A 94,389-nucleotide genomic window follows, 5' to 3' on the forward strand; every position below is an offset into this window, starting at 1 on the left:
GCATGGATGCGGCGGCCAAGCCTCCAGGGACGGATTCACGGCGTCCCCCGCGAACCCAACCCGCCCGACCCAGCGCGGCTGTTGCTTCATGCAGTTCGCGACCAAGCCCCCCGCCACGAGGGGCTCAGCCGTTGGCCGGAACCCTTACAGCGCCTCGCGAATCCGCTGACGCAGCGCTTCCAGATCCTTGGCAAACGCATCGATACCCGTCGCCAGCTTCTCGGTCGCCATCGGATCGGCCGCCAGGTCTGCAGCAAACGTCGCCGCGTCGATCGGCGTCACCTGCACCGCTTCAGCGGCACCGGCCACCAGCTTGCGCGGCAGCGCGCCGTGGTCGGCGTCCAGCTTCTCCAGCAGGTCCGGCGAAATGGTCAGGCGGTCGCAGCCGGCCAGCGCTTCGATCTGCGCGGTCGAACGGAACGAGGCGCCCATCACCACGGTCGGCGAACCGCGGCGCTTGAATTCGGCATACACACCACGCACGAACACCACGCCCGGGTCCTCGTCGATGTTCGCCGGGGTCTGGCCGTTGGCCACGTACCAGTCGAGAATGCGGCCGACGAACGGCGAGATCAGGAACGCGCCCGCTTCGCTGCAGGCCAGCGCCTGGGTCGGGTTGAAGATCAGGGTCAGGTTGCAGTCGATGCCTTCGGCCTGCAGCACGCGCGCGGCTTCCACGCCTTCCCAGGTCGCAGCGATCTTGATCAGGATCTTCTCGCGCGGCACGCCTGCATCGGCGTACATCTGGATGAACTGGCGGGCCTTGGCCACGGTCGCGGCGGTGTCGTGGGCCTGGTCGGCGTCCACTTCGGTGGATACGCGGCCCGGTACCAGCGTGCTCAGCAGCGCGCCGACGCCGATGGTCAGGCGGTCGGCCACGGCGTGCACCACGGTCTCGCGGTCACCGCTCTGCTGGCGGCCCCAGGCCAGTTCGCGTTCGATCAGTTCCGCATAGACCGGCAGGTCCAGTGCCTTCTTCACCAGGGTCGGATTGGTGGTGCAGTCCACCGGCTGCAGGCGCTTGATCGCCTCGTAGTCACCGGTATCGGCAACGACCACGGACAGTTCGCGCAGCTGGGACAGTTTGGACGGGGTACTCATTACGGCTCCTGGTGCGGGGATTGCAGGGAAACTGATCGCGCGCGGTACGCAGCGCAGGTCAGGGACGGTCGTTGTGGACGGCGCTCACGCGCAGCCGCAGCTTGCGGCCGCCCGGGGCGGTCCAGTCGATGCTCTGGCCCACGGCCAGGCCAAGCAGGGCGCTGCCCACGGGCGCCAGCACGGACACCTTGCCTTCATCGACATTGGCTTCGCGGGGGAAGACCAGGGTCAGGACATGCTTCTCGCCCGACACTTCATCTTCGCACTCCACGCGCGAATGCATCATGACGATGCCTTCGGGAATCTGGTCTGGCGGCAACACGGTCGCCCGGTTGAGTTCGTCGGCAAGCGCACGCGCGGCCGGCGTCTGGCTGTTTGCCGGAGATTCGAGCATGGCGTCCAGGCGGTCCATGTCGAGGGTGGAAACGGTGATCGACGGCGGCAGGCCGCTGGCGGTGTTCATGGTGACGCTCCTTGGTTGAAAGCCATGCAAAAGGCGGCACCTGCTGGCGCCGCCTGACTGTATTGTGGGGACAAATGCGGCCGGAATCGACTCCCGGCGGTTTCAAGGCCCGGCTGCGGTGTCTCAGCCGTTCAGCACCGGCGTGGGCGGGGTGGCGGCATCGCCGTTTGCCGGGGCCAACGCCTCCAGCGTAAACAGCGCATCGGGCAGGCGCTTGAACTGTTCGGCCAGCTCCATCAGGAACTCGTTCATTGCCGAGCTGCGGCGCCAGATCATGGCGATGCGACGGCTGGGACGGCCCTCGCCGACGAAGTCGATCAGGCGGATGTTGTTCGAGCGCGGCACCGGCGGCTGTACCGACAGGCTGGGCAGCAGGGTGATGCCCACGTCGGCGGCGACCATCTGTCGCAGTGTTTCCAGGCTGGTGGCGCGGAATTCGGACTTTTCATTGGCGCCGAACAGGCGACAGACTTCCAGCGCCTGGTCACGTAGGCAGTGGCCGTCTTCCAGCAGCAGCAGCTTCTGCGTGGCCAGTTCCTGCACGTCCAGATGCTCGCGCGTGGCCAGCGGATGGCGGCCGGACACGGCCAGCAGGAACGGCTCCTCAAACAGGAATTCGGCATGCAGCTGGTCGTCGATCACCGGCAGCGCCAACAGCGCGGCGTCGAGTTTGCCTTCGCGCAGGCGCTCCAGCAGCACGTCGCTCTTTTCTTCCACCAGCAGCAGTTCCAGCTCGGGGAAGCGCGCGCGGATGCGCGGAATCACGTGCGGCAACAGATACGGGCCCAGGGTGGGGAAGATCCCCAGGCGCACCGTACCCGCTTCCGGATCGCGGCTGCGTCGCGCCGCTTCCTTCAACTGCTCCACTTCGGCCACGATCACGCGTGCCCGTGCGGCCGCTTCGTGACCGGCAGGGGTCAGCATCACCTTGCGCGGCGCGCGTTCCACCAGCGGCAGGCCCAGTTCCTCTTCCAGCTTGCGGATCTGCGTCGACAGCGTCGGCTGGCTGACGAAGCAGGAAGCGGCGGCCCGGCCGAAGTGCTTGTGATCGGCCAGGGCCACCAGGTATTTCAGGTCACGCAGGTTCATCCTCAGACCTCTCGGGGTACTGCACCGGCAGGGCGTTGCCCCGCCGGTTGATGGTGCTCCCGATGGCCTGGGAACGTTGGATCAGGCCGCTTCGGCCACCGCACCGCTGCTCTTGGGAACCGAGGAGCGGATCAGGTGATCGAAAGCGCTCAGTGCGGCGGTCGAACCGGCGCCCATCGCGATGATGATCTGCTTGTAGGGTACCGTCGTGCAATCACCCGCGGCGAACACGCCCGGCAGATTGGTCTGCCCGCGGTCATCGATGACGATCTCGCCACGCGGCGAAAGGGCCACGGTGTCCTTCAGCCATTCGGTGTTCGGCAGCAGGCCGATCTGCACGAAGATGCCTTCCAGTTCAACGCGATGGGAGTCGCCACCGACACGGTCCTTGTAGACCAGGCCGGTGACGCGGCTGCCGTCGCCCAGCACTTCGGTGGTCTGCGCGCTGGTCAGCACGGTGACGTTGGCCAGGCTGCGCAGCTTCTTCTGCAGCACTTCGTCGGCACGCAGGCTGGAATCGAATTCCAGCAGGGTCACATGCGACACGATGCCGGCCAGATCGATGGCCGCTTCCACCCCGGAATTGCCACCGCCGATCACCGCCACGCGCTTGCCCTTGAACAGCGGGCCATCGCAATGCGGGCAATAAGCCACGCCCTTGTTGCGGTACTGGTCTTCGCCGGGCACGTTCATTTGCCGCCAGCGGGCGCCGGTGGACAGGATCACCGAGCGCGACTTCAGCACCGCGCCGTTTTCCAGCTGCACCTGCACCAGGCCGTCTTCACCGGCCGGCACCAGCGCACTGGCGCGCTGCAGGTCCATGATGTCGACCTCGTATTCGCGCACGTGCTGCTCCAGCGCCGCGGCCAGCTTCGGGCCTTCGGTCTCCTTCACCGAAATGAAGTTCTCGATCGCCATGGTGTCCAGCACCTGGCCACCGAAACGCTCGGCGGCGATGCCGGTACGGATACCCTTGCGCGCAGCGTAGATCGCCGCAGCGGCACCGGCTGGGCCACCACCGACCACCAGCACGTCGAAGGCCTCCTTGGCGCCGATCTTTTCGGCATCGCGCTTGCTGGCGTTGGTGTCCAGCTTGGCCACGATCTGCTCCAGCGTCATGCGCCCCTGGTCGAACACGGCACCATTGAGGTAGACGGTGGGCACCGACATGATCTCGCGCTGCTCGACCTCTTCCTGGAACAGCGCACCGTCGATGGCCACGTGCTGGATGCGCGGGTTGAGCACGGCAGCCAGGTTCAGCGCCTGCACCACGTCCGGGCAGTTCTGGCAGGACAGCGAGAAGTAGGTTTCAAACCTGTAGTCGCCCTCCAGGTTCTGCACCTGCTCGATCAGCTCGGCGGTGGCCTTGGACGGATGCCCGCCGACCTGCAGCAGTGCCAGCACCAGCGAGGTGAACTCGTGGCCCATCGGCAGGCCGGCGAAGGTCAGGTGGATGTCCTGGCCTGGCGTGCCCAGGTCGAAGGACGGCACGCGGCCTTGGCCATCGCGCAGCACCTGCAGCGAGATCTTGTCCGACAGGCTTTCCAGGGTCTGCAGCAGGTCCAGCATCTCCTGCGACTTGGCACCGTCGTCGGCATGCGCGGTGATCTGGATCGGGCGGGTCACGCGCTCCAGATAGGTCTTCAGCTGCGACTGCAGGTTGGCGTCCAACATGGTCTTCTCCTGGCTTCAGGCAAAACGGGGGCGTGGCACCGCTGTAGAAGGTAGCGGACCAGCGAGGGGTAGGGGTGAACCCAAGACAGCGACACCGTGGAAGGGGCTGGCTGGCCAAGGCTGGCGCGCGTTGGCTGTCTTGGGTTCACCCCCACGCCGGCGGGGGGACCGGCACGGGGATGAAGGCCGCGCCGCAGCGTGGGGCTGCGGCAGGCCGGTACTGCGGGTACTGCTTTAGATCTTGCCGACCAGGTCCAGGGACGGGGTCAGGGTCTTTTCGCCTTCCTTCCACTTCGCCGGGCACACCTGGTTCGGGTTGGCGGCGGTGAACTGGGCAGCCTTCAGCTTGCGCAGGGTCTCGGAGACGTCGCGGGCGATCTCGTTGGAGTGGATCTCCAGGGTCTTGATCACGCCTTCCGGGTTGATGATGAAGGTGCCGCGCAGGGCCAGGCCTTCTTCTTCGATGTGCACGCCGAAGGCACGGGTCAGCTGGTGGGTCGGGTCGCCGACCAGCGGGAACTGGGCCTTGCCGACGGCCGGCGAGGTTTCGTGCCAGACCTTGTGCGAGAAGTGGGTGTCGGTGGTGACGATGTAGACCTCGGCGCCGGCCTTCTTGAACTCGGCGTAATGGTCAGCGGCGTCTTCGATCTCGGTCGGGCAGTTGAAGGTGAAGGCTGCCGGCATGAAGATCAGGACCGACCACTGGCCCTTCAGGGTGCTGTCGGAGACCTTGATGAACTCGCCATTCAGGTAAGCGTTGGCTTCGAACGGCTGGATCTGGGTGTTGATCAGGGACATCGTTTTTCCTCTGGGTGAAGGGGAGTGGGTGAATCGACAGGACCTAGGTTACTGGTTCTGTTTCGATAAGGACAATGCATTGATTACATCTATTTGATAGAGGCAGGCTATCAAAATCCAATGGGCAGGCACTGAACCCGGCCACGTCCATCCTGCAACTGCCTGTGTGACAAGGAAAATCTTTCTGGACGTGTGAAGAGGGCTGATAGCCCCTCCTTATCCCCTCTGGCGGAACCTGAACGGATTCCAGCATCCTCTAGCGTCGAGCCATGCTCGGCTGGGGCTACCGCGAACAGCAGCCGAGCATGGGCTCGGCTCTACAATTGCCGGATGTCTCTGCAACCCGAACCCACCCTGCGCCAAGTCGTGACCGACGCGAGTACCCGGCTGGGCGGCGTCGACGCCCGCCATGAGGCCGAACTGCTGCTGCTGCATGTGCTGGAGCGGCCGCGCAGCTGGTTGTTCGCGCATGCCACCGATCCGTTGCCGGCCGCCGAACAGGCCGCCTTCGAGGCCCTGCTGGGCCGTCGCCTTGCGGGTGAACCGGTGGCTTACCTGACCGGCCGCCGTGGCTTCTGGACGCTGGACCTGGAGGTCGACCCGGCCACCCTGATTCCGCGGCCGGAGACCGAACTGCTGGTGGAACTGGCATTGGACCGCCTGCCAACGGACCGCGCGCTGCAGCTGGCCGACCTCGGCACCGGCAGCGGCGCCATCGCCCTGGCCCTGGCCAGCGAACGGCCGCAGGCGCAGGTGCTGGCCACCGACGCCAGTGCCGCGGCCTTGGCGGTGGCGGCCCGCAACGCCGCGCGCCACGAGCTGGGCAACGTGCGTTTTGCCGAAGGTGGTCACGACTGGTATGCGCCGCTGCGCGGCGAACGCTTCGATCTGATCGCCAGCAATCCGCCCTACATCGCCAGCGCTGATCCGCACCTGCAACAGGGCGACCTGCGCTTCGAACCGGCCACGGCGCTGGCCTCGGGCGTTGATGGGCTGGACGACATCCGCCGCATCGTCGCCGGCGGCGGCGACCACCTGCAGCCCGGCGGCTGGCTGCTGATCGAGCACGGCTGGGACCAGGGCGATGCCATCCGCGCGCTGTTTGAGCAGGCCGGCTACAGCGACGTGCAGACCGTGCAGGACCTGGAGCAGCGCGACCGGGTCACTCTGGGCCGGCGACCGGCCTAGAATGGGGGTTCTCCTGCCAAGGGCAGGGCACCACCACGGAGCTGCAAGCATGCGTACGCTGTACCCCGCCATCACCCCCTACGACGTCGGCACCCTGAAGGTCGACGACCGCCACACGCTGTACTTCGAACAGTGCGGCAATCCGGACGGCAAGCCGGTGGTGATGCTGCATGGTGGGCCGGGCGGCGGCTGCAGCGACAAGATGCGCCAGTTCCACGACCCGGCCAAGTACCGCATCATCCTGTTCGACCAGCGCGGTGCCGGCCGTTCCACGCCGCATGCCGACCTGGTGGACAACACCACCTGGGACCTCGTCGCCGATATCGAGAAGCTGCGCGAGCACCTCAAGGTCGATCGCTGGCAGGTGTTCGGCGGCAGCTGGGGCTCGACCCTGGCGCTGGCCTATGCACAGAGCCATCCGCAGCGCGTGACCGAACTGGTGCTGCGCGGCATCTTCATGCTGCGCCGCTGGGAGCTGGAATGGTTCTACCAGGAAGGTGCCAACCGCTTGTTCCCGGATGCGTGGGAGCACTACCTGAAGCCGATTCCGGCGGTGGAGCGCCACGATCTGATCTCCGCCTTCCATCGCCGCCTGACCAGCGAAGACGAAGCAACGCGCCTGGATGCGGCCAAGGCCTGGGCGGTGTGGGAAGGCGCGACCAGCTTCCTGCATGTGGACGATGACTTCATCAACAGCCATGAAGACCCGCACTTCGCGCTGGCGTTTGCCCGCATCGAAAACCACTACTTCGTCAACGGCGGTTTCTTCGAAGTGGAAGACCAGCTGCTGCGCGACGCGCACCGCATCGCCGACATCCCGGGCGTGATCGTGCACGGGCGTTACGACGTGGTCTGCCCGCTGGCCAACGCCTGGGACCTGACCAAGGTGTGGCCGAAGGCCAAGCTGGAGATCACCCCGGCCTCCGGGCACTCGGCGTTCGAAGCCGAGAACGTCGACGCGCTGGTGCGCGCCACCGATAGCTTCGCCTGATCGTTGGCAATGCCGGCCGCTGGCCGGCAACGCCTTGCCGGTAGCGCCGGGCCATGCCCGGCGGCATTCCGTTCCGCCGCCACGAAGATGGGATGGGTGCACCCGCCTTCTCCATTGTTCAAGGCTGACGCTATTAACCTTGAACCGCGAGGAGGGTGGCTGGCACCGTGGATGCCCGTGCATCCCTCGGCCACACCACCATGTACACCCGCCTGCTGTTGACCACGGAAAAGCCATCTCCCACAGATGCGTATGTTGGCGGTGGTGCTCTTCTTCCAGAGCACATTCCTTGGCCAACCTGTGCTGAAGGTCGTGCGCTCTTTCACTTGATGGCAATTCCGGCCCATTGGTTCTATTCACAGGAGATCGCCGAAGACTTCTGGTTCTCCATCTTCATTCCGGTCGATGTCCAGCGTCACACGCACCTCCGCCAGCTACGCGCTGGGGAGGGAACCAGTGAGGCTGTTGTACTCGCATACCGCCGTGGCGCTGCACCGAGAAGCCGATGCATGAGCGACTCCCTTGAGCGCGGTCGGATGGAGCGTGTCGAGTGTCTGGAGCCTGACGACGACGAGAACCTGGATTCCAAGCTGGATGGAATTGACGCATGGCTGCAGTCGCCCTTGACTTGGAAAGGGGGGCGTCGTCGCCTGATGCTCTATGGGGCGGACATCGATGACATTCTGCATTCGCACAAAGGCGTCCTGTCCGATGGCATGGCGTATCTCTTCATTCAGGATCAGCCTGATTTTGCTCTCGGAGGACGCCTCGGGGCGTTCTTCCTCCAATTGGGCTGAATCAGATTTCGCTACGTCGCGCGCCAGCTCTGCACCAAAGTCCTCATCCACGCATGGCGTGGATCTACCAATCCCCAGCGAGCAACGCCTCGGCCAGCACCTGCAGCTTCGGCGAATGCTGCCGCGAAGGCGGGTAGATCAACGACAACGCGCGGCTGCGGCCTTCGAACGGCTGCAGCACGCGCTGCAGGCGACCATCGGCCAGCGCGTCGGCCACGGCGAAATCCATTACCTGCACGATGCCGATGCCCGCGATCGCTGCTTCGACCAACGGATCGCCGCAGTCGAACACCATCCGCGTCGGCGGCGTGACCTCGCGCAGCTGCCCGTCCTGCAGAAACTGCCAGTCCACCAACCGGCCACTGCGCAGGTTGCGCACCGCCAGGCAGGCATGGTCCTGCAATGCCGCCACATCGGCCGGCTCGCCCTGCGCGGCCAGGTAGGCCGGGCTGGCCACGGTCACCCAGCGCAGTGGCTTCAATGGACGCGCGACCATCCGCTGGTCAGCGATGGTGCCAGTGCGCAACGCTGCATCGAAGCCTTCCTCCACCAGATCCACCAGGCGGTCGCTGAGCACCGCTTCCACCTGCAGCTGCGGATGCCGTTCCAGCAACGGCCCCAGCAATGGCACCAACACTTTGCGCCCGAACATCGAAGGCGCGCTGATCTTCAGCACCCCCGAGGGCGTGCAGGGGCGGTCGGCCAGCAGCCGCTCGGCGTCTTCCATACCGCACAGCAACGGTCCCACCTGCTCGACGAACTGCTGGCCATCCGGGGTCAGCGCGACATTGCGCGTATTCCGCTGCAGCAGCTTCACCCCCAGCGAGGCTTCCAGCCGGCCGATCGCGCGTGACAGCCCGGACTGGCTCAGGCCGAGTTGGCCGGCGGCCACGGTGAAGCTGCGCGCTTCGGCCACCTGCACCAGCATGCGCACCGCGTTGAGGTCCATCGAAAGTCCTTTCATGCCCAAAATCATGACAGATATAGCCGCCAGGGGGTTTATTGATGCGTCCGCATCAATGAGACTGCCGTCCCCCCTCCGCACCGGGCGCCGCATGCCTCCCCTGAAATACCCGCGCTGGGCGTTGACCCTGCTGGCCACCGCGCAGCTGATCATCGCCCTGGACGCCACCATCATCTTCGTTGCCCTGCACGACATGGGCCGCGCGCTGCAGATCAATGCGCAGCAGCTGCAGTGGGTGGTCAGTGCCTACACCGTGGCCTTCGGCGGCAGCCTGCTGCTGGGCGGGCGTGCGGCCGATCTGCTGGGCCGCCGCCGCTTCTATCGGCTGGGCATGCTGCTGTTCGCGCTGGCCTCGCTGCTCGGCGCGCTGGCGCCCAACGCCACGCTGCTGATCGTGGCGCGCGCGGTGCAGGGCATCGGTGCGGCGCTGCTGTTTCCGGCCACCCTGGCGTTGATAAACACGCTCTATGCGGAAGGTCCGGTGCGCAACCGTGCGCTGGCGATCTGGAGCATGGCCAGTGCGGCGGGCCTCGCGCTGGGTACGCTGCTGGGCGGTGTGCTGACCCAGGCTTTCGGCTGGCCGGCAGTGCTGGCGGTGATCGTGCCGCTGGCCACGGCGTGTGCGGTTGCCGCGGGCGCGTGGCTGCCGGCCGATGGCCCGCGCGTGCGCGGCCGTTCCTTCGACCTGGCCGGTTGCCTCACCGTCACCGCCGGCGGCAGCCTGCTGGTCACAACCCTGGTGCAGGGGCCGGAGTGGGGCTGGACCGCGCCGGCCACGCTGATCTGCCTGCTGCTTTCCGCTGTACTGCTGACAGTGTTCGTGCAGATCGAAAAGCGCAGCCGTGACCCGCTGATGCAGTTCGCGCTGCTGCGCCTGCACGGCCTGCGTGCCGCACTCGGCCTGACCTTCGCGTTCATGAGCAGCTATGGCGTGCAGTACTACTTCCTGGCGCTGTACTTCCAGGATGGTTACGGCTGGAGCCCGCTGCAGGCTGGCATGGCCTTCCTGCTGCCGACACTGGTCTGCACCTTCGGCATCCGCATTGCCGAACGCATGCTGCAGCGCCGTTCGCCACGGCAGGTGCTGGCCTGGGGCTTCGCTGCCGGCGCCGTCGGCATCGCCGCGGTGGCGCTGGCGATGCCGCAGGGCGCCAGCTACTGGCCGCTGCTGCCGGGGATCGTGGTGCTCAGCGTGGGCCAGGGCATGAGCTGGACGGCGATGTGGATCGTGGCCGGGCAAGGCGTGCCGGGGCCGCAGCAGGGTGTCGCCTCCGGCATGGCCGCTACCGCGCAGCAGATCGGCGGCGCGTTGGGATTGGCAGTACTGGTGATGGTGGCCAACGCCGCGCGCGGCACGCAGGCGGCAACCAGTGCTGATGCCCTGCAGGGCATGGTCAATGCACAGTACGGCGCTGCGCTGTTCGCTGCACTCGGCGTGGTCATCGCGCTGGGCCTGCGTCCGGCACGGGTAGACTCGGCGACGACCGCTTGCCTGAGCAACGAAGCATGATCGAGCTGCTGGACCTGCAACAGACCCTGCACGCCTTCGCAGCCTGCAACGATGACGATGAGGTTCATGCCTCCTTCGGTTGGGTGCACGCCACCGATGACGACCTGCTGCAGGCGCGCTTCTGGTTGCCGGCCGATGAAGACGCTGCGTTCGATGATGACGGTGAGGTGCCCGAGGCCGCGCAGGCGCTGGGTCTGTCGACCTGCCTGGAACCGGCCACGTTCGCTGACGTCCTGGATGTGCAGAAGCGCCAGCGTCCGCTTTCTTCCCTGCACGATTACGCCGAAGCGTTGGCGTACTACGCCGAGTACGACGCCTTCCTGCAGGTGGACGGTGTCGATGAAGCATTGGGTGAGGCGGGTGCTGCCGAACAGGCCGCTGCGCGAGCAGCCGGTGTCGGGTCGGGCATCTTCGCCGCGTTCGGGTTGACGCTGGAGGGATGTGCGGACGAGCAGATCAAGGTTGCGGCACAGCGCGTGGCGCACCTGCTCGACATTCCGGTGGGTGAAGCGCTGGCACGGTGCCGCACGCTGCCGCTGGTGCTGGGGGAGGCACTGGATCGGCGTCGAGCACAGGCGATCAAGGATGATTTTGATGCGATCGGCGCACGCGTGCAGGTGCGCGGATTCAAGCCGTTCCCGTGGATGGATGCGCCCGTGCTGCGTTGACGAAAATCATCCACGCATGGCGTGGATCTACCGGGATCCTGCCTCGTTCGTTTTTCGTCGAATGTGGATGTCCGTCAGCGCTGCAGTAGATCCACGCCATGCGTGGATGCGGTCATCCGAACGCCAACAACTGCGGCTGCAACGCGGTGAAAATCCGCGCCAACCGCTCCGCCCATGCCTGCTGCCCGGCTTCATCGGCGATCAGGTCCTGGCGGATCTCCAGTTCCACATGCACCAGGCCGCGGCCTTCGCCATGCACCGGCACCGCGTAGTCGCTGCTGCTGTTGACCGAATACGGTTCGTTGTCGCCCACCACCAGGTCGCCTTCATCGCGCAGCGCCTGCAGCAAGGCGTGGGCAAAACGTGTGTCCTGGTGGTACAGCACGCCGGCATGCCAGGGACGCTGCACGCCATTCATGGTCGGCGTGAAACTGTGCATCATCACCAGCAGCGTCGGCCGTTCCGCATCGCGGCGCGTATCCAGTTCGGCATCGATGCGTGCATGGTAGGGCGCGTGGATCGCATCGATGCGCTGCTGCCGCTGCGCGGGCGACAGCCCGGCATTGCCCGGCACCACGGTGTGGTCGCTGACCTCGGGGATCAGCGTGGGCGAAAGCAGCGGGCGGTTGCAGTCGATCAGCAGCCGCGAATAGGTCTGCTCGATTGCCCACGCATCCAGCCGCTCGGCCAGTGCACGGGTGGTGCCGCCGATGCCGATGTCCCAGCCGATATGCCGGTCCAGTTCGGCCTGCGGCAATCCAAGATCGACCAGCGCACTCGGTACCCGCTGGCCTGCATGATCGGCCAGCAGCAGGAACGGTGAGGCGCCCTGCGCACGGTGCACGCTGAAGATCGCCGGATCGTCGGCACCCAGCAGCGCCGGCAGCGCGTGCAGGCCGGCATCAGCCACGGGGGCGGCCGTCCAGGTGGTGCTCGATCATCCACAGGCCGGCCCACAGCTTGGCGTCGGCTTCATAGCCTTCGGCCATTTTCTGCACCAGCCAGGCGGCCGCCTGCGTGCGTGGGATCTCATGCACGGTGATGTCCTCGCTCTCGTCGCCGCCGCCTTCGCCGATGCGACGCAGGCCGGTGGCACGGACGAAGGCGATCTTCTCGCTGCTGGCACCGGAGGAGGTAGGACCGATCATCAGCACTTCGGCGTGCTCGGCGGTCCAGCCGGTTTCCTCTTCCAGTTCGCGTACCGCGGAAACTTCGATGGACTCGCCCGCATCGATGTCGCCGACCAGCCCGGCCGGCATCTCGATGGTCGGTGCCTGCAGCGGTACGCGGAACTGTTCGACGAACAGCACCTTGTCCTCGGGGGTCACGGCGATGATGATCGCGGCCAGGCCGCCGGCGTGGGTGCGTTCACTGTACTCCCAGCTGCCGCGCACGACCATGCGCTGGTACTTGCCTTCGTAGACGACACGCGGTGCTTCGGTATTGCGCTGGCTCATGCGGGCTCGCTGGAAGTGGGAGAAGTGGGAACGGGGTCGGAAATGCCGGCGGCATTGAACAGCCGGCGACGGGTCATGGGGCCGAAGCGCAGGGTCTGGCACAAGCCGCCGAGCAGCTCCGGATCGGCCGCCTGGCGGGGCATGCCGGGCTGGCAGCCTTCCAGTGGGGCGTCCAGTGCGATGGTGGTCAGCTGGCGCCAGAGCTGGGCGTGCTCGCGCTGCTCACGCAGGCGCACCGCCATCTGGGCCGCGCCGCGCAGGCGCAGGAACGGCACTTCGTCGAGGCGTTCGTAAAGGACGTCCATGCTGCCGAAATGGGCCAGCAGCACGGCTGCCGATTTGGCGCCGACACCGCTGATCCCCGGAATGTTGTCGACCGCATCGCCGCACAGCGCCAGATAGTCGGCGATCTGGTGCGCGTGCACGCCATGCCTGGCCTTTACCCCGGCCACGTCCCAGCGCTGGTTGCGTGCGTAATCCCATTGCTCGTCATGGTCGAGCAGCAACTGTGACAGGTCCTTGTCGGCGGAAATGATCACGCCGCGATGGCTGTTACGGTGGCCATGCAGGGCGCTGCCGATCAGGTCGTCGGCTTCGTAATCATGATGCGCCAGTACCACCAGGCCGAGCGCTGCGCACAATGCCTTGCAGTGCACGAACTGACGCTTGAGCGCTTCCGGCGCCGGGTCCCGGTTGGCCTTGTAGGCCGGGTACAGGCGGTGGCGGAAGCCGCTGTCCAGCGCTTCATCGAAGGCGATGGCGATGTGCCGCGGGCGTTCGCGTTCCAGCAGGTCGAGCAGGAAACGGGCGAAACCATGCACGGCGTTGGTCGGCCAGCCCTGGCTGTCCTGGAACTCGTCCGGCAGCGAATGCCAGGCGCGGAACACATAGATGCTGGCGTCGACCAGGTACAGCGGCGGCGGTGCCGGCAGGGTCATGCCGGCGGGGCCCAGTCACGCAGCAGGGCTGACGGGTCCGGGCGCTCGCGCTCGGGCACCTCGGCCTTGGGCGTGCCGATGTGGATGAAGCCGGCGATGCTCTCGCCCTCGGCCAGCCCCAGATGGGCATGCACGGCGGGATCGAAGGCCATCCACGCGGTCAGCCACTGCGCACCGAAGCCCAGCGCCTGGGCCGCCTGCAACAGGGCAAAGCACACGCAGCCGGCGGTCATCAGCTGTTCCTGGGCGGGCACCTTCGGGTCCGGGCGCGGGCTGGCCACCACCACGATCACCAGCGGTGCGTGGCTGAAGCGTTGGCGGTCCTTCTCGAACACGGCGTCGCCGGCATGCGGGTCGCGCTCACGGCTGCGCGCGGCCAGGAAGTCGCCCAGAGTGTGACGCGCATCGCCGGCGATCCTCAGGAAGCGGAACGGTACGCGCTTGCCGTGGTCGGGCACGCGGACCGCCGAGGTCAGCATCCGCTGCAGGGTGGCCGGGTCCGGTCCGGGCTCGCCCAGTTGCCGCGAGGGCACCGAGCGGCGGGCATCCAAGGCAAGCAGGGCAGCTGGGTCGGGCATGGAGTCTGAACCGGTCATCACGGGTCGCTGATTATAGTCGGGGAGGTAGATGACGCCGTTTGTGTCGCGTCAGGCCCCTGAATAGCAAACTGTGATGAACATCATGCCACTGGCGGATCACGGAGCCCCGCGTCCCCTCGCCTCGCAGGCCCTGCACGGCTTACGATACGCAATACTGCCGGGCCGCCGTTCATGAGGTTTGAAGTGAGGACTGTTTCACTGTCCGTGATGGGCTGGCCGGCCTACCATCGAGGGACCGGTGCATGGGGTGTACCGGCCGTCGCGATGTCCATGATGTCTGTCGCACCAGAGAAGGTGGGGAGCCTTCCCGAATGATGAGCGCGCCCACTCCGATGGGATCGCCGGGCCGTGACCCGGCCCAGCTCCAGCTTGCCCGGGACATCGTCCTGCCGGCGTTGTGCCAGGCCTTTGGCGCGGCACTGGCCCGCTTCGATGATGCCCTGTTCGACCGTGCCGGCAATGCCGGCTCGTCGCAGTTGCTGTTCCTGGACGCGATGCGCGAGCTGCGCCGCCGCCGTGAGGACATTGCCGGCGCGTTTGCCGGCCATCTCGGCCATGCCTGGGCCGGCCTGGCTGCGGGCGAACCCGTCTCTGCCGAGCTGACCCTGTCCGGGCAGGCCCAGGACGGCCTGAGCCTGGTGCCGGAACATGTGCTGGAATCGCGGTTGGCGGTGCGCAACTTCGCCACCGTGCTGCTGCGCGACTTCAAGCCGGTGCTGGCGCGGCTCGACCGCCGCCTGGGCTGGCTGGGCGGCGGTATCGACCTTGATGCCGACCGCAACCCGATCAGCCCCGAGCATCTGGGCGTGGCCATCCACGAAGCCTTCGCCGGCTGTGAGCTGGCCCCGGAAGTGCACCTGGTGCTGATCAAGCTGTGCGAGCGCGACCTGCGCGCGCCGGTGGGCCGCATCTACGAGAAGCTGGACGAGCACCTGGCCGCGGCCGGGGTGATGTCGCAGATGGGTGCCCCGCGCCGACCGCTGGCGGCGGCCCCGGCGCAGCACGTTCCGCATGGCCTGGATGATCTGGTCGAGCAGCGCACGGCACCGGGCTTCGACAACGAATTCAATGACGACGAACAGGCCGCACCGGCCTGGGCGCAGCGATTTGCCGCGCGCTGGTCGGAGCGTCGTGGCCACATGCAGCAGCATGCGGGTGGCGAAGAGAGCCCGTCCGGTGAAGCCTATTCCGGCCAGCAGGGCATGTTGCTGGAAGCCCTGCACGAACTGCTGCAGCAGACCCGCCACGTGCGCGAGGACGCAACCTCTGCGGCGCAGGTCGCGGTCGGCCAGCATCGCCCGTTGAGCCAGCGCGAAATGATGTCCGTACTGTCGCTGCTGCAGGCCACGCCCAGTGCGACCCTGCGTGCGGCGATCGGCGAGGACGGCGAATCCCTGGCGCAGCGCTTGAAGAGCGAAGTGCTGTCCAGCGCCACCCGGCTGGGTGTCGACCCGGGCCAGACCCGGCTGGATGCGCAGGATGAGGATGCGATCGACCTGGTCGGCATGCTGTTCGACGTGATGCTCGATGAGCGTGAACTGGAAGGCCGCTCGCGTGAGCTGATCGGCCGCCTGGTGGTTCCGTTCGTGAAGGTGGCGATGCTGGACCGCCGCATGTTCGTGCAGAAGACCCACCCGGCGCGCAAGCTGCTCAACTCGCTGGCCGAGGCCTGCGAGGGCAACACCGGCGAAAGCCAGGCCGAGCGCATGCTGATGGCCAAGGTCGAAGAGATCATCGAGCGGCTGGTCGCCGAGTTCAACGAGAACCTGGCGATCTTCCTGACCCTGGAAGAAGAATTCCGCGATTTCCTGGTACAGCACCGTCGTCGCGTGGAAATCGCCGAGCGCCGGGCCGCCGAGACCCAGCGCGGCCAGGAAAAGCTGGAAATGGCCCGTACCCGTGCCGGTGCCGAACTGGATCGCCGCATCGGCGATGCCACCCTGCCGCCGGCGATCGCCGAATTCCTGCGCCAGCCCTGGCAGCACCATCTGACCCTGGCGCTGCTGCGCGAGGGCGAGGAGGGGGCTTCGGTGGCCGAGGCGCTGACGTTGGCCGATGGCTTGCTGGAGGAGGTGGCCGAGGCCCGCCGGCAGATCGTTGGCAAGCCGTGGCTGCAGGCCTGGCAGCCGCTGCTGGCCAAGGTGTTTGCCAGCGTCGGCGTGCATGGCGACGCCGCCACCGCCGCCGTCGATGCACTGCACGACACATTGCAGGGCATCGCCGAATCGCGACCGGAGCTGCAGCGTGCGTTGCCCGAGCTGCCGCAGGTGGTGCTGCCCGCACCGCCGGCACCGGAAACGCCGGCCGTGGAGCTGGGCAGTAGCTTCAATACCGACGATTTCGACAACGCCGATGCCGATCGCTTCCGCCGGATGGAAATCGGCAACTGGCTGGACTTCGTCGACAAGGATGGCAAGGTGCAGGCGGGCAAGCTGTCCTGGATCAGCCCGATTTCTTCGCGTCTGCTGTTCGTCAATCGTCGTGGCGTGCGCTTCTGCGTGGCCTCGCCCGAGGAGCTGGCGGTGATGGTGCGGTTGGGTCGCCTGCGTCCCCACGTCGACGATGGCGCCTTCGACAGCGCCATGCAGGGCGTGCTCGATCGTCTCGACCCGGGTGGCGCGACGCTGCACTGAGCCGCATACGCCTGCTAGGATCGGACCCACTCACCGATCAGCGGGAATCTGCATGGCCGTGGCGTTGCTGGGGATCAAGGAGACCGCGCCGGGCGAACGACGCGTTGCGCTTACGCCGGAGACGGCGCGCAAGCTCGGTGCGCTGGGCATCACCGTGTGGTATCAGCCCGGTGCGGGCCAGGCCGCCGGTTTCACCGATGCCGCCTACGACGACGCAGGTGCCCGCGCCTTCGACGCCGCCCGTTGGGCTGAGATCGACATCCTGCTGTGCGTGCAGGCGCCAGCGGCCGAGGTGCTGGCCCAGCTCAAGCCGGGCGCCAGCGTGGTCGGCCTGCTGACCCCGGCGGCCGACCCGGCGCTGGCGGCGTTGGCCGCCGATGACCGCCTGCACCTGTTCCCGTTGCAGCAGTTGCCGCGCACCACGCGCGCGCAGGCGATGGACGTGCTCAGCTCGCAGGCGGGCATGGCCGGCTACAAGGCGGCATTGATCGCTGCCGAACGGGCGCCGCGTTTCTTCCCGATGCTGACCACTGCGGCCGGAACCGTGCGTCCGGCCAAGGTGCTGGTGATCGGCGCCGGTGTCGCCGGCCTGCAGGCCATTGCCACCTCGCGCCGCCTTGGGGCGCAGGTGGAGGGCTTCGACGTGCGCCCGGAAACCCGCGAGCAGATCCAGTCGCTCGGTGCGCGCTTCCTCGATCTCGGCGTAAGTGCGGTGGGCGAGGGCGGTTATGCGCGGGCGCTGACCGACGAAGAGCGTGCCGAACAGCAGCGTCGTCTCGGCGACCATCTGCGCAGCGTGGACGTGGTGGTCTGCACTGCCGCCGTGCCGGGACGCCGGGCACCGACGATCGTCACCGCCGCGATGGTCGAAGGCATGGCAGCGGGCAGCGTGATCGTCGATCTGGCCGCCGAGAGTGGTGGCAACTGCGAACTGACCCAGCCCGGTGAATGCATCGAGCACCAGGGCGTGACCATCGACGGCCCGCTGGGCCTGGCCAGCCTGGGTGCGACCCAGGCCAGCGAGATGTATGCGCGCAACCTGATGAACTTCGTCGCCCTGTTCGTGCGCGAAGGCCAGCTTGGCTTCGACTGGGAAGACGAACTGCTGGCGAAGACGCGCTGGCAGGCCTGACCCGGCAACGCCGGTTGCCTCTCCGGTAGATCCACGCCATGCGTGGATGAGGGGCCCAGCGTGCGGATGGCAGGTTACCGCGGTTTCGCCGGCGGCGGGTTGTCGCGCACCCAGTCCTTGCGCTGTTCCGGCGTCATCTGCGACCAGCGCTCGCGCATGGCATCGCGCTGTGCCGGGCTGAGGTCACGCATCTGGCCGAACAGCGCCCGGGCCTGCTCACGCTGCTCCGGGCTCATGTGTTCGAAGCGGCGCAGGCCGCGGCGGGCCTTGTCGCGTTCTTCCGGGCTCATCGACTGCCAGCGCTGGCCGTGCGAGAGCATGCGCTGGCGCTGCGCGGGATCGGCGCCGTTCCAGCGGTCACGCAGCGGCGCCAGCAGCGCGTCGCGCTGGGCCGGGCTCAACTGTTCCCAGTTCGGCAGCGGCACGGTTGCAGGGGCCGGCCGCGCGGCAGGCGCCGGTGCGGTGGCCTGCGCCAGTGCCGATGCAGCCGGCAGCAGGGTCAGGGCGATCAGCAGGGGCAGGGAGGGGTATCGCAACATGGTTCACTCCATCGCCAGGTCGTTGTCGCCCAGCCACAGGTACAGATCGGGATTCTCGTCGTACAGCACGCCATTGTCTTCTTCTGCGGCCACGATCGGCGCGGCGGCACCGCCTTGATGCTCGCCCGGACCGACGAACTGGACGCCGATGCCCAGCGCGATCACCAGCGAACAGGCGCTGGCCAGCCACCAGCGCCAGCGACCGGCGTGCGCCCTGGCAGCGCTGTGACGGGCACTACGCAGGCGTGCCAGCGTGGCCGGCGACAGCGCCTGCAACGACTGCGCGTGCAGGCTGCGCAGGGCGTCATCGGATGGCAGGGGGCGGTTCACAGGTGGATCTCCAGTTGATTCTGCAGCGCCTGTCGGGCGCGCGCCAGATGGGTCTTTACCGCGCCCTCGCTGCAGCCCATGGCGCGGGCGGTGGTGGCGCCGTCCAGGTCCTGCAGCACGCGCAGGGTGAAGGCTTCGCGCTGGCGGGCGGGCAGCTCGCGCAGCGCCTGCACCAGCTGCTGGTACTGCTGGCGCTGCTCGTGTGCCTGAGAAGGGTCCGGGCCGGGGTCGGCCCAGTCGACCTCGCCACCGTCGGCACCCTGGTTGTCGCGCCAGAACGGCAGGCGGAAGCGGCGACGGCGCTGCACGTCGATCACCCGTCGGCGCAGGATGCTCCAGAACAACGGCGCCCACTCGGCTGCCGGCTTGTCGGCGTAGTCCAGCATGCGCAGCAGCGCGTCCTGCACCGCATCCAGTGCGTCATCACGCTGGCGCAGGCCGGCCTCGGCAAAGCGGAAGGCGCGCGGCCCGACGCTGGCCAGGAACGCTTCCAGCGAGGCCGGAACGGCGTCGGCATCGGTGGTTGAGGGGACAGGGCTGCTCACCAGCACAGGGTACGGTTCCTCGGCAGGGGTCACCATCGACAACGCGTGAGCGCGGCCGTGGTTGACCGGAACGCGCGCGGGGTTCAGCCCGTGGTTATGATGGGGCGACGAAGACAGAGCAGGAGCGTTGCCGGTGAGTGACGGGTTCGTGGCGCTGTACATCTTCATGTTGGCCGCCATTGCCGGCCACGTGATCATTTCCCGGGTCCCGGTGATCCTGCATACCCCGTTGATGTCGGGCTCCAACTTCATCCACGGCATCGTGCTGATCGGCGCGATGGTGGTGCTGGGGCACGCGCAGACACCGCTGGAGAAAGTCCTCGGGTTCCTTGCCGTGGTGCTCGGCGCCGGCAACGCAGCCGGTGGCTATGTGGTCACCGCGCGCATGCTGGAGATGTTCAAGCCGAGCGTGCGCAAGACCGGCAACGATGAACCGAAGGAGCCACAGGCTTGAACATCAGCACCGTCGAACTGCTCGATTGGCTGGTCAAGGCCAGCTACCTGGTCGCCGCCACCCTGTTCCTGCTCGGCCTGCAGCGCATGGCCTCGCCGATGACCGCAAGCAGCGGTATCCGCTGGGCGGGGCTGGGCATGCTGCTGGCCACGGTGGCGACTTTCTTCCTGCCCGAACTGCACAACGTGCCGCTGATCCTGGTGGCACTGCTGCTGGGTGCCGGCCTGGCCTGGTGGTCGGCGGGCAAGGTCGCGGTTACCGACATGCCGCAGATGGTCGCGCTGTACAACGGCATGGGCGGTGGCTCGGCGGCGGCCATCGGCGCGGTGGAACTGCTGCGCTATGCCTTCCTGGCCAATCGCGATACCACCCACTGGAGTGCGCAGGCGCTGGCCGACCTGGCCGCGCGCCAGCCGTCCGGCACGGTCCTGCTGCTGGCCGTGGTCGGCGCGGCGATCGGTGCGGTGTCGCTGTCCGGCTCGGTGATCGCCTGGGCCAAACTCGATGGCCGCCTCGACAAGCGCGTGACCTGGCCCGGCCAGCAGGTGATGAACCTGCTGGTGGCGCTGGCCGTGGTGGTGCTGGGCATCATCGCCGCGAGCACGCTCAGCACCTGGGCCATCGTCGCCTTCTTCGTGCTGGCGCTCGCGCTGGGCGTGTTGATGACGCTGCCGATCGGTGGCGCCGACATGCCGGTGGTGATTTCGCTGTACAACGCGTTCACCGGCCTGGCGGTGTCGTTCGAAGGCTATGTGCTGGGCAACGAAGCGTTGATCATCGCCGGCATGATGGTCGGCGCAGCGGGCATCCTGCTGACCCGGTTGATGGCCAGGGCGATGAACCGGCCGATCCGCAACGTGCTGTTTTCCAATTTCGGCGGTGGCGCCGGGGGGGAAGCGCAGGCGATTTCCGGTTCGCAGAAGCCCATTGAAGCTGCCGACGTGGCCGCGATGATGGGCTTTGCCGAACGTGTGGTGATCGTGCCCGGTTATGGCATGGCCGTGGCCCAGGCCCAGCACAAGATCTGGGAACTGGCACAGCGCTTGATCACGCGCGGGGTGAAGGTCAAATTCGCCATCCACCCGGTCGCCGGGCGCATGCCCGGGCACATGAACGTGCTGCTGGCCGAAGCGGGTGTGCCCTACGACCTGATCGCGGACATGGACGACATCAATCCCGAATTCGCCACCACCGACGTGGTACTGGTGATCGGCGCCAACGACGTGGTCAATCCGGTGGCACGCACCGATCCGGCCAGCCCGATCTACGGCATGCCGGTGCTGGACGTGGTCAACGCACGCAACGTGGTGGTGATCAAGCGTGGCAAGGGCACCGGCTTTGCCGGTATCGAGAATGCGCTGTTCTACGCTGACAACACGCGCATGCTGTACGGCGATGGTGCCGAGGCGGCGGCGTCGCTGGTCAGCGAGCTGAAGGCGCTCGACGGCGGGCATTGAGGCCGTACCGGTAGCGCCGGGCCATGCCCGGCGGCCTTTGGGGCAGACCGCTGCGCTCGCCGGGCATGGCCCGGCGCTACAACCCCATCCACGCATGGCGTGGATCTAGCAGGGCATCGCCGGCGCGATCAACGCGCCAGCCAGGCGCCTACGGTGATGCCCACCGCCAGCCACAGCCATTCGACCACGCCATTGGCCAGGGTGATCAGCGTCCAGGCCAGGTGCGGGCCCATCCGCAGCGAGGCGTCCCACGGGTTCAGGCCCATCGAGCCGCCCATCCAGGCACTGGCGATGGCCCAGTTCGCGATGGCGGCCACCAGCAGCGTGCCCAGCACGACCAGGGCGATACGCAGCTTGCCGGGGCCAAGCGTGCCCAGACGCAGCATGAACACCACTTCCAGGGCGGTCAGCACCGCCATCCAGCCGACCGGACGGCCGGTGAACAGGGCGATCAGCAACCAGGCGAGGGGGGCGGTGGCCAGCGCCAGCAACAACATGAAGGGCCAGAGCCAGGTAACGGTCCTGGCACGTGCGGCATTGGAGGACATCGAAGCTCCTGAAGGTCGTCCACAGGATACTGTGGTTTGCCGCAGTGCACCGGCGAGGGCGGGGCGCCTACGTTAGAATGCCGTCTTGCGTGGCTTCGGCCGCAGCCCCATATCGGTCCCCATGTATTCCCGTAGCAGCGAACCTGTCCACTTCGAACGCGATTGCGAGGCCGTGATGGTCCCGCAGGGCGACACCGTGACCCTGCCCGCCGGCAGCTATGGGTACATCACCCAGGCGCTGGGCGGCAGTTATTCGGTGTTCGTCGAGGGCAATCTTTTCCGTATCGCCGGCAAGGATGGCGATGCCATCGGCAAGGAGGCGCCGGCGCCGCTGGAGCTGCCCGACGATGCCAGCGACGAGCAGGTTGAACAACTGGTGTGGCAGCAGCTGCGCACCTGTTTCGACCCGGAAATTCCGGTGAACATCGTCGAACTGGGCCTGGTCTACGAGGTCGAGATCAAGCACCTGGACGAAGGGCAGCGCGAGATCGACGTGAAGATGACCCTGACCGCACCTGCGTGCGGCATGGGCGACATCCTGGTCGACGACGTGCGCAGCAAGCTTGAAATGATCCCGACGGTGGCCGAGGCCGACGTCGAGCTGGTCTTCGATCCGCCGTGGAACCAGCACATGATGTCCGAGGCCGCCCGGCTCGAAACCGGCATGCTTTGACCCACGGCCCGCAGTGACGCGGGCCCGGCATTACCCGCAACCAGAACAGGAAATCTCCGGTGTCCCAGTCCATTCCCAGCTTCGCCGTCACCCGTTCGGACCACCCGCGCAGCGCTGAAGTGCGCGCCCAGATCCTGGAGAAGCCGGGCTTCGGCCTGCACTTCACCGACCACATGGTGGAAGTGCGCTGGGACAAGGACACCGGCTGGCACAACGCCAACGTGCGTGCCTATGGTCCGCTGCAGCTGGACCCGGCCGCGGCCGTGCTGCATTACGGCCAGGAGATCTTCGAGGGCATCAAGGCCTACCGCCATGCCGACGGTTCGATCTGGACCTTCCGCCCGGATGCCAACGGCCGTCGCCTGCAGCGTTCGGCGCAGCGCCTGGCGCTGCCGGAACTGCCGGTGGAGATCTTCGTCGAATCGCTGAAGCAGATGATCGCCGTCGACAGCGCCTGGGTGCCGTCGGCCGATGAGTCGAGCCTGTACTTCCGTCCGTTCATGATCGGCGACGAAGCCTTCCTCGGCGTGCGCGGCGCGCACAAGGCCGGTTACTACGTGATCGCCAGCCCGGCCGGCCCGTACTTCGCCAAGGGCGTCGCCCCGGTGTCGATCTGGCTGTCCACCGAATACGCGCGTGCGGCCAAGGGCGGCACCGGTGCGGCCAAGTGTGGTGGCAACTATGCCGCGTCGCTGCTGCCGCAGCAGAAGGCGCAGGCACAGGGCTGCTCGCAGGTGCTGTTCCTCGACCCGGTCGAAGGCAAGTACCTGGAAGAACTGGGCGGCATGAACGTGTTCCTGGTCTACAAGGACGGCACGCTGGTCACGCCGGAACTGTCCGGCAGCATCCTCGAGGGCATCACCCGCGAGAGCATCCTGCAGCTGGCCCGCGACCGTGGCATGAAGGTCGAAGAGCGCAAGGTCACCATCGACGAGTGGAAGCAGGGCGTGACCTCCGGCGAGATCGCCGAAGTGTTCGCCTGCGGTACCGCTGCGGTGGTCACCCCGATCGGCCAGCTGAAGGGCGAAGGCTTCTCGGTGGGCGACATCGATGCGCCGGCCGGGGAAGTGACCATGTCGCTGCGCAAGGAACTGACCGACATCCAGTACGGCCGCCTGCCGGACCGTCATGGCTGGCTGGTCAAGCTGGGCTGATCGCCTGCATTGAACTGTAGAGCCGAGCCCACGCTCGGCTGCTCCTCCGGAAAGCCCGTCCTCGTGACGGGCTTTCTGCGTTTTGGGGGATGTGCGCCATGCCTGGCGAATCACGACCGCCGATGTCGGCAAAGACATGATGAGACAGGACATTCCGCAGTCAGGTCTGTGCAGGTGACGCGAAAGTTCCTTCACCTTCACAAACCCTCGACCCGGAAAGTCTCAGATCCAACATTTCATCTTGCTGAAAAGACGCTGAAAATCTTGTGGTGTCCGGTTTGAGCCACTAGCGTCATCAACACAGCGGATGGTCAGGGGACTCCGCTGGCTCGCCGGACCCGAACCTCGCCATTGCAAGCCAGCCCACGGTTCAGGCCGGTGCTTCTGCCGATTCCGGCATTCCTACCATTAGAAAGGAAATCCGATGTCCCAGGTAACGCAACCGCGTGTGCGTCGTGTGTGGGTGGTCCTTGGTGCGTCCGTCCTGTCATCGCTGCTGCTGGCCACGCCTGCGCTGGCCGGTGATGTCCAGCTCAGCGGCCTGCAGTCCGCGCCGACCCATCAGCGGTTCATCGTGAAGTACCGCGACGGCAGTGCGCCGGTGGCCAACACCACCGCGCTCGCCTCTTCGCTGAAGACCGCCGCTGCCGGCATCGCCAGCAGCCAGGGCCGCGCGCTGGGCCTGCAGCAGGTCCGCAAGCTGGCTGTCGGCTCCACCGTGGTCAGGACCGACCGTGCGCTGGACCAGGCCGACGCCGAACTGCTGATGCGCAAGCTCGCCGCCGACCCGAACGTGGAATACGTCGAAGTCGACCAGATCATGCGCGCGACGCTGACCCCGAACGACACCCGCTTCAGCGAGCAGTGGGGCTTCGGCACGTCCAACGCGTCGATCAACGTGCGCCCGGCCTGGGACAAGGCCACCGGCACTGGCGTAGTCGTGGCCGTGATCGATACCGGCATCACCAACCATGCCGACCTCAACGCCAACATCCTGCCTGGCTATGACTTCATCAGCGACGCGGCGATGGCGCGTGATGGTGGTGGCCGGGACAGCAATCCCAACGACGAGGGTGACTGGTACGGCGACAACGAGTGCCAGGCCGGTTACCCGGGCTCGAACTCCAGCTGGCATGGCACCCACGTGGCCGGCACGGTCGCCGCGGTGACCAACAACAGCAACGGCGTGGCCGGTACCGCATTCAATGCCAAGGTCGTGCCGGTGCGCGTGCTCGGCAAGTGCGGCGGCTATACCTCCGACATCGCCGACGCCATCGTCTGGGCCTCCGGCGGCACCGTCAGCGGTGTGCCGGCCAATGCCAATCCGGCCGAGGTCATCAACCTCTCGCTGGGCGGCGGCGGCAGCTGCTCGACCACCTACCAGAACGCCATCAACGGCGCGGTCGGCCGTGGCACCACCGTGGTGGTCGCTGCCGGCAACAGCAACACCAACGTGTCCTCGTCGGTACCGGCGAACTGCCCGAACGTGATCGCAGTGGCCGCGACCACCTCGGCAGGTGCACGTGCCAGCTTCTCCAACTACGGCACCGGCATCGACATCTCCGCACCGGGCCAGGGCATCCTGTCCACGCTAAACAGCGGCACCACCACCCCGGGCAGCGCCAGCTATGCGTCCTACAACGGCACCTCGATGGCGGCGCCGCACGTGGCCGGCGTGGTCGCGCTGATGCAGTCGGTGGCCCCGAGCCCGCTCAGCCCGGCGCAGGTGGAAAGCATCATCAAGAGCACCGCGCGTCCGCTGCCGGGTGCGTGCTCGGGTGGTTGCGGCGCCGGCATCATCGACGCCGATGCCGCAGTGACAGCTGCGATCAACGGCACCACGCCCAACCCGGGTGGCACCGTGCTGCAGAACAACGTGCCGGTTACCGGCCTCGGCGCGGCCAGCGGCGCATCGCTCAGCTACACCGTCAACGTCCCGGCTGGCAGCGCGCAGCTGCGCGTGGCGATCAGTGGCGGCAGCGGTGACGCCGACCTGTACCTGCGCCAGGGTAGTGCCCCGACCGACACCGTCTACACCTGCCGCCCATACCTGAGCGGCAACAACGAGACCTGCACCGTCAACAGCCCCGCTGCCGGCGTCTGGCACGTGCGGGTGAAGGCGTACAGCACCTTCTCGGGCGTGACCCTCAACGCCCAGTACTGAGCCCAAGCCCCTCTCCATGGGCACGCCCCGGCCTCGGCCGGGGTGTTTTTTTGTAGAGCCGAGCCCACGCTCGGCTATCAGAGGGCAGCCGAGCATGGGCTCGGCACTACAAGTCCCTCAAACCGACTCGAACCGGTTCGCCGCCACGTTCTTGCGCACATGCTGCGGATCGAAGATCCGGCCGTTCATTGCGATGAACACCCCCGCCGGCAGCGACTGCACCGCACCGATCGCACAACCGATGTTGAACTCCGCATCCGAACCACGGAACCGCGCCGGGCTCAGCGCACCGGTCATCACGATGGTCTTGTCGGGGATCGTCGCCAGCACCTTGCCGGTCTGCACCATCGAATCGGTGCCGTGGGTCACCAGCACGTGGCGGGTGGGCTGCGCAGCGATCGTCGCGCGGATCAGCTCACGATCGTCGTCGTTGATGTGCAGCGAATCCTTGCGCAGGATCGGAATCACGTTGAAACGGAACGTGACCCCCAGTTCGCGCAGGATCATGCCGATCTGCGGGTCGCCGATCTGGTAGTCCGACTTGTCGTCGAAATAGATCTTGTCGATCGTGCCACCGGTGGTGACGACCAGGAGCTCTTCCATCATGTGCATGCGCGAAACCAAGGCAGGTACAGCGGCGCGGGGCCGGGAATGCAGATGATACGGCCCGCCGGGCGCAGCGTCAGCGCCGCGGCCCGAAACGGGCGCGCAGGCCGGGCAGGCTGGCCGAGAAGATCACCAGCAGCGCCAGCGCGATCTCGATCAGCGCCAGCCAGCGCGTTTCCGGGTGGCTCCAGGCGCTCATCACGCCGTGGCTGAACCAGCCCAGGGCCAGCACCGCCGACCAGAACCCGGCCTTGCGCCAGCCCAAACGCAGGGCGATGGCCAGCGCCAGCGGTGGTGCCGTGAACACCAGCTGGGTGGCCAGCCAGTGCCTGTCGTTGATGAACCAGCCGGCAAACAGCGCCGCCAGCCCCATCAACGCCAGCAGCAGCACGGTGCGCGGCGCGGCGCTCATCGTGCCAGCCGCTGCGCGATGTCGGCCACGCGCCGGCCCAGCGCCCGTGCCAGCACCGCCTCATCGTCGGTTGGTTGCGGGTCGTCGGCGGCACCGGCCACGTGGCTGGCGCCATACGGCGTGCCGCCACTGGTGGTGTGGCTCAGCGCCGGCTCGGTGAACGGAATGCCGACGATCAGGCAGCCGTGGTGCAGCAGTGGTACCTGCATCGACAGCAGGGTCGACTCCTGGCCGCCATGCATCGACGCGGTGGACGTGAACACTCCGGCCGGCTTGCCCGCCAGCGTGCCGTTCACCCATTCGGCGCCGAGCCCATCGAGGAAATGCTTGACCGGCGCGGCCATGTTGCCGAAACGGGTGGGGCTGCCCAGCAGCAGTCCCTGGCACTCCACCAGGTCCTGCACGCTCACATACGGCGCGCCATCGTCCGGCACCGGGGGCTGCGCGGTCTGGGTGACGGCAGCCACCGGCGGCACCGTGCGCAGCCGCGCCGTCATGCCCGGCACCTCGCCGATGCCCCGCGCGATCTGGCGCGCCAGCCGTGCCACCGAACCGCCGCGGCTGTAGTACAGCACCAGGATTTCGCCCATCGCGCCCAGCTCTCCTCATCGTGTGGACACCAGTATGGCTATCCTGCACCGATTCCGCATCGGGTACCCTTGCGCCGATGGAACCTTTGGATACGCTCAATTTGTGGATGGAGCGCGCGCGGGATCGCGCACGTGCCGCCAGCTTCGGCCGCTTCCTGTGGCGCCGCTTCCTCGACGACCGCCTGTTCCAGGCTGCCGCCGCGCTGGCCTACACCACGGTGTTCGCGCTGGTGCCATTGGCGATCGTGGTATTCGGCGTGCTCTCGGCCTTCCCGGTGTTCGATCGCTGGAGCGACCAGCTCAGCGACTACGTCTTCTCCAACTTCGTGCCCAACGCCGCGCGCGCCGCCGAAGGCTACCTGCGGCAGTTCTCGGCCAGCGCGGGCCAGCTCACAGCCGCCGGCTTCATTGCCCTGGTCATCTCGCTGCTGATCACCCTCAACAGTGTTGAAGAGACCTTCAACCAGATCTGGCGCGTCGGCAGCAGTCGGCCGCGGCTGACCCGCTTCCTGGTCTACTGGACGGTGCTGACCCTCGGCGCGATGCTCGCCGCCGCTTCACTGGCCGTGTCGGCGCGGGTGTTCGCGATGCCACTGTTCGGCACGCAGGAGGGGCGCTGGCTGGCCGATCTCGCGTTGCGGCTGGCGCCGATCCTGATCGAATTCGTCTGCATCACCCTGATGTTCCGGGTGGTGCCACACCACACCGTGAAGTGGCGCCACGCGGTTCCGGGCGCGATTCTTGCCGCGGTGATCCTGGAGCTGGTGAAGTGGGGCATCGGCGCCTACCTGGGCAGCTTCCAGTCCTACCAGAAGCTGTATGGCACGGTGGCCTTCGTGCCGATCCTGCTGCTGTGGATCTACCTGTGCTGGGTGGCCGTGCTGCTGGGCGCGTCGCTGGCATCGTCGATGGCGGCCTTCCGCTACCAGCCGGTGGAGCTGCGCCTGCCGCAGGGCTACGAGTTCTATGGCCTGCTGCGCCTGCTCGGGCGCTTCCAGCATGCTCGCGCCAAGGGCAGGGGTCTGGCCGACGACGAGATCCTGCGGCTGGAACCGATGCTGACCGACTCGCTGCTGCAGGACCTCGCCTGCAACCTGGAAGGCATCGGCCTGCTGCGCCGTGATGAGCGCGGCGAATGGCTGCTCGCACGCGACCTGGATCAGGTCAGCCTGGGCGATCTGTACGAATGCACGCAGCTGCGCATTCCGGTAGCCGAACAACACCTGCCTTACCGCGATGACAGCCTCGGCCGGGCCGCACTGGCTGCGCTGGACGAGTTGCGCCTGCCATTGCGTGAACGCCTCAAGCGTCGCGTCAGCGACATCTACCCTGATTCTGGAGACGCCCCATGACCTGCAAGACCCCGTTGCTGCTGGCTGCGCTGCTAACCCTGGCCGCCTGCAAACCCGCGCAGGAGCCGACCCCGGCCAGCAGCCAGCCGCCCACGCAGGCACCGACCCCGGCCGCCCCGGCGCCGGTTGAGGACACCCCCGCCGAGCGTGTCACCGCCGAATTCCCGACGCTGAAGATGAAGGCGGTCGATGGCAGCGATTACGACCTGGCCGCGCATCGTGGCAAGTGGGTGGTGGTGAACTTCTGGGCAACCTGGTGCGCACCCTGCCGCAAGGAAATGCCCGAGCTGTCGGCGTTGCATGCCATGCGCAGCAACATCGAAGTGGTTGGCCTGGCCTACGAGGACATCGAGGTGCCGGAAATGCAGTCGTTCCTGACCAAGCATCCGGTGACCTACCCGATCGTGATCGTCGATCCGTTCGATCCGCCGGCCGACTTCGCCACCCCGCGCGGCCTGCCGTTGACGCATCTGATCGATCCGCAGGGCAAGCTGGCGCACAGCTTCCTGGGCCCGGTCACCGCAGCCGACATCGAACAGCAGATTGCTGCTGCCAAGTAAGGGGTTGGTCGGCAGGGCTGCGCCCTGCACCTGCAGAGGCCAGAGCAACAGCCGAAGCAACAGCAACAGCCGAAGCAGAAGCGGGTTTCCTGAGGGTAGGCGGGGTGGGTCCGGTTGCGGGGGACGCTGCAAGTACGTCCATGTAAGCTCGGTCGCGCCATCCATGGCGCTCACGCCCCCGCAACCGGACCCACCCCGCCTTCGACAGATTCTCGCGAACTGTCGGAATGGCATGGTCTGCTCTTGGTGGGTGTCGACCTTGGTCGACACGTAGATCCACGCCATGCGTGAATGCTCTACGTTCAATTGTCGAAATATTCGATTTCGATGGACATACATCCACGCATGGCGTGGATCTGCCAGATCGCGGAGATCTGTCAGAGGTGGGGCGGTGTCGGATTGCGGGGTGTCAGCCGCATGGATGCGGCTGCCAAGCCTACAGGGACGTACTTGCGGCGTCCCCGCAATCCGACACCGCCCCGCCATCCCCCGGAATACCCGCTTTTGCTGTTGCTTCGGCAGTTGCCGTTGCCTGTAGCAGGTGCAGGGCACAGCCCTGCCGAACCTACCTCAGTCCTTGACCGGGAAACTCTCGATCGGCTTCAGTACATCGTAGTGCTCGTGATGCAGCTTGCCCTTCAGCTTCGGCAGCTCCGGCAGCGGCGCATCCACCCGCGTGTCCGGCAACCGGTCCAGCAGGTTGCGGGCCAGGGTCAGGCGACCCAGCCGCTGGTCGTTGAAATCCACCAGCGTCCACGGCGCACCGTCGCGATGGGTGGCGCGCAGCATCGCCTCGCGCGCTTCGGTATACGCGCTGTACTTGCTGCGTGACTTCAGATCCACCGGCGACAGCTTCCAGCCTTTCAGTGGATCGACATGGCGTTCGGCAAAGCGCTTTTCCTGCTGCTCCTGGTCCACGCACAGCCAGTACTTGAACAGCAGGATGCCGTCATCCACCAGCAATTGTTCGAACACCGGTGCCTGGCGCAGGAACTGCTGGTATTCGGTCTCGCTGCAGTAGCCCATCACCCGTTCAACGCCGGCGCGGTTGTACCAGCTGCGGTCCATCAGCACGATCTCGCCGGCGGCCGGAAGATGCGAGGCGTAGCGCTGGAAGTACCACTGCGTGGCTTCGCGGTCGGTGGGTTTGGGCAGCGCCACTACCCTGCATTGGCGTGGGTTGAGGTGCTCGCTGATGGTCTGGATCGCGCCCCCCTTGCCGGCGGTATCGCGTCCTTCAAACAGCACCAGCAGGCGTTGTCCGCTGTGCTGCACCCAGCGCGCCATCGCAGCCAGTTCCAGCTGCAGCGGCTGCAGCAGTTCGTCGTATTCCTTGCGCTTGAGCTTGGCCATCGTCATACCACGCGGGAAGGAGGCCCGAGCGTAGCGCAGGGCGATGTCAGGGCGTGTCGAGGCCCTGCCAGCCCTGTTCGCGGGCCAGCTGCTGCAGCAGTGCGGACAGATCGCGCGCGAAAGCCGCCATGTCGAACAGGCCGCTGCGTTCGCGTGCCTGCGCCAGTTCGGCGCGCACTGCGGCCAAGGCGGCCGGATTGTTGCCGAGTGCGCTGGCGGTGGCGACGAACGACGCGTCGTCGGCGACATTCATGTGCTCCAGCCCCAGCTGGTGGTTGAGGCTGCCGGCCACGCGCGCGGCGAAGGTAGCGCCGGGGCAGGTCAGTACCGGACAGCCGGCCCACAGTGCATCCGATGCGGTGGTATGCGCGTTGTACGGGTTCGTATCCAGGAACAGGTCGGCCAGCTGATAGCGGGCCAGATACTGCGGATGTGGCAGCTTGGCCATGAACACCAGGCGCGACGGATCCAGTCCTGCTGCCCGCGCGGCGGCACGCAGCCGCGCATCGGCCTGGCCGGGGCCGGACAGCAGCCACAGTACGCTGCCGGGTACTGCCTGCAGCACCGCGAACGCGCGGCCCATGCTGCGCGGGTTGAGCTTGTAACTGTTGTTGAAGCAGCAGAACACCGTGCCCTGCGCGGGCAGCCCGCAGGCCACGCGGTCCGGTGCCGGCTCCAGCGTGCGGGTGTTGTCCGAGGGCTGGAACGCGCGCGGCAGCCGCAGCACACGTTCGCTGTAGTGTGTTTCCATCGAGGGCGGCAGCGTGAAGCGGTCAGCGATCACGGCATCCAGCCACGGTGCACCGGAGGTGCCGGGGTAGGCCAGCCAGTTGAGCTGCAGCGGGGCAGGGCGCATCGCCAGTACTTCCGGTGTGCCGCCGCCGCCCCAGCCGCGCAGGTCGAACAGCAGGTCGATGCCTTGTGCACGGATGCGCGCGGCCGTATCGGCATGGCGCAACCCCGCCACGTCATGCAGCTGGGTAGCGGTCTGCAGGCGTTGGCGGATGCGGCTGCCATCGTCGGCGTTGAGCGCGAACAGATGCAGGTGCAGGGCCGGGTCCTGGCTCATGTGCTCCAGCAGCGCCACCGTCAGCAATCCGGTGGGATGAGCGCCGAAACCGTTGGACAGGAAGCCCACGCGAAGTGGACTTCGTTCGCGCAGCTTCACCGGGGGCAGTGGCCGCACCGACGCCGCCACAGCGGCCGCGCGCGCGCGCGCACAGGCCAACTGTTCGGCCGCGCTGGCGTCTTCGCTGAGGAACGCGAAGGGTTCGACCACGCCCTGGCCCGATGCAAGCGCGCCGCGCACCTGGGTTGCCAGCGCATCCACGTCCTGCCAATCGCACAGGCGACGCTGCCAGGCGAGGCGTTGTGCGGCGATATACGGTTCATCGGGCATCAGTGCATGTGCGCGGCGATAGGCCGCCGATGCGCCTTCTGCATCGTTGGCATCTTCCAGCGCGTGCCCCAGCCACAACGCGATGCCCGGGTGCTCCGGTGCCAGCGCCGAGGCCTGGCCCAACAGCTTGGCGGCATCGGCATGCGCTCCTGCCATCCACGCTACCCGGCCCAGCCGGGCAAGTGCTTCAGGATGATTGGGCCGCAGCTGCAGCGCGCGTCGCGCGGCCTGCTCGCCGGCCGCAATGTCGCCGGCCTCCAGTTCCAGGTCGGCCAGCATCACCCAGGCGACGAAGTCGCCGGGCTGGCGTGTGATCGCCTGCTGCAGTTGCTGCCGCTGCTGCCAGGCCGACATGCGGGTCAGCCGGCCGAAAGCTGGGCCAGGGCGTCGACCTGGTGCTCGTGGCTCAATCGCTGCAGCAGCGGGTCCAGGTCGCCGGCCAATACGTTGGGCAGGTCGTACAGGGTCAGCCCTTCCACGCGGTGGTCGGTGATCCGGCCCTGCGGGAAGTTGTAGGTACGGATGCGCTGGCTGCGGTCGCCGCTGCCGACCTGCAGGCGCCGTGATTCAGCCTGCGCTGCGTCGTGGCGCTGGCGCTCGGCATCGAGCAGCTGCGCCTTCAGGCGTTTCATCGCCTTGTCCCGGTTGGCATGCTGGCTGCGCTCGGTCTGGCATTCGACCACCACGCCGCTGGGCACGTGGGTGATGCGGATCGCCGATTCGGTCTTGTTGACGTGCTGGCCGCCGGCGCCGGAAGAACGGTAGGTGTCGACTCTCAGGTCAGCCGGGTTGATGACGATCTCATCGACTTCGTCGGCTTCCGGAATGATCGCCACGGTGGCCGCCGAGGTGTGGATGCGGCCCTGCGATTCGGTGGCCGGCACGCGCTGCACGCGGTGCGTGCCCGATTCGAATTTCAGGCGCGAGAACGCGCCACGGCCGACCACGCGCGCCACCACTTCCTTGTAGCCGCCATGTTCGCCGGGATTGTCCGATTCGATCTCGACCTTCCAGCCCTGTCGCTCGGCGTAGCGGGCGTACATGCGGAACAGGTCGCCAGCGAAGATCGCCGCCTCGTCGCCGCCGGTGCCGGCGCGCACTTCCAGGAACAGGTTGCCTTCATCGCGCGGGTCGCGCGGCACCAGCAGCAGCGCCAGTTCCTGCTCCAGTTCCTGCAGGCGGGCTTGCGCGGCGGCGATTTCCTCGTCGGCCAGCTCGCGCAGGTCCGGATCGGCACGCATGCTTTCGGCCGCAGCCAGGTCGGCCTTGGCGCGTGCTTCATCGGCCAGTGCGGTGGCGATCGGTTCGAGCTGGGAAAACTCGCGCGAGAGATCGCGGAAGCGCGCATTGTTGGCGACCACCTCCGGTTCGGCGAGCAGACGTTCCAGTTCTTCGCGGCGCTCGGCCAGCGCTTCCAACTTACGGCGCAGGGTCGGCGTCATCGGTTCTCACAGGTGGGTGGCGGTAACCCGGCGTCGCCGGGAACAGGCGCTCGGCGGCGCGGGTCAGGTCGGCATCGCCACTGAGCGCGGCCGCGCGCAGGGCGGCGGTCGGCGGGTGCAGCAGGCGGTTGGTCAATCCGTGGGCAAGCAGTTCCAGCACTTCGTCGGCGGGCTTGCCGTTGGCCAGCTGCTGGCGCGCGCGTTCCAGCAGTTCGGCACGGGTGGCCTCGCCGAAGGCGCGCAGCTGTCGCAGTGGCGCCTGGTGGGCGCTGGCCTGCAGGGTTTCGACGAAGCGCGAGACCTGCAGGTCGATGATCGTCTCCGCTTCGGCGGCGGCCTCGCGGCGGCTGCGGCGGTTGTCTTCCACCGCGCGCTCCAGATCGTCCACGGTGTACAGGAACGCATCCTTGAGCGTGGCAACGTCGGCCTCGATGTCGCGCGGCACGGCCAGGTCGAACAGCAGCATTGGTTTGTGCCGGCGCGCACGCAGGGCGTTGGCCACCGCGGCACGGTGGATCACCGGTTCACGGGCGGCGGTGGCCGAGAACACCACATCGGCCTCGGCCAGGTGGCGCTCCAGTTCGGTCAGCGGCAGCGCCACGCCACCATGGCGGCTGGCCAGTTCCTGCGCATGTGCGAGGGTGCGGTTGGCGATCAGCAGACGCCGCACCTTGCCTTCGCTGAGGTGGCGTGCGGCCAGTTCGATGGTCTCGCCAGCGCCGACCAGCAGCACGGTGGAATCATCCAGGCGGGCAAATGCGTTCTGTGCCAGGCGTACCGCTGCCGAGGCCACCGATACCGGGTTGGCGCCGACCTGGGTATCGGTACGCGCGCGCTTGGCCACCGAGAACGTCTGCTGGAACAGCCGGTCCAGGCGCTGGCCGAGCAGGCCATGGTCGCGCGCGGTCGACCAGGCATCCTTCACCTGGCCGAGGATCTGCGGTTCGCCCAGCACCATCGAATCCAGCCCCGTCGCCACCCGGAACAGGTGGCGGACGGCATCGGCATTGGCGTGCTGGTACAGATAGCCCTGCAGGTCGCCGGCCTGGGCGTGCAGCCACTGGTCCAGTGCCTGCGCGGACTCGGCCACGGCGTACAGCTCGGTGCGGTTGCAGGTGGACAGCAGTACCGCCTCGGCGATCTGCGGGGTATCGCGCAGCGAACCGAGCGCGCGCGGCAACGCGTCACCGGCGAAGGCTGCGCGTTCGCGCAGTTCCACCGGTGCGGTCTGGTGATTCAGTCCGAGCACCCACAGGGTCATTGTTCAGTTGCTTGCGATAAGCTGCTGGCCATTGGACGACATTTTAAGGCCCCGATGCCGACGATGCCCGCATTGATTCGCATCCCCAGTGTTCTGCTGCTGTCTCTGGCCTGTGCCCAGGCCCTGGCGGCGGTGCCCGCCAAGGCGCCTGCACGGCCCGCGGTGACTGAGGAACTGGCGCTGGAACCGGTCCTGGCTGGTGAGTTCGCCCTGCAGGCGGGCAAGCTGGCCGAGGCCGCACGCTGGTACCTGCAGGCCGCCCAGCAGACCGACGGCGACGCCGGCCTGGCCGAGCGGGCGACCCGCATCGCCATGCTGGCCAACGAGGATGATGCGGCGGCCAAGGGCCTGGCCCTGTGGCAGCAGCGTGCGCCACGCTCATTGGCGATGCGCAGCGCCGCCGGTGCGCTGGCCATGCGCCAGGGCGATGTGAAGGCTGCACGCAGCGAACTTCAGGCTCTGTTGCAGGACCCGGGGGACGAGGGCTGGAAGTTCGCCCTGGGCGCCCTGATCGGTGGCGGCCGCGATCCGGCCGTGCCGGCCCAGGTGCTGGGCGAACTGGTCGATGCCAACGCCATTCCCCAGAAGATCGAGGCTTGGCAGGAGTTTGGACGCCTGGCGTTGCGCATGGAAAAGCCCGAGCTGGCGCGGCGCATGATCGATGAGGTGGTCAAGCGCTTCCCCGAGGAGCCGCGCGTCGCCCTGCTGCGCGCCAGCCAGCTGCAGCAGGCCGGGCAGACCGACCAGGCACTGTCGCTGCTGCGTGGGGTGGAACCGAAGACCCGTCAGGATCCGGAACTGCGCAATGCGGTGGCCATTGCCTATGACAGCCTCGGCCAGCCGGCAGCGGCCGAGCGCGTGCTGGCGGTCGGTCCGCAGAATGTGCAGACCTGGGGCATGCGCGCTTCGCTGCTGGCCAAGCAGGGCGACAAGGCCGCGCTGTCCAATCTCTACAACGAACTGTCGCGGCAGGCGGCCAAGCCGGACCCGGCGCAGCGCCTGTTGCTGGGCAAGATCGCCGAGTACCTCAAGCGCTACCCGGAGGCGGTCAACTGGTATCACAGCGTGCCCGGCGGCGATGAGCTGAATGAAGCGCGCCTGCGCGCGGCCAATGCGCAGGGGCTGGCAGGCCGGCAGTCGCTGGCGCTGGATGAAGTGCATGCGATCCAGTCCGATGCCGGCGTCGATGACGATGTGCGGCGCGACGCGTATCTGCTGGAAGCCGAGCTGCGCCAGCGCGCCGACGACCTTCCCGGCGAGATCGATGCACTGGCCCGTGGCCTGGCCGCGTATCCCGACGAAAACGGCCTGTTGTATGCCCGTGCGCTGGCCTGGGAGCGCCGCGATGACATCGCCCGCGCCGAGGCCGACCTGCGCAAGATCCTGGTGACCGAGCCGGAGAACGTGCCGGCACTGAACGCACTGGGCTACACCCTGGCCGACCGGACCGGTCGCTACCAGGAAGCGCTCGAACTGATCGACCGCGCGCGCGTGGCCGAACCGGACAACGCGGCCATCGTCGACAGCTATGGCTGGGTGCTGTACCGGCTGGGGCGCAACGCCGACGCGCTGGTGCAGCTGCGGCGCGCCTGGACGCTGGCCAAGGACCCGGAAATCGCCGCCCACGTGGGCGAGGTGCTGTGGGTGCTGGGCAAGCACGATGAAGCCCGTCACTTCTTCGAGGAAGCGGCCCGGCTCGACCCTGAAAACCGCGCGCTGCTGCGCGCCCGCGAGAAATTCAATCCATGAGTGTTTCCACGATCCGGCCATTGCTGCTGGTGGCCGTGACCCTGGCCCTGAGTGCCTGTACCACCGTTGGCCGGCAGAAAACGCCAGCGCCGGCCGTGGTCACCACCGTTTCCGCCGAAGCGGCCGCTACCGAGGTCGCGCGTGTAGAGGCGTTGCGATCGGCATCGGACTGGAATTTCCAGGGCCGGGTGGCGGTCAGCAAGGGCAAGGACGGTGGCAGCGGCCGCATCGACTGGAAGCAGGAAGGCCAGCGCTATGTCGTTGAGCTGAGCGCGCCGGTGACCCGCCAGAGCTGGAAGCTGAGCGGTGATGCCCATCATGAAGCCGGGCGTCTGGAAGGACTGGCCGGTGGTCCGCGCGAGGGTGAAGACGCGCAGGCGCTGCTGCTGGAGGCCACCGGCTGGGATATTCCGGTCAATCAGCTTCCGGACTGGGTACGCGGCCTGGTCGCTGGCGACAGCGCTGGGCCGGAAAAGATCGACCGCGATGCTGATGGCCGTCCGCGGCGCATGCAGCAGATGGGCTGGGTGATCCAGTATCTGGACTGGTACCCGGCCGAAGCCGGGCGTCCGGCCTTGCCGCGCAGGGTCGAAGCGGTCAATGGCGACGCCAAGGTGCGCCTGCTGGTCGACCAGTGGGGCCAGGGCGCGCCATGAACGCGCGCGGGGATGACGCGGGCTGGTCCTGGTGGCCGGCCCCGGCCAAGCTGAACCTGTTCCTGCACATCACCGGCCGCCGTGCCGATGGCTACCACGAGCTGCAGACGGTGTTCCGCCTGCTCGACTGGGGCGACCGGATCGGCCTGCGCCTGCGTGAAGACGGTCAGGTGCGACGGCAGGGCGAGGGTCTGGCCGGCGTCGCCGAGGCGGACGATCTAGCCGTTCGTGCAGCGCGGATGCTCAAAGAAGCCGCGAATGTCGATAAAGGTGTCGACATCATCGTCGAAAAACATGTTCCTGCGGGAGGTGGGTTTGGCGGTGGATCATCCGATGCCGCCACCGTGCTGGTGGCACTGAATCGGCTCTGGGGCGCCGGGCTGGACGAAAATGCGCTGGCCGCGCTGGGGTTGCGCCTTGGCGCTGACGTGCCGGTGTTCGTGCGTGGCCACAACGCCTGGGCCGAAGGGGTAGGCGAGCGGCTGCAGCCGATCACCCTGCCGCAGGCCTGGTATGTGGTGGTCGAACCGGGCGTTCATGTGCCGACGCCCCTCCTGTTCGCTGATCCGGATTTGACGCGCGACAGTCCACAGGCGAAAATAGAGGACTTCGCTTCCGGCACGCTGGTCGGGAACGTGTTCGAACCGGTGCTGCGCCGCCGTGAGCCTGCCGTCGAGGCGGTGCTTGCTGCGTTGAGCGACATCGGCACGGCACGTCTGACCGGTTCGGGAAGTGGTTGTTTCGTCGAGTTCGATTCGCAGGCTGCCGCCGAGCAGGGACGAGCGAAGTTGTCGAAGGAGTTGCGGGTAAGGGTGGCTGCGGGCGTTGCACGTTCGCCACTGCTGGATGCACTCGAGCAACACTGATTCATCAATGCAGGGGCGTCGCCAAGAGGCCCAAGGCACCAGGTTTTGATCCTGGCATTCGGAGGTTCGAATCCTCCCGCCCCTGCCAATGCGGCTGCGTCCGCGCCTTCCAGCGCATCACCTGCGCGGGACGTGGGAACAGCCGCGGTGTTGTCAGCAGCAGGGGCCGCAGTGGTCCTTGCCGCTACCGGATCCCCGCCACTCGTCCCCGCCCGAGACAATCATGATGCAAGAGTCCCCGAACCTGCTGGTCTTTTCCGGCAACGCCAACAAACGTCTGGCGCAGAACATCTGCAAGGAACTGGGAGTGCGCCCGGGCAAGGCGCTGGTCTCGCACTTCTCCGATGGCGAAGTGCAGGTGGAGATCGAAGAGAACGTCCGCAAGCAGGACGTGTTCGTGATCCAGCCGACCTCGGCGCCGAGCGCGGAAAACCTGATGGAACTGCTGGTGCTGATCGACGCGCTCAAGCGCGCATCGGTGGCCAGCGTGACCGCCGTGGTGCCGTACTTCGGCTACTCGCGCCAGGATCGCCGCATGCGTTCCTCGCGCGTGCCGATCACCGCCAAGCTGGCGGCGAAGATGTTCAGCACCGCCGGCGCTGATCGTGTGCTGACCGTCGACCTGCACGCCGACCAGATCCAGGGTTTCTTCGATATTCCGGTCGACAACGTGTATGCCTCTCCGCTGCTGCTGGCCGACATCTGGCGCGCCTACGGCACCGAGAACCTGATCGTCGTGTCGCCGGACGTGGGCGGTGTGGTCCGCGCCCGTGCGGTGGCCAAGCGCCTGGATGACGCTGACCTGGCGATCATCGACAAGCGCCGTCCGCGCGCCAACGTCTCCACCGTGATGAACATCATCGGTGACGTCGAAGGCAAGACCTGCGTGATGGTCGATGACATCGTCGATACCGCCGGCACCCTGTGCGCCGCTGCCGCTGCCCTGAAGGCGCGCGGTGCGCTCAAGGTCGCCGCCTACTGCACCCACGCGGTGCTGTCGGGCCCGGCGGTGGACAACATCACCAATTCCCAGCTCGATGAGCTGGTGGTGACCGACACCATCCCGCTGAAGGACGCCGCGCGGGTGTGCAGCAAGATCCGCCAGCTGAGCGTGGCGGAAATGCTGGCCGAAACGATGCGCCGCATCGCCTTCGGCGAGTCGGTCAGCTCGCTGTACGTCGATTGATTTTTTCGTCCCCGCCGGCAACGGCAGGGACACACTGGGCACTTCTGGTCGCGGAAGTGCCTTCAACCGCCAAGCCGCAAGGCAAGGCAACAACCGAGTAGTCGAAAATGTCGAAGACCCATGAAATCAAGGTCACCAAGCGTGAACTGCAGCGTAAGGGTGCGAGCCGCCGCCTGCGTACCGCTGGTGTGATCCCGGCGATCGTGTACGGCGGCAACGCCGAACCGGTCGCCATCAGCCTGGACCACAACGAAATCTGGCTGGCCCAGCAGAACGAGTGGTTCTATGCCTCGATCCTGGACCTGAACCTGGACGGCCAGGTGCAGAAGGTGCTGCTGCGTGACATGCAGCGCCATCCGTTCAAGCAGCTGATCATGCACCTGGACTTCCTGCGCGTGAACGAGAACGAGAAGCTGACCGCTTCGGTTCCGCTGCACTTCATCAACGAAGACACCTCGCCGGCTGGCAAGGCTGCCGACGTCGTGGTCACCCACGAACTGAAGGAAGTGGCCATCAGCTGCCTGCCGAAGGACCTGCCGGAGTCGATCGAAGTCGACCTGGGCGAGCTGAAGGCTGGCGACGTTGTGTACCTGTCGGACATCAAGCTGCCGAAGGGCGTGGAAATCCCGGCGCTGGCGCTGGGCAAGGACCACGACGACGCCATCGTCACTGCCAAGCACGGCAAGCAGGACGCTGCCGACGCTGAAGAAGCAGCGGCCGAGTAATACCCCGCGGCGCCTGTCCTTCGGGGCAGGCGCCGTATCTGGATGGAACGATGGCAGGATTGCGACTGATCGTCGGTCTGGGCAACCCCGGATCGGAGCACGCCCGGACCCGGCACAATGCCGGGTTTCATTTCGTTGAGGCCCTGGCTGAAAAGGCCGGTGCGCGATGGAACGTGGACAGCAAATTGTTTGGCGAGACCGCCAAGGTCGACATCGCTGGGCAGACGGTGTGGCTGCTCAAGCCCGCCACTTTCATGAACCTCAGCGGCAAGTCGGTCACCGCCGCGCAGCGGTTCTGGAAGATCGAGCCGGAGGAAACCCTGCTGGCCCATGACGAACTGGACCTGGCGCCCGGCGTGGCGCGCTTGAAGTTCGACGGTGGCCACGGTGGACAGAACGGCCTGCGTGACACCATCCGGCTGCTCGGCCACGGCAGGTTCCATCGCCTGCGCGTGGGTATCGGCCATCCCGGCCACAAGGACCGCGTGGTGGGCTGGGTGCTTGGACGCCCCTCCAAGGATGATGAAGTACTGATTTCGCGCGCCATCGACGATGCGATCGACGTGCTGCCGTTGGCAGTGCAGGGCGATTTCAGCGAAGCGATGAAGCGGCTGCACACCCCGAAATAGCGCTTCTGGTAGGTGCCAACCTTGGTTGGCACACAAAGATCGGCAACGCACAATCGGCAACACCGAGATGGATTGGCCAAGCGGCGCGCGCGCTGTTTCACCAATCACTTTCACCCCAGAGAGCTGTCACCCATGGGTATCAAATGCGGCATCGTCGGCCTGCCCAACGTCGGCAAGTCGACCCTGTTCAACGCGCTGACCAAGGCGGGCATCGCCGCGGCGAACTTCCCGTTCTGCACCATCGAACCGAACGTCGGCATCGTGCCGGTGCCGGATCCGCGCCTGAACGAGCTGGCAGCGATCATCAACCCGCAGAAGGTCATCCCGACCGCGGTCGAGTTCGTCGACATCGCCGGCCTGGTGGCCGGTGCCGCCAGCGGCGAAGGCCTGGGCAACAAGTTCCTGGCCCACATCCGCGAAGTGGATGCGATCACCCACGTGGTGCGCTGCTTCGAGAACGCTGACGTCATCCACGTCAACAACAAGGTCGACCCGATCTCGGACATCGACACCATCGATACCGAACTGGCCCTGGCCGACCTGGACAGCGTCGAGAAGGCACTGAACCGCGCCGAGCGTGCGGCCAAGGGTGGCGACAAGGATGCAGCGGCACGCAAGCCGGTGCTGGCCAAGCTGCAGGCCGCGCTGGCCGACGGCAAGGCCGGTCGTTCGGCAGGTCTGGACGAGGAAGAGAAGGCGCTGGTGCGCGATCTGTTCCTGCTGACCCTGAAGCCGGTGATGTACATCGCCAACGTGCTGGAAGACGGTTTCGAGAACAATCCGCACCTGGATGCCGTGCGCGCCCGTGCCGCCGAAGAAGGCGCACAGGTGGTACCGGTGTCGGCAGCGATCGAAGAAGAGCTGTCGCAGCTGGACGACGAAGACCGCGATACCTTCCTGGCCGATCTCGGCCTGACCGAGCCGGGCCTGAACCGCGTGATCAACGCGGCTTACAGCCTGCTTGGCCTGCAGACCTACTTCACCGCTGGCGTGAAGGAAGTCCGCGCGTGGACCGTGCGCAAGGGCGCCACCGCGCCGCAGGCTGCCGCGGTCATCCACACCGACTTCGAGAAGGGCTTCATCCGCGCCGAAACCATCGCGTATGACGACTTCATCAAGTACAAGGGCGAAGCCGGTGCCAAGGAAGCCGGTCGCCTGCGCCTGGAAGGCAAGGAATACCGCGTGCAGGAAGGCGACATCCTGCATTTCCGCTTCAACGTCTGATCTGGCTGTATCGGATCGACCCCGGACGCCCCGCTCAGTGCGGGGCGTTCGCGTTTCCGGTGATGGACAAAAAAACACCACGTTACGAAACACTTGCGGTGTGACGTTCGCAGGCACTTGTCCACAGAAAACTCCCATCGCTCTCCACGCCTGGTGTGGAAAACCGCGCAGCACCCTGTAGAGCCGAGCCCGCGCTCGGCTCGGGTTGGTATCAGCCGAGCGCGGGCTCGGCTCCGCAGGGCTTGCTCGCGTAGTGTGGACAAATTTTCACCGCGCCCTGAAACGTCTGTGCAGCAACACTCACAGCCACTTGTCCACACCTAGTTCCCATCGCTTTCCACGGCGCATGTGGAAAACCCGGATTCTTCCTGGATAAAAAATCGCCACCCTTCGAAACCATTGCAATGCATGGCTCGCGGCCACTTGTCCACACCAAACCCCCACCGCTTTCCACGCGCGGTGTGCATAAACAGCAAGGCCCGCCAATGGCGGGCCCTGTTGTTCCACATCCGGCGATGCCGTGCGCCCTTACAGGGCGCTGCCGCCGAACTTGTGCGTGTACTGCAGGTTGATGGTGCGGCCGACGCTGTCGAACCAGGACACGTCGTAGTACGGGTACGCCGTGTAGGTCCTGTCCTTCGGCGGCATCTTGTTGAACACATTGACCACCGACAGCGACAACCGCGAGTGATCGTCGAAGCGGTACTGCAGCGAAGCGTTGTAGCGGTAGGTCGCCTTGATCCACGGGCTGTCGCCGCTCTCCTCGTCGAACACCTGGTCGTAGCTGTCCGAGGTCGGCAGCTTGCCCAGGCGCGAGCCATACACGGTGGCCGACCAGGCATCCTTCTCCCAGGTCACGCTGACGCTGGTCTTGGTGCGCGGAATATCGAAACCGCTGTTGATCGCGAACTGGTCTTCGGTCACATCACCGGCATAGCGCTGGAAGTCATGCTTCTTCACCCAGGTGTGGGTGCCATTGAAGATGAAATCGCCGATGCCGGTCTGGAGGCGGTAGCGCAGGCCGACGTCGACGCCGGAGGTGGACTCGCGCGCAACGTTGATCGGGTTCACATGTACGCCGTAGAGACGGCCGTCGGCGGTGCGGGTGATGCGGGCCAGAGCGTCCACGCAGGTCGGTGAGCCGATGTCGGCGCTGCCCAGCCGGCAGTTCGCTTCGCTGGCCAGGATCGTACGCACGTCCATGTCCTGCACCTGGTCGCGCATGTCGATGTTGAACCAGTCGGCCGACAGGTCCAGGCCGGCGGCCGGTGACCACACGAAGCCAGCGCTCCAGGAGGTGCTGGTTTCCGGGTCCAGCTCGCGGTTGCCACTGCGGCTGCGGATCACGTTGCGCTCGTAATCGGCGCAATCATCGGCGGCATCGGCGCGGCAGTTGTACAGATCTTCCGCGCTGGTCTCGTCGTTGCCCGGGCCGGCGAAAACATAGTGCAGGTCCGGCGCGCGGAACGCGGTGCCGTACGAGCCGCGCACCAGCAGCGTGTCGATCGGACGCCATTCCAGGCCGCCGCTCCAGGTTGCCTTGCCGATGGTGTGGCCCGAATAGCGGTACTGGTCGTAACGGCCGGCCACGCTCAGGTTGACCGTTTCATGCAGCGGCATGCGCAGCTCGGCGGCGGTCGCCCAGCGGTTGCGCGAGCCCTTGCCGTCCGAATCCTTCCAGCTGTAGTAGTAATAGCCCGTCGCCAGCGGATCGGGATTGAGCGCATAGGCCTGCTGGCCCACTTCCACCGTCGCGGCAAAGCCGGCATCGCCACCGGGCAGGGTGAACAGCGAACCATTGGTCAGGGTCAGCGCCGCCGTCTCGGTGCGCGACTTCGGCGTATAGGTGGTGCGTGCGGCGATCGAATCGTACTCGGCACGGGTCAGCGGCCGGTACAGGCGCGACGGATCGGCGTTGTAGATCGGGAAGCCGTCATCGTCCTCGCCCAGCTGCGGGCCCAGGAACAGGTCGTTGGCCTTGGACGCGATGATCTGCGCCCAGCTGATCCGCGACTGGTACTGCGAATGGCTCAGTGCCGCTTCGTAGTCCCAGCTGCCGGTCAGGTTGCCCTTGAAGCCGGTGGTCACGCTGAAGGTCTTCTGCGTGCTGCGCACCATCGCATTGTCCAGTCCGCCCATTTCCTCGGGCGAGAACTGGCGCTGCCAGAACTCGATCTCGCCGGTCGCTTCATTGTTGAAGTAGCCCGACTCATCGCCGTCGGCGGCCATGCGGCCCCATTTGGTGACATCGCGCATCAGCGACATCGTGTGGTAGCCCAGCTGCACGTCGGCGAACCACTGCTGGCCGTTGTCGAAGTCGTAGCTGAGCGAGGCATAGGCGTTGGCGCCGCGGCGCTTGCTGAGGATCGTGCCGTAGCCGATCGCGCTGTCGCTGCCGCAGTAGTAGCCGTAGCGCGGGCGGAACGCACGGTAGGTGCTGCCCTGGTTCTGCGCGGACAGTGCATCACAGGTCGCTGCGCCCGGATCCAGGTAGTCATCGTTGTAATCGGTGCGCAGATAGGAGCGACGGGCGATGCGCGCGCCTTCGGTCGGGCCGTCCTGGGTCGAGTCCTGGATGTCGCGGTCGTAGGCCCACAGCGGCGTCTGCGACTGCAGTTCGACGCTGTACACCGCGTTGAAGTTGCCGCTGCTGAAGCCGCTGGCCAGGCTCATGTCGAACGATTCACCACCACCCTCGGTGGTGGTGCCCATGCGCATGTCGATGGTGGTGCCATCGGCCTGCTTCTTCAGGATGAAATTGACCACGCCGGCGATCGCATCCGAGCCGTAGATCGCCGACGCGCTGCCGGTCAGCACTTCAATGCGGTCGATCATGCCCAGCGGGATGTTGGACACATCGGTGAAGTTGCTGCGGCCCTTGAACGGCATCGGGAAGTCGGCGATGCGACGGCCGTTGACCAGCACCAGGGTGTGGTTCGGCCCCAGCCCACGCAGGTCGACCTGCTGCGCACCCGGCGAGAAATCGGCACCGCCGGAGGACTGCTGGCTCTGCGTCTCACCGCCGTTCTGGGTCATCGCGCGCAGCACGTCCGGCACGGTGGTGAAGCCGCTGGAGCGGATCTGCTCTGCGTTGATGACAGTGATCGGCGCCGGCCCTTCCACCTGGGCGCGCGGGATGCGTGAGCCGGTCACCTGCACCGCATCCAGCTGTTGTACCGAAGAGGAAACGGGAGTCTGCGCCGCCGCCGAAGCAGCAACGCCCATCAACGCCAGCTGGATCGACCACGCCATCGCCTGTCTACGCATGAGAAATTCTCGGAAGTAATGCCGGCCCGCAGAGGAGGGGCCCTGTCCCCCATTCACATTTCAGGAATGGGCGCGCGCATTTAACGCCTTTTTCATGTCCTTGACTACTGGGGATATGTCTGGCAAAGAGTGAAAACGGTTGCAGGTCGTTTTTGTTCAGGGAGATCAAGATGCGACGCCTTCGCTACGGGCTGCGTGGCCCGCTCATCGCCTTGCTGCTGTCGGCGCTCTGGACTTCGCCGGCGGCGGCACAGGAACTGATGGACCCCGGCTTCGCCTATTACGAAGTGGGTGATCTGGATGCGCCGCGGCCCGGGCCGCGAGCCCCCGCGATGATGCTGATGGGTGGCGGCGAATGGGTGCCTGAAGCCTTCCAGTGGTGGCTGCGCCAGGCCGGCAATGGTCGCGTGCTGATCCTGCGCGCCTCCGGCACCGATGAGCTGCAGGACCGCCTGTACCGTGAGATCGGCGGCACCACCGCCGTGCAGACCCTGGTGTTCGACAACCGCCGCGGCGCCGATGACCCGGCCGTGCTGCGGGTCGTGGCTGCGGCCGATGCGATCTTCATCGCCGGCGGCGATCAGTCCCGCTACATCCGCTTCTGGAAGGGCACCGCGCTCAACCGGGCGCTGAATGCCCACGTGCGCGCCGGCAAGCCGATTGCCGGTACCAGCGCCGGCCTGGCAATCCTTGGTGGCTACGCCTATGGCGCGCTGGATGGCGGCAGCATCGATTCGGCCAGCGCCATGGCCGACCCGATGGGCGAGGCCGTGACCCTGGATCGCGGCTTCCTGCAGCTGCCCTACCTGCAGCGGGTGGTCACCGACACCCACTTCGACAAGCGCGACCGTCTCGGCCGCCTGATCGTGTTCGTGGCCCGCGCCGCGCATGACAGTGGTGACCCGGACATGGTCGGTATCGGCGTCGACGAAGACACGGCCCTGTGCGTGGAGCCTGATGGCCAGGCCCAGGTCTACAGCGCCGACGGCGAAGGCAAGGTCTGGGTGGTCAGCCCCGGACGCGATGCCGACCGGCTGGTGGAAGGTGAACCCCTGCGCTTCCACGCGGTGCCGGTCACCGTGGTTGCCAGCGGCAGTCGCATGCGCTTGGACGACCTGCAGGCCGAGGCGGCCTACGAGGCCTTGGCTGACATCAGCGACGGCGAGATTGAAGTCATCCGCCAATGATCCGGTAGCGCCGGGCCATGCCCGGCGGATGCCGCCGCGCTGTGCCTTCCACCGGGCATGGCCCGGCGCTACCGTGCAATCCAATCCCTTTCCTGCTGGAGATCTGCTTCCATGAAACTGCGCCTGGCGCTGTCCGCGCTGTTGTCCCTGCCACTGCTGGCCCAGGCCGCACCCGCGGCATCACCGCTGCTGGTCATCCACGGCGGTGCCGGCGTGGAGCGCAAGGATCTCTCTGCGGCGGAAGAACAGGCCGCGCGCGCTGCGCTGAAGGCGGCATTGCTGAAGGGCCATGCCGAACTTGCAGCCGGGCGTCCGGCATTGGCGGCGGTCACTGCTGCGATCACCGTGCTCGAGGATGATCCGACCTTCAACGCGGGCAAGGGCGCTGTGTTCACCCACGAGGGCCGCAATGAACTGGACGCGGCGGTCATGGATGGCGCCACCCAGGCAGCCGGCGCAGTGGCCGGCGTGCAGCGCGTGCGCAACCCGATCCTCCTCGCGCAGACGGTGATGCAGAAGTCCAGGCACGTGATGATGGTGGGGCAGGGCGCCGAAGCCTTCGCCACCGAGCAGGGCGTGACTCTGGTCGACCCCGCCTACTTCCGCACCGACAAGCGCTGGCAGCAGCTGCAGCGTGCATTGAAGGAAGAAGCGAGCGGGCAGGCGCATGCCGACCTGGAAACCGCAAAGCACTTCGGCACGGTCGGTGCGGTCGCCCTGGATGCACAGGGGCATCTTGCTGCAGGCACTTCCACCGGCGGCATGACCAACAAGCGCTACGGACGTGTCGGTGATTCCCCGATCATCGGTGCCGGCACCTGGGCCGATGCGCGTTGTGCGGTGTCGGGTACCGGTTGGGGCGAGTACTACATCCGCACCGCGGCAGCCCATGAGATCTGCGCGCGCATGCGCTACCTCGGTCAATCGCCGGAACAGGCGGGCAAGGGCGTGATCAACGATGCGATTCCGCAGATGGGCGGCGACGGCGGGGCAATCGTGCTCTCCGCAGATGGAAAAGCGGCAGCACCGTTCAACACCCAGGGCATGTACCGGGGCTGGATCGGGGCCGATGGCGTTGCCCATGTGGCCATCTTTGCCGACGAGACAATCGCACTGCCCTGAGCAGACCCTTGCGTATCAAGGGGTTTGCGACGCGTGTGAAAAAAAGTGAAAAAAAGCGTTGACAGACCCCCGCTTCATCTCCAGAATTGCGGGCTCACCACCACACACCGCAACGCTTCGGCGGCACGGAGTGGGGTGGTAAAAGGAGGGATACCCAAGCGGCCAACGGGGGCAGACTGTAAATCTGCTGGCTTACGCCTTCGGTGGTTCGAATCCACCTCCCTCCACCAGCTTCACGTTGTGGCACATTCCCGGTGCGGGAGTAGTTCAATGGTAGAACCTCAGCCTTCCAAGCTGATGGTGCGGGTTCGATCCCCGTCTCCCGCTCCATTGAGTGAACTTTGAATATTATCGAGTTCATGCCATAATGCAAAACTCGCTCACATAGCTCAGTCGGTAGAGCACTTCCTTGGTAAGGAAGAGGTCGAAGGTTCGATTCCTTTTGTGAGCACCATCTTCAGCACCACACCAGACGAATTCGAGATAAGCAGCCATGGCCAAGGGTAAGTTCGAGCGCACCAAGCCGCACGTCAACGTCGGCACCATCGGTCACGTCGACCACGGCAAGACCACGCTGACCGCCGCACTGACCAAGATCGGTGCCGAGCGCTTTGGTGGCGAGTTCAAGGATTACTCCGCGATCGACGCCGCGCCGGAAGAAAAGGCACGTGGCATCACGATCTCGACCGCGCACGTCGAATACGAATCCACCGTTCGTCACTACGCCCACGTCGATTGCCCGGGCCATGCTGACTACGTCAAGAACATGATCACCGGTGCTGCGCAGATGGACGGCGCGATCCTGGTGTGCTCGGCCGCTGACGGCCCGATGCCGCAGACCCGCGAGCACATCCTGCTGTCGCGTCAGGTCGGCGTGCCGTACATCGTCGTGTTCCTGAACAAGGCCGACATGGTTGACGATGCCGAGCTGCTGGAACTGGTTGAAATGGAAGTCCGCGAGCTGCTGAGCAAGTACGACTTCCCGGGCGACGACACCCCGATCATCTCGGGTTCGGCCCGCCTGGCGCTGGAAGGCGATCAGAGCGACATCGGCGTGCCGGCCGTCATCAAGCTGGTCGAAGCGCTGGACACCTGGATCCCGACCCCGGAGCGTGACGTCGACAAGGCATTCCTGATGCCGGTCGAAGACGTGTTCTCGATCTCGGGCCGTGGCACCGTGGTCACCGGTCGTATCGAGCGCGGCGTGATCAAGGTCGGCGAAGAAATCGAAATCGTCGGCATCCGTCCGGTGCAGAAGACCACCGTGACCGGCGTGGAAATGTTCCGCAAGCTGCTGGACCAGGGTCAGGCAGGCGACAACGCCGGTCTGCTGCTGCGCGGCACCAAGCGTGACGACGTCGAGCGTGGCCAGGTTCTGGCCAAGCCGGGTTCGATCAAGCCGCACACCAAGTTCGACGCCGAAGTCTACGTTCTGTCGAAGGACGAAGGCGGCCGTCACACCCCGTTCTTCAAGGGCTACCGTCCGCAGTTCTACTTCCGTACCACCGACATCACCGGTGCGGTCGAGCTGCCGGAAGGCGTCGAGATGGTGATGCCGGGCGACAACATCAAGATGGTTGTCACCCTGATCAACCCGGTCGCCATGGATGCCGGTCTGCGCTTCGCAATCCGCGAAGGTGGCCGTACCGTCGGTGCTGGCGTGGTTGCCACCATCCTCGAGTAAGCCTGCATGCCGGCGGTCGCATAGCGCTGCCGGTCTGGCGAGTGGCGGGCCGGGAACCTCGGTCCGCCTTCGCCGTCTAAGGGAAGGCAAGTTTTCTACGTACGCCAGTAGCTCAATTGGCAGAGCAGCGGTCTCCAAAACCGCAGGTTGGGGGTTCGAGTCCCTCCTGGCGTGCCATCTGCCCACCTTACCCAGCGGCCCTGCCGCTAAAGCAGACACAGCCTGATGAATAGCAAGATCGAACATTCCAAGGACACCTCCGCGCAAGGCGGGGATATCGTCAAGTACGTCCTCGCATCGTTGCTGGTGCTGGCAGGTCTGTTCGTCTGGTTCTGGTTCTCCGCCGATTCCGGTCGCGCTGCCCAGCTGGGCTCGTGGACGGGTCAGCTGCGTGCGTTGGCGGTCGTGGTCGGCCTGGTTGGCGGTATCGGCGTGTTCATGCTGACCGGCAAGGGGCGCGACACCCGCGAATTCCTCTCCGAGTCGCGCTTCGAACTGCGTAAAGTGGTTTGGCCGACCCGTCAGGAAGCCATTCGCATGACCTGGGTGGTGATTGTCGTCGTCCTGATTCTCAGCCTGCTGCTGGGTGGGTTCGACTTCTTCATCCAGAAACTGACTCAGTGGTTCCTGAGCCGCTAAGGAGAAATGCATGAAGCGTTGGTACGTCGTTCACGCCTATTCGGGCTTCGAGAAGTCGGTGGCGCAGGCTCTGCGCGATCGCATCGTCCGTGACGGCATGGAAGAGCGCTTCGGCGACGTCCTGGTTCCGACCGAGGAAGTGATCGAAATGCGCGCCGGCCAGAAGCGCCGTTCCGAGCGCAAGTTCTTCCCGGGTTACGTGCTGGTCCAGATCGAGACCCACGAAGAAGCGGGCATTCCGCGCATCGACAACGAAAGCTGGCATCTGGTCAAGGAAACCCCGCGTGTCATGGGCTTCATCGGCGGAACCGCCGATCGTCCGCTGCCGATCGCTGATTCCGAGGCCGAAGCGATCCTGAACCGTGTCCAGGAAGGCGTCGAGAAGCCGCGTCCGAAGGTGCTGTTCGAGCCGGGCCAGATGGTCCGCGTCACCGAGGGTCCGTTCAACGACTTCAACGGTGTCGTCGAAGAAGTCAACTACGAGAAGAGCCGTCTGCGCGTCTCGGTGCTGATCTTCGGTCGCGCTACCCCGGTCGAGCTCGAGTTCGGCCAGGTCGAAAAGGCCGTCTGATCTGTATTCACATGCCGCTTCAGGCATGTGAAGAAAAAACCTGATATGCTACGCGGCTCCCGTTGGGAAGCTGGCGGGACGAGGCCACCGAAAGGTGGCCTTCGGCATGATTTCAAAACGCGATGCCGGGACGCGTGATTCCCGGTCCGATGGGGAGCCTGTTGTCGCAAGGCGCTAGCACCCGGAGAGTACTCACATGGCAAAGAAAGTTGTCGGTTATATCAAGCTGCAGGTGAAGGCCGGTCAGGCCAACCCCTCGCCGCCGGTCGGTCCTGCGCTGGGTCAGCGCGGCCTGAACATCATGGAATTCTGCAAGGCCTTCAATGCCGCCACGCAGAAGCTCGAGCCGGGTCTGCCGGTTCCGGTGATCATCACGGCCTATTCGGACCGTACGTTCACCTTCATCACCAAGAGCACTCCGGCCACCACCCTGCTGAAGAAGGCCGCTGGCATCTCGTCGGGCTCCAAGCGCCCGAACACCGAGAAGGTCGGCAAGGTCACCCGTAAGCAGCTGGAAGAGATCGCCAAGGCGAAGGAACCGGATCTGACTGCCGCCGACCTGGACGCCGCCGTGCGTACCATCGCTGGCTCTGCCCGTTCCATGGGCCTCGTGGTGGAGGGTTAATCAGATGGCACAGAACAAGCGCGAAAAGGCCATCAAGGCCGCCGTTGTCCCGGGTAAGGCGTATGCCTTCGAGGACGCAATCAACATCCTGAAGACCGCCACCAAGGCCAAGTTCGTCGAGTCGATCGACGTTGCTGTGCGCCTGGGCGTCGACGCGAAGAAGTCCGACCAGCAGGTCCGTGGCTCCACCGTGCTGCCGGCTGGTACCGGCAAGTCGGTCCGCGTCGCTGTCTTCGCTCCGGCCGGTGCCAAGGCTGATGAAGCCCTGGCCGCTGGTGCCGAAGCTGTCGGTATGGACGACCTGGCCGAGAAGATGCAGGCCGGCGATCTGAACTACGACGTCGTGATCGCGACCCCGGACGCAATGCGCGTCGTCGGCAAGCTGGGTACCGTGCTGGGCCCGCGTGGCCTGATGCCGAACCCGAAGGTCGGCACCGTCTCCCCGAACCCGGGTGAGGCTGTGAAGAATGCCAAGTCGGGTCAGGTGCGTTACCGCACCGACAAGGCCGGCATCATCCACTGCACCATCGGCAAGGCCGACTTCGCCGAAGACGCGCTGAAGTCGAACCTGACCGCGCTGCTGCTGGACCTGATCAAGGCCAAGCCGGCCACCTCGAAGGGCCTGTACCTGCAGAAGGTGTCGGTCAGCTCGACGATGGGCCCGGGCGTCACCGTCGACCAGTCGTCGCTGAGCCTGAAGTAATCGTTTCAAGCGGTCGCGGGCCCCTCGGGTCCCGCGGCCGTGACATTTGAAGGCATCGCCGGCAACCCATCGCCGGTGGTAGCCGTCAAAGACCGCAGGTGCGGTCGTGGTATGCCGGCGACGGGCACGGAAGCTCGATTTGGCAGGGAGTCGCCGCCGGAGCAGTCACGAACGCTTAATCGATTCCCCGGAATCACCCTGCGTAGATGGTGCCCTTCTGGAGTTTTTCTGGTTCACGCACGTCTGGGGTTACCCAGGTTGGCCCACTCCAGGTCTAGAACGGCCCACCCCCCCGGAACATCATTCCGATGTTCCCGGCGTCCAGGACGGATGCCGCACAGGACCGCACACGGCAGGAGCCGTAAGCGGAGTTCAATCGGAGGAGTGCAATGGCTCTCAATCTGTCCCAGAAGCAAGAAGTAGTCGCGGAGCTGGCAGACATCGCCGCCAAGGCCCACTCCTTGATCGCAGCCGAATACGCTGGCACCACGGTCGCCCAGATGACCGCGATGCGCAAGCAGGCTCGTGAAACCGGCGTTTTCTTGAAAGTTGTCAAGAACACCCTGGCGTCGCGTGCTGTTGAAGGCACCGAGTTCGCAGTCGCACAGGACCAGATGGTTGGTCCGCTGCTGTACGCGTTCTCGCTCGAGGAGCCCGGTGCTGCCGGTCGCCTGATCAAGGATGCCGCCAAGGGCAACGACAAGCTTAAGGCCAAGGTCGTCGCAATCGGTGGTGAAGTGTTCCCGGCAAGCCATGTCGACGTGTTGGCCTCGCTGCCGACCCGCGACCAGGCCCTGGCAATGCTGGCACGCGTCCTGACCGAGCCGGTCACGATGTTCGCCCGCGCCATCAAGGCAATCGGCGACAAGCAGAATGGTGGCGACGTCGCCGCCGACGCTGCTGAACCGGCCGCCGAGACCGCCTGAGTTTCGACTAATCGTGGTTCCTGACGGAACCTCAATCCAGAAAAACATCCAAAGGTAATTATCATGTCCCTTACCAACGAACAGATCGTCGACGCCATCGCCGAGAAGTCCCTGATGGAAGTGATGGAGCTGGTCAAGGCCATCGAAGAGAAGTTCGGCGTCTCCGCCGCTGCTCCGGTCGCCGCTGCTGTGGCTGGCCCGGCTGCCGTCGTTGAAGAGCAGACCGAATTCGTCGTCACCCTGAAGACCGCTGGCGACAAGAAGGTCGAAGTCATCAAGGCCGTCCGCGCCATCACCGGCCTGGGCCTGAAGGAAGCGAAGGACCTGGCCGAGGCCGGCGGCGTCCTGAAGGACAACGCTTCGAAGGACGAAGCCGAGAAGATGAAGAAGGACCTGGAAGCTGCTGGCGCGACTGTCGAAGTCAAGTAAGCACTTCCTTTGCGTCGCCATCGAAATCCGGCGATGCAGCCAAGGCTGGGGGCGTAAGCCCCCGGCCTTTGGTCGTTGTTGTAGGGCCAGTCAATCGTGGCGCGGTTCTACGGAAATACGGTGAAAAAGCCCAACACGGGCTGCGGTCAAACCCTGGCCGGCCAGCGCAACGCGCGGCGGCGGGGGAGTGGATGCAGACGAGTTGGCAGTTGGAAGTAGCGGGAGAAGGCGTGCTGGTGCCGGCAATACCAGCGACTTCCAACTGACAATTTCAAGTTCCCTTCGGGTCGTGGGCGCACGACTCGCACAACAAGGTGGAAGACCTCATGACGTCCTATTCGTTCACCGAAAAAAAGCGTATCCGCAAGGATTTCGGCAAGCAGCGTTCGATTCTCGAAGTGCCGTTCCTGCTCGCCATCCAGGTGGATTCCTACCGTGAATTCCTGCAGGAAAACGTCGATCCGGCCAAGCGCACGGACCACGGCCTGCACGCTGCACTGAAGTCGGTCTTCCCGATCGCCAGCTACAGCGGCAATGCTGCCCTGGAATACGTCGGCTACAAGCTGGGCGATCCGGTCTTCGACGAGCGTGAATGCCGTCAGCGTGGCATGAGCTACGGTGCGCCGCTGCGCGTGACCGTGCGCCTGGTGATCTACGACCGCGAGTCGTCGACCAAGGCCATCAAGTACGTGAAGGAGCAGGAGGTCTACCTCGGCGAAATCCCGCTGATGACCGACAACGGCACCTTCATCGTCAACGGCACCGAGCGCGTCATCGTTTCGCAGCTGCACCGCTCGCCGGGCGTGTTCTTCGACCACGACCGTGGCAAGACCCACAGCTCGGGCAAGCTGCTGTACAGCGCCCGCATCATTCCTTACCGCGGCTCCTGGCTGGACTTCGAGTTCGACCCGAAGGACGCGCTGTTCACCCGTATCGACCGTCGCCGCAAGCTGCCGGTGTCGATCCTGCTGCGTGCGCTTGGCTACAGCAACGAAGAGATGCTGGCCGAGTTCTTCGAGATCAACACCTTCCACATCAACCCGGATGAAGGCGTCCAGCTGGAGCTGGTGCCGGAGCGCCTGCGTGGCGAAACCCTGGGCTTCGACCTCGCCGACGGCGACAAGGTCATCGTGGAAGCCGGCAAGCGCATCACCGCGCGCCACATCAAGCAGCTGGAAGCCTCGGGCATCGCCGCCCTGGCCGTGCCGGACGACTACATCGTCGGCCGCATCCTGTCGCACGATGTGGTCGATGCCTCGACCGGTGAACTGCTGGCCCAGGCCAACGACGAAATCACCGACGAGCAGCTGCAGAACTTCCGCAAGGCCGGCGTCGATGCCGTGGGCACCCTGTGGGTGAACGACCTGGATCGTGGCCCGTACCTGTCCAACACCCTGCGCATCGATCCGACCAAGACCCAGCTGGAAGCCCTGGTCGAGATCTATCGCATGATGCGTCCGGGCGAGCCGCCGACCAAGGATGCCGCGCAGAACCTGTTCCACAACCTGTTCTTCACCTTCGAGCGCTACGACCTGTCCGCCGTCGGCCGCATGAAGTTCAACCGTCGCGTGGGCCGCAAGGAAACCACCGGCGAAGCCGTGCTGTACGACCGCAAGTACTACGGCGAGCGCAACGACGAAGAGTCCAAGCGCCTGGTTGCCGCCCACGGCGACAGCTCGGACATCCTGGACGTGATCAAGGTCCTGACCGAGATCCGCAACGGTCGTGGCGTGGTCGATGACATCGATCACCTGGGCAACCGTCGCGTGCGTTCGGTCGGTGAAATGGCCGAGAACGTGTTCCGCGTGGGCCTGGTCCGCGTCGAGCGCGCGGTCAAGGAACGCCTGTCGATGGCAGAGTCGGAAGGCCTGACCCCGCAGGAGCTGATCAACGCCAAGCCGGTGGCTGCGGCGATCAAGGAATTCTTCGGCTCCTCGCAGCTGTCGCAGTTCATGGATCAGAACAACCCGCTGTCGGAAGTCACGCACAAGCGTCGCGTCTCGGCCCTGGGCCCGGGCGGCCTGACCCGTGAGCGCGCCGGCTTCGAAGTGCGCGACGTGCACCCGACCCATTACGGCCGCGTCTGCACCATCGAAACCCCGGAAGGCCCGAACATCGGCCTGATCAACTCGCTGGCCGTGTACGCCCGCACCAACCAGTACGGTTTCCTCGAGACCCCGTACCGCAAGGTCGTGGACGGCAAGGTGTTCGACGAAGTCGAGTTCCTGTCGGCCATCGAAGAAAACGAGTACGTCATCGCCCAGGCCAACGCCCTGACCGATGCCAACAGCGTGCTGACCGAGCAGTTCGTTCCCTGCCGTTACCAGGGCGAATCGCTGCTGAAGCCGCCGGCGGAAGTCCACTTCATGGACGTCTCGCCGATGCAGACCGTGTCGATCGCGGCCGCGCTGGTTCCGTTCCTGGAGCACGATGACGCCAACCGCGCACTGATGGGCGCCAACATGCAGCGTCAGGCCGTGCCGACCCTGCGTGCGCAGAAGCCGCTGGTCGGTACCGGCATCGAGCGCGCCGTGGCGCGTGACTCGGGTGTGACCGTGAACGCCCGTCGCGGTGGTGAGATCGTGCAGATCGACGCCGCCCGCATCGTGGTCAAGGTCAACGAAGCCGAGATCACCGATGCGTCCGATGCTGGCGTCGACATCTACAACCTGATCAAGTACACCCGCTCCAACCAGAACACCTGCATCAACCAGCGTCCGCTGGTGGAAGTGGGCAACGTGGTGGCGCGTGGCGACGTGCTGGCCGATGGTCCGTCCACCGACATCGGTGAACTGGCCCTGGGCCAGAACATGCTGATCGCCTTCATGCCGTGGAACGGCTACAACTTCGAAGACTCCATCCTGCTCTCCGAGCGCGTGGTGGAAGAGGATCGCTACACCACGATCCACATCGAAGAGCTGACCTGCGTTGCGCGTGACACCAAGCTGGGGCCGGAGGAAATCTCCGCCGACATCCCGAACGTTTCCGAGCAGGCACTGAACCGCCTGGACGAGAGCGGCGTGGTGTACATCGGTGCCGAAGTCCGCGCCGGCGACATCATGGTCGGCAAGGTCACCCCGAAGGGCGAAAGCCAGCTGACCCCGGAAGAGAAGCTGCTGCGCGCGATCTTCGGCGAGAAGGCTTCGGACGTGAAGGACAGCTCGCTGCGCGTGCCGCCGGGCATGGACGGCACCGTCATCGACGTGCAGGTCTTCACCCGCGATGGCATCGAGAAGGACAAGCGCGCCCGTCAGATCGAAGAGTCTGAAATCAAGCGCGTCAAGAAGGACTTCGACGACCAGTTCCGCATCCTGGAAGCGGCCATCTACGCCCGTCTGCGTTCGCAGATCGTGGGCAAGGTGGTCAACGGCGGCGCCGGCCTGAAGAAGGGCGACGTCATCTCCGACGCCTACCTGGATGGCCTGAAGAAGGCTGACTGGTTCGTGCTGCGCATGAAGGACGAGGACGCTGCCGAAGCCATCGAACGCGCACAGAAGCAGATCCAGGCGCACGAGAAGGAATTCGAGCGTCGCTTCGCCGACAAGCGCGGCAAGATCACCGCGGGCGACGATCTGGCTCCGGGCGTGCTGAAGATGGTCAAGGTGTTCCTGGCCGTGAAGCGCCGCATCCAGCCGGGCGACAAGATGGCAGGCCGCCACGGCAACAAGGGTGTGGTGTCCAACGTGGTGCCGGTCGAGGACATGCCGTACATGGCCTCGGGCGAAACCGTGGACATCGTGCTGAACCCGCTGGGCGTGCCGTCGCGTATGAACATCGGGCAGATCCTGGAAGTGCACCTGGGCTGGGCTGCCAAGGGTCTGGGTCGCAAGATCCAGGCGATGCTGGAAGCCCAGGCGGCAGTCGCCGACCTGCGCAAGTTCCTGGACGACATCTACAACCACGATGACACCAACGTGGCCAACCGTGTCGACCTGTCGCAGTTCAGCGACGAGGAACTGCTGCGCCTGGCCCGCAACCTGTTCGACGGCGTGCCGATGGCAACGCCGGTGTTCGACGGTGCCACCGAAGCGGAAATCAAGCGCATGCTGGAACTGGCCGACCTGCCGAGCAGTGGCCAGACCCAGCTGTATGACGGCCGCACCGGTGAAGCCTTCGATCGCCACACCACCGTTGGCTACATGCACTACCTGAAGCTGAACCACCTGGTCGACGACAAGATGCACGCCCGTTCGACCGGTCCGTACTCGCTCGTCACCCAGCAGCCGCTGGGCGGCAAGGCGCAGTTCGGCGGCCAGCGCTTCGGTGAAATGGAAGTCTGGGCGCTGGAAGCCTACGGCGCGGCCTACACCCTGCAGGAAATGCTGACGGTGAAGTCCGATGACGTGCAGGGCCGCAACCAGATGTACAAGAACATCGTCGACGGTGAGCACGAGATGGTCGCGGGCATGCCGGAATCCTTCAACGTGCTTGTGAAGGAAATCCGCTCGCTGGCCATCAACATGGAACTGGAAGACAACTGATCCATGCCGGCGCGGCGGTCCATGCCGCCGCGCCGCTGGCAGTCAACTGAAAGCCCATCGACACAGCATTCCTCCTTCTGGAGAACACCATGAAAGACCTGCTCAACCTCTTCAACCAGCAGCGCCAGACGCTGGACTTCGACGCGATCAAGATCGCGCTGGCTTCGCCGGACCTGATCCGTTCGTGGTCCTTCGGCGAAGTGAAGAAGCCGGAAACCATCAACTACCGTACCTTCAAGCCGGAGCGTGACGGCCTGTTCTGCGCCGCCATCTTCGGACCGGTCAAGGACTACGAGTGCCTGTGCGGCAAGTACAAGCGCATGAAGCACCGCGGCGTGGTCTGCGAGAAGTGCGGCACCGAAGTGACCCTGGCCAAGGTGCGTCGTGAGCGCATGGGCCACATCGACCTGGCCTCGCCGGTCGCGCACATCTGGTTCCTGAAGTCGCTGCCGTCGCGCATCGGCCTGATGCTGGACATGACCCTGCGCGATATCGAGCGCGTGCTGTACTTCGAAGCCTACGTGGTGACCGAGCCGGGCCTGACCGCCCTGGAGCGCCGCCAGCTGCTGACCGAAGAACAGTACCTGCAGGCACGCCAGGAGCACGGTGACGACTTCGACGCCGCCATGGGCGCCGAGGCCGTGTACGAACTGCTGCGCACCATCGACCTGCAGTCGGAAATGACCCGCCTGCGCGAAGAAATCGCCAGCACCGGTTCGGAAACCAAGCTGAAGCGCCTCACCAAGCGCATCAAGCTGATCGAAGCCTTCCTGGAATCGGGCAACCGTCCGGAGTGGATGGTCATGACCGTCCTGCCGGTACTGCCGCCGGACCTGCGTCCGCTGGTTCCGCTGGATGGTGGCCGCTTCGCGACCTCCGATCTGAACGACCTGTACCGCCGCGTCATCAACCGCAACAACCGCCTGCGCCGCCTGCTCGAACTGAGTGCGCCGGACATCATCGTGCGCAATGAAAAGCGCATGCTGCAGGAATCGGTCGATGCGCTGCTGGACAACGGTCGTCGCGGCCGTGCCATCACCGGCACCAACAAGCGCCCGCTGAAGTCGCTGGCCGACATGATCAAGGGCAAGCAGGGTCGCTTCCGTCAGAACCTGCTGGGCAAGCGCGTCGACTACTCGGGCCGTTCGGTCATCGTGGTCGGTCCGTACCTGCGCCTGCACCAGTGCGGCCTGCCGAAGAAGATGGCACTCGAACTGTTCAAGCCGTTCGTGTTCGCCAAGCTGCAGCGTCGTGGCCTGGCCACCACCATCAAGGCCGCCAAGAAGCTGGTCGAGCGCGAAGAAGCCGAAGTCTGGGACATCCTGGAAGAGGTCATCCGCGAACATCCGGTGATGCTGAACCGTGCGCCGACCCTGCACCGTCTGGGCATCCAGGCTTTCGAGCCGGTCCTGATCGAAGGCAAGGCCATCCAGCTGCACCCGCTGGTCTGCACCGCGTTCAACGCCGACTTCGACGGTGACCAGATGGCCGTCCACGTGCCGCTCTCGCTGGAAGCCCAGCTGGAAGCGCGTGCGCTGATGATGTCCACCAACAACATCCTGTCGCCGGCCAACGGCGAGCCGATCATCGTGCCGTCGCAGGACGTCGTGCTGGGTCTGTACTACATGACCCGCTCGCTGGAAAACAAGAAGGGCGAGGGCATGGCCTTCGCCAACATCGCCGAAGTCAAGCGCGCCTACGACAACCGCGTGGTGGAACTGCACGCGCGCGTCAAGGTCCGCATCACCGAGGTGGTGACCGACGAGGAAGGCAACAAGCAGAGCAAGACCTCGATCGTGGATACCACCATCGGTCGCGCCCTGCTGGCTGAAATCCTGCCGGAAGGCCTGCCGTTCGCGCTGGCCAACACCGAGCTGACCAAGAAGAACATCAGCCGCCTGATCAACTCCAGCTACCGCCAGCTGGGTCTGAAGGACACGGTCGTGTTCGCCGACAAGCTGATGTACACCGGCTTCGCCTACGCGACCCGCGCCGGCGTCTCGATCGGCATCGACGACATGCTGATCCCGGACGAGAAGAAGGGCATCCTCACCGAGGCCGAAGCCGAAGTGCTGGAAATCCAGGAGCAGTACCAGTCGGGCCTGGTCACCGCCGGCGAGCGCTACAACAAGGTGGTCGACATCTGGTCGCGCACCAATGAGCGCATCGCCAAGGCGATGATGGACACCATCGGTACCGAGAAGGTCATCAATGCCAAGGGCGAGACCATCGACCAGAAGTCGATGAACTCCCTGTACATCATGGCCGACTCCGGTGCGCGAGGCAGCCAGGCGCAGATCCGTCAGCTGGCCGGCATGCGTGGCCTGATGGCCCGTCCCGATGGCTCGATCATCGAGACGCCCATCAAGGCGAACTTCCGCGAAGGCCTGAACGTGCAGGAGTACTTCAACTCCACCCACGGTGCCCGTAAGGGTCTGGCCGATACCGCGCTGAAGACCGCGAACTCGGGTTACCTGACCCGTCGTCTGGTCGACGTGGCGCAGGACGTGGTGATCACCGAGGTGGATTGCGGTACCACCGAAGGCCTGATCATGACCCCGATCGTTGAAGGCGGCGACGTGGTCGAGCCGTTGAAGGATCGCGTGCTGGGTCGCGTGGTTGCCGAGGACGTGTTCCTGCCGGGCAACGACGAAGATCCGATCGTCACCCGCAACACCCTGCTCGACGAAGCGTGGGTCGCCAAGCTTGAAGAGGCCAGCGTGCAGACCATCAAGGTCCGCTCGACGATCTCCTGCGAATCGGCCTTCGGCGTCTGCGGTCGCTGCTACGGCCGCGATCTGGCCCGTGGCCACCTGGTCAACATCGGTGAAGCGGTCGGCGTCATCGCCGCCCAGTCCATCGGTGAGCCGGGTACCCAGCTGACGATGCGTACGTTCCACATCGGTGGTGCGGCATCGCGAGCTGCTGCGGTCGACAACATCACCGTCAAGACCACTGGTTCGGTCAAGTTCAGCAACCTCAAGTCGGTTGCCCATGCCAACGGCTCGCTGGTCGCGGTGTCGCGCTCGGGCGAAATGTCGGTGCTCGATGCGCACGGCCGTGAGCGCGAGCGTTACAAGCTGCCGTACGGCGCAACCATCACCTCCAAGGACGGTGATGCGGTCAAGGCTGGCCAGACCGTGGCCAACTGGGATCCGCATAACCACCCGATCGTTTCGGAAGTGGCGGGTTTCATCCGCTTCATCGACTTCGTCGACGGCATCACCGTCATCGAGAAGACCGATGAGCTGACCGGCCTGGCGTCGCGCGAAATCACCGACCCGAAGCGCCGCGGCGCCCAGGCGAAGGATCTGCGCCCGATCGTCCGCATCGTCGATGGCAAGGGCAACGACCTGTCGATTCCGGGTACCGACCTGCCGGCGCAGTACCTGCTGCCGCCGCGCTCGATCGTCAACCTGCAGGACGGCGCTGCCGTCGGCGTGGGTGACGTGGTCGCCAAGATCCCGCAGGAAGCGTCCAAGACCCGCGATATCACCGGTGGTCTGCCGCGCGTGGCCGATCTGTTCGAAGCGCGCAAGCCGAAGGATCCTGCGGTGCTGGCCGAGCGTTCGGGCATCATCAGCTTCGGCAAGGACACCAAGGGCAAGCAGCGCCTGATCATCAAGGACACCGATGGTTCGGAGCACGAAGAGCTGATTCCGAAGTACCGTCAGGTCATCGTGTTCGAAGGTGAGCACGTGACCAAGGGCGAAACCATCGTCGACGGCGAGCCGAGCCCGCAGGACATCCTGCGTCTGCTGGGTGTCGAGCCGCTGGCCGCCTACCTGGTCAAGGAAATCCAGGACGTGTACCGCCTGCAGGGCGTGAAGATCAACGACAAGCACATCGAGGTGATCACCCGCCAGATGCTGCGCAAGGTCGAGATCACCGATCAGGGCAGCAGCAAGTTCCTGAACGGCGAACAGGTCGAGCGCCAGCGCGTCATCGAGGAAAATGCACGCCTGACCACCCGCAACGAGCTGATCGCTCGTTTCGATCCGGTCCTGCTGGGCATCACCAAGGCCTCGCTGGCAACCGAGTCGTTCATCTCGGCCGCTTCCTTCCAGGAAACCACCCGCGTGCTGACCGAGGCTGCCGTCCGCGGCACCAAGGACAACCTGCGCGGCCTGAAGGAAAACGTGATCGTCGGCCGTCTGATCCCGGCCGGTACCGGTCTGTCCTACCACGCCAACCGCCGCCGCAACGCGAGCGGGCTGACCGACTCGGAAATGCAGACCCTCGCCGGCACCCCGGCAGCTGCAGCCCCCGTGGCCGTGGCAGCACCGGAAGTGGTGGTGGAATCGACCGACGCCGAGCAGGCCGAGGATTGATCGGCCGGTCCGGCTCCGGCCGGACCTCGATCGGGCAGGGGACGGCGATCGGTCGGTCCCTGCCGGACAAGCATCACGCAGATCCGGTTCCAGCCGGATCTGCACTCGAGGGCTCAGGCCGCTGGTCTGTTCGCTTTCGATGAGGTAGGATGCCGCCCGGCCCAGCGATGGGTCGGACGACAACCTGAACGGGGGGCATGGAGAAGGCTCCCCTGTAACGGCCCGGGATCAGGGCTGGCTTGGCGTGTGCGCATTTGACCGCGTTTTCGCCAGGTTGCTACAATCGTCTGTCTCAGCAGGCCGGTTTTTCGCCTGCTCGCACATATCCGCATTCATGGCCGGTTTTTTTCGGCCTCTCTCAGAAGAACATACTGATGGCGACGATCAATCAGCTTGTCCGCAAGCCGCGGCAGGCAACCACTTATAAGAGCGCCTCGCCGGCTCTCGAAAAGTGCCCCCAGCGCCGTGGCGTCTGCACGCGCGTTTACACCACTACTCCGAAGAAGCCGAACTCGGCGCTTCGCAAGGTTGCCAAGGTTCGCCTGACCAACCAGGAAGAAGTGATTTCCTACATCGGCGGTGAAGGTCACAACCTGCAGGAGCACTCCGTGGTCCTGATCCGTGGCGGTCGCGTCAAGGATCTGCCGGGTGTGCGTTACCACACCGTTCGTGGTTCGCTCGACGCCTCCGGCGTTGCCAAGCGTCGCCAGGGCCGTTCCAAGTACGGCGCCAAGCGTCCGAAGAGCTAAGGGAAAGCACACATGTCTCGTAAAGGTAATACGCCGCAGCGCGCAGTCCTGCCGGATCCGAAGCACGGAAGCGAAACCATCGCCCGTTTCATCAACATGGTGATGCTGAGCGGCAAGAAGTCGGTCGCTGAAAAGATCGTCTATGGCGCCATGGACGTGATCGGTGAGAAGAACCCGAATTCCGTCGAGCTGGTTCAGAAGGCTCTGGAAAACGTGGCTCCGTCGGTCGAAGTCAAGTCCCGCCGTGTCGGTGGTGCCACCTATCAGGTGCCGGTCGAAGTGCGCGCCTCGCGCAAGATGGCCCTGGCCATGCGTTGGCTGATCGACTCCGCGCGCAAGCGTGGTGAGAACACCATGCCGAAGAAGCTGGCCGCTGAACTGATCGACGCTGCGGAAAACCGTGGCGGCGCCATCAAGAAGCGCGAAGAAACCCACCGCATGGCCGAAGCCAACAAGGCATTCGCCCACTACCGCTGGTGAGTTTGACGGCCTTGTAAAACAGGCAGGGCAGCACCATCTCGGTGCTGCCTCGCGGCCCCAGAAGGGCTGCGCCAATCCGAAGGCCGCCGAAAGGCGGCGTTCGGCCATCCGAAATCCAAGAAATCTGAGAGGCTCCCCGTGGCCCGTTCCACTCCCATCGAGCGTTACCGCAATTTCGGCATCATGGCTCACATCGATGCCGGCAAGACCACCACGTCCGAGCGCATCCTGTTCTACACCGGCAAGAGCCACAAGATCGGTGAAGTGCATGACGGCGCCGCCACCATGGACTGGATGGAGCAGGAGCAGGAGCGTGGCATCACGATCCAGTCCGCTGCGACCACCGCGTTCTGGAAGGGCATGGACAAGTCCCTGCCGGAGCACCGCTTCAACATCATCGACACCCCCGGGCACGTCGACTTCACCATCGAAGTGGAGCGCTCGCTGCGCGTGCTCGACGGTGCCGTCTTCGTGCTGTGTGCCGTCGGTGGCGTGCAGCCGCAGTCGGAAACCGTGTGGCGCCAGGCCAACCGTTACAAGGTGCCGCGCATCGCGTTCGTCAACAAGATGGACCGCACCGGCGCCAACTTCAGCAAGGTCGTTGGCCAGCTGAAGGCGAAGCTGGGCGCCAAGGCCGTTCCGATGCAGCTGCCGATCGGCGCTGAGGAAGGCTTCAAGGGCGTCGTCGATCTGCTGAAGATGAAGGCCATCCATTGGGATGAGGCTTCGCAGGGCATGAAGTTCGAGTACAGCGATGTGCCGGCCGAGCTGCTCGCTGAAGCAACCGAAGCCCGTACCTTCATGATCGAAGCGGCTGCCGAAGCCAGCGAAGAGCTGATGGACAAGTACCTGGGCGGCGATGAGCTGACCGAGGCCGAGATCATCGAAGCCCTGCGCGTGCGCACCCTGGCCACCGACATCGTGCCGATGTACTGCGGCTCGGCGTTCAAGAACAAGGGCGTGCAGGCCATGCTGGACGGCGTGATCCAGCTGCTGCCGTCGCCGATCGACGTGCCGGACGTGACTGGTACCGACGTTGACGATGAAACCAAGGAAATGAGCCGCAAGTCTGACGACAAGGCTCCGTTCTCGGCCCTGGCCTTCAAGATCATCACCGATCCGTTCGTCGGCGCGCTGACCTTCTTCCGTGTCTACTCGGGCACGCTGAATGCAGGCGACCAGCTGCTGAACTCGGTGAAGGGCAAGAAGGAGCGCATCGGCCGTATCCTGCAGATGCACTCCAACAACCGCGAAGAAATCAAGGAAGTTCTGGCCGGCGACATCGCCGCCGCCGTGGGCCTGAAGGACACCACCACGGGTGACACCCTGTGCTCCATGGATCAGCCGATCATCCTCGAGCGCATGGTGTTCCCGGAGCCGGTCATCTCGATGGCTGTCGAGCCGAAGACCAAGTCCGACCAGGAAAAGATGGGTCTGGCACTGGGTCGTCTGGCACAGGAAGATCCGTCGTTCCGCGTCAAGACCGACGAAGAATCCGGCCAGACCATCATCTCGGGCATGGGCGAGCTGCACCTGGACATCATCGTTGATCGCATGAAGCGCGAGTTCAACGTTGAAGCCAACGTCGGCAAGCCGCAGGTGGCGTACCGCGAAACGATCACCATGTCGGACGTGAAGTCGGACTACAAGCACGCCAAGCAGTCCGGTGGTAAGGGTCAGTACGGTCACGTCGTGATCGAGCTGTCGCCGATCACCGAGGCCGATCGTGCAGATCCGAAGATCGCTGCCGGCATCAAGGACGACTTCCTGTTCATCAACGACATCACCGGTGGCGTGATTCCGAAGGAATTCATCCCGTCGATCGAAAAGGGCCTGCGCGAAACCATCACCAGCGGTCCGCTGGCTGGCTTCCCGGTCGTGGACGTCAAGGTGAAGCTGGTGTTCGGCTCGTACCACGACGTCGACTCCTCGGAAATGGCGTTCAAGCTCGCTTCCTCGATGGCCTTCAAGGAAGGTTTCCGCAAGGCCAAGCCGGTCCTGCTGGAGCCGATCATGAAGGTCGAGATCGTGACCCCGGAGGATTACCAGGGTGACGTGATGGGCGACGTCAGCCGTCGTCGCGGCGTTCTGCAGGGTTCTGATACCACCGGTGACGGTTCGGCCAGCATCATCAACGCGATGATCCCGCTGGGCGAAATGTTTGGCTACGCGACCTCGCTGCGTTCGCAGACCCAGGGCCGCGCCACCTTCACGATGGAATTTGACCACTACGAGCCGGCGCCGAACAACATCGCCGACGAAGTCATGAAGAAGGCCTGAGCGTAACGCTCAGGTCCTCCAAACCACATACGAACCAATAAGGTAGAAAGAAATGGCAAAGGGTAAGTTCGAGCGCACCAAGCCGCACGTCAACGTCGGCACCATCGGTCACGTCGATCACGGCAAGACCACGCTGACCGCCGCACTGACCAAGATCGGTGCCGAGCGCTTCGGTGGCGAGTTCAAGGATTACTCCGCGATCGACGCCGCGCCGGAAGAAAAGGCACGTGGCATCACGATCTCGACCGCGCACGTCGAATACGAATCCACCGTTCGTCACTACGCCCACGTCGATTGCCCGGGCCATGCTGACTACGTCAAGAACATGATCACCGGTGCTGCGCAGATGGACGGCGCGATCCTGGTGTGCTCGGCCGCTGACGGCCCGATGCCGCAGACCCGCGAGCACATCCTGCTGTCGCGTCAGGTCGGCGTGCCGTACATCGTCGTGTTCCTGAACAAGGCCGACATGGTTGACGATGCCGAGCTGCTGGAACTGGTTGAAATGGAAGTCCGCGAGCTGCTGAGCAAGTACGACTTCCCGGGCGACGACACCCCGATCATCTCGGGTTCGGCCCGCCTGGCGCTGGAAGGCGATCAGAGCGACATCGGCGTGCCGGCCGTCATCAAGCTGGTCGAAGCGCTGGACACCTGGATCCCGACCCCGGAGCGTGACGTCGACAAGGCATTCCTGATGCCGGTCGAAGACGTGTTCTCGATCTCGGGCCGTGGCACCGTGGTCACCGGTCGTATCGAGCGCGGCGTGATCAAGGTCGGCGAAGAAATCGAAATCGTCGGCATCCGTCCGGTGCAGAAGACCACCGTGACCGGCGTGGAAATGTTCCGCAAGCTGCTGGACCAGGGTCAGGCAGGCGACAACGCCGGTCTGCTGCTGCGCGGCACCAAGCGTGACGACGTCGAGCGTGGCCAGGTTCTGGCCAAGCCGGGTTCGATCAAGCCGCACACCAAGTTCGACGCCGAAGTCTACGTTCTGTCGAAGGACGAAGGCGGCCGTCACACCCCGTTCTTCAAGGGCTACCGTCCGCAGTTCTACTTCCGTACCACCGACATCACCGGTGCGGTCGAGCTGCCGGAAGGCGTCGAGATGGTGATGCCGGGCGACAACATCAAGATGGTTGTCACCCTGATCAACCCGGTCGCCATGGACGCCGGTCTGCGCTTCGCAATCCGCGAAGGTGGCCGTACCGTCGGTGCTGGCGTGGTTGCCACCATCCTCGAGTAATCTGCTAGAATCTGCGCCCCGATGTTGCCTGGGTAGGGCATCGGGGCGTATCAAACGGGAAAGTAGGCACAGGATGTGCCTTGTGTTCCCCGGACCAGGAAGGGTCAATGCCATTCAGGCGGCGTCAACAGGAGACTGTTGACAGCTGCCTTGCGTGCCATTATGCTTCTCCGTCTGGGCAGGCCGGTTTCATGGGTCTGCCTATGCATTTGGGGTCTACGGATTGACCTTGTCGGCCTGCGGGAATGCGGGCCGTCTGTATTCAGGGATTTCATGGGGCAAAGCAACCCAGAGGCTTTGTCTGTCGCTCTTTTATCGAAGGAACCTACCGCCATGGCGGACCAAAAGATCCGGATCCGGCTGAAAGCGTTCGATCATCGTCTGATCGACCGTTCGGCCAGCGAGATCGTTGAGACGGCGAAGCGGACCGGCGCGCAAGTGCGTGGCCCGATCCCGCTGCCGACCAAGATCGAGCGTTACACCATCCTCGTCTCCCCGCACGTCGACAAGGACGCGCGTGACCAGTACGAGACCCGCACGCACAAGCGCGTGCTCGATATCGTTGACCCGAATGACAAGACCGTGGACGCGCTGATGAAGCTCGAACTGGCTGCCGGCGTCGACGTTCAGATCAAGCTGACCTGAGGACTACGACCATGACGAAGAAATATTCGTTGGGCTTCGTGGGCCGCAAGGCTGGCATGAGCCGCGTGTTCACCGAAGATGGCCGTTCCATCCCGGTGACCCTGATCGAAGCAACCCCCAACCGCATCGCGCAGATCAAGACCGTCGAAGCTGACGGCTACAGCGCCGTGCAGGTGACCGTCGGCGCGCGTCGCGCTGCCCTGGTCAACAAGCCGGAAGCCGGCCACTTCGCCAAGGCGAAGGTGGAAGCGGGTCGTGGCCTGTGGGAATTCCGCGTTGAAGACGCCCAGCTCGGCGATTTCGCCGTCGGTGGCGAAGTCAAGGCGGACATCTTTGAAGTCGGCCAGATCGTCGACGTCCAGGGTGTCACCAAGGGTAAGGGCTTCCAGGGCACCATCAAGCGCTACAACTTCCGCATGGGTGACGCTACCCACGGCAACTCGCTGTCGCATCGCGCGCCGGGTTCGCTGGGTCAGCGCCAGACGCCCGGCCGCGTGTTCCCGGGCAAGAAGATGTCCGGTCACATGGGTTCGGTGCAGCAGAGCACCCAGAACCTGGAAGTTGTCAAGGTCGACGTCGAGCGCGGTCTGATCGCAGTTCGCGGCGCCGTTCCGGGCGCGGCGGGTGGCGACGTGATCGTCCGTCCGGCGAGCAAGGCATAAGGAGAGATGACGATGGAACTCGTTATCACGGGTAGCAATAACAAGGTCTCGGTCTCCGACGCCGTGTTCGGTCGCGATTTCAGCGAAGATCTGGTTCACCAGGTCGTCGTTGCTTACCGCAACGCCGGTCGCGCCGGCACCAAGGCGCAGAAGACTCGCTCCGAAGTGGCAGGTACCACCAAGAAGTCGAAGAAGCAGAAGGGCGGCGGCGCGCGTCATGGCGCACTGACGGCTCCGATCTTCGTCGGCGGCGGTGTCACCTTCGCGGCAAAGCCGCGCAGCTTCGAGCAGAAGGTCAATCGTAAGCAGTACCGTGCCGCCATGTGCGCGATCCTGTCCGAGCTGAACCGTCAGGGCCGTCTGACCATCGTGGAGTCCTTCGATGTCGAAGCGACCAACACGAAGGGTCTGATCGCCAAGCTGGCCGGCCTGGAAGTGGGCAAGCGCCCGCTGATCGTCACTGAAGAAGCCTCCGAGCACCTGTACCTGTCGGCGCGCAACATTCCCTACGTGGAAGTGCGTGACGTCCAGGGCCTGGATCCGGTGTCGCTGGTCGGTGCCGACACGGTCGTCATCACCGCTGACGCGGTCAAGAAGGTCGAGGAGTGGCTGGCATGAACAGCAACGAAAAAATCTTCAGCGTGCTGCTCGCCCCGCGTGTCTCCGAAAAGACCGCGCGCCTGCAGGAACTCTCCAATCAGTACGTCTTCGAAATTTCGAACGAAGCCACCAAGGCCGATGTAAAGGCCGCGGTTGAGCAGCTGTTCGACGTCAAGGTCGAAGCAGTCAACGTGGTCAACGTCAAGGGCAAGAACAAGTCCTTCCGTAACCGTGCTGGCCGCCGCGGCGATTGGCGCAAGGCGTACGTTCGCCTGGCCGACGGCCAGTCGATCGATGTAACGGCCAAGGCCTGAGGTACATCCCATGCCATTGATGAAATTCAAGCCCACTTCTCCCGGCCGCCGTTCGGCCGTGCGCGTGGTTACTCCCGACCTGTACAAGGGCGCTCCGCATGCCCCGCTGGTCGAGTCGCAGAGCCGTTCGGGTGGTCGCAACCACCACGGCCGCATCACCGTGCGTCACGTCGGTGGTGGCCACAAGCAGCACTACCGCCTGATTGACTTCAAGCGCAACAAGCTGGGCATCCCGGCGCGCGTGGAACGCATCGAGTACGATCCGAACCGCACCGCCCACATCGCCCTGCTGTGCTACGTCGACGGCGAGCGCCGCTACATCATCGCCCCGAAGGGTCTGAAGGCTGGTGATCAGGTGATCGCTGGTTCGGATGCTCCGATCAAGGCGGGCAACACCCTGCCGCTGCGCAACATCCCGGTCGGTACCACCATCCACTGCATCGAGCTGAAGCCGGGCAAGGGCGCTCAGATCGCCCGCGCTGCAGGTGCTGCCGTGCAGCTGGTTGCTCGTGAAGGCATCTACGCCACCCTGCGCCTGCGCTCGGGTGAAATGCGCAAGGTTCCGGTCGAGTGCTGCGCGACCATCGGCGAAGTCGGCAACGACGAGCACAGCCTGGAAAAGCTGGGCAAGGCCGGTGCCAAGCGCTGGCGCGGCGTCCGCCCGACCGTTCGTGGTGCTGCCATGAACCCGGTTGACCACCCGCACGGTGGTGGTGAGGCGAAGGCCGGCCAGGGTAACCCGCATCCGGTCACCCCGTGGGGTGTTCCGACCAAGGGTTACAAGACGCGCCATAACAAGCGCACTCAGCAGTTCATCGTCCGCGATCGTAGGGGCTAATCGACCATGGCACGTTCACTCAAGAAGGGCCCGTTTGTCGATCACCACCTGGTTGCTAAGGTGGCTGCCGCTGCGGGTAGCAAGCGTCCGATCAAGACCTGGTCGCGTCGTTCGATGATCCTGCCTGACATGGTAGGCGTCACCATTGCCGTGCATAACGGCAAGAACCACATCCCGGTTCTCGTCAACGAGAACATGGTCGGCCACAAGCTCGGCGAATTTGCCATCACCCGGACCTTCAAGGGTCACGGTGGTGACAAGAAGTCGGGCAAGTAAGGAGAGATGACAATGGAAGCGAAAGCCATCCTGCGCACCGCGCGCATCTCCCCGCAGAAGGCACGTCTGGTCGCTGACCAGGTGCGCGGTCTGCCGGCCGAGCGTGCCGTCAACCTGCTGAAGTTCTCGGACAAGAAGGCTGCCCACCTGATCAAGAAGGTGGTGGAGTCGGCTATTGCAAATGCCGAGAACAACCAGGGCGCCGACGTCGACGAGCTGAAGGTTCAGACCATCATGGTAGATGAAGGTCCGACCCTGAAGCGTTTCATGGCGCGGGCGAAAGGCCGCGGTACCCGCATCCTCAAGCGCACCAGCCACATCACTGTGGTTGTGGGCGCCGCCAAGTAAGCGGATAAGGAAAAGACCATGGGTCATAAAGTTCATCCGATTGGTATCCGCCTCGGCATTTCCAAGGACTGGAACTCCAAGTGGTACGCCAACAAGGCCGAGTTCGCTGGTTACCTGGCAGCCGACCTGAAAGTGCGCGACATGCTGCGCAAGAAGCTGGCTCAGGCCGGCATCAGCAAGATCCTGATCGAGCGTCCGGCCAAGACCGCTCGCGTGACGATCCACACCGCCCGTCCGGGCGTGGTGATCGGCAAGCGCGGTGAGGACATCGAGAAGCTGCGCAAGGAAGTGAGCGAGATGATGGGCGTCCCGGCGCACATCAACGTCACCGAAGTGCGCAAGCCCGAGCTGGACGCACAGCTGGTTGCCGAATCGATCGCGCAGCAGCTGGAGCGTCGCATCATGTTCCGCCGTGCAATGAAGCGCTCGGTCGGCAACGCGATGCGCCTGGGTGCCCTGGGCATCAAGGTCAACGTCGGTGGCCGCCTCAACGGTGCAGAAATCGCCCGCTCGGAGTGGTACCGCGAAGGCCGCGTGCCGCTGCACACGCTGCGTGCCGACATCGACTATGGCTTCGCTGAAGCCAAGACGACCTACGGCATCATCGGCATCAAGGTCTGGATCTACAAGGGCGAGGTCTTCGATTTCTCCCAGGTTGGCCAGGAAAAGCAGGACGACACCCCGTCGCGCAACGATCGTCATGATCGCGGCGACCGCGGTGACCGTCAGCGCCCGGCTCGTGAAGCGAGGTAACGACAATGTTGCAACCCAAGCGAACCAAGTACCGCAAGGTGCACAAGGGCCGTAACGAAGGCCTCAGCTGGAGCGCAAACGCTGTCAGCTTTGGCGAGTACGGCCTGAAGGCAACCGCCCACGGTCAGCTGACCGCGCGTCAGATCGAAGCGGCTCGCCGTTCGATCAGCCGCTACGTGAAGCGCGGCGGCAAGATGTGGATCCGAGTGTTCCCCGACAAGCCCATCACCAAGAAGCCCATCGAAGTTCGAATGGGTTCGGGTAAGGGCAACGTGGAATACTGGGTGGCCCAGATCCAGCCCGGCCGCATGATCTATGAAATCGAGGGTGTTACCGAGGAAGTGGCACGCGAGGCGTTCCGCCTGGCCGCTGCCAAGCTCTCGGTCACCACCACTTTCGTGACCCGGACGGTGCGCTGATGGATATCAAAACTCTCCGTGAAAAGTCGGCTGACGACCTCAAGGCCCACCTGATCGACCTGCGTAAGGAACAGTTCTCTGTCCGTATGCAGCAGGTCACCGGCCAGCTGCCGAAGACACACGACATCCGCCGGGTGCGTCGCGAAATTGCTCGCGTCAAGACCCTGCTCGGCAGCACGAAGTAAGGATGGCCGCTATGAGCGACAATACTGAAAACAAAGCGCTGCGCACGGTCGAAGGCCGTGTCGTCAGCAACAAGATGGACAAGACGGTTACCGTCCTGGTCGAGCGTCAGGTCAAGCACGCACTGTACGGCAAGTACATCAAGCGCTCGACGAAGCTGCACGCCCACGATGCCGACAACGCCTGCAAGGAAGGCGATGTCGTCCGCGTGACCGAGATTGCTCCGATGTCCAAGACCAAGAACTGGCGCGTGGTGGAAGTCATCACGCGTGCGGCTGAATAAGGAGTCTGAATCATGATCCAGATGCAGAGCTACCTTGACGTCGCCGACAATTCTGGTGCCAAGCGAGTGATGTGCTTCAAGGTGCTGGGTGGTTCCAAGCGCCGTTACGCCGGCATCGGCGACATCATCAAGGTCACCGTGAAGGATGCGATTCCGCGCGGCAAGGTCAAGAAGGGTGAAGTGTATGACGCCGTCGTGGTGCGTACCCGCAAGGGTGTGCGTCGCGCCGACGGCTCGCTGATCCGCTTCGACGGCAACGCTGCCGTTCTGCTTAACAACAAGCAGGAGCCGATCGGGACCCGTATCTTCGGGCCGGTGACTCGTGAACTTCGTTCGGAGAAGTTCATGAAGATCGTCTCGCTCGCTCCCGAAGTGCTGTGAGCGACAGGAGATAATCATGGCTAACCGTATCAAGAAGGGCGACCAGGTTGTCGTCAACGCTGGCAAGGACAAGGGTAAGCAGGGCGAAGTCGTCCGCGTCGATGGCGACCGTCTGGTCGTCGCCAACGTGAACATCGTCAAGCGCCACACCAAGCCGAACCCGCAGGCAGGTGTTGCCGGCGGCGTGGTCGAGCGTGAAGCGTCGATCCATATCTCCAACGTGAATGTGCTGAACCCGGCTTCGGGCAAGGGCGAGCGCGTTGGCTTCAAGGTGCTGGAGGATGGACGCAAACTGCGTGTGTTCCGCTCCAGCGGTGAGGCGCTCGACGCCTGAGGAATGAGAAGATGACTTCCCGTCTCGAAAAGTTTTACAAGGAAGAAGTGGTGCCGGCGCTGATGAAGCAGTTCGGTTACACCAATTCCATGCAGGTGCCGAAGCTGGTCAAAGTCACCCTGAACATGGGTGTCGGCGAAGCGGCCACCAACAAGAAGATCCTGGAAAACGCCGTTGGCGACATGACCAAGATCTCGGGCCAGAAGCCGATCGTCACCAAGTCGCGTATCTCGGTGGCATCGTTCAAGATCCGTGATGGTTGGCCGATCGGCTGCAAGACCACGCTGCGTCGCCACAAGATGTACGAGTTCCTGGACCGCCTGATCAACATCTCGCTGCCGCGCGTGCGCGACTTCCGTGGTGTTTCCGGTCGTTCCTTCGACGGTCGCGGCAACTTCAACATGGGTGTGAAGGAACAGATCATCTTCCCGGAAATCGACTTCGACGCTGTCGACGCGATCCGCGGTATGGATATCGCCATCACCACCACTGCGAAGACCGACGCGGAAGCGAAGGCGCTGCTGGCAGCGTTCAAGTTCCCGTTCCGTAACTGATTCGTCGAGGAAACCGAAATGGCAAAGACCTCCATGGTCAACCGCGACATCAAGCGGAAGAAGCTGGCTGAAAAGTTCGCTGTCAAGCGTGCTGCTCTGAAGAAGATCGTGTCCTCCCCGGACGCGAGCTACGAAGAGAAGATCGAGGCCGCCACCAAGTTGTCGAAGCTGCCGCGCGATTCGTCGCCGAGCCGCCACCGCAACCGTTGCGAACTGTCTGGCCGCCCGCGTGGCGTGTACAGCAAGTTCGGCCTGGGTCGCAACAAGCTGCGCGAAGCCACCATGCGTGGCGACGTTCCGGGCCTGCGCAAGGCCAGCTGGTAATCCCAGCCGGTCCTGCCAGCGAGGGCGCCTTCGGGGGCCCTCGCAGCCGGGGAGGGGGAGCGTTCAGCTTTCCCTCTGCAAAAAACCGAAGAGCCCGACGCAAGTCGGGCTCTTTTGGCGTATACTCCCGCGTCTTGCTCTGCGCAACGCGTAGGGGAGGGGGCCTGGCCCGTTTCCAGGAGACAACAGATTTTCGCGAAAGCGGATATCGGTGCACTCAAAGGTACTCATATGAGCATGACTGATCCCATCGCCGACCTGCTGGTCCGCATCAAGAATGCGGCAGCGGTTGGCAAGCAGACGGTGAAAGCCCCGTCGTCCAAGATCAAGGTTGCGATCGCCCAGGTCCTGAAGGACGAGGGTTACATCGCCGACCTGCGCGTGACCGCGCTCGAGAACAACAAGTCCGAGCTGGAAATCGTGCTGAAGTATTTCGAAGGCAAGCCGGTCATCGCGACCCTGAAGCGCTTCTCGCGTTCGGGCCTGCGCCAGTACCGCGGCAAGAGCGAACTGCCGAAGGTCATGAACGGCCTGGGCATTTCCATCATTTCCACCTCCAAGGGCATCATGACTGATGCGCAGGCGCGCCAGTTGGGCGTCGGCGGCGAAGTCCTGTGCTTCGTGGCCTAAGGCGAAAGGAGTAGACCATGTCCCGTGTAGCCAAGAAGCCGATCGACCTGGGTAAGGTTGAACTGAACGTCCAGAACGACAACGTCATCGCCAAGGGCCCGAAGGGCACCCTGTCGCTGGCCAAGCCGGCTGGTATCAACATCAATGTCGAAAACGGCGTTGCCACCCTGAGCACCGACAACGTGGACCTGATCCCGCTGACCGGTACCGTCCGCGCCATCCTGTCCAACATGGTCAAGGGTGTTTCCGAAGGCTTCGAGCGCAAGCTGGAGCTGGTCGGCGTGGGTTACCGTGCTGCGATGCAGGGCAAGGACCTCAGCCTGTCGCTGGGCTACTCGCACCCGATCGTGTTCGTGGCGCCGGAAGGCATCACCATCACCACCCCGACCCAGACCGAAATCCTGGTGCAGGGCGCTGACAAGCAGGCCGTCGGTGAAGCTGCCGCCAAGATCCGTGCGTTCCGCAAGCCGGAGCCGTACAAGGGCAAGGGCGTGAAGTACTCCGACGAAGTCATCATCCGTAAGGAAGCCAAGAAGGCGTAAGCGCGAGTCCCTCGCAAGAGCCCGCAGATCCATGTGCGGACTTTCCAGGGAAAAGCCCAACCTTCAGCTTTCAAGGAAAAAACATCATGAACAAGAACATCGCCCGCCTGCGTCGCGCCAAGTCGACCCGTGCCCACATCCGTGTGCTCGGTGTGGCCCGCCTGTCGGTGCTGCGCACCGGCCAGCACCTGTACGCACAGGTCTTCACCGCTGACGGCTCGAAGGTGCTGGCTGCTGCCAACACCACCCAGGCCGACATCAAGGAAGGCCTGAAGAACGGCAAGAACGCCGATGCCGCCGCCAAGGTTGGCCGCATCGTCGCTGAGCGCGCCAAGGCCGCCGGCGTCGAGAAGGTTGCCTTCGATCGTTCGGGTTACCGTTACCACGGCCGCATCAAGGCCCTGGCTGACGCTGCCCGCGAAGCCGGCCTGCAGTTCTAAGGGATCAGGGCAGGGGGCTTCGGCCCCCATGTCCGCCTGCTCGCCAGCCTGAGTGAGGCTGGGCGGCGCCGCTCTTCTGCAGCGGCCCACCGCAACAACGCACCACTCCACAACCATAAGCGGCCTCGAGCCGTACATAACCCAACAACCAAGGAATAAACATGGCAGAAGAACGTCAGCAGCGGGGTCGCGATCGCGACCGTAACCGCGAAGAGAAAGTCGACGACGGCATGATCGAAAAGCTGGTCGCGGTCAACCGCGTCAGCAAGACCGTCAAGGGTGGCCGTCAGTTCACCTTCACCGCCCTGACTGTTGTCGGCGACGGCGAAGGCAAGGTCGGTTTCGGTTATGGCAAGGCCCGCGAAGTGCCGGTCGCCATCCAGAAGTCGATGGAGCAGGCTCGCAAGAACCAGGTCACCGTCGATCTGAACAACGGCACCCTGTGGCACACCATCAAGGATGGTCACGGCGCAGCGCGCGTGTTCATGCAGCCGGCTTCCGAAGGTACCGGCGTCATTGCCGGTGGTGCCATGCGCGCCGTGCTGGAAGCAGTGGGCGTGAAGAACGTGCTGGCCAAGGCCACCGGTTCGCGCAACCCGATCAACCTGGTGCGTGCCACCGTGAAGGGCCTGACTGCAGCGCAGTCGCCGGCTCGTATCGCGGCCAAGCGCGGCAAGAAGGTGGAGGATCTCAACCATGGCTAATGAAACCACCAAGACCGTCAAGGTCCGTCTGGTTCGCGGCCTGCGTGGTGCCCAGGCGCGTCATCGCCTGTCGGTGCGTGCGCTGGGTCTGGGCAAGCTGAACGATGTGCGTGAACTGAAGGACAGCCCGCAGGTTCGCGGCCTGATCAACAAGGTCCACTACCTCGTCAAGGTTGAGGAATAATCCAATGACCATGCATCTGAATGAATTGAGCCCGGCACCGGGCGCCCGCAAGGAACGTACCCGCGTCGGTCGCGGTATCGGTTCCGGCCTGGGCAAGACCTGCGGCCGCGGCCACAAGGGTTCGTTCGCCCGCAAGGGTGGCGGCAAGATCAAGGCTGGCTTCGAAGGCGGCCAGACCCCCATGCAGCGTCGTCTGCCGAAGATCGGCTTCCGTTCGCCGATCGCCAAGGACACCGCTGAAGTGCTGCTGTACCAGCTGGACAAGCTGCCGGCCGGCGAGATCGACTTCGCTGCCCTGCGTGCTGCCAAGCTGGTCCCGAGCACTGCCAAGAAGGCCAAGGTCGTCGTCAAGGGCGAAGTGACCAAGGCGTTCACCCTGAAGGGTGTTGCTGCCACGGCTGGTGCCAAGGCTGCGATCGAAGCTGCCGGCGGCAGCGTAACGGAGTAAGAGAATCATGGCGCAAGCTGGCATCGGTAACCTCGCGGGCGGAATGGGCAAGTTCACTGAACTTCGCCAACGTTTGCTGTTCGTCGTCGGGGCTTTGATCGTCTATCGCATCGGCTGCTACGTGCCGGTGCCGGGCGTCAATCCCGATGCCATGCTTGCCATGATGCAACAGCAGGGCGGCGGCATCGTGGACATGTTCAACATGTTCTCGGGCGGCGCCCTGCACCGTTTCAGCATTTTCGCGCTGAACGTGATGCCGTACATTTCGGCATCGATCGTGATGCAGCTGGCTGTGCACATCTTCCCCGCCTTGAAGGCGATGCAGAAGGAAGGTGAGTCCGGCCGCCGCAAGATCACCCAGTATTCGCGCATTGGCGCCGTGCTGCTCGCAGTGGTGCAGGGCGGTTCGATCGCGCTGGCGCTGCAGGGCCAGGTGTCGCCGACCGGCGCACCGGTCGTGTACATGCCGGGCATGGGCTTCGTGCTCACTGCCGTGGTCGCACTGACCGCCGGCACCATGTTCCTGATGTGGGTTGGTGAGCAGGTGACCGAGCGCGGCATCGGCAACGGCGTCTCGCTGATCATCTTCGCCGGTATCGTGGCGGGCCTGCCGGGTGCGGTCATCCACACCTTCGACGCCTACCGCGACGGCAACATCCAGTTCATCCAGCTGCTGCTGATCGCCATCGTCGTGCTCGCCTTCACCTTCTTCGTGGTGTTCGTCGAACGCGGCCAGCGCCGGATCACGGTGAATTACGCGCGCCGCCAGGGCGGTCGCAACGCGTACATGAACCAGACCTCGTTCCTGCCGCTGAAGCTGAACATGGCCGGCGTCATTCCGGCGATCTTCGCCTCGAGCCTGCTGGCCTTCCCGGCCACCCTGGCCATGTGGTCCGGCCAGGCGGCCAACCAGAGCACCTTTGGCCAGACCCTGCAGAAGGTCGCCAATGCCCTGGGTCCGGGCGAGCCGCTGCACATGATCGTGTTCGCTGCGCTGATCACCGGTTTCGCGTTCTTCTATACCGCGCTGGTGTTCAACTCGCAGGAAACCGCCGACAACCTGAAGAAGTCGGGCGCGCTGATTCCGGGCATCCGTCCGGGCAAGGCCACCGCCGACTACATCGACGGCGTGCTGACCCGACTGACTGCTGCCGGTTCGGCCTACCTGGTGATCGTCTGCCTGCTGCCGGAACTGATGCGCACGCAGTTGAATGCCTCGTTCTACTTCGGCGGTACTTCGCTGTTGATCGTGGTGGTGGTGGTGATGGACTTCATCGCCCAGGTGCAGGCGCACCTGATGTCCCACCAGTACGAGAGCCTGCTGAAGAAGGCCAACCTGAAGGGCGGCAACCGCGGCGGTTTTGCTCGCGGCTGATTAGCCTGCTATACTTTCGTCTTCCTGACGTGATGGTCCTCCGCTTCGCGGACTCTGGCCACACAAACGAAGGGCGGCCCCCGCAGCGGTTCCGGGTGGGGGTGTGATGAGGTGGTCCCGCGCTGGAGTAGCGCGGGCGGCCCGGGAGGCAACTCCAGGTCCAACCCCATCCGGCGCCGGAGCCTGGGCACACTCCCCGGGCCGGGTTCATGAAACCTCTGGTTTCACGGGCTTCCAAGTAAACCGGAACCTTGTTAGTATCACTGGTTCACTTTTTTGATCCATCCTGCCGGATCGGCGTGCCTTGAGCGCGCTGTCGGCCATCACTCAGCTGGAGAACCGCGTCATGGCGCGTATTGCAGGCGTCAACCTGCCAGCCCAGAAGCATGTCTGGGTCGGGTTGCAAAGCATTTACGGCATCGGCCGTACCCGTTCGAAGAAGGTCTGCGAAGTCGCAGGCGTCACTTCGACCACCAAGATCCGCGATCTGTCGGAGCCGGAAATCGAGCGCCTGCGCGCCGAAGTCGGCAAGTACATCGTGGAAGGCGATCTGCGCCGTGAAATCGGTATCGCGATCAAGCGCCTGATGGACCTGGGCTGCTACCGCGGCCTGCGTCACCGTCGCGGTCTGCCGCTGCGTGGCCAGCGCACCCGTACCAACGCCCGCACCCGCAAGGGCCCGCGCAAGGCGATCAGGAAGTAAGGGACATATAAATGGCTAAGCCTGCTGCTAAGACCAAGAAGAAGATCAAGCGCGTCGTCACCGACGGCGTTGCCCACGTCCACGCTTCGTTCAACAACACCATCGTGACCATCACCGACCGTCAGGGCAACGCTCTGTCGTGGGCGACCTCCGGTGGCGCTGGCTTCCGCGGTTCGCGCAAGTCGACCCCGTTCGCAGCCCAGGTGGCTGCTGAAAAGGCCGGTCGTGCTGCGCTGGACTACGGCGTGAAGTCGCTGGAAGTCCGCATCAAGGGTCCGGGTCCGGGCCGTGAGTCGGCCGTGCGTTCGTTGAACAACGTCGGCTACAAGATCACCAACATCATCGACGTGACGCCTATCCCGCACAACGGGTGCCGTCCGCCGAAGAAGCGTCGCGTCTAAAGGGAGCGATAAGAAATGGCTCGTTATATCGGTCCTACCTGTAAGCTCGCCCGTCGCGAAGGCGCCGACCTGTCCCTGAAGAGCCCGGCGCGTGCGCTGGATTCCAAGTGCAAGTTGGAGCAGAAGCCCGGCCAGCATGGCGCCACTGCCCGTAAGGGCAAGCTGTCCGACTACGCTACCCAGCTGCGTGAAAAGCAGAAGGTCAAGCGTATCTACGGTCTGCTGGAGCGTCAGTTCCGCAACTACTACAAGAAGGCCTCGACCAAGAAGGGCAACACCGGCGAGAACCTCCTGCAGCTGCTGGAAACCCGCCTGGACAACGTTGTCTACCGCATGGGCTTCGCCGTGACCCGTCCGGCTGCCCGTCAGCTGGTGTCGCACCGCGGCGTCACCGTGAATGGCAAGTCGGTCAACCTGGCCTCGTACCAGGTCAAGGCTGGCGACGCCATCGCCCTGTCTGAAAAGGCTGCCAAGCAGCTGCGCGTCCAGGAAGCCCTGACCGTCGCCGCCCAGCATGACCTGAGCCCGTCGTGGGTTGAAGTGGATTCCGGCAAGTTCTCCGGCATCTTCAAGGCTGTTCCGGATCGTTCGGATCTGCCTGCGGACATCAACGAAGCGCTGATCGTCGAGCTGTATTCGAAGTAATTCACATTGGAGAGCCCCCGGCGACGGCCGGGGGTTCACTAGGAGAACCCGCAACATGACGGTTACCGCCAACCAGGTTCTGCGTCCTCGCGGTCCGCAGATCGAACGCATTACCGACACCCGTGCAAAGGTCGTTATCGAACCTTTGGAGCGGGGTTACGGGCATACGCTGGGTAATGCCCTGCGTCGCGTGCTGCTGTCGTCCATCCCGGGCTTCGCCATCACGGAAGTCGAAATCGACGGCGTGTTGCACGAGTACACCACGGTCGAAGGTCTGCAGGAGGATGTGCTGGAAGTCCTGCTGAACCTGAAGGACGTGGCCATCCGTATGCACTCTGGCGACAACGCGACTCTGTCCCTGTCCAAGCAGGGTCCGGGCGTTGTCACCGCTGCCGACATCAAGGTCGACCACAATGTGGAGATCTTGAACGGCGACCACGTGATCTGCCACCTGACCAAGGACACGGCAGTGAACATGCGTCTGAAGATCGAGCGTGGTTTCGGCTATCAGCCGGCTGCTGCGCGTCGTCGTCCGGACGAAGAAACCCGTGCCATCGGCCGCCTGGTCCTGGATGCCTCGTTCTCGCCGGTCCGCCGTGTCGCCTATGCCGTGGAAGCGGCTCGTGTCGAACAGCGCACCGATCTGGACAAGCTGGTCATCGATATCGAGACCAACGGCACCATCGACGCCGAAGAAGCAGTGCGTACCGCTGCCGACATCCTCAGCGATCAGCTGTCGGTGTTCGGTGACTTCACCCACCGCGACCGCGGTGCGGCGAAGCCGGCCAACAACGGCGTGGATCCGGTGCTGCTGCGCCCGATCGACGATCTGGAGCTGACCGTGCGTTCGGCCAACTGCCTGAAGGCCGAGAGCATCTACTACATCGGCGATCTGATCCAGAAGACCGAAGTCGAGCTGCTGAAGACCCCGAACCTGGGTAAGAAGTCGCTCACCGAGATCAAGGAAGTGCTGGCCCAGCGTGGCCTGTCGCTCGGCATGAAGCTGGAGAACTGGCCGCCGGCCGGCGTCGCCAGCCACGGCATGCTGGGCTGATACAGCCTTTCTGCAAGACTGCATGGCCCCGTCGGCAACGACGGGGCCATTGCACCAAGGCAATACCGCCACGACGAACGAAGGTTCGCGGGCAGGTCGTCCAGGACGGATGGCCAGGACCAACCGCAGTCCGAGCAGCAGCGCCAGGAAGGCGACAACGATCCGCAAAGCCACATCATTAACCAAGGAATATCACCATGCGTCACCAGAAATCCGGCCGTAAGTTCAGCCGTACCAGCGCCCACCGCGAAGCGATGTTCAAGAACATGGCCGCCTCGCTGTTCAAGCACGAGCTGATCAAGACCACCCTGCCGAAGGCCAAGGAACTGCGCCGCGTCGCCGAGCCGCTGATCACCCTGGCCAAGGTCGATTCCGTCGCCAACCGTCGTCTGGCCTTCGCCCGCCTGCGCGACAACGAAGCCGTCGGCAACCTGTTCACCATCCTGGGCCCGCGCTACGCGACCCGTCCGGGCGGCTACCTGCGCCTGCTGAAGTGCGGCTTCCGCGCCGGCGACAACGCGCCGATGGCCTACGTCGAACTGGTTGACCGTCCGGTCGTGGCTGAAGCCGTCGAAGAGTAATCGACGCGCGACACCCGTCATTCGGTGAAGAACCCGGCCTCGTGCCGGGTTTTTCCGTTTCTGGGGTGGCAGAGCCCTTTGCATCCGCAAAGGGATCCGAGCCCGCACCGTTCCGACGGGCGCGACGTTGTGGCGGTTCGAACGGCGCGCAGTCTCGGTTACGCTTGCGGTCCGTACTACACGAGCGTTGCCGATGAATCCTCTGCGCTGGCCTTTCCGTGCCCAGTTCCTGCTGGGCTTCCTGATCTGCGCGGGCCTGCTGGGCTACGCCATCTTCCTGCAGTTGAAGATGGGCCTGGAGCCGTGTCCGCTGTGCATCTTCCAGCGCCTGGCATTTGTCGCCCTGGGCCTGCTGTTCCTGATCGGTGCCCTGCATGGGCCATCCAACCGTCCGGGACGGGCGACCTACGGCATCCTCGCGTTCATCGCCGCTGCCGTGGGCGTTGGCATCGCCGCTCGCCACGTCTACGTGCAGATGCTGCCGCCGGAGATGGGGGCGACCTGTGGCCCGCCGCTGGCCTTCCTGCGCGAGACCATGGGGCCGCTGGAAGTGTTCCGTACCGTGCTGACCGGCACCGGCAACTGCGGCAACATCGACTGGACCTTCCTCGGCCTGACCATGCCGATGTGGTCGGGCGTGTGGTTCGTGCTGCTGGCGTTGTGGGCGTTGGTTGTGTCGCTGCGCAAGGTCAAGCGCTGATCCAGTCTGGAGCCACGCATGGCGTGGCTCTACTGGGTTCCGGTAGTGCCGGCCGCTGGCCGGCAACCCCAGGGGCGGTACAGTCCCGTGCAATGCCGGCCAGCGGCCGGCACTACCTCAGAAATCCTGCTGCAGGCTCAGATAGGCGCCGCGACGCGGCCCCCATTGCGGCGCGAACACGCCGATGCCTCCGCCATCGCGCAGCTGGTAGCTGCGGTCCAGCGTGTTGAGCACGGCCAGCTGCACATGCAGCGGATGGCCGCTGTCGGCGTTGAAGTCATGCGCGGCGCTGAGATTGACCTGCAGGTACGACGGCAGCTCACCGCCATTGGGCACGCCCTCGATGTCCGAACGCAGGCCGCTGCCGTACACGTAGTTCGCACCCACCCGGTTGTGCCCAGCGAACGCGTAGCTGACGCCGCCGGAAGAAGTCAGCTTCTGGTCGTGGTCCAGATGGATCCAGTTCTGCTGCACGTAGGCAAGTGCATCCGGATCGAGGTTGTACTGGCTGGTGATGACCTGGGTGCCCATCGCCTTGTTGTAGGCGGCGTTGAAGTACGCACTGATCGGCCCGTTGCTGTAGTCGGCGCTGAACTCCAGGCCATGGATGTGGCCGCGACGATAATTGAAGGTGGAATAGATGTAGGCGGCGCCGAACTGGCCTTCGTCCTGCAGGCGCGAGACACGGCGGTCGTAGGCATCCAGGCCGAGGGTGAGGTGGTCGCCGATCTGCTGTGACACGCCGATGTCGTAGTAGTCGCTGCGCTCGGACAACGGCGTGTTGCTGCCACCGGCGGGTTGCTGGTTGCTGGTGCCATCGAACAGGGCCAGATCGCTGCCGGCGACCAGTTCGCTGGCGGGCGGGGTGAAGTAGCGCGAGTAGCCGGCATGCACCGTGGTGCTGTCGCTGGCATTCCAGACCACGCCCAGGCGCGGGCTGAGCTGGCCCTCGGTGTGGCCGAACGCCTTGAAGCGGTCGCCGCGCAGGCCGTAGTTGACCGTCCAGTCATCGCCTATCCGCCACTCATCCTGCACGTACAGTGCCGCTGTGCTGGCGTGGAAGGCGTTGCGGTCCGGGATCAGCTGCGGCGTGGTGCTTGTCTGCCGGCCATCGGCATCGACCGGGAAGACCCAACTGCTGTTGTTGGCCGCGGCGTGTTCGTAGTTGCCATACAGGCCATAGCGCAGGGTGTGGTTGTCGCCCAGCGGTGTGGAGAAATCGGCCTGCAGGGTGTTGGCGCGGTTGCTGCGCTGGACCTGCGAGGCGACGCCACTGAACACCAGGTCGCCGACGATGTCCGGGTTGAAGGCCACGTCGCTGTAGCGCTGGCCGGCCGACAGCTGGTACGCGGTCTGGCCCAGCGTGCCCTGCAGCACCAGCATGCCGAAGCGGGTGGTCTCGCGTTGGGTTTCGTCCAGCTGGCTGGAATCGAAGGTGGTGGTGTCCAGGTAACCGAACTGCGGGGTCTGCCCCGGGTTGACCGGGATCTGGAAGCGGTTGTTGGCAAAGCCGGCGAACACGCTCAGGCGGGTGCTGTCGTTGACCAGATAGGTCAGGTCGGCAAAGGCCTTCCCTTGGTGGGTATCGTCATGCTGCGGCTTGCGGGCGCTGGTGGGGTTCTCCAGCCCGACCTCGTTCTGATCGTAGTTGCCGGTCAGGAACCAGCTCCAGCGGCCCTGGTTGCCCCACCAGGAGGCATTCGGGTTGACCTTGCCGAACGAGCCGCCGGTGACGCCCGCGCTGCCGCCGTTGCCCAGCTCGGCGCCACTGCGGGTCGTGATATCGACCACTGCGGCGGTGCGTTCACCGAACTGGGCCGGCAGGGCGCCATCCATCAGGCGGATGCTCTTGATGGTGCGGGCATCCAGGGTCTGGCCGAAGCCGGAGATCGATTCGGGCAGCAGTACGCCGTTGATGCGGTACTGCAGGTTGGCGTGGTCGCCGCGCACGTGCACGCCGCCGTAGGAGTCCTGGACCACGCCCGGGGCCTGCAGCAGCACCTGGCTGAGCGGGGCGGAGGCGCCCAGGGGCTGCTTCTGGATGTCCTCGGCGGTGATCTGGTACTGGCTGCTGCCGATGTCCGGAGACAGGGCGTTGCGGGCCTGGTCGAGCTGGGCGCTGACGGTGACCACGTCGAGGTCCTTGACCGCAGCCGCGCTGGCATCAGTGTCGGCGGCAAGCACGGGTTGGCTGGCCAGGATCAGGGCGAAGGTGATGGCGGTGGTGAGCAGGGAGGGCTTCATGGGAAATGGGCAGGGAAGGGGGGAAGGGGCCGATCCATGAGGGAGTGTTACTCCGTAACAACTGCGTGCCGATCATGCGCCTGTCCCGCGGCGGCGACCATGCCGTTTCTGGCCGATCAGGCGGCCCCTTTCCACGCCGTTCAGGCAGTCGCGGCGGTGCCTGGCCCTTTGCGTCAGCGGCTGGCTCTGCGACCATGACCGCCCCCCACCCCCGGATGTCCGTGATGAGCCTGTCCGCCGTTCCGCCCGCCCCCGATCCTGCCGCCATCGCTGCTGGCGCTGCCTGGTCACCGGAGAGCTGGCGGGGCAAGACCGCGCTGCAGATGCCGACCTATCCCGATCCGGTGGCACTGGATGCCGCGCTGCACGAGTTGAAGCGGCTGCCGCCGCTGGTGACCTCATGGGAGATCCTGGCGCTGAAGCAGCAGCTGGCCGACGCCCAGGAAGGCAAGCGTTTCCTGCTGCAGGGCGGTGACTGCGCGGAGAATTTCAGCGACTGCGAATCGGGCACGATTTCCAACCGCTTGAAGGTGCTGCTGCAGATGAGCCTGGTGCTGGTGCACGGCCTGCGTCAGCCGGTGATCCGCGTCGGTCGTTTCGCCGGGCAGTACGCCAAGCCCCGTTCGGCCGATACCGAAACCCGGGATGGCGTGACCCTGCCCAGCTACCGTGGCGATGTCATCAATGCGCCGGCCTTCACCGAGGCGGCGCGGCTGCCCGATCCGAAGCGGATGCTGCAGGCCCACGCGCATTCGGCGATGACGATGAACTTCGTGCGTGCGCTGATCGATGGCGGCTTCGCCGACCTGCACCATCCCGAATACTGGAACCTGGAATGGGTAAGCCACTCGCCGTTGGCTGCCGAGTACCAGAAGATGGTCGCCTCGATCGGCGATGCCGTGCACTTCATGGAGACCCTGGCCGGGGCCCGCGTGCACAACCTCAACCGCATCGATTTCTACACCTCGCATGAAGCGCTGCTGTTGCCCTACGAGCAGGCGCTGACCCGGCAGGTGCCGCGCCAGCAGGGCTGGTTGAACCTGAGCACGCACTATCCGTGGATCGGCATGCGTACCGCCGCGCTGGATGGCGCACACGTGGAGTACCTGCGTGGCGTGCGCAATCCGATCGCGATCAAGGTGGGCCCGTCGGTGACGCCGGACCAGCTGCTGCGCCTGATCGATGTGCTCAATCCGGATGACGAGCCGGGCCGCCTGAGCTTCATCCACCGCATGGGTGCGGCGCAGATCGCGCAGAAGCTGCCGCCGTTGCTGGATGCGGTCAAGCGCGATGGTCGCCGCGTGCTGTGGGTGTGCGATGCGATGCATGGCAATACCGAGAGCACCGCCAACGGTTTCAAGACGCGGCGCTTTGACAATGTACGTGGTGAGGTCGAGATGTCGTTCGACCTGCACGCGGCCGCAGGCACCCGCCTGGGGGGCGTGCATCTGGAACTGACCGGTGAGGATGTGACCGAATGCACCGGCGGTGCACGCGAGTTGACCGAGCGTGACCTGGAGCGTGCGTATCGTTCGACTGTCGATCCGCGATTGAACTACGAGCAGTCGCTGGAGATTGCGATGGCGATCGTGCGCAAGCAGGAGCAAGTGCGCTGAGGGTTGGCTTCTGCAGGGCTGCGCCCTGCACCCGCAGAGGCCACTGCCAGAGCAACAGCAACAGCGACAGCGACAGCGGCATTCCGTGGTTGGCGGGGCGGTGTCGGATTGCGGGGACGCCGCAAGTACGTCCCTGTAGGCTTGGCCGCGGCATCCATGCCGCGGACACCCCGCAATCCGACACCGCCCCACCTTCGACAGATCTCCGCGGCTGTTGGTAGGTGTCGACCTTGGTCGACACATCTGTCAGATTTTGAAATCCATCTGGGGTCAGATCCGTTCCGACAGATCGCGGGAATCTGTCGAAGGCGGGGTGGATCCGGTTGCGGGGGTGTAAGCGCCAGGGATGGCGCGCCCAAGCCTCCAGGGACGGATTCACGGCGTCCCCCGCAACCGGACCCACCCTGCCATCCCACGGAATGCCGGCTTTTGCCGTTGCCGTTGCTCCGGCCTCTGCGGGTGCAGGGCGCAGCCCTGCCGAACACCCCCGCCTACATTCTGCTTACGAACGACTGACATCGCGCTCATGGTGCATGCGCCACGCTGGCTCCTCGATGTAGACAGCGAGGATACGCAGTGGTCTGGCAACACCTGCAGCAGTATCTGTGGCCGATCGGAACCGCTTTGGTGGTCGGTGGCCTGGGTGCCTGGGCCGTACTGGCCCTGTATCGCCGCCTGCGCGGGCGTGATCGGCGCCGCGCGCGCATCGGCCGGGTGATTGGTCCGCCGCTGGCGCTGGCGTTGCCCTTGCTGCTGCTGGTGCCGGCGCTGCAGTCCACGCCATTGCCGGAACACACGCTCGATCAACTGCTGCGCGTGCTGCACATCGCTCTGACCGCCTGCTTCATCTGGCTGCTGGTGCGCGGCGTTGCAGCGGGCGAGCGGGCGATCCTGCGCAGCCATCCCATCGATGTCTCGGACAACCTCGAAGCGCGCCGCATCCAGACCCAGACGCGGGTGCTCAGCCGCGTGCTGATGGGCGGCATCATCGTGCTCGGCGCGTCGCTGGTGCTGCTGACCTTCCCGATGGTGCAGAAGATCGGCACGGCGCTGCTGGCGTCGGCGGGCCTGATCGGCCTGGTGGCGGGTATCGCCGCCAAACCGGTGTTCGGCAACCTGATCGCCGGTCTGCAGATCGCGGTGACACAGCCGATCCGGCTCGATGACGTGGTGATCGTCGAGGGCGAATGGGGGCGCGTCGAGGAAATCGGCAGCAGCTATGTGGTGGTGCGCATCTGGGATGAGCGGCGGATGGTGGTGCCGCTGACATGGTTCATCGAGCATCCGTTCCAGAACTGGACGCGACGCAGTGCCGACCTGCTGGGTACGGCCTTTCTGTGGCTGGACTACCGTGCGCCGATCGCGGCGATACGTGCCGAGCTGGAGCGCATCTGCCAGGGCCAACCGCTGTGGGATGGACGGGTGTGCGTGACCCAGGTGACCGAGACCAGCGAGCGCGCGATCCAGGTGCGCCTGCTGGTCAGTGCGCGCAGTTCCGGCGATGCGTTCGACCTGCGCTGCCTGGTGCGTGAACGCATGCTGGATTTCCTCGCGCGCGAGCATCCGCAATCGCTGCCGCAGGTGCGCGCGCGCCTGCAGCGGGACGGTGAGCTGGATATGCCGCGGATGCGGCGTGCAGGCAGCGCCGATGTGCGCTCGCCGGGTGCGGAGGATGGTGAGGCGGCCATCGCGCCGGTGGAGCCGGGCCAGCCTCTGTAGAGCCGAGCCATGCTCGGCTGCTTTCGATTTTCCGGTGAAGCCGAGCGTGGGCTCGGCTCTACAGAAACACGATCACGGATCGCCGGATTCGATCAGGGTGTCGGTATCGAAGCGCGGCGGACGCCTGGCGCGTGTCCGCTGCTCATACGCGTAGGCCATCTCGATCAGCTTCGGTTCGCTCCAGGCCGTGCCCATGAACAACAGCCCCGCAGGCAGGCCATCGATCTGGCCCATCGGCACGCTCAGGCTGGGGTAGCCGGCGACGGCGGCGACACTGTAGCTCTCGCCGGGGAAGTCATCACCCGTGCTGCGCAGGGGCCAGGCCACGCCGGTTGTCGGTGCGACCAGCGCATCCAGCTTCTGCGATGCCAACACGGCGTCGATGCCTTCCGGGCCCGCCAGTCGCCGCGCATCGCTGCGCGCGCGGATGTACACGGGATCGCCCAGGCCAGGGGTCGCCTCGGCCTCCTGCAGCAGCTCCTGGCCGAACAGGCCCAGTTCCTGGCCCTTGTGTGCCTCGTTGAAGGCGATCAGCCCGGCCAGGCTGCGCAGTGGCGCCTGGTAGGTGCTGAGGTAGCGCTCCAGTCCCGCCTTGAATTCATACAGCAGGACGATCCGCTCGGCATCGGCCCAGGCGCCCTGGTTGGGCAGTTCCACCGGCACCACCACGGCGCCGGCACGGCGCAGCTCAGCGACAGCCTGCTCAACCAGCGGCGGCATCCCGCGATACTTCAGCAGTGGTGTCTGCAGCAGGCCGATACGCTTGCCGCGCAGGCCCTGCGGATCCAGTCGTGCGGTGTAGTCGTAGACCGCGCGGCCGGGCATGGTCGCGGTGGCGGGATCGGCGTCATCGCGGCCGGCGATGGCAGTCAGCACGGCGGCGGCGTCGGCGACGCTGCGGGTCATCGGGCCCGCGGTGTCCTGGCTGAAGGAGATCGGGATGATGCCTTCGCGGCTGACCAGGCCGACGGTCGGCTTCAGACCGACCACGCCGTTGATCGCCGCCGGGCAGACGATGCTGCCATCGGTCTCGGTGCCGATCGCCACGCTGGCCAGGTTGGCGGCCACGGCCACCGCGCTGCCGCTGCTGGAGCCGCAGGGCGAATGACTGAGGCGGTAGGGATTGCGGGTCTGGCCACCGCGCGCGCTCCAGCCGGAGATGGAGTCGTTGCCACGGAAGTTGGCCCACTCGCTGAGGTTGGTCTTGCCCAGCACCACCGCGCCCGCTTCGCGCAGGCGGCGGACCAGATAGGCATCGTCGGGGCGGAAGCCCTGCAGGGCGAGGGAGCCGGCACTGGTGGCCATTGGCGCGGCGTTGATGTTGTCCTTCAGCAGGATCGGGATGCCATGCAGCGGTCCACGCAGGTGGCCGGCACGGCGCTCCTGGTCGCGCTGTGCGGCTTCCTTGAGGGCATCGGGGTTGAGTTCGATCACCGCGCGCAGGCGTGGCCCGGTGCGGTCCAGCGTGGCGATGCGCTTGAGGTAGGCGCCGGTCAGGGTGACGCTGTCGAGCTCACCAGCGACCATCCGCGCCTGCAGTTCGGAAACTTCGGTCTCGGCGTAGGGGAAGGGCATGGTGCTGTTGCCGGGTTCACCGGCATGCGCCGTGGACGCGGCCGGGCTGCAGCCAGCGGCGAGCCCCGCAGGCAACGCGGCGATCAGGAAGGACAGGAGGGGCGGCAAGGACAGGCGCATGGGGCAGCTTCGACGGCTCCGATCCCCAGTGTAGCGGCTGCTCAGCGGCGGCGCTTGCGCAGGTCGCGCGCCAGTACGTAGACGACGACCAGGTTGATCGCCAGCACGGTCCACGAGGCCCAACCGGGATGGCGGACGATCGCGTAGATATCGAAGGGCAGGTAGATGGAGGCGGTCAGGCAGCCCAGCCAGGAGGCCCATGCCTTGGCTTTCCACAGACCCCAGGCTTCGACCAGGTGCAGCAGGCCGTAGCCGATCATCGCCGCCGCGGCCAGATGCACCGCGTCGGGACTGATTGCATTCAACAGCGAGGGCAGGGTGCCGTGATCCGGGTCCAGGCTGAAACGCCGGATCAGGGCATTGACGCCGTCGCGAAGCGGCTGCGGACCGAGGATTTCCAGTCCGGTAGCCGCCAACAACGCCAGCATCGCCTTGCTCGCTTCGAGCAAGGCGATGACGTGGAGGCCCGGATGCCGATGCGGATCCGGGTTGTAGCCGTTCTGGCTCACGGTTCGCTGGATCAGCCGCCGCGCGAGTTCTTCTTGCGGTCGCTTTCGGTCAGGAACTTCTTGCGCAGACGGATCTCCTTCGGGGTGATCTCGACCAGCTCGTCGTCTTCGATGAAGTCCAGGGCCTGTTCCAGCGAGTACTTGATCGCCGGGGTCAGCTGGATCGCATCGTCCTTGCCCGAAGCGCGCATGTTGGTCAGCGGCTTGGTCTTGATCGCGTTGACGGTCAGGTCGTTGTCCTTGGAGTGGATGCCGACCAGCTGACCTTCATACACGTTGTCGCCTTCAGCAGCGAACAGCTTGCCGCGTTCCTGCAGCGGGCCCAGCGAGTAAGCCGGGGTGGTACCCGGAGCATTGGCGATCATCACACCGTTGATGCGCTTGGCGATCGCGCCCTGTTCCTTCGGACCGTAATGGTCGAACACGTGGAACAGCAGGCCCGAACCCTGGGTGAGGGTCTTGAACTCGTTCTGGAAACCGATCAGGCCACGGGCCGGGATCTGGTATTCCAGGCGCACACGGCCCTTGCCGTCCGATTCCATGTTCTTCAGCTGGCCCTTGCGGGTGCCCAGCTTTTCCATCACGCCGCCCTGATGGACTTCTTCGATGTCCACCACCAGCTGCTCGATCGGCTCCATGGCCTGGCCGTCGATCTGCTTGATGATCACTTCCGGGCGCGACACGGCCAGTTCGTAGCCTTCACGACGCATGTTCTCGATCAGCACCGACAGGTGCAGTTCGCCACGGCCGGAGACCAGGAACTTGTCGGCGTCTTCCAGCTGTTCCACCTTCAGGGCCACGTTGTGGACCTGCTCGCGGTCCAGACGGTCCTTGATCTGGCGGCTGGTCAGGAACTTGCCACCGGACAGGTCCTTGTTGCCGGCGAACGGCGAGTTGTTGACCTGGAAGGTCATCGAGATGGTCGGCTCGTCGACGGTCAGTGCCGGCAGCGCTTCCGGGGTTTCCGGATGGCACAGGGTGTCGGAGATGGTCAGTTCCGGAATACCGGAGATGGCCACGATGTCGCCGGCTTCGGCAGTGTCCTGCTCGATGCGCTCCAGGCCCAGGAAGCCCAGCACCTGCGCGACCTTGCCGTTGCGCTTCTTGCCTTCACGGTCGATCACCGCGACCTGCATGTTCTTCTTCAGGGTGCCGCGCTGGATGCGGCCGATGCCGATGACGCCCACGAAGTTGTTGTAGTCCAGCTGGCTGATGCGCATCTGGAACGGACCTTCCGGGTCCACTTCCGGCTTCGGTGCGTGCTGCATGATCGCTTCGTACAGCGGGGTCATGTCGCCGTCGCGCACGGTGTCTTCCAGGCCGGCGTAGCCGTTCAGGGCCGAGGCGTAGACGATCGGGAAGTCGAGCTGCTCATTGGTGGCGCCGAGCTTGTCGAACAGGTCGAAGACCTGGTCGATCACCCACTCCGGACGCGAGCCCGGACGGTCGACCTTGTTGACCACGACGATCGGCTTGAAGCCCATCGCGAAGGCCTTCTGGGTGACGAAGCGGGTCTGCGGCATCGGGCCGTCCATCGCGTCGACCAGGATCAGCACGGTGTCGACCATCGACAGCACGCGCTCGACCTCGCCGCCGAAGTCGGCGTGTCCGGGGGTGTCGACGATGTTGATCCGGTTCTTGATACCGGTCTTCTTGTCTTCCCAGGTGATGGCGGTGTTCTTGGCCAGGATGGTGATGCCGCGTTCCTTTTCCTGGTCGTTGCTGTCCATCACGCGCTCGGCGAGGACGGTACGCTCGGACAGGGTGCCGGACTGCTTCAGCAGCTGGTCGACCAGGGTGGTCTTGCCATGGTCGACGTGAGCGACGATGGCGATGTTGCGAAGATTTTCGATGGACATACGAAAGGGGGCCAGTCGGCGCCGGATTTGGAAAAAGAAGTCCAACATTATACGTCGAACTTGACGATTGGCGAAAACCTGGATTTCAGACCTGCCGAGGTCCCCATTCAGCCTGGCTCCCGGCGCTGCCCGTCCGCGGGCTGAAGACCCTGCCTGCGCCGATGGTCGAAGCCGCCCATGCCACGGGGGAGGTGTATCCTTATGGGGCTGATTACACACCCCGCATCCAAGGATCTGCATGTCCCTCATCGCCACTTTCGACACCACCCAGGGCCCGATCAAGGTCGAGCTGTTCGCCGACAAGGCGCCGCTGACGGTCGCCAACTTCGTGAACCTGGTCAAGCGCGGCTTCTATGACGGCCTGATCTTCCACCGCGTGATCCCCGATTTCATGATCCAGGGCGGCTGCCCGCAGGGTCGTGGCACCGGTGGCCCGGGCTACAAGTTCGAAGACGAGAAGAATGGTGTGAAGCACCAGATCGGCTCGCTGTCGATGGCCAACGCCGGCCCGAACACCAATGGCAGCCAGTTCTTCATCACCCACATCAAGACCGATTGGCTGGACGGCAAGCACACCGTGTTCGGCCAGGTGCTGGAAGGCCAGGCGATCGTCGATTCGGTCAAGCAGGGCGACGTGATCCATTCGATCACCCTGGAAGGCGACACCGACGCCGTGCTCGCCGCCCAGGCTGAGCGCGTGGGTGAGTGGAACAAGATCCTCGCCGCCTGATCCGCCCCCGACGGCCCCCTGCAGAGGGGGCCGTTTCCATGTTGCGGCCGCCCCGCCAGGCCATCCCCGCCCGCGCGGCCATCTTCTACAACGCTACTTAGCTTCTTAGCAGAGGAAATCCCCATGAAAGCACCTGTTCGTGTTGCCGTGACCGGCGCCGCCGGCCAGATCGGCTACGCCCTGCTGTTCCGTATCGCCTCCGGTGAAATGCTGGGCAAGGACCAGCCGGTCATCCTGCAGCTGCTGGAGCTGCCGGTCGACAAGGCCCAGGCCGCCCTGAAGGGCGTGATGATGGAACTGGAAGACTGCGCGTTCCCGCTGCTGGCCGGCATGGTCGGCACCGACGACGCCGAAGTCGCCTTCAAGGACGCCGACATCGCCCTGCTGGTCGGCGCGCGTCCGCGCGGCCCGGGCATGGAGCGCAAGGATCTGCTGCTGGAAAACGCGAAGATCTTCACCGCCCAGGGCGCTGCACTGAACAAGGTCGCCAAGCGTGACGTGAAGGTGCTGGTGGTCGGCAACCCGGCCAACACCAACGCCTACATCGCGATGAAGTCGGCGCCGGACCTGAACCCGCGCAACTTCACCGCCATGCTGCGCCTGGACCACAACCGCGCGCTGAGCCAGCTGTCGACCAAGCTCGGCAAGCCGGTCGCCGGCATGGAGAAGCTGGTGGTGTGGGGCAACCACAGCCCGACCATGTACCCGGACTACCGCTTCGCCACCGCCGATGGCGCGTCGATCGCCGATGCGATCAACGACCAGGAATGGAACGCCAACACCTTCATCCCGACCGTCGGCAAGCGCGGCGCGGCGATCATCGAGGCCCGTGGCTCGTCCTCGGCGGCCTCGGCGGCCAACGCAGCGATCGACCACGTGCGTGACTGGGTGCTGGGCAGCAACGGCAAGTGGGTCACCATGGGCGTGCCGTCCGACGGTTCCTACGGCATTCCGGAAGGCGTGATCTTCGGCTTCGCGGTCACCACCGAGAACGGCGAGTACACCCTGGTCAAGGATCTCCCGGTCGACGACTTCAGCCAGAAGTACATCGACAAGACCCTGGCCGAGCTGGAAGAAGAGCGCGCCGGCGTCGCCCACCTGCTGGGCTGATGCGGTCTGTGCCGGCAGTCTGCCGGCACGTTTTCCATCAGGGTAGGTGCCGGCCGTTGGCCGGTACGCAGGAAACGGGGAGGCTTCGGCTTCCCCGTTTCCGTATGGAGCACCTGGCAACGACATGATCCACCTGCACTACATCGACGACGCGCTGCTGGTGGCCGAGAAGCCCGCCGGCCTGCTGTCCGTGCCCGGCCGCTCGGTGGAAAACCAGGACTGCGTGGTCGCGCGGCTGCAGGGGCTGTATGCCGATGCGCTGACCGTGCATCGCCTGGACCAGGTTACCTCCGGTCTGCTGCTGCACGCGCGCGGCAAGGACATGCAGGTGGCGCTGTCGATGCAGTTCGAGAAGCGCGAGGTGGGCAAGCGCTATGAAGCCATCGTGCAGGGGCTGCTGGAAGGGGATGCGGGTGAAGTGGATCTGCCGCTGATCGTCGACTGGCCAAACCGCCCGAAGCAGATGGTCGACCACGAACGCGGCAAGCCGGCACTGACCCGATGGCGCGTGCTGTCGCGTGACATCGCGGCGCAACGCACGCGCGTTGAACTGGAGCCGGTCACGGGCCGCAGCCACCAGTTGCGCCTGCACATGGCCAGCCTCGGTCATCCCATCGTCGGCGACGTGCTGTACGGCGCGGTCGCCGCGCAGCGCGTGCACCTGCATGCACGGGAGCTGCGGTTCACCCATCCGGTGACGGGCGAGGCGCTCGCGTTCGAGTCTGCGACTCCGTTCTAGAGAGCAGGTGTATCGGCAGGGCTGCGCCCTGCACCTGCCGAGGCCGGAGCAACGGCAACGGCAAAAGCGCGCATTCCGTGGTGTGGCGGGGCGGTGTCGGATTGCGGGGACGCCGCAAGTACGTCCCTGTAGGCTTGGCAGCCGCTTGCTCGTGTGCGCTGTCCTGCGCACACGGCAAGACCGGGGTTGGGCATCCTGCCCAACCCGCCCGAGGCATGCCTCGGGCCCATGCGGCTGACACCCCGCAATCCGAC

Annotated in this window: 95 protein-coding genes and 5 tRNA genes; 74 read left to right on the plus strand and 26 right to left on the minus strand. The window is 65.1% G+C overall.

Going from position 1 to position 94,389, the window contains the following annotated elements:
* Positions 1 to 144: 144 nt before the first annotated feature.
* The 5 genes from GIW57_RS08090 to ahpC all read right to left on the minus strand — a co-directional run bounded on the left by GIW57_RS08090 (position 145) and on the right by ahpC (position 5,125).
* Positions 145 to 1,101, minus strand: a complete 957-nt coding sequence (locus GIW57_RS08090) for a transaldolase (RefSeq protein WP_108266538.1) — start codon at positions 1,099 to 1,101, stop codon at positions 145 to 147.
* 58 nt (positions 1,102 to 1,159) lie between these two features.
* Positions 1,160 to 1,564: a nucleoside diphosphate kinase regulator gene (gene rnk, locus GIW57_RS08095; RefSeq protein ID WP_089238903.1), complete on the minus strand. Its 405-nt coding sequence runs from the start codon at positions 1,562 to 1,564 to the stop codon at positions 1,160 to 1,162.
* Between the two features lie 123 nt (positions 1,565 to 1,687).
* Complete coding sequence (locus tag GIW57_RS08100; RefSeq protein ID WP_100463086.1) at positions 1,688 to 2,653, minus strand: LysR substrate-binding domain-containing protein; 966 nt, start codon at positions 2,651 to 2,653, stop codon at positions 1,688 to 1,690.
* Between the two features lie 81 nt (positions 2,654 to 2,734).
* A complete protein-coding gene (gene ahpF, locus GIW57_RS08105; RefSeq protein ID WP_100463089.1) occupies positions 2,735 to 4,327 on the minus strand; it encodes an alkyl hydroperoxide reductase subunit F in 1,593 nt (530 codons plus the stop codon).
* A gap of 234 nt (positions 4,328 to 4,561) precedes the next feature.
* Positions 4,562 to 5,125 (minus strand): alkyl hydroperoxide reductase subunit C, encoded by a 564-nt coding sequence (gene ahpC, locus GIW57_RS08110; RefSeq protein ID WP_025877950.1) that lies wholly within the window; start codon positions 5,123 to 5,125, stop codon positions 4,562 to 4,564.
* A gap of 330 nt (positions 5,126 to 5,455) precedes the next feature.
* Here ahpC and prmC point away from each other — a divergent pair, with 330 nt between their 5' ends.
* The 3 genes from prmC (at position 5,456) to GIW57_RS08125 (ending at position 8,101) form a co-directional block, all read left to right on the plus strand.
* On the plus strand, positions 5,456 to 6,313 hold the full coding sequence (gene prmC, locus GIW57_RS08115) for a peptide chain release factor N(5)-glutamine methyltransferase (protein ID WP_236509937.1): 858 nt from the start codon (positions 5,456 to 5,458) through the stop codon (positions 6,311 to 6,313).
* A 49-nt stretch (positions 6,314 to 6,362) separates the two neighbouring features.
* Positions 6,363 to 7,304 carry a prolyl aminopeptidase gene (gene pip, locus GIW57_RS08120; RefSeq protein WP_180166807.1) on the plus strand — a complete coding sequence of 314 codons (942 nt, stop codon included), beginning with the start codon at positions 6,363 to 6,365 and terminating at the stop codon, positions 7,302 to 7,304.
* Between the two features lie 167 nt (positions 7,305 to 7,471).
* Positions 7,472 to 8,101: a hypothetical protein gene (locus GIW57_RS08125; RefSeq protein ID WP_180166808.1), complete on the plus strand. Its 630-nt coding sequence runs from the start codon at positions 7,472 to 7,474 to the stop codon at positions 8,099 to 8,101.
* Between the two features lie 64 nt (positions 8,102 to 8,165).
* Here GIW57_RS08125 and GIW57_RS08130 read toward each other — a convergent pair whose 3' ends face one another.
* The gene (locus tag GIW57_RS08130) at positions 8,166 to 9,050 is read right to left on the minus strand and encodes a LysR family transcriptional regulator (protein ID WP_191078612.1); all 885 of its coding nucleotides are present in this window, start codon (positions 9,048 to 9,050) and stop codon (positions 8,166 to 8,168) included.
* 106 nt (positions 9,051 to 9,156) lie between these two features.
* On the opposite strand from GIW57_RS08130, the gene GIW57_RS08135 reads away from it, so the two are divergent.
* Both GIW57_RS08135 and GIW57_RS08140 read left to right on the plus strand, forming a co-directional pair.
* Positions 9,157 to 10,575 carry an MFS transporter gene (locus GIW57_RS08135; RefSeq protein WP_236509952.1) on the plus strand — a complete coding sequence of 473 codons (1,419 nt, stop codon included), beginning with the start codon at positions 9,157 to 9,159 and terminating at the stop codon, positions 10,573 to 10,575.
* Positions 10,572 to 11,243: a hypothetical protein gene (locus GIW57_RS08140; RefSeq protein ID WP_236509954.1), complete on the plus strand. Its 672-nt coding sequence runs from the start codon at positions 10,572 to 10,574 to the stop codon at positions 11,241 to 11,243. The genes GIW57_RS08135 and GIW57_RS08140 overlap by 4 nt, the downstream gene beginning before the upstream one ends.
* 112 nt (positions 11,244 to 11,355) lie before the next feature.
* On the opposite strand, the gene GIW57_RS08145 is transcribed toward GIW57_RS08140, so the two are convergent.
* Genes GIW57_RS08145 through GIW57_RS08160 form a run of 4 tightly spaced genes read right to left on the minus strand, consistent with a single transcriptional unit; the run spans position 11,356 to position 14,216 of the window.
* A complete protein-coding gene (locus tag GIW57_RS08145) occupies positions 11,356 to 12,153 on the minus strand; it encodes an N-formylglutamate amidohydrolase (RefSeq protein ID WP_236509957.1) in 798 nt (265 codons plus the stop codon).
* Positions 12,146 to 12,700, minus strand: a complete 555-nt coding sequence (locus GIW57_RS08150; protein WP_089238921.1) for an NUDIX hydrolase — start codon at positions 12,698 to 12,700, stop codon at positions 12,146 to 12,148. Before GIW57_RS08150 ends, GIW57_RS08145 begins: the two co-directional genes overlap by 8 nt.
* Positions 12,697 to 13,638, minus strand: a complete 942-nt coding sequence (locus GIW57_RS08155) for a 5'-3' exonuclease H3TH domain-containing protein (RefSeq protein WP_236509960.1) — start codon at positions 13,636 to 13,638, stop codon at positions 12,697 to 12,699. The genes GIW57_RS08150 and GIW57_RS08155 overlap by 4 nt, the downstream gene beginning before the upstream one ends.
* The gene (locus GIW57_RS08160; RefSeq protein ID WP_236509961.1) at positions 13,635 to 14,216 is read right to left on the minus strand and encodes a nitroreductase; all 582 of its coding nucleotides are present in this window, start codon (positions 14,214 to 14,216) and stop codon (positions 13,635 to 13,637) included. The genes GIW57_RS08155 and GIW57_RS08160 overlap by 4 nt, the downstream gene beginning before the upstream one ends.
* Positions 14,217 to 14,548: 332 nt before the next feature.
* Between GIW57_RS08160 and GIW57_RS08165 the strand changes: the two genes are divergently transcribed.
* Both GIW57_RS08165 and GIW57_RS08170 read left to right on the plus strand, forming a co-directional pair.
* Positions 14,549 to 16,870, plus strand: coding sequence for a DUF1631 domain-containing protein (locus GIW57_RS08165; protein WP_236509989.1), 2,322 nt, complete (start codon positions 14,549 to 14,551; stop codon positions 16,868 to 16,870).
* A 52-nt stretch (positions 16,871 to 16,922) separates the two neighbouring features.
* Positions 16,923 to 18,002 carry an NAD(P) transhydrogenase subunit alpha gene (locus GIW57_RS08170; RefSeq protein ID WP_236509992.1) on the plus strand — a complete coding sequence of 360 codons (1,080 nt, stop codon included), beginning with the start codon at positions 16,923 to 16,925 and terminating at the stop codon, positions 18,000 to 18,002.
* Between the two features lie 74 nt (positions 18,003 to 18,076).
* Here GIW57_RS08170 and GIW57_RS08175 read toward each other — a convergent pair whose 3' ends face one another.
* Genes GIW57_RS08175 through GIW57_RS08185 form a run of 3 tightly spaced genes read right to left on the minus strand, consistent with a single transcriptional unit; the run spans position 18,077 to position 19,452 of the window.
* Positions 18,077 to 18,541, minus strand: coding sequence for a DUF3106 domain-containing protein (locus GIW57_RS08175; RefSeq protein WP_100463117.1), 465 nt, complete (start codon positions 18,539 to 18,541; stop codon positions 18,077 to 18,079).
* Between the two features lie 3 nt (positions 18,542 to 18,544).
* On the minus strand, positions 18,545 to 18,871 hold the full coding sequence (locus tag GIW57_RS08180; RefSeq protein WP_100463120.1) for a hypothetical protein: 327 nt from the start codon (positions 18,869 to 18,871) through the stop codon (positions 18,545 to 18,547).
* Complete coding sequence (locus GIW57_RS08185) at positions 18,868 to 19,452, minus strand: RNA polymerase sigma factor (protein ID WP_100463123.1); 585 nt, start codon at positions 19,450 to 19,452, stop codon at positions 18,868 to 18,870. The genes GIW57_RS08180 and GIW57_RS08185 overlap by 4 nt, the downstream gene beginning before the upstream one ends.
* Positions 19,453 to 19,549: 97 nt before the next feature.
* Here GIW57_RS08185 and GIW57_RS08190 point away from each other — a divergent pair, with 97 nt between their 5' ends.
* Together GIW57_RS08190 and GIW57_RS08195 are read left to right on the plus strand one after the other, a co-directional pair.
* Complete coding sequence (locus GIW57_RS08190; protein WP_127564591.1) at positions 19,550 to 19,870, plus strand: NAD(P) transhydrogenase subunit alpha; 321 nt, start codon at positions 19,550 to 19,552, stop codon at positions 19,868 to 19,870.
* Complete coding sequence (locus GIW57_RS08195; protein WP_236509994.1) at positions 19,867 to 21,327, plus strand: NAD(P)(+) transhydrogenase (Re/Si-specific) subunit beta; 1,461 nt, start codon at positions 19,867 to 19,869, stop codon at positions 21,325 to 21,327. Before GIW57_RS08190 ends, GIW57_RS08195 begins: the two co-directional genes overlap by 4 nt.
* Positions 21,328 to 21,455: 128 nt before the next feature.
* On the opposite strand, the gene GIW57_RS08200 is transcribed toward GIW57_RS08195, so the two are convergent.
* The gene (locus tag GIW57_RS08200; RefSeq protein ID WP_100463129.1) at positions 21,456 to 21,875 is read right to left on the minus strand and encodes a hypothetical protein; all 420 of its coding nucleotides are present in this window, start codon (positions 21,873 to 21,875) and stop codon (positions 21,456 to 21,458) included.
* A 121-nt stretch (positions 21,876 to 21,996) separates the two neighbouring features.
* On the opposite strand from GIW57_RS08200, the gene sufT reads away from it, so the two are divergent.
* The 3 genes from sufT (at position 21,997) to GIW57_RS08215 (ending at position 25,866) form a co-directional block, all read left to right on the plus strand.
* Positions 21,997 to 22,548: a putative Fe-S cluster assembly protein SufT gene (sufT, locus tag GIW57_RS08205; RefSeq protein ID WP_025877975.1), complete on the plus strand. Its 552-nt coding sequence runs from the start codon at positions 21,997 to 21,999 to the stop codon at positions 22,546 to 22,548.
* 59 nt (positions 22,549 to 22,607) lie between these two features.
* On the plus strand, positions 22,608 to 23,702 hold the full coding sequence (locus GIW57_RS08210; RefSeq protein WP_236509997.1) for a branched-chain amino acid aminotransferase: 1,095 nt from the start codon (positions 22,608 to 22,610) through the stop codon (positions 23,700 to 23,702).
* Positions 23,703 to 24,126: 424 nt separating this feature from the next.
* Complete coding sequence (locus GIW57_RS08215) at positions 24,127 to 25,866, plus strand: S8 family peptidase (RefSeq protein WP_099820221.1); 1,740 nt, start codon at positions 24,127 to 24,129, stop codon at positions 25,864 to 25,866.
* A gap of 117 nt (positions 25,867 to 25,983) precedes the next feature.
* Here GIW57_RS08215 and GIW57_RS08220 read toward each other — a convergent pair whose 3' ends face one another.
* From GIW57_RS08220 to wrbA, 3 genes are all read right to left on the minus strand, one after another.
* Positions 25,984 to 26,469: an asparaginase domain-containing protein gene (locus GIW57_RS08220; protein WP_033830416.1), complete on the minus strand. Its 486-nt coding sequence runs from the start codon at positions 26,467 to 26,469 to the stop codon at positions 25,984 to 25,986.
* A gap of 79 nt (positions 26,470 to 26,548) precedes the next feature.
* Positions 26,549 to 26,884 carry a DUF2069 domain-containing protein gene (locus GIW57_RS08225; protein ID WP_100463135.1) on the minus strand — a complete coding sequence of 112 codons (336 nt, stop codon included), beginning with the start codon at positions 26,882 to 26,884 and terminating at the stop codon, positions 26,549 to 26,551.
* The gene (gene wrbA / locus GIW57_RS08230; protein WP_100463139.1) at positions 26,881 to 27,474 is read right to left on the minus strand and encodes an NAD(P)H:quinone oxidoreductase; all 594 of its coding nucleotides are present in this window, start codon (positions 27,472 to 27,474) and stop codon (positions 26,881 to 26,883) included. The genes GIW57_RS08225 and wrbA overlap by 4 nt, the downstream gene beginning before the upstream one ends.
* 77 nt (positions 27,475 to 27,551) lie before the next feature.
* Here wrbA and GIW57_RS08235 point away from each other — a divergent pair, with 77 nt between their 5' ends.
* Both GIW57_RS08235 and GIW57_RS08240 read left to right on the plus strand, forming a co-directional pair.
* Positions 27,552 to 28,826, plus strand: a complete 1,275-nt coding sequence (locus GIW57_RS08235) for a YihY family inner membrane protein (RefSeq protein WP_100463142.1) — start codon at positions 27,552 to 27,554, stop codon at positions 28,824 to 28,826.
* A complete protein-coding gene (locus tag GIW57_RS08240) occupies positions 28,823 to 29,386 on the plus strand; it encodes a TlpA disulfide reductase family protein (protein ID WP_100463145.1) in 564 nt (187 codons plus the stop codon). The genes GIW57_RS08235 and GIW57_RS08240 overlap by 4 nt, the downstream gene beginning before the upstream one ends.
* Positions 29,387 to 29,956: 570 nt before the next feature.
* Here the strand turns inward: GIW57_RS08240 and ppk2 are convergent.
* From ppk2 to hemA, 4 genes are read right to left on the minus strand one after another with little or no spacing between them, the layout of a single operon-like run.
* Positions 29,957 to 30,739: a polyphosphate kinase 2 gene (ppk2, locus tag GIW57_RS08245; RefSeq protein ID WP_236509999.1), complete on the minus strand. Its 783-nt coding sequence runs from the start codon at positions 30,737 to 30,739 to the stop codon at positions 29,957 to 29,959.
* A gap of 46 nt (positions 30,740 to 30,785) precedes the next feature.
* The gene (locus tag GIW57_RS08250) at positions 30,786 to 32,492 is read right to left on the minus strand and encodes a tetratricopeptide repeat protein (protein ID WP_236510002.1); all 1,707 of its coding nucleotides are present in this window, start codon (positions 32,490 to 32,492) and stop codon (positions 30,786 to 30,788) included.
* Between the two features lie 5 nt (positions 32,493 to 32,497).
* Positions 32,498 to 33,580 (minus strand): peptide chain release factor 1, encoded by a 1,083-nt coding sequence (gene prfA, locus GIW57_RS08255; protein WP_089238955.1) that lies wholly within the window; start codon positions 33,578 to 33,580, stop codon positions 32,498 to 32,500.
* Positions 33,558 to 34,841 carry a glutamyl-tRNA reductase gene (gene hemA, locus GIW57_RS08260; protein WP_236510005.1) on the minus strand — a complete coding sequence of 428 codons (1,284 nt, stop codon included), beginning with the start codon at positions 34,839 to 34,841 and terminating at the stop codon, positions 33,558 to 33,560. Before hemA ends, prfA begins: the two co-directional genes overlap by 23 nt.
* Positions 34,842 to 34,904: 63 nt before the next feature.
* On the opposite strand from hemA, the gene GIW57_RS08265 reads away from it, so the two are divergent.
* From GIW57_RS08265 to ychF, 8 genes are all read left to right on the plus strand, one after another.
* The gene (locus GIW57_RS08265; protein ID WP_202908254.1) at positions 34,905 to 36,590 is read left to right on the plus strand and encodes a tetratricopeptide repeat protein; all 1,686 of its coding nucleotides are present in this window, start codon (positions 34,905 to 34,907) and stop codon (positions 36,588 to 36,590) included.
* A complete protein-coding gene (lolB, locus tag GIW57_RS08270) occupies positions 36,587 to 37,246 on the plus strand; it encodes a lipoprotein insertase outer membrane protein LolB (RefSeq protein ID WP_176021687.1) in 660 nt (219 codons plus the stop codon). Before GIW57_RS08265 ends, lolB begins: the two co-directional genes overlap by 4 nt.
* The gene (gene ispE / locus GIW57_RS08275; protein WP_236510007.1) at positions 37,243 to 38,112 is read left to right on the plus strand and encodes a 4-(cytidine 5'-diphospho)-2-C-methyl-D-erythritol kinase; all 870 of its coding nucleotides are present in this window, start codon (positions 37,243 to 37,245) and stop codon (positions 38,110 to 38,112) included. Before lolB ends, ispE begins: the two co-directional genes overlap by 4 nt.
* A gap of 11 nt (positions 38,113 to 38,123) precedes the next feature.
* Positions 38,124 to 38,200 (plus strand) — tRNA-Gln (locus GIW57_RS08280).
* A 138-nt stretch (positions 38,201 to 38,338) separates the two neighbouring features.
* Complete coding sequence (locus tag GIW57_RS08285) at positions 38,339 to 39,298, plus strand: ribose-phosphate diphosphokinase (RefSeq protein WP_025879147.1); 960 nt, start codon at positions 38,339 to 38,341, stop codon at positions 39,296 to 39,298.
* Positions 39,299 to 39,405: 107 nt separating this feature from the next.
* Positions 39,406 to 40,023, plus strand: a complete 618-nt coding sequence (locus GIW57_RS08290; protein ID WP_100463166.1) for a 50S ribosomal protein L25/general stress protein Ctc — start codon at positions 39,406 to 39,408, stop codon at positions 40,021 to 40,023.
* Between the two features lie 50 nt (positions 40,024 to 40,073).
* Positions 40,074 to 40,652 carry an aminoacyl-tRNA hydrolase gene (gene pth / locus GIW57_RS08295; protein ID WP_093818987.1) on the plus strand — a complete coding sequence of 193 codons (579 nt, stop codon included), beginning with the start codon at positions 40,074 to 40,076 and terminating at the stop codon, positions 40,650 to 40,652.
* Between the two features lie 132 nt (positions 40,653 to 40,784).
* Positions 40,785 to 41,876, plus strand: coding sequence for a redox-regulated ATPase YchF (gene ychF / locus GIW57_RS08300; RefSeq protein WP_025879150.1), 1,092 nt, complete (start codon positions 40,785 to 40,787; stop codon positions 41,874 to 41,876).
* A 528-nt stretch (positions 41,877 to 42,404) separates the two neighbouring features.
* Here the strand turns inward: ychF and GIW57_RS08305 are convergent.
* A complete protein-coding gene (locus GIW57_RS08305) occupies positions 42,405 to 45,143 on the minus strand; it encodes a TonB-dependent receptor (RefSeq protein ID WP_236510010.1) in 2,739 nt (912 codons plus the stop codon).
* 170 nt (positions 45,144 to 45,313) lie between these two features.
* Here GIW57_RS08305 and GIW57_RS08310 point away from each other — a divergent pair, with 170 nt between their 5' ends.
* From GIW57_RS08310 to GIW57_RS08540, 47 genes are all read left to right on the plus strand, one after another.
* Positions 45,314 to 46,330, plus strand: a complete 1,017-nt coding sequence (locus tag GIW57_RS08310; RefSeq protein ID WP_100465684.1) for a cyanophycinase — start codon at positions 45,314 to 45,316, stop codon at positions 46,328 to 46,330.
* 111 nt (positions 46,331 to 46,441) lie between these two features.
* Complete coding sequence (locus tag GIW57_RS08315) at positions 46,442 to 47,452, plus strand: isoaspartyl peptidase/L-asparaginase (RefSeq protein ID WP_236510013.1); 1,011 nt, start codon at positions 46,442 to 46,444, stop codon at positions 47,450 to 47,452.
* 144 nt (positions 47,453 to 47,596) lie between these two features.
* Positions 47,597 to 47,682, plus strand: a tRNA-Tyr gene (locus tag GIW57_RS08320).
* Between the two features lie 26 nt (positions 47,683 to 47,708).
* Positions 47,709 to 47,782, plus strand: a tRNA-Gly gene (locus tag GIW57_RS08325).
* A 48-nt stretch (positions 47,783 to 47,830) separates the two neighbouring features.
* Positions 47,831 to 47,906 (plus strand) — tRNA-Thr (locus tag GIW57_RS08330).
* Positions 47,907 to 47,945: 39 nt separating this feature from the next.
* Positions 47,946 to 49,136 carry an elongation factor Tu gene (tuf, locus tag GIW57_RS08335; protein ID WP_089238985.1) on the plus strand — a complete coding sequence of 397 codons (1,191 nt, stop codon included), beginning with the start codon at positions 47,946 to 47,948 and terminating at the stop codon, positions 49,134 to 49,136.
* A gap of 101 nt (positions 49,137 to 49,237) precedes the next feature.
* Positions 49,238 to 49,313 (plus strand) — tRNA-Trp (locus GIW57_RS08340).
* Between the two features lie 48 nt (positions 49,314 to 49,361).
* Positions 49,362 to 49,775, plus strand: a complete 414-nt coding sequence (secE, locus tag GIW57_RS08345) for a preprotein translocase subunit SecE (protein WP_100463179.1) — start codon at positions 49,362 to 49,364, stop codon at positions 49,773 to 49,775.
* Positions 49,776 to 49,785: 10 nt separating this feature from the next.
* The gene (nusG, locus tag GIW57_RS08350; RefSeq protein WP_025879350.1) at positions 49,786 to 50,346 is read left to right on the plus strand and encodes a transcription termination/antitermination protein NusG; all 561 of its coding nucleotides are present in this window, start codon (positions 49,786 to 49,788) and stop codon (positions 50,344 to 50,346) included.
* Positions 50,347 to 50,542: 196 nt separating this feature from the next.
* Entirely contained in the window at positions 50,543 to 50,971 is a 429-nt protein-coding gene (rplK, locus tag GIW57_RS08355) for a 50S ribosomal protein L11 (protein ID WP_004145248.1), read from the plus strand.
* Positions 50,972 to 50,975: 4 nt separating this feature from the next.
* Positions 50,976 to 51,674 carry a 50S ribosomal protein L1 gene (gene rplA, locus GIW57_RS08360; RefSeq protein ID WP_089238989.1) on the plus strand — a complete coding sequence of 233 codons (699 nt, stop codon included), beginning with the start codon at positions 50,976 to 50,978 and terminating at the stop codon, positions 51,672 to 51,674.
* A gap of 389 nt (positions 51,675 to 52,063) precedes the next feature.
* Positions 52,064 to 52,600, plus strand: coding sequence for a 50S ribosomal protein L10 (rplJ, locus tag GIW57_RS08365; RefSeq protein WP_025879348.1), 537 nt, complete (start codon positions 52,064 to 52,066; stop codon positions 52,598 to 52,600).
* 63 nt (positions 52,601 to 52,663) lie between these two features.
* Positions 52,664 to 53,029: a 50S ribosomal protein L7/L12 gene (gene rplL, locus GIW57_RS08370; protein WP_025879347.1), complete on the plus strand. Its 366-nt coding sequence runs from the start codon at positions 52,664 to 52,666 to the stop codon at positions 53,027 to 53,029.
* Positions 53,030 to 53,355: 326 nt separating this feature from the next.
* Complete coding sequence (rpoB, locus tag GIW57_RS08375; protein WP_100463185.1) at positions 53,356 to 57,510, plus strand: DNA-directed RNA polymerase subunit beta; 4,155 nt, start codon at positions 53,356 to 53,358, stop codon at positions 57,508 to 57,510.
* Positions 57,511 to 57,599: 89 nt separating this feature from the next.
* On the plus strand, positions 57,600 to 61,841 hold the full coding sequence (gene rpoC, locus GIW57_RS08380) for a DNA-directed RNA polymerase subunit beta' (protein WP_100463189.1): 4,242 nt from the start codon (positions 57,600 to 57,602) through the stop codon (positions 61,839 to 61,841).
* Between the two features lie 374 nt (positions 61,842 to 62,215).
* Positions 62,216 to 62,590, plus strand: coding sequence for a 30S ribosomal protein S12 (gene rpsL / locus GIW57_RS08385; protein ID WP_025879344.1), 375 nt, complete (start codon positions 62,216 to 62,218; stop codon positions 62,588 to 62,590).
* Positions 62,591 to 62,602: 12 nt separating this feature from the next.
* Positions 62,603 to 63,070 (plus strand): 30S ribosomal protein S7, encoded by a 468-nt coding sequence (gene rpsG, locus GIW57_RS08390; RefSeq protein WP_089238997.1) that lies wholly within the window; start codon positions 62,603 to 62,605, stop codon positions 63,068 to 63,070.
* Positions 63,071 to 63,208: 138 nt separating this feature from the next.
* Positions 63,209 to 65,350, plus strand: a complete 2,142-nt coding sequence (gene fusA, locus GIW57_RS08395; RefSeq protein ID WP_099819137.1) for an elongation factor G — start codon at positions 63,209 to 63,211, stop codon at positions 65,348 to 65,350.
* Between the two features lie 52 nt (positions 65,351 to 65,402).
* Positions 65,403 to 66,593, plus strand: coding sequence for an elongation factor Tu (tuf, locus tag GIW57_RS08400; protein ID WP_089238985.1), 1,191 nt, complete (start codon positions 65,403 to 65,405; stop codon positions 66,591 to 66,593).
* A 333-nt stretch (positions 66,594 to 66,926) separates the two neighbouring features.
* The gene (gene rpsJ / locus GIW57_RS08405) at positions 66,927 to 67,238 is read left to right on the plus strand and encodes a 30S ribosomal protein S10 (RefSeq protein WP_010341589.1); all 312 of its coding nucleotides are present in this window, start codon (positions 66,927 to 66,929) and stop codon (positions 67,236 to 67,238) included.
* Positions 67,239 to 67,249: 11 nt separating this feature from the next.
* The gene (gene rplC, locus GIW57_RS08410) at positions 67,250 to 67,900 is read left to right on the plus strand and encodes a 50S ribosomal protein L3 (RefSeq protein ID WP_049470484.1); all 651 of its coding nucleotides are present in this window, start codon (positions 67,250 to 67,252) and stop codon (positions 67,898 to 67,900) included.
* 12 nt (positions 67,901 to 67,912) lie between these two features.
* A complete protein-coding gene (rplD, locus tag GIW57_RS08415; RefSeq protein ID WP_099819138.1) occupies positions 67,913 to 68,518 on the plus strand; it encodes a 50S ribosomal protein L4 in 606 nt (201 codons plus the stop codon).
* Entirely contained in the window at positions 68,515 to 68,814 is a 300-nt protein-coding gene (gene rplW / locus GIW57_RS08420; RefSeq protein ID WP_025879303.1) for a 50S ribosomal protein L23, read from the plus strand. The genes rplD and rplW overlap by 4 nt, the downstream gene beginning before the upstream one ends.
* Positions 68,815 to 68,824: 10 nt before the next feature.
* Positions 68,825 to 69,652, plus strand: a complete 828-nt coding sequence (gene rplB, locus GIW57_RS08425) for a 50S ribosomal protein L2 (RefSeq protein ID WP_099819139.1) — start codon at positions 68,825 to 68,827, stop codon at positions 69,650 to 69,652.
* A 6-nt stretch (positions 69,653 to 69,658) separates the two neighbouring features.
* Positions 69,659 to 69,928 (plus strand): 30S ribosomal protein S19, encoded by a 270-nt coding sequence (gene rpsS, locus GIW57_RS08430; RefSeq protein ID WP_004145340.1) that lies wholly within the window; start codon positions 69,659 to 69,661, stop codon positions 69,926 to 69,928.
* A gap of 12 nt (positions 69,929 to 69,940) precedes the next feature.
* A complete protein-coding gene (gene rplV, locus GIW57_RS08435; RefSeq protein ID WP_004145348.1) occupies positions 69,941 to 70,276 on the plus strand; it encodes a 50S ribosomal protein L22 in 336 nt (111 codons plus the stop codon).
* Positions 70,277 to 70,294: 18 nt separating this feature from the next.
* Positions 70,295 to 71,029 carry a 30S ribosomal protein S3 gene (rpsC, locus tag GIW57_RS08440; RefSeq protein ID WP_005415414.1) on the plus strand — a complete coding sequence of 245 codons (735 nt, stop codon included), beginning with the start codon at positions 70,295 to 70,297 and terminating at the stop codon, positions 71,027 to 71,029.
* Positions 71,030 to 71,034: 5 nt separating this feature from the next.
* Entirely contained in the window at positions 71,035 to 71,448 is a 414-nt protein-coding gene (gene rplP / locus GIW57_RS08445; RefSeq protein ID WP_025879305.1) for a 50S ribosomal protein L16, read from the plus strand.
* The gene (rpmC, locus tag GIW57_RS08450; RefSeq protein WP_025879306.1) at positions 71,448 to 71,633 is read left to right on the plus strand and encodes a 50S ribosomal protein L29; all 186 of its coding nucleotides are present in this window, start codon (positions 71,448 to 71,450) and stop codon (positions 71,631 to 71,633) included. The genes rplP and rpmC overlap by 1 nt, the downstream gene beginning before the upstream one ends.
* An 11-nt stretch (positions 71,634 to 71,644) precedes the next feature.
* Positions 71,645 to 71,914: a 30S ribosomal protein S17 gene (gene rpsQ / locus GIW57_RS08455; RefSeq protein WP_004145355.1), complete on the plus strand. Its 270-nt coding sequence runs from the start codon at positions 71,645 to 71,647 to the stop codon at positions 71,912 to 71,914.
* Positions 71,915 to 71,926: 12 nt separating this feature from the next.
* Complete coding sequence (gene rplN, locus GIW57_RS08460; RefSeq protein WP_025879307.1) at positions 71,927 to 72,295, plus strand: 50S ribosomal protein L14; 369 nt, start codon at positions 71,927 to 71,929, stop codon at positions 72,293 to 72,295.
* Positions 72,296 to 72,311: 16 nt separating this feature from the next.
* Positions 72,312 to 72,629, plus strand: coding sequence for a 50S ribosomal protein L24 (gene rplX / locus GIW57_RS08465; RefSeq protein ID WP_025879308.1), 318 nt, complete (start codon positions 72,312 to 72,314; stop codon positions 72,627 to 72,629).
* An 11-nt stretch (positions 72,630 to 72,640) separates the two neighbouring features.
* On the plus strand, positions 72,641 to 73,183 hold the full coding sequence (gene rplE / locus GIW57_RS08470) for a 50S ribosomal protein L5 (protein ID WP_025879309.1): 543 nt from the start codon (positions 72,641 to 72,643) through the stop codon (positions 73,181 to 73,183).
* 18 nt (positions 73,184 to 73,201) lie between these two features.
* Complete coding sequence (gene rpsN / locus GIW57_RS08475; RefSeq protein ID WP_032977438.1) at positions 73,202 to 73,507, plus strand: 30S ribosomal protein S14; 306 nt, start codon at positions 73,202 to 73,204, stop codon at positions 73,505 to 73,507.
* A gap of 231 nt (positions 73,508 to 73,738) precedes the next feature.
* Positions 73,739 to 74,137 (plus strand): 30S ribosomal protein S8, encoded by a 399-nt coding sequence (rpsH, locus tag GIW57_RS08480; RefSeq protein ID WP_025879311.1) that lies wholly within the window; start codon positions 73,739 to 73,741, stop codon positions 74,135 to 74,137.
* A gap of 17 nt (positions 74,138 to 74,154) precedes the next feature.
* On the plus strand, positions 74,155 to 74,679 hold the full coding sequence (gene rplF / locus GIW57_RS08485) for a 50S ribosomal protein L6 (RefSeq protein ID WP_089239003.1): 525 nt from the start codon (positions 74,155 to 74,157) through the stop codon (positions 74,677 to 74,679).
* A gap of 86 nt (positions 74,680 to 74,765) precedes the next feature.
* Positions 74,766 to 75,119: a 50S ribosomal protein L18 gene (gene rplR, locus GIW57_RS08490; protein WP_025879313.1), complete on the plus strand. Its 354-nt coding sequence runs from the start codon at positions 74,766 to 74,768 to the stop codon at positions 75,117 to 75,119.
* A gap of 161 nt (positions 75,120 to 75,280) precedes the next feature.
* A complete protein-coding gene (rpsE, locus tag GIW57_RS08495) occupies positions 75,281 to 75,823 on the plus strand; it encodes a 30S ribosomal protein S5 (RefSeq protein WP_025879314.1) in 543 nt (180 codons plus the stop codon).
* The gene (rpmD, locus tag GIW57_RS08500; RefSeq protein WP_089239005.1) at positions 75,816 to 76,007 is read left to right on the plus strand and encodes a 50S ribosomal protein L30; all 192 of its coding nucleotides are present in this window, start codon (positions 75,816 to 75,818) and stop codon (positions 76,005 to 76,007) included. The genes rpsE and rpmD overlap by 8 nt, the downstream gene beginning before the upstream one ends.
* A 4-nt stretch (positions 76,008 to 76,011) precedes the next feature.
* Positions 76,012 to 76,455 (plus strand): 50S ribosomal protein L15, encoded by a 444-nt coding sequence (gene rplO, locus GIW57_RS08505; RefSeq protein WP_089239007.1) that lies wholly within the window; start codon positions 76,012 to 76,014, stop codon positions 76,453 to 76,455.
* Between the two features lie 7 nt (positions 76,456 to 76,462).
* Complete coding sequence (gene secY / locus GIW57_RS08510; protein ID WP_025879317.1) at positions 76,463 to 77,830, plus strand: preprotein translocase subunit SecY; 1,368 nt, start codon at positions 76,463 to 76,465, stop codon at positions 77,828 to 77,830.
* Between the two features lie 346 nt (positions 77,831 to 78,176).
* A complete protein-coding gene (rpsM, locus tag GIW57_RS08515) occupies positions 78,177 to 78,533 on the plus strand; it encodes a 30S ribosomal protein S13 (protein ID WP_025879318.1) in 357 nt (118 codons plus the stop codon).
* A gap of 11 nt (positions 78,534 to 78,544) precedes the next feature.
* Entirely contained in the window at positions 78,545 to 78,934 is a 390-nt protein-coding gene (gene rpsK / locus GIW57_RS08520; RefSeq protein ID WP_004145443.1) for a 30S ribosomal protein S11, read from the plus strand.
* Positions 78,935 to 78,949: 15 nt separating this feature from the next.
* On the plus strand, positions 78,950 to 79,579 hold the full coding sequence (gene rpsD, locus GIW57_RS08525) for a 30S ribosomal protein S4 (protein WP_025879319.1): 630 nt from the start codon (positions 78,950 to 78,952) through the stop codon (positions 79,577 to 79,579).
* 55 nt (positions 79,580 to 79,634) lie between these two features.
* A complete protein-coding gene (gene rpoA / locus GIW57_RS08530) occupies positions 79,635 to 80,633 on the plus strand; it encodes a DNA-directed RNA polymerase subunit alpha (RefSeq protein ID WP_025879320.1) in 999 nt (332 codons plus the stop codon).
* 197 nt (positions 80,634 to 80,830) lie between these two features.
* Positions 80,831 to 81,214: a 50S ribosomal protein L17 gene (gene rplQ, locus GIW57_RS08535; protein ID WP_089239009.1), complete on the plus strand. Its 384-nt coding sequence runs from the start codon at positions 80,831 to 80,833 to the stop codon at positions 81,212 to 81,214.
* Positions 81,215 to 81,407: 193 nt separating this feature from the next.
* Positions 81,408 to 81,914: a disulfide bond formation protein B gene (locus GIW57_RS08540; RefSeq protein WP_089239011.1), complete on the plus strand. Its 507-nt coding sequence runs from the start codon at positions 81,408 to 81,410 to the stop codon at positions 81,912 to 81,914.
* A gap of 117 nt (positions 81,915 to 82,031) precedes the next feature.
* On the opposite strand, the gene GIW57_RS08545 is transcribed toward GIW57_RS08540, so the two are convergent.
* Complete coding sequence (locus GIW57_RS08545; protein WP_236510016.1) at positions 82,032 to 84,158, minus strand: TonB-dependent receptor; 2,127 nt, start codon at positions 84,156 to 84,158, stop codon at positions 82,032 to 82,034.
* A 224-nt stretch (positions 84,159 to 84,382) separates the two neighbouring features.
* Between GIW57_RS08545 and GIW57_RS08550 the strand changes: the two genes are divergently transcribed.
* Both GIW57_RS08550 and GIW57_RS08555 read left to right on the plus strand, forming a co-directional pair.
* On the plus strand, positions 84,383 to 85,774 hold the full coding sequence (locus GIW57_RS08550) for a 3-deoxy-7-phosphoheptulonate synthase class II (RefSeq protein WP_025879324.1): 1,392 nt from the start codon (positions 84,383 to 84,385) through the stop codon (positions 85,772 to 85,774).
* Between the two features lie 576 nt (positions 85,775 to 86,350).
* Complete coding sequence (locus tag GIW57_RS08555) at positions 86,351 to 87,493, plus strand: mechanosensitive ion channel family protein (RefSeq protein WP_236510019.1); 1,143 nt, start codon at positions 86,351 to 86,353, stop codon at positions 87,491 to 87,493.
* A gap of 72 nt (positions 87,494 to 87,565) precedes the next feature.
* On the opposite strand, the gene GIW57_RS08560 is transcribed toward GIW57_RS08555, so the two are convergent.
* Genes GIW57_RS08560 through typA form a run of 3 tightly spaced genes read right to left on the minus strand, consistent with a single transcriptional unit; the run spans position 87,566 to position 91,556 of the window.
* On the minus strand, positions 87,566 to 89,188 hold the full coding sequence (locus GIW57_RS08560; RefSeq protein ID WP_236510022.1) for an amidase: 1,623 nt from the start codon (positions 89,186 to 89,188) through the stop codon (positions 87,566 to 87,568).
* A 41-nt stretch (positions 89,189 to 89,229) separates the two neighbouring features.
* Positions 89,230 to 89,697, minus strand: coding sequence for a DUF2127 domain-containing protein (locus GIW57_RS08565; protein WP_100463209.1), 468 nt, complete (start codon positions 89,695 to 89,697; stop codon positions 89,230 to 89,232).
* An 11-nt stretch (positions 89,698 to 89,708) separates the two neighbouring features.
* Positions 89,709 to 91,556, minus strand: a complete 1,848-nt coding sequence (gene typA / locus GIW57_RS08570) for a translational GTPase TypA (protein ID WP_025879437.1) — start codon at positions 91,554 to 91,556, stop codon at positions 89,709 to 89,711.
* Between the two features lie 238 nt (positions 91,557 to 91,794).
* Between typA and GIW57_RS08575 the strand changes: the two genes are divergently transcribed.
* The 3 genes from GIW57_RS08575 to GIW57_RS08585 all read left to right on the plus strand — a co-directional run bounded on the left by GIW57_RS08575 (position 91,795) and on the right by GIW57_RS08585 (position 94,135).
* Positions 91,795 to 92,286: a peptidylprolyl isomerase gene (locus tag GIW57_RS08575; RefSeq protein ID WP_025879436.1), complete on the plus strand. Its 492-nt coding sequence runs from the start codon at positions 91,795 to 91,797 to the stop codon at positions 92,284 to 92,286.
* A gap of 123 nt (positions 92,287 to 92,409) precedes the next feature.
* Complete coding sequence (locus GIW57_RS08580) at positions 92,410 to 93,396, plus strand: malate dehydrogenase (protein WP_025879435.1); 987 nt, start codon at positions 92,410 to 92,412, stop codon at positions 93,394 to 93,396.
* 124 nt (positions 93,397 to 93,520) lie between these two features.
* Positions 93,521 to 94,135 (plus strand): RluA family pseudouridine synthase, encoded by a 615-nt coding sequence (locus GIW57_RS08585; RefSeq protein WP_236510025.1) that lies wholly within the window; start codon positions 93,521 to 93,523, stop codon positions 94,133 to 94,135.
* Positions 94,136 to 94,389: the final 254 nt, after the last annotated feature.

It is taken from the genome of Stenotrophomonas sp. PA-6-5C (assembly GCF_021605635.1).
Taxonomy (GTDB): domain Bacteria; phylum Pseudomonadota; class Gammaproteobacteria; order Xanthomonadales; family Xanthomonadaceae; genus Stenotrophomonas; species Stenotrophomonas lactitubi.

Bases quoted from the DNA above. Each gene is read 5' to 3' on its own strand.
- GIW57_RS08580 (WP_025879435.1), top strand. From the start codon at position 92,410: ATGAAAGCACCTGTTCGTGTTGCCGTGACCGGCGCCGCCGGCCAGATC.
- rplP (WP_025879305.1), top strand. From the start codon at position 71,035: ATGTTGCAACCCAAGCGAACCAAGTACCGCAAGGTGCACAAGGGCCGT.
- rpsC (WP_005415414.1), top strand. From the start codon at position 70,295: ATGGGTCATAAAGTTCATCCGATTGGTATCCGCCTCGGCATTTCCAAG.
- GIW57_RS08090 (WP_108266538.1), bottom strand. From the start codon at position 1,101: ATGAGTACCCCGTCCAAACTGTCCCAGCTGCGCGAACTGTCCGTGGTC.
- rplK (WP_004145248.1), top strand. From the start codon at position 50,543: ATGGCAAAGAAAGTTGTCGGTTATATCAAGCTGCAGGTGAAGGCCGGT.
- rpsN (WP_032977438.1), top strand. From the start codon at position 73,202: ATGGCAAAGACCTCCATGGTCAACCGCGACATCAAGCGGAAGAAGCTG.
- rpsD (WP_025879319.1), top strand. From the start codon at position 78,950: ATGGCTCGTTATATCGGTCCTACCTGTAAGCTCGCCCGTCGCGAAGGC.
- rplV (WP_004145348.1), top strand. From the start codon at position 69,941: ATGGAAGCGAAAGCCATCCTGCGCACCGCGCGCATCTCCCCGCAGAAG.
- rplJ (WP_025879348.1), top strand. From the start codon at position 52,064: ATGGCTCTCAATCTGTCCCAGAAGCAAGAAGTAGTCGCGGAGCTGGCA.
- GIW57_RS08170 (WP_236509992.1), top strand. From the start codon at position 16,923: ATGGCCGTGGCGTTGCTGGGGATCAAGGAGACCGCGCCGGGCGAACGA.
- GIW57_RS08575 (WP_025879436.1), top strand. From the start codon at position 91,795: ATGTCCCTCATCGCCACTTTCGACACCACCCAGGGCCCGATCAAGGTC.
- GIW57_RS08220 (WP_033830416.1), bottom strand. From the start codon at position 26,469: ATGGAAGAGCTCCTGGTCGTCACCACCGGTGGCACGATCGACAAGATC.
- sufT (WP_025877975.1), top strand. From the start codon at position 21,997: ATGTATTCCCGTAGCAGCGAACCTGTCCACTTCGAACGCGATTGCGAG.
- GIW57_RS08135 (WP_236509952.1), top strand. From the start codon at position 9,157: ATGCCTCCCCTGAAATACCCGCGCTGGGCGTTGACCCTGCTGGCCACC.
- rpsL (WP_025879344.1), top strand. From the start codon at position 62,216: ATGGCGACGATCAATCAGCTTGTCCGCAAGCCGCGGCAGGCAACCACT.
- rpoB (WP_100463185.1), top strand. From the start codon at position 53,356: ATGACGTCCTATTCGTTCACCGAAAAAAAGCGTATCCGCAAGGATTTC.
- tuf (WP_089238985.1), top strand. From the start codon at position 65,403: ATGGCAAAGGGTAAGTTCGAGCGCACCAAGCCGCACGTCAACGTCGGC.
- rplO (WP_089239007.1), top strand. From the start codon at position 76,012: ATGACCATGCATCTGAATGAATTGAGCCCGGCACCGGGCGCCCGCAAG.
- rplD (WP_099819138.1), top strand. From the start codon at position 67,913: ATGGAACTCGTTATCACGGGTAGCAATAACAAGGTCTCGGTCTCCGAC.
- GIW57_RS08315 (WP_236510013.1), top strand. From the start codon at position 46,442: ATGAAACTGCGCCTGGCGCTGTCCGCGCTGTTGTCCCTGCCACTGCTG.
- rplE (WP_025879309.1), top strand. From the start codon at position 72,641: ATGACTTCCCGTCTCGAAAAGTTTTACAAGGAAGAAGTGGTGCCGGCG.
- rpsS (WP_004145340.1), top strand. From the start codon at position 69,659: ATGGCACGTTCACTCAAGAAGGGCCCGTTTGTCGATCACCACCTGGTT.
- rpsE (WP_025879314.1), top strand. From the start codon at position 75,281: ATGGCAGAAGAACGTCAGCAGCGGGGTCGCGATCGCGACCGTAACCGC.
- rnk (WP_089238903.1), bottom strand. From the start codon at position 1,564: ATGAACACCGCCAGCGGCCTGCCGCCGTCGATCACCGTTTCCACCCTC.
- secY (WP_025879317.1), top strand. From the start codon at position 76,463: ATGGCGCAAGCTGGCATCGGTAACCTCGCGGGCGGAATGGGCAAGTTC.
- GIW57_RS08305 (WP_236510010.1), bottom strand. From the start codon at position 45,143: ATGCGTAGACAGGCGATGGCGTGGTCGATCCAGCTGGCGTTGATGGGC.
- GIW57_RS08235 (WP_100463142.1), top strand. From the start codon at position 27,552: ATGGAACCTTTGGATACGCTCAATTTGTGGATGGAGCGCGCGCGGGAT.
- rpoC (WP_100463189.1), top strand. From the start codon at position 57,600: ATGAAAGACCTGCTCAACCTCTTCAACCAGCAGCGCCAGACGCTGGAC.
- rpmC (WP_025879306.1), top strand. From the start codon at position 71,448: ATGGATATCAAAACTCTCCGTGAAAAGTCGGCTGACGACCTCAAGGCC.
- GIW57_RS08175 (WP_100463117.1), bottom strand. From the start codon at position 18,541: ATGTTGCGATACCCCTCCCTGCCCCTGCTGATCGCCCTGACCCTGCTG.
- rplA (WP_089238989.1), top strand. From the start codon at position 50,976: ATGGCACAGAACAAGCGCGAAAAGGCCATCAAGGCCGCCGTTGTCCCG.
- ppk2 (WP_236509999.1), bottom strand. From the start codon at position 30,739: ATGGCCAAGCTCAAGCGCAAGGAATACGACGAACTGCTGCAGCCGCTG.
- GIW57_RS08130 (WP_191078612.1), bottom strand. From the start codon at position 9,050: ATGGACCTCAACGCGGTGCGCATGCTGGTGCAGGTGGCCGAAGCGCGC.
- rpoA (WP_025879320.1), top strand. From the start codon at position 79,635: ATGACGGTTACCGCCAACCAGGTTCTGCGTCCTCGCGGTCCGCAGATC.
- GIW57_RS08585 (WP_236510025.1), top strand. From the start codon at position 93,521: ATGATCCACCTGCACTACATCGACGACGCGCTGCTGGTGGCCGAGAAG.
- rplC (WP_049470484.1), top strand. From the start codon at position 67,250: ATGACGAAGAAATATTCGTTGGGCTTCGTGGGCCGCAAGGCTGGCATG.
- rplX (WP_025879308.1), top strand. From the start codon at position 72,312: ATGGCTAACCGTATCAAGAAGGGCGACCAGGTTGTCGTCAACGCTGGC.
- GIW57_RS08310 (WP_100465684.1), top strand. From the start codon at position 45,314: ATGCGACGCCTTCGCTACGGGCTGCGTGGCCCGCTCATCGCCTTGCTG.
- GIW57_RS08225 (WP_100463135.1), bottom strand. From the start codon at position 26,884: ATGAGCGCCGCGCCGCGCACCGTGCTGCTGCTGGCGTTGATGGGGCTG.
- GIW57_RS08165 (WP_236509989.1), top strand. From the start codon at position 14,549: ATGATGAGCGCGCCCACTCCGATGGGATCGCCGGGCCGTGACCCGGCC.
- rpsQ (WP_004145355.1), top strand. From the start codon at position 71,645: ATGAGCGACAATACTGAAAACAAAGCGCTGCGCACGGTCGAAGGCCGT.
- rplF (WP_089239003.1), top strand. From the start codon at position 74,155: ATGTCCCGTGTAGCCAAGAAGCCGATCGACCTGGGTAAGGTTGAACTG.
- GIW57_RS08200 (WP_100463129.1), bottom strand. From the start codon at position 21,875: ATGTCCTCCAATGCCGCACGTGCCAGGACCGTTACCTGGCTCTGGCCC.
- GIW57_RS08155 (WP_236509960.1), bottom strand. From the start codon at position 13,638: ATGACCCTGCCGGCACCGCCGCCGCTGTACCTGGTCGACGCCAGCATC.
- rplN (WP_025879307.1), top strand. From the start codon at position 71,927: ATGATCCAGATGCAGAGCTACCTTGACGTCGCCGACAATTCTGGTGCC.
- secE (WP_100463179.1), top strand. From the start codon at position 49,362: ATGAATAGCAAGATCGAACATTCCAAGGACACCTCCGCGCAAGGCGGG.
- prmC (WP_236509937.1), top strand. From the start codon at position 5,456: ATGTCTCTGCAACCCGAACCCACCCTGCGCCAAGTCGTGACCGACGCG.
- rpmD (WP_089239005.1), top strand. From the start codon at position 75,816: ATGGCTAATGAAACCACCAAGACCGTCAAGGTCCGTCTGGTTCGCGGC.
- GIW57_RS08545 (WP_236510016.1), bottom strand. From the start codon at position 84,158: ATGAAGCCCTCCCTGCTCACCACCGCCATCACCTTCGCCCTGATCCTG.
- ychF (WP_025879150.1), top strand. From the start codon at position 40,785: ATGGGTATCAAATGCGGCATCGTCGGCCTGCCCAACGTCGGCAAGTCG.
- GIW57_RS08140 (WP_236509954.1), top strand. From the start codon at position 10,572: ATGATCGAGCTGCTGGACCTGCAACAGACCCTGCACGCCTTCGCAGCC.
- rpsM (WP_025879318.1), top strand. From the start codon at position 78,177: ATGGCGCGTATTGCAGGCGTCAACCTGCCAGCCCAGAAGCATGTCTGG.
- GIW57_RS08160 (WP_236509961.1), bottom strand. From the start codon at position 14,216: ATGCCCGACCCAGCTGCCCTGCTTGCCTTGGATGCCCGCCGCTCGGTG.
- rplR (WP_025879313.1), top strand. From the start codon at position 74,766: ATGAACAAGAACATCGCCCGCCTGCGTCGCGCCAAGTCGACCCGTGCC.
- GIW57_RS08240 (WP_100463145.1), top strand. From the start codon at position 28,823: ATGACCTGCAAGACCCCGTTGCTGCTGGCTGCGCTGCTAACCCTGGCC.
- nusG (WP_025879350.1), top strand. From the start codon at position 49,786: ATGAAGCGTTGGTACGTCGTTCACGCCTATTCGGGCTTCGAGAAGTCG.
- GIW57_RS08550 (WP_025879324.1), top strand. From the start codon at position 84,383: ATGAGCCTGTCCGCCGTTCCGCCCGCCCCCGATCCTGCCGCCATCGCT.
- GIW57_RS08215 (WP_099820221.1), top strand. From the start codon at position 24,127: ATGTCCCAGGTAACGCAACCGCGTGTGCGTCGTGTGTGGGTGGTCCTT.
- GIW57_RS08250 (WP_236510002.1), bottom strand. From the start codon at position 32,492: ATGTCGGCCTGGCAGCAGCGGCAGCAACTGCAGCAGGCGATCACACGC.
- rpsK (WP_004145443.1), top strand. From the start codon at position 78,545: ATGGCTAAGCCTGCTGCTAAGACCAAGAAGAAGATCAAGCGCGTCGTC.
- hemA (WP_236510005.1), bottom strand. From the start codon at position 34,841: ATGACCCTGTGGGTGCTCGGACTGAATCACCAGACCGCACCGGTGGAA.
- rplL (WP_025879347.1), top strand. From the start codon at position 52,664: ATGTCCCTTACCAACGAACAGATCGTCGACGCCATCGCCGAGAAGTCC.
- rpsJ (WP_010341589.1), top strand. From the start codon at position 66,927: ATGGCGGACCAAAAGATCCGGATCCGGCTGAAAGCGTTCGATCATCGT.
- lolB (WP_176021687.1), top strand. From the start codon at position 36,587: ATGAGTGTTTCCACGATCCGGCCATTGCTGCTGGTGGCCGTGACCCTG.
- tuf (WP_089238985.1), top strand. From the start codon at position 47,946: ATGGCCAAGGGTAAGTTCGAGCGCACCAAGCCGCACGTCAACGTCGGC.
- rplW (WP_025879303.1), top strand. From the start codon at position 68,515: ATGAACAGCAACGAAAAAATCTTCAGCGTGCTGCTCGCCCCGCGTGTC.
- GIW57_RS08185 (WP_100463123.1), bottom strand. From the start codon at position 19,452: ATGGTGACCCCTGCCGAGGAACCGTACCCTGTGCTGGTGAGCAGCCCT.
- GIW57_RS08540 (WP_089239011.1), top strand. From the start codon at position 81,408: ATGAATCCTCTGCGCTGGCCTTTCCGTGCCCAGTTCCTGCTGGGCTTC.
- ispE (WP_236510007.1), top strand. From the start codon at position 37,243: ATGAACGCGCGCGGGGATGACGCGGGCTGGTCCTGGTGGCCGGCCCCG.
- pth (WP_093818987.1), top strand. From the start codon at position 40,074: ATGGCAGGATTGCGACTGATCGTCGGTCTGGGCAACCCCGGATCGGAG.
- ahpC (WP_025877950.1), bottom strand. From the start codon at position 5,125: ATGTCCCTGATCAACACCCAGATCCAGCCGTTCGAAGCCAACGCTTAC.
- GIW57_RS08285 (WP_025879147.1), top strand. From the start codon at position 38,339: ATGCAAGAGTCCCCGAACCTGCTGGTCTTTTCCGGCAACGCCAACAAA.
- rpsG (WP_089238997.1), top strand. From the start codon at position 62,603: ATGTCTCGTAAAGGTAATACGCCGCAGCGCGCAGTCCTGCCGGATCCG.
- GIW57_RS08560 (WP_236510022.1), bottom strand. From the start codon at position 89,188: ATGCGCCTGTCCTTGCCGCCCCTCCTGTCCTTCCTGATCGCCGCGTTG.
- wrbA (WP_100463139.1), bottom strand. From the start codon at position 27,474: ATGGGCGAAATCCTGGTGCTGTACTACAGCCGCGGCGGTTCGGTGGCA.
- ahpF (WP_100463089.1), bottom strand. From the start codon at position 4,327: ATGTTGGACGCCAACCTGCAGTCGCAGCTGAAGACCTATCTGGAGCGC.
- pip (WP_180166807.1), top strand. From the start codon at position 6,363: ATGCGTACGCTGTACCCCGCCATCACCCCCTACGACGTCGGCACCCTG.
- rplB (WP_099819139.1), top strand. From the start codon at position 68,825: ATGCCATTGATGAAATTCAAGCCCACTTCTCCCGGCCGCCGTTCGGCC.
- prfA (WP_089238955.1), bottom strand. From the start codon at position 33,580: ATGACGCCGACCCTGCGCCGTAAGTTGGAAGCGCTGGCCGAGCGCCGC.
- GIW57_RS08290 (WP_100463166.1), top strand. From the start codon at position 39,406: ATGTCGAAGACCCATGAAATCAAGGTCACCAAGCGTGAACTGCAGCGT.
- typA (WP_025879437.1), bottom strand. From the start codon at position 91,556: ATGTCCATCGAAAATCTTCGCAACATCGCCATCGTCGCTCACGTCGAC.
- GIW57_RS08100 (WP_100463086.1), bottom strand. From the start codon at position 2,653: ATGAACCTGCGTGACCTGAAATACCTGGTGGCCCTGGCCGATCACAAG.
- GIW57_RS08265 (WP_202908254.1), top strand. From the start codon at position 34,905: ATGCCCGCATTGATTCGCATCCCCAGTGTTCTGCTGCTGTCTCTGGCC.
- GIW57_RS08150 (WP_089238921.1), bottom strand. From the start codon at position 12,700: ATGAGCCAGCGCAATACCGAAGCACCGCGTGTCGTCTACGAAGGCAAG.
- rpsH (WP_025879311.1), top strand. From the start codon at position 73,739: ATGAGCATGACTGATCCCATCGCCGACCTGCTGGTCCGCATCAAGAAT.
- rplQ (WP_089239009.1), top strand. From the start codon at position 80,831: ATGCGTCACCAGAAATCCGGCCGTAAGTTCAGCCGTACCAGCGCCCAC.